Annotated in this window: 113 protein-coding genes and 1 pseudogene (2 of these 114 cut by a window edge); 108 read left to right on the plus strand and 6 right to left on the minus strand. The window is 48.8% G+C overall.

From position 1 onward, the window contains the following. From hslV to B9D94_RS10080, 72 genes and pseudogenes are all read left to right on the plus strand, one after another. Window positions 1-66: the 3' portion of an ATP-dependent protease subunit HslV gene (gene hslV, locus B9D94_RS09725; RefSeq protein WP_006211334.1), read on the plus strand. It extends 477 nt beyond the left edge of the window; only the last 66 of its 543 coding nucleotides appear in the window; its start codon lies beyond the left edge, outside the window; its stop codon occupies window positions 64-66. Window positions 67-114: 48 nt separating this feature from the next. Then, window positions 115-1,521 (plus strand): ATP-dependent protease ATPase subunit HslU, encoded by a 1,407-nt coding sequence (gene hslU, locus B9D94_RS09730; protein WP_148246921.1) that lies wholly within the window; start codon window positions 115-117, stop codon window positions 1,519-1,521. Between the two features lie 458 nt (window positions 1,522-1,979). After that, complete coding sequence (gene flgB / locus B9D94_RS09735; RefSeq protein WP_036642060.1) at window positions 1,980-2,387, plus strand: flagellar basal body rod protein FlgB; 408 nt, start codon at window positions 1,980-1,982, stop codon at window positions 2,385-2,387. 5 nt (window positions 2,388-2,392) lie between these two features. Then, entirely contained in the window at window positions 2,393-2,842 is a 450-nt protein-coding gene (gene flgC / locus B9D94_RS09740; RefSeq protein WP_006211331.1) for a flagellar basal body rod protein FlgC, read from the plus strand. 42 nt (window positions 2,843-2,884) lie between these two features. After that, window positions 2,885-3,193, plus strand: a complete 309-nt coding sequence (gene fliE, locus B9D94_RS09745; protein ID WP_006211330.1) for a flagellar hook-basal body complex protein FliE — start codon at window positions 2,885-2,887, stop codon at window positions 3,191-3,193. A 34-nt stretch (window positions 3,194-3,227) separates the two neighbouring features. Next, complete coding sequence (gene fliF, locus B9D94_RS09750; RefSeq protein ID WP_036642061.1) at window positions 3,228-4,808, plus strand: flagellar basal-body MS-ring/collar protein FliF; 1,581 nt, start codon at window positions 3,228-3,230, stop codon at window positions 4,806-4,808. An 11-nt stretch (window positions 4,809-4,819) separates the two neighbouring features. Then, window positions 4,820-5,836 (plus strand): flagellar motor switch protein FliG, encoded by a 1,017-nt coding sequence (gene fliG, locus B9D94_RS09755; RefSeq protein WP_036642439.1) that lies wholly within the window; start codon window positions 4,820-4,822, stop codon window positions 5,834-5,836. Further along, the gene (locus B9D94_RS09760) at window positions 5,829-6,683 is read left to right on the plus strand and encodes a FliH/SctL family protein (protein ID WP_006211328.1); all 855 of its coding nucleotides are present in this window, start codon (window positions 5,829-5,831) and stop codon (window positions 6,681-6,683) included. The genes fliG and B9D94_RS09760 overlap by 8 nt, the downstream gene beginning before the upstream one ends. Beyond that, the gene (fliI, locus tag B9D94_RS09765) at window positions 6,667-7,986 is read left to right on the plus strand and encodes a flagellar protein export ATPase FliI (RefSeq protein WP_006211327.1); all 1,320 of its coding nucleotides are present in this window, start codon (window positions 6,667-6,669) and stop codon (window positions 7,984-7,986) included. Before B9D94_RS09760 ends, fliI begins: the two co-directional genes overlap by 17 nt. A 9-nt stretch (window positions 7,987-7,995) precedes the next feature. Beyond that, window positions 7,996-8,439 (plus strand): flagellar export protein FliJ, encoded by a 444-nt coding sequence (fliJ, locus tag B9D94_RS09770; RefSeq protein ID WP_148246922.1) that lies wholly within the window; start codon window positions 7,996-7,998, stop codon window positions 8,437-8,439. Between the two features lie 39 nt (window positions 8,440-8,478). Beyond that, window positions 8,479-9,411, plus strand: a complete 933-nt coding sequence (locus B9D94_RS09775; RefSeq protein WP_040680752.1) for a MotE family protein — start codon at window positions 8,479-8,481, stop codon at window positions 9,409-9,411. Between the two features lie 47 nt (window positions 9,412-9,458). After that, entirely contained in the window at window positions 9,459-10,802 is a 1,344-nt protein-coding gene (locus B9D94_RS09780) for a flagellar hook-length control protein FliK (RefSeq protein WP_148246923.1), read from the plus strand. A gap of 20 nt (window positions 10,803-10,822) precedes the next feature. Continuing rightward, window positions 10,823-11,389, plus strand: coding sequence for a flagellar hook capping FlgD N-terminal domain-containing protein (locus B9D94_RS09785; RefSeq protein WP_006211323.1), 567 nt, complete (start codon window positions 10,823-10,825; stop codon window positions 11,387-11,389). Further along, the gene (locus B9D94_RS09790) at window positions 11,386-11,775 is read left to right on the plus strand and encodes a TIGR02530 family flagellar biosynthesis protein (protein WP_006211322.1); all 390 of its coding nucleotides are present in this window, start codon (window positions 11,386-11,388) and stop codon (window positions 11,773-11,775) included. The genes B9D94_RS09785 and B9D94_RS09790 overlap by 4 nt, the downstream gene beginning before the upstream one ends. Before the next feature lie 78 nt (window positions 11,776-11,853). Further along, window positions 11,854-12,678, plus strand: a complete 825-nt coding sequence (locus B9D94_RS09795; protein ID WP_006211321.1) for a flagellar hook-basal body complex protein — start codon at window positions 11,854-11,856, stop codon at window positions 12,676-12,678. 51 nt (window positions 12,679-12,729) lie between these two features. Further along, entirely contained in the window at window positions 12,730-12,954 is a 225-nt protein-coding gene (locus tag B9D94_RS09800; RefSeq protein WP_006211320.1) for a flagellar FlbD family protein, read from the plus strand. Next, the gene (locus B9D94_RS09805) at window positions 12,951-13,415 is read left to right on the plus strand and encodes a flagellar basal body-associated FliL family protein (RefSeq protein ID WP_006211319.1); all 465 of its coding nucleotides are present in this window, start codon (window positions 12,951-12,953) and stop codon (window positions 13,413-13,415) included. Before B9D94_RS09800 ends, B9D94_RS09805 begins: the two co-directional genes overlap by 4 nt. Before the next feature lie 35 nt (window positions 13,416-13,450). Beyond that, a complete protein-coding gene (gene fliM, locus B9D94_RS09810; protein WP_036642066.1) occupies window positions 13,451-14,449 on the plus strand; it encodes a flagellar motor switch protein FliM in 999 nt (332 codons plus the stop codon). Continuing rightward, window positions 14,439-15,698: a flagellar motor switch phosphatase FliY gene (gene fliY, locus B9D94_RS09815; protein WP_006211318.1), complete on the plus strand. Its 1,260-nt coding sequence runs from the start codon at window positions 14,439-14,441 to the stop codon at window positions 15,696-15,698. Before fliM ends, fliY begins: the two co-directional genes overlap by 11 nt. A gap of 29 nt (window positions 15,699-15,727) precedes the next feature. After that, entirely contained in the window at window positions 15,728-16,093 is a 366-nt protein-coding gene (locus B9D94_RS09820; RefSeq protein WP_006211317.1) for a response regulator, read from the plus strand. A gap of 11 nt (window positions 16,094-16,104) precedes the next feature. Next, window positions 16,105-16,629, plus strand: coding sequence for a FliO/MopB family protein (locus B9D94_RS09825; RefSeq protein WP_006211316.1), 525 nt, complete (start codon window positions 16,105-16,107; stop codon window positions 16,627-16,629). Then, window positions 16,626-17,378, plus strand: coding sequence for a flagellar type III secretion system pore protein FliP (fliP, locus tag B9D94_RS09830; protein WP_006211315.1), 753 nt, complete (start codon window positions 16,626-16,628; stop codon window positions 17,376-17,378). Before B9D94_RS09825 ends, fliP begins: the two co-directional genes overlap by 4 nt. A 40-nt stretch (window positions 17,379-17,418) precedes the next feature. Continuing rightward, window positions 17,419-17,688, plus strand: a complete 270-nt coding sequence (gene fliQ / locus B9D94_RS09835; RefSeq protein ID WP_006211314.1) for a flagellar biosynthesis protein FliQ — start codon at window positions 17,419-17,421, stop codon at window positions 17,686-17,688. Between the two features lie 11 nt (window positions 17,689-17,699). Continuing rightward, window positions 17,700-18,488, plus strand: a complete 789-nt coding sequence (fliR, locus tag B9D94_RS09840; RefSeq protein WP_006211313.1) for a flagellar biosynthetic protein FliR — start codon at window positions 17,700-17,702, stop codon at window positions 18,486-18,488. Between the two features lie 20 nt (window positions 18,489-18,508). After that, the gene (flhB, locus tag B9D94_RS09845; protein WP_036642441.1) at window positions 18,509-19,597 is read left to right on the plus strand and encodes a flagellar biosynthesis protein FlhB; all 1,089 of its coding nucleotides are present in this window, start codon (window positions 18,509-18,511) and stop codon (window positions 19,595-19,597) included. 24 nt (window positions 19,598-19,621) lie between these two features. Further along, window positions 19,622-21,655, plus strand: a complete 2,034-nt coding sequence (gene flhA, locus B9D94_RS09850; RefSeq protein ID WP_006211311.1) for a flagellar biosynthesis protein FlhA — start codon at window positions 19,622-19,624, stop codon at window positions 21,653-21,655. Then, window positions 21,652-23,091, plus strand: a complete 1,440-nt coding sequence (flhF, locus tag B9D94_RS09855) for a flagellar biosynthesis GTPase FlhF (protein ID WP_148246924.1) — start codon at window positions 21,652-21,654, stop codon at window positions 23,089-23,091. The genes flhA and flhF overlap by 4 nt, the downstream gene beginning before the upstream one ends. Then, on the plus strand, window positions 23,088-23,978 hold the full coding sequence (locus B9D94_RS09860) for a MinD/ParA family protein (protein WP_036642074.1): 891 nt from the start codon (window positions 23,088-23,090) through the stop codon (window positions 23,976-23,978). The genes flhF and B9D94_RS09860 overlap by 4 nt, the downstream gene beginning before the upstream one ends. 37 nt (window positions 23,979-24,015) lie before the next feature. Next, complete coding sequence (locus B9D94_RS09865) at window positions 24,016-25,350, plus strand: protein-glutamate methylesterase/protein-glutamine glutaminase (protein WP_148246925.1); 1,335 nt, start codon at window positions 24,016-24,018, stop codon at window positions 25,348-25,350. 23 nt (window positions 25,351-25,373) lie between these two features. Next, the gene (locus B9D94_RS09870) at window positions 25,374-27,443 is read left to right on the plus strand and encodes a chemotaxis protein CheA (RefSeq protein WP_148246926.1); all 2,070 of its coding nucleotides are present in this window, start codon (window positions 25,374-25,376) and stop codon (window positions 27,441-27,443) included. Between the two features lie 51 nt (window positions 27,444-27,494). After that, window positions 27,495-27,956, plus strand: a complete 462-nt coding sequence (locus tag B9D94_RS09875; RefSeq protein ID WP_006211307.1) for a chemotaxis protein CheW — start codon at window positions 27,495-27,497, stop codon at window positions 27,954-27,956. 3 nt (window positions 27,957-27,959) lie between these two features. After that, window positions 27,960-28,586, plus strand: a complete 627-nt coding sequence (locus B9D94_RS09880) for a chemotaxis protein CheC (RefSeq protein ID WP_006211306.1) — start codon at window positions 27,960-27,962, stop codon at window positions 28,584-28,586. Further along, window positions 28,579-29,076 carry a chemotaxis protein CheD gene (locus B9D94_RS09885; protein WP_148246927.1) on the plus strand — a complete coding sequence of 166 codons (498 nt, stop codon included), beginning with the start codon at window positions 28,579-28,581 and terminating at the stop codon, window positions 29,074-29,076. The genes B9D94_RS09880 and B9D94_RS09885 overlap by 8 nt, the downstream gene beginning before the upstream one ends. A 2-nt stretch (window positions 29,077-29,078) precedes the next feature. Next, window positions 29,079-29,489, plus strand: coding sequence for a hypothetical protein (locus tag B9D94_RS09890; protein WP_036642078.1), 411 nt, complete (start codon window positions 29,079-29,081; stop codon window positions 29,487-29,489). Window positions 29,490-29,504: 15 nt separating this feature from the next. Further along, the gene (locus tag B9D94_RS09895) at window positions 29,505-30,293 is read left to right on the plus strand and encodes a FliA/WhiG family RNA polymerase sigma factor (RefSeq protein ID WP_006211303.1); all 789 of its coding nucleotides are present in this window, start codon (window positions 29,505-29,507) and stop codon (window positions 30,291-30,293) included. Between the two features lie 30 nt (window positions 30,294-30,323). Beyond that, the gene (locus B9D94_RS09900; RefSeq protein ID WP_006211302.1) at window positions 30,324-31,733 is read left to right on the plus strand and encodes a flagellar assembly protein A; all 1,410 of its coding nucleotides are present in this window, start codon (window positions 30,324-30,326) and stop codon (window positions 31,731-31,733) included. 57 nt (window positions 31,734-31,790) lie between these two features. Next, on the plus strand, window positions 31,791-32,099 hold the full coding sequence (locus tag B9D94_RS09905) for a hypothetical protein (RefSeq protein ID WP_006211301.1): 309 nt from the start codon (window positions 31,791-31,793) through the stop codon (window positions 32,097-32,099). Between the two features lie 25 nt (window positions 32,100-32,124). Next, window positions 32,125-32,661 (plus strand): hypothetical protein, encoded by a 537-nt coding sequence (locus B9D94_RS09910; protein ID WP_040680748.1) that lies wholly within the window; start codon window positions 32,125-32,127, stop codon window positions 32,659-32,661. Continuing rightward, complete coding sequence (locus B9D94_RS09915; protein WP_148246928.1) at window positions 32,658-33,257, plus strand: endolytic transglycosylase MltG; 600 nt, start codon at window positions 32,658-32,660, stop codon at window positions 33,255-33,257. The genes B9D94_RS09910 and B9D94_RS09915 overlap by 4 nt, the downstream gene beginning before the upstream one ends. A 237-nt stretch (window positions 33,258-33,494) precedes the next feature. Then, a complete protein-coding gene (gene rpsB, locus B9D94_RS09920) occupies window positions 33,495-34,193 on the plus strand; it encodes a 30S ribosomal protein S2 (protein WP_036642081.1) in 699 nt (232 codons plus the stop codon). A 234-nt stretch (window positions 34,194-34,427) separates the two neighbouring features. After that, window positions 34,428-35,078, plus strand: a complete 651-nt coding sequence (gene tsf, locus B9D94_RS09925) for a translation elongation factor Ts (protein ID WP_006211298.1) — start codon at window positions 34,428-34,430, stop codon at window positions 35,076-35,078. A gap of 297 nt (window positions 35,079-35,375) precedes the next feature. Further along, window positions 35,376-36,104 carry a UMP kinase gene (gene pyrH / locus B9D94_RS09930; protein WP_006211297.1) on the plus strand — a complete coding sequence of 243 codons (729 nt, stop codon included), beginning with the start codon at window positions 35,376-35,378 and terminating at the stop codon, window positions 36,102-36,104. Then, complete coding sequence (gene frr / locus B9D94_RS09935; protein WP_006211296.1) at window positions 36,104-36,658, plus strand: ribosome recycling factor; 555 nt, start codon at window positions 36,104-36,106, stop codon at window positions 36,656-36,658. The genes pyrH and frr overlap by 1 nt, the downstream gene beginning before the upstream one ends. A gap of 73 nt (window positions 36,659-36,731) precedes the next feature. Continuing rightward, window positions 36,732-37,499: an undecaprenyl pyrophosphate synthase gene (locus B9D94_RS09940; protein ID WP_036642083.1), complete on the plus strand. Its 768-nt coding sequence runs from the start codon at window positions 36,732-36,734 to the stop codon at window positions 37,497-37,499. 20 nt (window positions 37,500-37,519) lie between these two features. Next, the gene (locus B9D94_RS09945; RefSeq protein WP_006211295.1) at window positions 37,520-38,320 is read left to right on the plus strand and encodes a phosphatidate cytidylyltransferase; all 801 of its coding nucleotides are present in this window, start codon (window positions 37,520-37,522) and stop codon (window positions 38,318-38,320) included. 17 nt (window positions 38,321-38,337) lie between these two features. Next, a complete protein-coding gene (locus B9D94_RS09950; protein WP_006211294.1) occupies window positions 38,338-39,477 on the plus strand; it encodes a 1-deoxy-D-xylulose-5-phosphate reductoisomerase in 1,140 nt (379 codons plus the stop codon). Window positions 39,478-39,609: 132 nt separating this feature from the next. After that, window positions 39,610-40,884: an RIP metalloprotease RseP gene (rseP, locus tag B9D94_RS09955; RefSeq protein ID WP_006211293.1), complete on the plus strand. Its 1,275-nt coding sequence runs from the start codon at window positions 39,610-39,612 to the stop codon at window positions 40,882-40,884. 210 nt (window positions 40,885-41,094) lie between these two features. Then, window positions 41,095-42,552 (plus strand): proline--tRNA ligase, encoded by a 1,458-nt coding sequence (gene proS, locus B9D94_RS09960; protein WP_148246929.1) that lies wholly within the window; start codon window positions 41,095-41,097, stop codon window positions 42,550-42,552. A gap of 228 nt (window positions 42,553-42,780) precedes the next feature. After that, the gene (locus B9D94_RS09965; protein WP_148246930.1) at window positions 42,781-47,097 is read left to right on the plus strand and encodes a PolC-type DNA polymerase III; all 4,317 of its coding nucleotides are present in this window, start codon (window positions 42,781-42,783) and stop codon (window positions 47,095-47,097) included. Between the two features lie 179 nt (window positions 47,098-47,276). After that, window positions 47,277-47,738 (plus strand): ribosome maturation factor RimP, encoded by a 462-nt coding sequence (rimP, locus tag B9D94_RS09970; RefSeq protein ID WP_006211291.1) that lies wholly within the window; start codon window positions 47,277-47,279, stop codon window positions 47,736-47,738. Window positions 47,739-47,770: 32 nt separating this feature from the next. Then, window positions 47,771-48,868, plus strand: a complete 1,098-nt coding sequence (gene nusA, locus B9D94_RS09975; protein WP_076150452.1) for a transcription termination factor NusA — start codon at window positions 47,771-47,773, stop codon at window positions 48,866-48,868. Window positions 48,869-48,893: 25 nt separating this feature from the next. Continuing rightward, complete coding sequence (locus B9D94_RS09980; RefSeq protein ID WP_006211289.1) at window positions 48,894-49,205, plus strand: RNase P modulator RnpM; 312 nt, start codon at window positions 48,894-48,896, stop codon at window positions 49,203-49,205. Continuing rightward, a complete protein-coding gene (locus B9D94_RS09985; RefSeq protein WP_172964039.1) occupies window positions 49,198-49,521 on the plus strand; it encodes a L7Ae/L30e/S12e/Gadd45 family ribosomal protein in 324 nt (107 codons plus the stop codon). The genes B9D94_RS09980 and B9D94_RS09985 overlap by 8 nt, the downstream gene beginning before the upstream one ends. Further along, entirely contained in the window at window positions 49,514-52,183 is a 2,670-nt protein-coding gene (gene infB / locus B9D94_RS09990; RefSeq protein WP_148246931.1) for a translation initiation factor IF-2, read from the plus strand. Before B9D94_RS09985 ends, infB begins: the two co-directional genes overlap by 8 nt. 18 nt (window positions 52,184-52,201) lie before the next feature. Continuing rightward, a complete protein-coding gene (gene rbfA, locus B9D94_RS09995; protein ID WP_006211285.1) occupies window positions 52,202-52,555 on the plus strand; it encodes a 30S ribosome-binding factor RbfA in 354 nt (117 codons plus the stop codon). Window positions 52,556-52,639: 84 nt separating this feature from the next. Then, window positions 52,640-53,617: a DHH family phosphoesterase gene (locus B9D94_RS10000; protein ID WP_036642095.1), complete on the plus strand. Its 978-nt coding sequence runs from the start codon at window positions 52,640-52,642 to the stop codon at window positions 53,615-53,617. Beyond that, window positions 53,614-54,525, plus strand: a complete 912-nt coding sequence (truB, locus tag B9D94_RS10005; protein ID WP_148246932.1) for a tRNA pseudouridine(55) synthase TruB — start codon at window positions 53,614-53,616, stop codon at window positions 54,523-54,525. The genes B9D94_RS10000 and truB overlap by 4 nt, the downstream gene beginning before the upstream one ends. 35 nt (window positions 54,526-54,560) lie before the next feature. After that, window positions 54,561-55,514 (plus strand): bifunctional riboflavin kinase/FAD synthetase, encoded by a 954-nt coding sequence (locus tag B9D94_RS10010; RefSeq protein WP_006211282.1) that lies wholly within the window; start codon window positions 54,561-54,563, stop codon window positions 55,512-55,514. 164 nt (window positions 55,515-55,678) lie between these two features. Next, complete coding sequence (gene rpsO / locus B9D94_RS10015; protein ID WP_006211281.1) at window positions 55,679-55,948, plus strand: 30S ribosomal protein S15; 270 nt, start codon at window positions 55,679-55,681, stop codon at window positions 55,946-55,948. 405 nt (window positions 55,949-56,353) lie between these two features. Next, complete coding sequence (pnp, locus tag B9D94_RS10020; protein WP_076150455.1) at window positions 56,354-58,459, plus strand: polyribonucleotide nucleotidyltransferase; 2,106 nt, start codon at window positions 56,354-56,356, stop codon at window positions 58,457-58,459. Window positions 58,460-58,742: 283 nt separating this feature from the next. Beyond that, window positions 58,743-59,729: a polysaccharide deacetylase family protein gene (locus B9D94_RS10025; RefSeq protein WP_228030026.1), complete on the plus strand. Its 987-nt coding sequence runs from the start codon at window positions 58,743-58,745 to the stop codon at window positions 59,727-59,729. A 91-nt stretch (window positions 59,730-59,820) separates the two neighbouring features. Continuing rightward, complete coding sequence (locus B9D94_RS10030) at window positions 59,821-61,089, plus strand: M16 family metallopeptidase (RefSeq protein WP_006211279.1); 1,269 nt, start codon at window positions 59,821-59,823, stop codon at window positions 61,087-61,089. Then, a complete protein-coding gene (gene dut, locus B9D94_RS10035; protein ID WP_172963931.1) occupies window positions 61,064-61,510 on the plus strand; it encodes a dUTP diphosphatase in 447 nt (148 codons plus the stop codon). The genes B9D94_RS10030 and dut overlap by 26 nt, the downstream gene beginning before the upstream one ends. A gap of 250 nt (window positions 61,511-61,760) precedes the next feature. Further along, window positions 61,761-62,657: a dipicolinate synthase subunit DpsA gene (dpsA, locus tag B9D94_RS10040; protein ID WP_006211277.1), complete on the plus strand. Its 897-nt coding sequence runs from the start codon at window positions 61,761-61,763 to the stop codon at window positions 62,655-62,657. Further along, window positions 62,658-63,245, plus strand: coding sequence for a dipicolinate synthase subunit B (locus B9D94_RS10045; protein WP_006211276.1), 588 nt, complete (start codon window positions 62,658-62,660; stop codon window positions 63,243-63,245). A gap of 112 nt (window positions 63,246-63,357) precedes the next feature. Then, a pseudogene (locus tag B9D94_RS10050) lies at window positions 63,358-63,871 on the plus strand (Asd/ArgC dimerization domain-containing protein); the annotation flags it as partial. 70 nt (window positions 63,872-63,941) lie between these two features. Further along, window positions 63,942-65,156 carry an aspartate kinase gene (gene dapG / locus B9D94_RS10055; protein ID WP_006211273.1) on the plus strand — a complete coding sequence of 405 codons (1,215 nt, stop codon included), beginning with the start codon at window positions 63,942-63,944 and terminating at the stop codon, window positions 65,154-65,156. Window positions 65,157-65,266: 110 nt separating this feature from the next. Continuing rightward, a complete protein-coding gene (gene dapA, locus B9D94_RS10060) occupies window positions 65,267-66,148 on the plus strand; it encodes a 4-hydroxy-tetrahydrodipicolinate synthase (protein WP_063480013.1) in 882 nt (293 codons plus the stop codon). Between the two features lie 222 nt (window positions 66,149-66,370). Next, entirely contained in the window at window positions 66,371-68,050 is a 1,680-nt protein-coding gene (locus tag B9D94_RS10065; RefSeq protein ID WP_006211271.1) for a ribonuclease J, read from the plus strand. A gap of 275 nt (window positions 68,051-68,325) precedes the next feature. Beyond that, a complete protein-coding gene (locus tag B9D94_RS10070) occupies window positions 68,326-69,102 on the plus strand; it encodes a ClpP family protease (RefSeq protein WP_006211270.1) in 777 nt (258 codons plus the stop codon). Then, window positions 69,099-69,341: a YlzJ-like family protein gene (locus tag B9D94_RS10075; RefSeq protein ID WP_006211269.1), complete on the plus strand. Its 243-nt coding sequence runs from the start codon at window positions 69,099-69,101 to the stop codon at window positions 69,339-69,341. Before B9D94_RS10070 ends, B9D94_RS10075 begins: the two co-directional genes overlap by 4 nt. A 40-nt stretch (window positions 69,342-69,381) precedes the next feature. After that, a complete protein-coding gene (locus B9D94_RS10080) occupies window positions 69,382-72,048 on the plus strand; it encodes an FtsK/SpoIIIE family DNA translocase (protein ID WP_172963932.1) in 2,667 nt (888 codons plus the stop codon). An 85-nt stretch (window positions 72,049-72,133) separates the two neighbouring features. Here B9D94_RS10080 and B9D94_RS10085 read toward each other — a convergent pair whose 3' ends face one another. Further along, window positions 72,134-72,997 carry a helix-turn-helix transcriptional regulator gene (locus B9D94_RS10085; RefSeq protein ID WP_253806128.1) on the minus strand — a complete coding sequence of 288 codons (864 nt, stop codon included), beginning with the start codon at window positions 72,995-72,997 and terminating at the stop codon, window positions 72,134-72,136. A gap of 194 nt (window positions 72,998-73,191) precedes the next feature. Here B9D94_RS10085 and uxaC point away from each other — a divergent pair, with 194 nt between their 5' ends. The 27 genes from uxaC to B9D94_RS10220 all read left to right on the plus strand — a co-directional run bounded on the left by uxaC (window position 73,192) and on the right by B9D94_RS10220 (window position 101,440). Continuing rightward, window positions 73,192-74,616 carry a glucuronate isomerase gene (gene uxaC, locus B9D94_RS10090; RefSeq protein ID WP_148248751.1) on the plus strand — a complete coding sequence of 475 codons (1,425 nt, stop codon included), beginning with the start codon at window positions 73,192-73,194 and terminating at the stop codon, window positions 74,614-74,616. Window positions 74,617-74,620: 4 nt separating this feature from the next. Continuing rightward, window positions 74,621-76,138 (plus strand): tagaturonate reductase, encoded by a 1,518-nt coding sequence (locus tag B9D94_RS10095; protein WP_148246934.1) that lies wholly within the window; start codon window positions 74,621-74,623, stop codon window positions 76,136-76,138. Beyond that, a complete protein-coding gene (locus tag B9D94_RS10100; RefSeq protein ID WP_148246935.1) occupies window positions 76,135-77,649 on the plus strand; it encodes a UxaA family hydrolase in 1,515 nt (504 codons plus the stop codon). The genes B9D94_RS10095 and B9D94_RS10100 overlap by 4 nt, the downstream gene beginning before the upstream one ends. A 43-nt stretch (window positions 77,650-77,692) precedes the next feature. Next, window positions 77,693-78,805 carry a glycoside hydrolase family 88/105 protein gene (locus B9D94_RS10105; RefSeq protein ID WP_148246936.1) on the plus strand — a complete coding sequence of 371 codons (1,113 nt, stop codon included), beginning with the start codon at window positions 77,693-77,695 and terminating at the stop codon, window positions 78,803-78,805. A gap of 180 nt (window positions 78,806-78,985) precedes the next feature. Further along, window positions 78,986-79,801, plus strand: a complete 816-nt coding sequence (sleB, locus tag B9D94_RS10110) for a spore cortex-lytic enzyme (protein WP_148246937.1) — start codon at window positions 78,986-78,988, stop codon at window positions 79,799-79,801. Between the two features lie 125 nt (window positions 79,802-79,926). Then, a complete protein-coding gene (locus B9D94_RS10115; RefSeq protein ID WP_148246938.1) occupies window positions 79,927-81,207 on the plus strand; it encodes an EF-P 5-aminopentanol modification-associated protein YfmF in 1,281 nt (426 codons plus the stop codon). Window positions 81,208-81,210: 3 nt separating this feature from the next. Further along, window positions 81,211-82,491: an EF-P 5-aminopentanol modification-associated protein YfmH gene (locus tag B9D94_RS10120; protein WP_148246939.1), complete on the plus strand. Its 1,281-nt coding sequence runs from the start codon at window positions 81,211-81,213 to the stop codon at window positions 82,489-82,491. After that, on the plus strand, window positions 82,491-83,261 hold the full coding sequence (gene fabG, locus B9D94_RS10125) for an elongation factor P 5-aminopentanone reductase (RefSeq protein ID WP_006211261.1): 771 nt from the start codon (window positions 82,491-82,493) through the stop codon (window positions 83,259-83,261). Before B9D94_RS10120 ends, fabG begins: the two co-directional genes overlap by 1 nt. Before the next feature lie 107 nt (window positions 83,262-83,368). Then, the gene (locus B9D94_RS10130; protein ID WP_006211260.1) at window positions 83,369-83,623 is read left to right on the plus strand and encodes a DUF3243 domain-containing protein; all 255 of its coding nucleotides are present in this window, start codon (window positions 83,369-83,371) and stop codon (window positions 83,621-83,623) included. A gap of 204 nt (window positions 83,624-83,827) precedes the next feature. Further along, entirely contained in the window at window positions 83,828-84,595 is a 768-nt protein-coding gene (locus tag B9D94_RS10135) for a DUF3388 domain-containing protein (protein WP_006211259.1), read from the plus strand. Between the two features lie 41 nt (window positions 84,596-84,636). Further along, window positions 84,637-85,596, plus strand: a complete 960-nt coding sequence (locus tag B9D94_RS10140; RefSeq protein WP_148246940.1) for a helix-turn-helix domain-containing protein — start codon at window positions 84,637-84,639, stop codon at window positions 85,594-85,596. Between the two features lie 77 nt (window positions 85,597-85,673). Next, window positions 85,674-85,847 carry a DUF4175 domain-containing protein gene (locus B9D94_RS10145; RefSeq protein WP_138917807.1) on the plus strand — a complete coding sequence of 58 codons (174 nt, stop codon included), beginning with the start codon at window positions 85,674-85,676 and terminating at the stop codon, window positions 85,845-85,847. A 151-nt stretch (window positions 85,848-85,998) separates the two neighbouring features. After that, on the plus strand, window positions 85,999-86,490 hold the full coding sequence (locus B9D94_RS10150) for a YajQ family cyclic di-GMP-binding protein (protein WP_006211256.1): 492 nt from the start codon (window positions 85,999-86,001) through the stop codon (window positions 86,488-86,490). Between the two features lie 268 nt (window positions 86,491-86,758). Continuing rightward, window positions 86,759-87,346, plus strand: coding sequence for a CDP-diacylglycerol--glycerol-3-phosphate 3-phosphatidyltransferase (gene pgsA, locus B9D94_RS10155; RefSeq protein WP_006211255.1), 588 nt, complete (start codon window positions 86,759-86,761; stop codon window positions 87,344-87,346). 114 nt (window positions 87,347-87,460) lie between these two features. Further along, on the plus strand, window positions 87,461-88,723 hold the full coding sequence (locus B9D94_RS10160; protein WP_063480008.1) for a competence/damage-inducible protein A: 1,263 nt from the start codon (window positions 87,461-87,463) through the stop codon (window positions 88,721-88,723). Between the two features lie 291 nt (window positions 88,724-89,014). Further along, window positions 89,015-90,076 (plus strand): recombinase RecA, encoded by a 1,062-nt coding sequence (gene recA, locus B9D94_RS10165; protein ID WP_006211253.1) that lies wholly within the window; start codon window positions 89,015-89,017, stop codon window positions 90,074-90,076. Window positions 90,077-90,216: 140 nt separating this feature from the next. Then, window positions 90,217-90,954: a regulatory protein RecX gene (locus B9D94_RS10170; RefSeq protein WP_148246941.1), complete on the plus strand. Its 738-nt coding sequence runs from the start codon at window positions 90,217-90,219 to the stop codon at window positions 90,952-90,954. A gap of 363 nt (window positions 90,955-91,317) precedes the next feature. Then, entirely contained in the window at window positions 91,318-92,859 is a 1,542-nt protein-coding gene (gene rny, locus B9D94_RS10175; protein ID WP_036642458.1) for a ribonuclease Y, read from the plus strand. Window positions 92,860-92,990: 131 nt separating this feature from the next. Then, a complete protein-coding gene (locus B9D94_RS10180) occupies window positions 92,991-93,794 on the plus strand; it encodes a TIGR00282 family metallophosphoesterase (RefSeq protein WP_036642117.1) in 804 nt (267 codons plus the stop codon). 129 nt (window positions 93,795-93,923) lie between these two features. After that, window positions 93,924-94,184 (plus strand): stage V sporulation protein S, encoded by a 261-nt coding sequence (locus B9D94_RS10185; RefSeq protein WP_006211249.1) that lies wholly within the window; start codon window positions 93,924-93,926, stop codon window positions 94,182-94,184. Window positions 94,185-94,266: 82 nt separating this feature from the next. Continuing rightward, complete coding sequence (locus B9D94_RS10190) at window positions 94,267-95,226, plus strand: dipeptidase (RefSeq protein WP_148246942.1); 960 nt, start codon at window positions 94,267-94,269, stop codon at window positions 95,224-95,226. 176 nt (window positions 95,227-95,402) lie between these two features. Then, entirely contained in the window at window positions 95,403-95,975 is a 573-nt protein-coding gene (pduL, locus tag B9D94_RS10195; RefSeq protein ID WP_006211246.1) for a phosphate propanoyltransferase, read from the plus strand. Between the two features lie 244 nt (window positions 95,976-96,219). Further along, window positions 96,220-97,779 (plus strand): tRNA (N6-isopentenyl adenosine(37)-C2)-methylthiotransferase MiaB, encoded by a 1,560-nt coding sequence (gene miaB, locus B9D94_RS10200; protein ID WP_006211245.1) that lies wholly within the window; start codon window positions 96,220-96,222, stop codon window positions 97,777-97,779. Window positions 97,780-97,888: 109 nt separating this feature from the next. Next, a complete protein-coding gene (locus B9D94_RS10205) occupies window positions 97,889-98,338 on the plus strand; it encodes a YlbF/YmcA family competence regulator (protein WP_006211244.1) in 450 nt (149 codons plus the stop codon). Between the two features lie 162 nt (window positions 98,339-98,500). Further along, window positions 98,501-99,286 (plus strand): NUDIX hydrolase, encoded by a 786-nt coding sequence (locus tag B9D94_RS10210; protein WP_036642123.1) that lies wholly within the window; start codon window positions 98,501-98,503, stop codon window positions 99,284-99,286. Window positions 99,287-99,350: 64 nt separating this feature from the next. Continuing rightward, window positions 99,351-99,905 (plus strand): cysteine hydrolase family protein, encoded by a 555-nt coding sequence (locus tag B9D94_RS10215; protein WP_063480004.1) that lies wholly within the window; start codon window positions 99,351-99,353, stop codon window positions 99,903-99,905. A gap of 80 nt (window positions 99,906-99,985) precedes the next feature. After that, window positions 99,986-101,440, plus strand: a complete 1,455-nt coding sequence (locus B9D94_RS10220) for a nicotinate phosphoribosyltransferase (protein WP_036642127.1) — start codon at window positions 99,986-99,988, stop codon at window positions 101,438-101,440. Window positions 101,441-101,522: 82 nt separating this feature from the next. Here the strand turns inward: B9D94_RS10220 and B9D94_RS10225 are convergent, their stop codons facing one another. Next, window positions 101,523-102,329 carry a hypothetical protein gene (locus B9D94_RS10225; protein WP_006211240.1) on the minus strand — a complete coding sequence of 269 codons (807 nt, stop codon included), beginning with the start codon at window positions 102,327-102,329 and terminating at the stop codon, window positions 101,523-101,525. Window positions 102,330-102,552: 223 nt separating this feature from the next. Between B9D94_RS10225 and B9D94_RS10230 the strand changes: the two genes are divergently transcribed. Together B9D94_RS10230 and B9D94_RS10235 are read left to right on the plus strand one after the other, a co-directional pair. Further along, window positions 102,553-103,551 carry an NADPH:quinone oxidoreductase family protein gene (locus tag B9D94_RS10230; protein ID WP_063480003.1) on the plus strand — a complete coding sequence of 333 codons (999 nt, stop codon included), beginning with the start codon at window positions 102,553-102,555 and terminating at the stop codon, window positions 103,549-103,551. Window positions 103,552-103,638: 87 nt separating this feature from the next. Further along, complete coding sequence (locus B9D94_RS10235) at window positions 103,639-104,166, plus strand: hypothetical protein (protein WP_148246943.1); 528 nt, start codon at window positions 103,639-103,641, stop codon at window positions 104,164-104,166. Window positions 104,167-104,242: 76 nt separating this feature from the next. On the opposite strand, the gene B9D94_RS10240 is transcribed toward B9D94_RS10235, so the two are convergent. Further along, window positions 104,243-104,761, minus strand: coding sequence for a MogA/MoaB family molybdenum cofactor biosynthesis protein (locus B9D94_RS10240; RefSeq protein WP_148246944.1), 519 nt, complete (start codon window positions 104,759-104,761; stop codon window positions 104,243-104,245). A gap of 108 nt (window positions 104,762-104,869) precedes the next feature. Here B9D94_RS10240 and B9D94_RS10245 point away from each other — a divergent pair, with 108 nt between their 5' ends. Further along, window positions 104,870-105,952, plus strand: coding sequence for a CobW family GTP-binding protein (locus B9D94_RS10245; RefSeq protein WP_148246945.1), 1,083 nt, complete (start codon window positions 104,870-104,872; stop codon window positions 105,950-105,952). 126 nt (window positions 105,953-106,078) lie between these two features. Then, window positions 106,079-106,417, plus strand: coding sequence for a four-helix bundle copper-binding protein (locus B9D94_RS10250; protein WP_006211234.1), 339 nt, complete (start codon window positions 106,079-106,081; stop codon window positions 106,415-106,417). 177 nt (window positions 106,418-106,594) lie between these two features. On the opposite strand, the gene msrA is transcribed toward B9D94_RS10250, so the two are convergent. Then, window positions 106,595-107,116, minus strand: coding sequence for a peptide-methionine (S)-S-oxide reductase MsrA (msrA, locus tag B9D94_RS10255; protein WP_036642461.1), 522 nt, complete (start codon window positions 107,114-107,116; stop codon window positions 106,595-106,597). A 286-nt stretch (window positions 107,117-107,402) separates the two neighbouring features. On the opposite strand from msrA, the gene B9D94_RS10260 reads away from it, so the two are divergent. From B9D94_RS10260 to B9D94_RS10275, 4 genes are all read left to right on the plus strand, one after another. After that, complete coding sequence (locus B9D94_RS10260; protein ID WP_228030027.1) at window positions 107,403-108,302, plus strand: ABC transporter ATP-binding protein; 900 nt, start codon at window positions 107,403-107,405, stop codon at window positions 108,300-108,302. After that, on the plus strand, window positions 108,299-109,030 hold the full coding sequence (locus B9D94_RS10265) for a hypothetical protein (protein ID WP_036642142.1): 732 nt from the start codon (window positions 108,299-108,301) through the stop codon (window positions 109,028-109,030). The genes B9D94_RS10260 and B9D94_RS10265 overlap by 4 nt, the downstream gene beginning before the upstream one ends. An 80-nt stretch (window positions 109,031-109,110) precedes the next feature. Further along, window positions 109,111-109,575, plus strand: coding sequence for a hypothetical protein (locus B9D94_RS10270; RefSeq protein WP_006211229.1), 465 nt, complete (start codon window positions 109,111-109,113; stop codon window positions 109,573-109,575). Between the two features lie 67 nt (window positions 109,576-109,642). Then, window positions 109,643-110,569, plus strand: a complete 927-nt coding sequence (locus tag B9D94_RS10275) for an S-layer homology domain-containing protein (protein WP_148246946.1) — start codon at window positions 109,643-109,645, stop codon at window positions 110,567-110,569. A 115-nt stretch (window positions 110,570-110,684) separates the two neighbouring features. On the opposite strand, the gene B9D94_RS10280 is transcribed toward B9D94_RS10275, so the two are convergent. Both B9D94_RS10280 and B9D94_RS10285 read right to left on the minus strand, forming a co-directional pair. Further along, entirely contained in the window at window positions 110,685-112,790 is a 2,106-nt protein-coding gene (locus tag B9D94_RS10280; protein ID WP_006211227.1) for an ABC transporter ATP-binding protein, read from the minus strand. Further along, window positions 112,791-114,548: an ABC transporter ATP-binding protein gene (locus B9D94_RS10285; RefSeq protein WP_036642464.1), complete on the minus strand. Its 1,758-nt coding sequence runs from the start codon at window positions 114,546-114,548 to the stop codon at window positions 112,791-112,793. A gap of 577 nt (window positions 114,549-115,125) precedes the next feature. Between B9D94_RS10285 and B9D94_RS10290 the strand changes: the two genes are divergently transcribed. Further along, window positions 115,126-115,343: the 5' portion of a HesB/YadR/YfhF family protein gene (locus B9D94_RS10290; RefSeq protein ID WP_148246947.1), read on the plus strand. Its footprint extends 88 nt past the window's final position; the window shows 218 of its 306 coding nt (coding positions 1-218); the start codon lies at window positions 115,126-115,128; the stop codon falls past the right edge of the window.

A 115,343-nucleotide genomic window follows, 5' to 3' on the forward strand; every position in this document is an offset into this window, starting at 1 on the left:
GCGCTTCAAATCGCTTCAGAGGTGTGTGTCTATACTAACAGCAATATTATTGTCGAAGAGCTGTAAGAATGCCATATAGCAACAAATAGCCATATCAGGGTGGAGGTATTCGCGATGAGTAAAGAATCGATGACGCCTAGACAGATTGTATCCGAACTGGATAAATACATCGTAGGCCAGAAGGAAGCTAAAAAATCAGTCGCCGTTGCACTTCGCAATCGTTATCGCCGCAGTTTGCTTACCGATGACGAGCGGGACGAGATCGTACCGAAAAACATTCTGATGATCGGACCTACCGGCGTGGGTAAAACGGAGATTGCGAGAAGACTCGCGAAGCTCGTCCATGCGCCTTTTGTGAAGGTCGAGGCCACAAAGTTCACGGAGGTTGGCTATGTTGGCCGTGACGTGGAGTCAATGGTACGGGACCTTGTGGAAACTGCCATACGCATGGTGAAGCTGGAGCGCACGGAGCAGGTGAAGGACAAAGCCGAAGAATTGGCAAATGAGCGAATCGTAGAGCTGCTGGCGCCATCAACCAAGGGGCAGAAGAGTCAGCGTAATCCATTCGAAATGCTGTTTGGCGGAAACAATAATGATACACAGGCGGAAGAAGAGGATTCGGCAGATAAGGACGTAAGTCTCAAGGAGAAACGCAGGCAGGTCCGGTTTAATCTCCTGTCGGGCAAACTTGAGGATGACACGGTAGAGATTGATGTGGAGGATGCTGCTCCCAACATGTTTGATATGTTTGCCGGCCAAGGGAATGACCAGATGGGCATGAACATGCAGGAGATGTTTGGCAACCTCATGCCGAAGCGGACCAAGCGACGCAAACTATCCGTCAAGGAAGCAAGGAAAGTACTCACACAAGAGGAAGCAGGTAAATTGATTGATATGGATGACGTCATCCAGGAATCAATACGCCGGGCTGAACAATCGGGTATTATCTTTATTGATGAGATCGATAAGGTTGCGAGTCAAGGCAGACAATCGGGACCGGATGTCTCCAGAGAAGGCGTTCAGCGCGATATTTTGCCGATTGTAGAGGGTTCAACGATCATGACGAAGTACGGTCCGGTAAAAACGGATTTCGTGCTGTTTATCGCTGCAGGCGCATTTCACATTGCCAAACCATCGGATTTGATTCCGGAGCTACAGGGACGTTTTCCGATCCGGGTAGAGCTGAGCAGTTTGACTTTGGACGATTTTGTGTCGATTTTGACAGAACCGAAAAATGCGTTAACGAAACAATATGTCAATCTGCTGCGAACGGAGGATCTTGAAGTGGAGTTTTCTCCTGATGCGATTCGGGAAATTGCCCAGATTGCTGCATCAGTGAATCAGAACACGGAGAATATCGGTGCACGCAGACTTCATACCATATTGGAGAAACTGCTTGAAGACCTCTCGTTTGAGGCACCTGAGCTTACGCTGGACCGTATGGTGATTACGCCGGAATATGTCCGGGAAAAGCTCGCAGGTATCGCCCAGGATCGGGATTTAAGCCAATATATCCTGTAGTTGCAGCCATATAGGCCTATTAGCCGAGTAAACGCACGGAGATAATTGTCGATATTCATCGTGAAACCTCGCAGCAAGTTGTCGAAGAGCTTTCGCATGTTGGAAGGTGCCGGGACGGTTTTCGCAATTTTTTGTGAATTTCTCTAAATGTTCCGGGACCTATCGTTTGGGGAAAAACGATTAAAATTTACAGAATTAGTGGTACGATTTGCAATAATATAGAAAAAAACCGAATAAAAATGAATACAAAGCCCTTCTTTTTGGTAAAAGATAGGGCTTTTTTCTTATTGTAAAAAGTCCCAATCTTTAAGAAACTTAGTTTATGTGACATCATGTTGTCTTTTTCTACTTAAGACCTAGGTTAGTGCGTACGGATTATATTCTTTGTCGAAAAAAGAGGATTTAGCTGGGAAGAGTGGAATATCTTCTTGCAAAGTCCAGTCAGGAGGAATGAGCTAGTGAATCTGTTGAACAATAGTTCTTTTCAACGGCTTCAAAGCGGTTTGGATGCGGCAAATCTCAGAAACAATGTGATTGCGAACAACATCGCGAACGTGGATACTCCTCATTTTAAGCGATCCGAGGTATCCTTTGAGAGTCTTCTGAAAAAGGAAATGGATGGAGCCGATTTATCGCTTCAGGGCAGAAGAACGGATCCCCGACATTTTGTTATTGGTCCTACAGGGGGGATTCCCGACGCTTCAGTCATGAAGGATGGAAGCAGCTCTATGAACAACAACCAGAATAATGTCGATGCAGACAGAGAAATGTCGCTGCTTGCAGAGAATCAGCTTCGTTATAATTCATACATACAAGCTGTAAATGAGCAGATTCGAATGATGCGTACAGCTATTGAAGGGAGATAGGGTTCATGAATATTAGCAATAGCTTTGGGATTAATGCATCAGCTCTTACAGCACAACGGCTTCGAATGGATGTCATCTCCTCCAACATAGCCAATGCGGAAACCACTCGCGCGCGAATCGAGAATGGACAAGCCGTTCCGTATCGCCGAAAGACTGTTGTGTTTCAGCCGCAGCAAGAATCGTTTGAAGGACTTCTCAGAGCTCAGATGAGTGGTCAGGACGCGGGACAAGGAGTAAAGGTTGCGGCAGTGCAGGAAGATCAAGCGCCGCTGAAACGGGTATATAACCCTACTCATCCCGATGCAAATACAGAAGGTTATGTCTTTATGCCTAACGTGGATATAACGAAGGAGATGGTGGATATGCTTGCAGCCACCCGTTCTTACGAAGCTAACGTAACAGCGATAAATGCTTCGAAAGCCATGATCATGAAGGCATTAGAGATTGGAAGATAAGAAGATAAAATACATAAGCACACATAGTAGGAGGACAGAATTATGATTCAAAACGCAATGTTCAGTGTTCAGGGCGTACAGCCACTTCAACTACAAGAGCAAGTGAAAAATGGAGCGACTCCTTCTGAATCGATCCGCGATTTTGGTTCTTACCTGAATGAAGCACTGAACTCTGTGTCAGCACAGGAACAGAATGCACATATGATGACCGATAAATTAATGATTGGACAAGTAAACGTAGATCAGGCGATGATATCCGCCCAACAGGCTCTGTTGAGCATTCAGCTCACAACACAGGTCCGAAACAAAGTGGTAGAAGCCTATCAAGAGATCATGCGCACGCAAATCTAAATGTTTCTAGCAAAGTTTCGGATGGGGTGACAATGTGAACGAGAGAATCGCCCAGTATCGGGAAAGAATGACCCAATATTGGAACCAATTCAGCAACAAACAAAAAATAATGTTAATCGCTACAATAGCATTTGTTCTGATTGCTCTGATCGTACTAACGATGCAGTTCTCTAAGACGAAATACGAAGTAGCATTCCGGGATTTGAATTCCAGCGATGCCGCGGGAATCATCAGCCACCTGGAGACCCAAGGGATTTCTTATAAGCTCAGTGAGGATGGCAGAAGCATTCTGGTACCTAGCACGAGTGCAGCTAAAGTCCAGATTGATGTAGGCTCACAAGGACTTGTGCAGAATGGTACGATCGGATTCGAAACCTTCGAAAAGAATGCGTCAGCCATCGGAATGACCGATAACGAGTTCGAAGTGAAATATGTAAATGCACTGAACGGCGAAGTAGAACGGTTGCTTGAGAAGATGCAGGGCGTTCAAGATGCAACCGTGCTATTAAACCTTCCCAAGGAAAGTGTATTTGCGAAAAACGGGAACGAAGATAAAGCCAGTGCTTCCGTAGTTGTGCAATTTAAGCCGGGCTATCGTCCTAATCAGGAAGTCATCGACGGCTATTACAACCTCGTGAAGACTGCGATTCCAAACTTGCCGGTTGAGAATATTACAATCACCAATGACGAAGTCGAGCTGCTCGCAACAGCTAAGGGCGGTCAAGGCGGATTGATTGGCAAGGTGGAAGAGAACTTTGCTCTTCAGAAAAAATTCGAAAGCGAAGTTAGGCAAAATGTCCAGCAATTTCTATCGCAGTACATGGGTTCGAATAAAGTGAATGTTCTCGTCGCTTCCAAACTGAATTTCGATCAGGTGCAGAGCAAGGAAAACATCGTAACCCCTGTGGATGAAGAAGAAATGAAGGGGATTGAGCTCAGTGTTCAGGAAATCCAGAAGAACTATTCGGGAACCAGCAGTCCGACCGGCGGAGTGGCCGGTGTAGGCCAAGAGGCTGTTCCAGGATATCCAAGCGACTCTGGAAGCGGTGAAACGAACTCGGAAGAGCTCTCCAAAACGGTTAACTACGAAGTTAACCGGATTACCAAGGATATCATTGCAAGCCCATATACTGTTAAAGATTTAACCATTAATGTCTCGGTTGAACCACCTGCGGGACAACAAGCTTTAGACGATCCTACAAGAACGGCTATTCAAAACATTCTAGTCAACATTGTAAGAGCATCGCTTGCAGATTCGGGTTCTACTTATACAGACGCTGATCTGTCCAAAAAAGTTTCGGTTAATTCACAGGTATTTAATGTAAATCCGGATGAAAATACAAAAACTGTTTTTTCTCAGCCTGTATTATGGGGAATTGGTATTGCTGCGTTAGCATTGATTGCGGGGGGAGCCTACTTCTTTATCCGCCGACGCAGACAACAGCAGGAAGAGCTTGAAGATGACATTCAGCTTCCGCCAGTTACAGAATTCCCATCAATAAATCTCGAAAGTATAACCAATGAAAGCCAGGTTCGTAAGCAGCTCGAAACCTTGGCGAAGAAGAAGCCAGATGAATTCGTGAATTTACTTCGCACATGGCTAGCTGAGGAATAGAGGTGGAAGCATTGGCTAAGGGAAATAACCAAATGTTAAGCGGACGTCAAAAAGCAGCTATACTGCTCATTACACTTGGCCCGGAAGTGTCTGCTCAAATATTTAAGCATCTTCGAGATGATGAAATTGAACAATTAACACTAGAGATCGCGAACGTTCGCAAAGTCGACAGTGTCGAGAAAGATAGCATCATTCAAGAATTCCATCAGATTTGTTTGGCCCAGGAGTACATCTCCCAAGGCGGCATTAATTACGCTAAAGAAATTTTGGAGAAGGCGCTTGGTCAACAAAAAGCGATGGAAGTGATCAACAGATTGACCGCAACGCTTCAGGTAAGACCGTTTGACTTCGCCCGCAAAGCGGACCCAAGCCAAATCCTGAACTTTATCCAGAACGAAAATGCACAAACGATTGCTCTCGTATTGTCTTATCTCCAGTACGAGCAGGCCTCTGCGATTTTGTCCTCGCTTCCGCAAGAGAAGCAGGCAGAAGTTGCCCGCAGGGTAGCTGTGATGGACAGTACTTCTCCTGAAGTCATCTCCCAGGTCGAGCGTGTGCTTGAACAGAAACTTTCAGCGACGGTGACTCAGGATTATACAAGTGCCGGCGGCATTGAGTCCATCGTTCAAATCCTGAACGGGGTTGACCGCGGAACGGAAAGAACGATCCTCGATTCCTTGGAAATCCAGGATCCCGAGCTTGCAGAAGAAATCAAGAAGCGGATGTTTGTTTTCGAGGATATCGTCAATGTGGACAATCGCTCTATACAGCGTATTATCCGCGATGTCGAGAATGCGGATTTGCAGCTTGCGCTCAAGGTGGCAAGCGAAGAGGTGCGCGATGTTATTTTCCGGAACATGTCCAAGCGTATGGCCGAAACCTTCCGCGAAGAAATGGAATACATGGGTCCGGTGCGGCTGCGTGATGTTGAGGAAGCTCAGACTCGGATTGTAAGCACGATCCGAAGACTCGAAGAGGCGGGCGAGGTCATTATAGCCCGTGGCGGAGGAGATGACATCATTGTCTAACTTGATCAAATCGTCCCACTATAAACCGATGGATGTGTTGAAAGAGTTGGATCTTGCTCGTCGTTACGCTTCACCAACCGAGGAAACGGTCGAGGAGTATGCTCCTCCGACTGCCGAGCCGGCAGTTGTGCAGACGCTGGCTGAAGCCGAACGTTTGAAGCATGAGATGCTGAAGGATGCCCAAGAGTTTGCCGAAAGGCAAATACGGGAGGCTTCGGAAGAGGCGGAACGGTTATTGACCGAAGCGCAGCAGCAGATTGAAGCATGGTGGACTGAACGCAGGCTTCAGGATGATGATTTGTCTGAGACGCTGAAGATGGAAGGCTTTAATCAGGGATATGCTGAGGGCTCCGCCAAGGCAGAGCTTGAGATGAAGGAACTGATGGAGCAGGCGACGGTTCAAGCTAGCGAATTGCTCCAACTGGCTCACCAGGCCAAGGACGATTTAATTCAGGAGGCGGAGCCGTTCCTGGTGGAGCTCAGCTGCAGCATTGCCGAGAAGGTGCTGGATCATCAGTTAACAATCGAGCCTGACTTTACCCTGGAGCTCATTCGGAAGAATCTGGCCCGCAAACGGGAAAAAGGAATCATCTCGCTCTGTGTGGCTCCCGAACAGTTTGAATTTGTCTATGCGGCACGGGAAGAACTCGGATTATCAATCGATTCCCAGGCAGAGCTTCAAATTCTGCCGGATTCTACGGTGAAGGATCGCGGCTGTGTGATCCGCTCCTCATTCGGAAGTGTGGATGCCCGCATCGATACGCAGCTGTCCGAGATTAAAAAAGAACTGGTGCGGTTCGCTCTTGATGACGAGGAACGGAGAAATCAAGATGAAGAAGCTGAATAGCGCACGATATATGGATCATTTAAGGCATTTAGATCCCGTTCGAATCAACGGCAAAGTAACTCAGGTTATCGGACTGATGGTGGAATCCGAAGGCCCGGACGCAAGCATTGGCGATGTGTGCTACATCTATCCCACGAAGCAATCCAAGCCGCTCAAGGCTGAGGTCGTTGGCTTCAGGGATAATAAAGTGCTGCTGATGCCGCTGGGCGAGCTTCATTCCATCGGACCTGGCTGTGATGTGGTCGGCACCGGGAAGCCACTGAGTGTGCAGGTAGGCTCTGAACTGCTTGGCAAGGTGCTGGATGGATTAGGACAGCCGCTGGACGGTTCCATCATTCCAGCTCGCATGCCTCATTATTCAACCCATAACGTTCCACAGAATCCGCTCAATCGGCCGAGAGTTCAGGAACCGATCAGCATCGGTGTTCGAGCGATTGACGGACTGCTCTCCATCGGCAAAGGGCAGCGGGTCGGTATTTTTGCCGGGTCGGGTGTCGGGAAGAGTACCTTGATGGGGATGATTGCAAGAAACACCTCTGCCGATGTTAATGTCATTGCCTTGATCGGAGAACGCGGTCGAGAGGTGCTTGACTTCATCGAGCGGGACCTGGGACCTGAGGGGCTAAAGCGATCCGTCGTGATCGTTGCGACTTCAGATCAGCCAGCCCTCATCCGCATTAAAGGAGCTTTAATCGCCACAACGATTGCCGAATATTTCAGGGATCGTGGGCTGAATGTGATGCTGATGATGGATTCCGTTACCCGGTATGCAATGGCACAGCGCGAAGTGGGGCTTGCCGTAGGGGAACCGCCTGCGATGCGTGGTTACACTCCCTCGGTATTTGCAAGTCTGCCTAAGCTGCTGGAACGTGCAGGAACTGGGCCGACAGGCTCCATTACTGCCTTTTACACGGTGCTTGTAGATGGCGACGATATGAACGAACCGATTGCTGATGCGGTTAGGGGCATATTGGACGGCCATATCGTGTTAAACCGGAATATAGCAAATAAAGGACATTTTCCGGCTATCGACGTGTTGGCAAGTATCAGCCGGGTGATGAAAGATATCTCGCCTGAGGAGCAAATTGACGCTTCCGAGAATGTAAAACGACTGATGGCGGTGTACAAGGATTCCGAGGATTTGATCAATATCGGAGCCTATCAAGAAGGCTCGAATGCCGATATCGATGAGTCCATCGAATATATCGGGCGAATATGGGATTTTACGAAGCAAAAAGTGAATGAGAAAACAACATTGAATGAGGTTCAGGAACGTTTGATTTCCGAGTTTTCAAGGAGATGACTTTGAAGAATGAAATTTCATTATGCATTCCAGAAAATCGTAAACCTGAAAAGCAACGAGAAAACACAAGCCGAATGGATGCTGTCAAGTGCCATCGGAAAACTTCAGGCGGAAGAGAATAGTCTGAATGAGCTGTATGCGATGCGGGATCAAATGTATCAAGCTCAACAAGAAGCAGCATCGCGCTGCGTACCTGTAGCTGAAATTCGAAATATTCAGGTTTATGCAGAGCATCTGGAAGAATGCATTGAGCGGAAACGGGATGATATACGGCTCGCTCATGTCAATGTAACGAAGAAACAGAAGGTGTTATCCGACAAGATGCTTGATGAGAAAGTGTGGCTGAAGGCAAGAGACAAATCCCAAGAAAAGTTCCGGCATGAAAGTCTCCTTCGGGAACAAAACGAGCTGGACGAAATGGCGACGGTACGTTTTGCGATCAAAGCCCGTTAAGGTCTGCAAATACCGCTGGGTAATGACCGCGAAGGAGGAATGAGAGTGTCACGAAAAGATATGCCGCTTGACAAAGAAGAATCAAGTGGAGGATTTGAACGGATATTATTGATTTTAGTGCCTGCTATATTCACAATCGTCCTGCTGGGGGCTCTTGCGGTATTTTTCAGAGCCGATGTCCGGGATGGACTCATTGATGTAGCTAACAAAATTCCAATTGTGAAGAATTGGGTTCCTGATCCGGTACTTACTCCTGAAGAACAGAAACTTAAGGAAGCGAAGCAGCAGGAAGAAAGTGCGGAAGCAACGATTGTAGAGCTTAAGAAGCAGCTTGCTGAGCGCGAAGAGACATTAAATGAAGTAACCGAGCAAAAAGCAACACAGGAAAACAAGGTAAAAGAGCTGGAAACCCAGATTGATTCAATGCAAAGCACGGCGGCTAGCGGCGAGGCGCCAGAGGAAGATGCGTACACGATGCAGATTCGCGAGTTGTCCAAGCTTTACGCCGATATGAGCCCGAGTAAAGCGGCACCGATCATGCAGAACTTAACGCTGGAAGAAATGGTGCTGATGCTCAGCCAGATGAAGAGCAGCAACCGGGTCGCTATTCTTCAAAAGATGGATCCAAAAACAGCAGCGGATGCAACCATGATGCTCAAAGACGCGGAGACATCCGAGGATATGGCCATTGCGGCTCTGCAATCCAGGGTCAAGAAGAATGAAACGGAAGCTGCGCAGAAGAAGACATCCGATAATCTGGACAAAAACCAGTTGAATCAGACGTTTGCCGGAATGACACCTGCCAATGCTGCCGAGCTGTTGATGCAAACGTACAAGATCAGCCCCGCCAAGACAATGACCATTCTGAATACGGTGGATGATGCTACACGTTCACGAATTTTAAATGCAATGTCTTCAAAAGACGCGGAGCTGGCAGCTAAAATATTGAATCGCCTGATGGGCTCTAAATAAGCTCTGAAATGAATCTCCATCCTTGGGAAAGGAGGTGAAATAAGACGATGACAATCATGGTACAGAACATGTCTACATCCGTAAGCAGCTCTTCTGGCAGCGGGAAGGCAAGTGCGGCTGGCCAAGCGGCAGCGGGCGTTTCCTTCGATTCAACCCTGGCTTACCAGATGAACAGCAGTGGTAACAGCGCTTCGACCGCTTCAACTGAAGTCGCTGCAAAGCTGGAATCCCTGCTCGCGAATTATTCATCGGAAACGGATGAATCGCTGGAAGGCTTGATGGAACTGCTTCAAGGCCTGCTTCAGGAGCTTGACTCCATGGACCAGGCATTAAACGAGGACCCTTCCTTGCTCCAGGAGCTTCAGAACTGGCTGACACAAGCTAATCAGTTGTTAAGCGGAGCTGCTTCTCAAGCACAAGGAAACACGGATGGAAATGAAATGTCCTTATTGGCTTCGAGTCCGGATACGATTCGATTTGTTGTACAGGATACGATTAGCCAGCTGGCATCCATGCTCTCTAAATCCGGCAAGCTGGATTTGAACACCGAGGCAGCCGTAAAACAGCTGGTCCAATCCTTCCATAGTCTACTGGGTCAAGGAACGGGAACGGCAGAGAGCAAGGCCAACGGGAATTTTAACAGCATTTTAAACCAGAAGCAGCCGGATGCAATTTTACCTAATGCATCCACGAACACAGCCGGTCAGTCGACTTTGTCCCAAACGACAGGGTCAGCTAATGCCAATTGGGCTTCCTTGACAACCAAGGCCAGCTCTGACGGCACAGGAACGGAGTTCGTTATGACCGAAGGAGATTCACTGTTGGAGCAAGGACCGGTTACTGCGGGTCAACTAGCCCTGCGTTCCGGAACACAAGTTGCAGTGAAACCTGCAGCACCGCCGGTGCCTGTAGAGCATTTCTCGAGCGAAATGACCTCCTTCATCATTAATAAGATGGAAATCGTGAAGCAAACCGGGTTCACGGAAGCAAGGATCTCCTTGAATCCAGAGCATCTGGGACAAGTCGATATTAAGCTTACGATGCAGAACGGGCAATTGATTGCACAGTTCATGACCAAATCAACGGATGCGAAGGAGTTGATTGACCAGCAAATGGCACAGCTTCGGAGCGCGTTGCTGGCACAGGGACTTCAGGTAGAAAAAATAGAAGTCACACAGAGCAGCCAGCCTTCGACGTCGAATCTTTATCAGGACGGCCGCCAGCCTGGATCAGGACAGCAGCAGTCACAGCATCGCTCGAAGGAGAAGGACGGGCCTTCCGATGATGCCGTATTAGCAGCAAACCTGACGGAAGAACTGAACGAATGGATAGCAGAGCATCAAGCGGAAGTAGAAGGCGTGCAAACGGGAACATTTACCGCTAAAGCCTAACAGTGAGGAGGTGAGCTTGGATGGCAACAGAGCCGGTATCTACTAAAAATATGTGGCCTAACTACGCCAAAGGGAATGTCAGTAACAAAAACGGAAATGGTCAGGAGCTTGGAAAAGATCAGTTCTTGAGCATTTTGATTACACAGCTGCGGCATCAGGACCCGCTTCAACCGATGCAGGACCGGGAGTTTATCGCCCAAATGGCCCAGTTTACTTCCCTGGAGCAATTGATGAATATCAATACGCAATTGACTGCAATGAGCCAGTCTTTGGGCGCAGCTTCAAGTTTGATCGGCAAACAGATCAGCTGGATGTTTAAACCGGAGGATGGATCGGAGAATACGGTCATGAAGAGCGGTATCGTTGATTCGATCATTGTTCGTGACGGTATTCATTATGCAAAGATCGGGGAAAGCGAAGTAGCCCTTGATCAGATTTTGAAAATCGAGAACGCTCCAGCCGGGAATGATCCGGAAATGCCGAATCCAGGTCCATCGGAACCGGGAACAAGCAATCCTGATCCGACAGAACCTGAAGCCGAGTCACCCGCACAAGATGAGATTGAGTCCGGGGGGACAACGCCATGAGCGACCGTATGATGATTGGACAGCTATATCCTGGGAAGATACATCCCGCCGCGCTTCATAATGATCGAAAGCAAGTGCAGGCTCAGTCCAGTCCACCAGCGGGTACGTTTCAGGAGCTGCTGAATGAGAACCTTCTTAAAATCAGTAACCATGCTGCCAAGAGGCTTGAGCAGCGCGGAATTGAATTAAAGGGAGATCAGCTCGAACAGATCCAGAGCGCAGTGGAAAAAGCTGCAGCCAAGGGCAGCAAGGAATCACTCATCCTCATGAAGGATATGGCACTTATTGTAAATATTCCGAATCGGACCGTGGTCACTGCGATGGATGGTAAGGCGATGAAGGATAATGTGTTCACGAAAATCGATAGCGCGGTCATTATTTCATAAATAAATCTGGCTGGCCCGTGAGGAAGCCAGGCGGCCGCTGATCGACAGAGGCGGTCCACAACAGAAGGAGGAAAATCGATGTTAAGATCCATGTATTCCGGCATTTCCGGAATGAGAGGTTTCCAAACCAAGCTTGATGTCATTGGTAATAACATTGCCAACGTAAACACGGTTGGGTTTAAAGCGGGACGTGTAATGTTTAAAGATATCCTTAGCCAAACGATGTCCGGTGTTACACCGGGAACCGACGATCCATCCGGTGGTGTAAATGCGAAGCAGATCGGTCTTGGTGTGTCGATCGGATCGATCGATACCATGCATACGCCAGGCAGTGCCATGACAACCCATAACCCGACGGACCTGAGAATTGACGGAGACGGATTTTTCATGGTGAAGCTTAGCGAGGATCAAGAAGTACCTTTCTTGACTCGTGCAGGCGACTTCCATGTCGATGTAGCGCGTAACCTGGTTACTTCAGACGGAATGCTCGTTCTCGATTCAGCGGGTGATCCTATTCAGCTGGGTGATGACGTTACGGCATTCACGATTGCTCAGAATGGCGCTATTATACAGAAGCTGAGTGACGGGACTACTGAAGCGGGAGCTATTATCGGCGTTGCAAAAATTCCGAATCCGGAAGGTCTGGAGAAAATCGGAGGCAATATGTATCGCGTGACCCTGAATGCAGTACCTGATGGCGATGTGGCTGCCGTTATGTTTGAAGGGAACGACGCTGAAGAAGGAACGGGTGCGATTATTGCCGGCCAGCTTGAAATGTCCAACGTTGATCTGACGAGCGAATTCTCAGAAATGATTGTCGCTCAGCGTGGTTTCCAAGCCAACTCCCGGATTATTACAACCTCGGATGAAGTGCTTCAAGAGGTTGTCAATCTGAAACGATAAGGATGGGTAGGGAGGGGCAACCCCCTCCCTAATTAAACAAGGAGGCTGTCCATGATATCGGTAACGAGGTTAAACGGTTCGCAGTTGTGGCTTAACGCTCTGTTGATAGAAATGGTTGAGGAGACTCCGGACACCTACATTACATTAATTAATGGAAAGCGAATGATTGTGCTTGAAAGTGCAAATGAAATCATCTCTTCCATTAAAGCGTACCATCACGAGGTAGGCATTCACCAAGCCACCATTAAAGTGCAGCAATTGGAGGAACCTTCATGAAAAAGATGCTCCCCTGGTTAATTACGATTCTGTTGTCCATCACGTTGATTGTTCTGGCGATATTCTTGTTGTCGAACAAGCTGGTTGGAGATAACGAAAAGGATACTGCCTCCGGGAACGGATCTGCCCTGTCGAAAATGTCGGCTGATGAGATCGTGAAGATGACATCGGAAATTACCGGCATCAAGACAAATATCGCTGATCCTGGATATATTGCTCAGATGGCCTTTGCTTTTCAGCTGAGTGACAAGAAAGCAAAGGAAGAATTCGACAAAATCAAGGAAATCAAGATCAAACCGATTATTATCAAGACGTTAGTCGACACGAAACCCGAATTGCTTAACGATTCCAAGGGACGAGAGCAGTTTATCGCTAAGCTGCAGAATCTGATCAATAAGTCGTTAACATCCGGGCGCTTAATTCAAATCGAAATGACAGATGTAATGATCGTTGAAATCTAATCGGTTCGTCGGACAACCTGTAAGGGGGTGAGTAGATGGTTGATGTTTTATCGCAGAATGAGATCGATGCCTTATTGGCCGCTCTCTCTTCAGGGGAAATGGATGCTGAAGAACTGAAAAAAGAGGAAACACAGAAGAAGATTCGCTCTTATGACTTTAAGAGGGCTCTCCGGTTTTCGAAGGATCATATTCGAAGTTTGACCCGGATTCACGAGAATTTTGCACGATATTTAACAACCTACTTCTCGGCGCAGTTACGTACTTTTGTGCAAATCAATGTGGTACAGGTTGAACAGCTACCATATGATGAATTTATCCGTTCTATACCTAAAATGACAGTTCTTAATATATTTGAGGCAGAACCTCTGGTAGGCCGCATGGTGCTCGAAGTACATCCGAACATTGCCTACGCGATGTTGGACCGCTTGCTGGGAGGAACGGGAATTGCTCCGTCTTCGATCAGCTCGATGACCGAGATCGAAACGATTATTATGGAGCGGATATTCAGCCGGGCATTTGACAGCCTGCAAGAAGCATGGAAAACGGTGCTGGACATATCGCCGCGTCTTGAAGCGCTGGAAACGAACCCGCAGTTTATGCAGATCGTTTCTCCGAACGAAACCATTGCACTGATATCGCTTAGTACCAAAATCGGCGACACCACGGGAATGATTAATCTGTGTATTCCGCATGTTGTACTGGAGCCGATTATGTCGAAGTTATCCGCGCACCAATGGTTCATCTCGGAGAAAAAGGCGAGTGTGCCGGAGGAAGTGGATGCTCTCAAACAGCGTGTAAGCAAAGCCCAGCTTTCCATTGTTGCCGAGCTTGGCGTGTCACAGCTGACGGTATCCGAATTTTTGGGTCTGAGTGTCGGAGATGTCATTTCATTGAACAAACCGATGCATGATGGACTATCCATCAAGGTTGGCGACAAATTAAAGTATATTGGCAGTCCCGGAACGATAAAAGATCGGGTTGCTGTACAAATCGATGAAATTGTCATCGAAGGAGCTGAAGAATTTGACGAGTAAAGATTATTTATCCCAGGAAGAAATCGACGCTTTGTTAAAACAGTCGGAAATGGCATCACCAGCATCAATTCCTTCGGCGGCGACTGTCGATGATGTATTAACACCTCTAGAGCAGGATGCACTGGGTGAGATAGGCAATATTACCTTCGGCAGTGCTGCAACGGCTCTGTCCACCCTGCTGGGCAAAAAAGTAGATATCACGACACCTAAAGTGTCGATCATTAAACGAAGCCAGTTCGAAGAAGAATTTCCGAAGCCACATGTAGCAGTACATGTTACTTATGTAGATGGATTCGAAGGGATTAACTCCCTTGTCATTAAAACACGCGATGCTCAAGTCATTGCAGACCTGATGTTAGGCGGGGAAGGAAACCCCGTGGAAGAGGAACTGAACGAAATTCATATCAGTGCCGTTCAGGAAGCCATGAACCAGATGATGGGGTCTTCCGCAACGAGCATGTCGACGATTTTCAACCGGTTTGTCAATATATCTCCACCGGGCATTGACATTCTGGATATGGCGAATGGGGAAGGAGTAAATAACCTTCCGCAGGATGAAACACTGATTAAGATTTCATTCCGATTAATTATCGGTGAACTTATTGATTCAACCATCATGCAGCTGCTTCCCGTTCATTTTTCCAAGGACATGGTCCATATGCTTATCAACGGAACAGAAGAGCCTCAGCCTGCGAAGCAAGAAGCCGCACCAACAGTGGAAGCACCGGTTAACACGCAGGAACCGGCTCAATCACCAGTCGATCCAGGGTATGCGAATGAAACGGGGCATGGATATGATTATGGACAAGGCTACCAGCAGCCTGCACAAGGTCATGGAGGACCCATTCCGCAATCCATGCCGTATGGCCAGCCTCAGATGCCTTATCAAGGGCATCCACAGCAGTATGGCGGAATGCCAAATCGTAATGTAAATGTGCAGCCTGTGCAGTTCGCTAACCTGCAATCTGCACCGTACACCCAGGTGGATGAAAACAATCTGAACTTACTGATGGACATTCCCCTTAAAGTCACCGTAGAATTAGGAAGGACTCAAAAGCAAATTAAGGATATCTTGGAAATGTCGCAAGGTTCGATTATCGAGCTGGACAAGCTGGCCGGTGAGCCTGTAGACATCCTTGTCAATCATAAATTGATTGCCAAAGGTGAGGTCGTCGTTATCGATGAGAACTTTGGTGTGCGTGTGACGGATATCGTAAGCCAATGGGACCGGATTCAAAAATTACAATAGCACAAACATTTTAGGGAGGATTTTTATCAATGGCTAACCGAATTCTGATTGTGGACGACGCTGCATTTATGAGAATGATGATCCGTGACATATTGGTCAAGAACGGATTCGAGGTTGTGGGGGAAGCACAGGACGGTGCACAAGCAATCGAGAAATTTAAAGAACTCCGTCCAGATCTGATCACGATGGATATTACGATGCCTGAAATGGATGGTATCGCGGCACTTAAAGAAATTAAAAAAGTTGATGCGAACGCAAAAGTGATTATGTGCTCCGCCATGGGTCAGCAGGCAATGGTGATCGATGCGATTCAGGCAGGAGCGAAAGACTTTATCGTTAAACCGTTCCAATCGGATAGAGTAATTGAAGCCATCAATAAGACGCTTGGCGTATAAGGGTATCTCTTATGATGATGGCAGCTTCTGATGGATTAAGCTCAAGTAGTACTACCGGGTATTATTTACAGTTGTTTTATGTCTTTATCGTTCTTGCCATCATCGTTGCGTTGATCGTGTTCCTGATTCGCTTTCTGAGTAAAAAGAATCAGAGCTGGATGCAGGGCCGTTCTATTCGCACATTGGGTGCGGTTGGGATGGGCCCTAACAAATCCCTTCAGATCGTTGAGATTGGGGGCAGCATCTATGTGATCGGAGTTGGCGAAGACGTCCGGTTGGTGGACAAAATTTCTGATCCAGCAGAGGTTGCTCTTATCCTAGCAGCATTTGAACAGGATTCTGGAATACATAATGGGGCGCTGCCGCCTTTTATTTCGAAACTGGCGGCAAAACTCCGTAAAGAAAAACCACCGGAAGAAATTGAATTGGACGATACATCTTCATTTCATGAAGTGTTTGAATCCAAGCTGCGCAGCGTACCGAACCGGAAAGAAAAGGTCGAAGAATTGCTGCGGGAGGATCATAAGGATTCATGAATAAAAAGATCTCTTACACTATCGCGATTTTTATATTGTTTGGATTTTTGTTTTCTCATACGGCATTTGCGGATCCCATTCCGAACATTGATATTCAAATCGGCAATGAAGGAGACACGCCGGGGACAAGCTCCTTGTCTTTGATACTCCTGATCACGATTCTTAGTATTGCACCAGCAATTCTGGTTCTGATGACAAGTTTCACACGGATTGTGATCGTGCTTGGTTTTGTCCGTACTTCACTCGGAACCATGCAAACCCCGCCGAACCAAGTGTTGATCGGCCTGGCGCTCTTCCTTACCTTATTTGTTATGGCACCGACGTTGTCATCCATAAATGACGTTGCGCTGCAGCCTTATCTTAAAGGTGAGATTAGCCAGACGGAGGCACTGGATAAGGCTCAGGATCCAATGAAGAAGTTTATGTTCTCCCATACGCGGGAAAAGGATCTTCTTTTGTTTATGAATTACACAGGTGCGGAGAAGCCCGAAACCTACGAGGATATCCCATTAACGGTTTTGGTACCGGCATTTGCCATTAGTGAGCTGAAGACAGGCTTTCAAATGGGCTTTATGATATTTATCCCTTTTTTGGTCATCGATATCGTTGTTGCCAGCGTGCTGATGGCGATGGGGATGATGATGCTGCCGCCGGTCATGATCTCGCTGCCATTCAAGATTTTGCTCTTTGTTCTGGTAGACGGCTGGTATCTGGTGGTTAAATCCATGCTGATGAGCTTTAACCCATAGCAATAAGCGGCAAGTAATTCGAATACAGGGGGACTAAGCCGTGAGCTCTGAATTTATTATCGGTCTGGCAGGACAAGCGGTCTATATTGTGCTCCAGGTGAGCGCACCGATGATGGTTCTCGCACTTGTTGTCGGACTTATCATCAGTATTTTTCAAGCAACAACGCAAATCCAGGAACAGACGCTGGCTTTTGTGCCGAAAATTGTTATCGTTCTCGTATCATTATTGCTGTTTGGTCCTTGGATATTAACGACGTTAGTGGATTTTACCCACGGTATTTTGGACAATCTCTACAAATATATCGGATAGGCTGAGTGTCCATGGAATGGTTGCAGCAAAGTTTACCTGTTTTTATGCTTATTTTTTGTCGAATAACATCTTTTTTTGTAATTTCGCCTGTGTTTACTTCTCGGAGTGTTCCTACTTCGTACAAGATAGCCCTTTCGGCTATCATCGCCCTGATCGTCTATTTTTCATTCGGGCTTGGCGAAGTGGTTCCGCAGGATCTGTCCTACGTCATATTGATTGTCCAGGAAGTATTGGTGGGACTGCTTCTTGGTTTTACTGCTTATCTAATTATGGCCGTTGTTCAGACAGCTGGGGCATTAATTGATATTCAGATCGGATTCAGTATGGCGAATGTCATTGATCCATTCACAGGTGCCTCAACACCTTTGATCGGTAACTTCAAGTACTATCTGGCTTTATTGGTGTTCTTAAGCATGAACGGCCACCATTATCTGCTCGACGCCATCATGTACAGTTATGACTGGATTCCGATTACAGGCGATGTGTTTGGAAAGATTCATGACGGCAATGTAACGGATTTTCTCGTTCGAACGTTCTCGCACTCTTTTGTGCTGGCACTTCAAATGGCAGCTCCGCTGGTAGCAGCCCTGTTCCTGACCGATGTAGGACTTGGCTTTCTGGCAAGAACGGCTCCGCAGTTCAATGTTTTTGTTATCGGCATCATTATCAAAATCATCGTTGGACTCGTGCTGTTGATGCTGCTCATGCCCATGCTTGTATCACTGTTTGATCATCTGTTTGCCAAAATGTTTGAAGCGCTCCGGCAGCTGCTCGGTGTTGTTGGCGACGGGCCGACATAAGGAGGATGGAGATGAAGCGGATGTCATACCGGTATCCGGTCGACTTACAATTGTTCGCTGGCGAAAAGACGGAGAAAGCGACACCGAAGAAACGTCAGGATACGCGTAAGAAAGGCCAAGTTGCCAAGAGCATGGAGGTATCGGGTGCATCGGTTTTGCTTGCGGCTTTTTTTTGCCTGTTAATCTTCGGCGGTTATATGAGAGACCATACCGTTCGATTATTCACCGATGTCTATATTAATCGGCTCTCCATGGACGTTACAAAAGACAATGTGATGCAGCTGTTTGGAGAATATGGCATTCAAATCTTGCTTCTGCTGGCTCCATTATTTATTTCGATTTTTGTGATTGCGCTGATCTCCAATTATTTGCAAGTCGGATTTATGTTGACCGGTGAGCCTCTGAAAATGAAGTTTGAAAAATTAGACCCAATCAAAGGCTTCAAAAACATATTCTCCATGCGTTCTTTGGTTGAATTTTTGAAGTCGGTCATTAAATTGACCATCATCGGTTATCTGGTTTACAGCACCTTATGGGCTGCCAGAGAGGGATTATCCTCCTTGTCAACCATGGGTCCCGATGCCATATTTCATTTCGTTGCGGATATCACCATGTCTCTGGGATTTAAGATTGCGATTGGCCTCATAATCCTGGCCGTTCTGGATTACATGTACCAAAGGTATGATTATGAAAAAAACATTCGAATGTCCAAGCAAGATATTAAAGATGAGTACAAAAAAATGGAAGGCGATCCGCTCATTAAAGGAAAGATCAGGGAGCGCCAGCGTCGGATGGCACTTCAGCGGATGATGCAGGAAGTTCCGAATGCCGACGTTATCATCACGAACCCGACCCACTTTGCAGTGGCTATCAAGTATGACGGTTCCATGATGGAAGCTCCGCAGATCATTGCGAAGGGCCAGGATTTCATGGCCTTGCGGATTAAAGAGATAGCGAAGGAACACGGAATTATAACGATGGAAAATAAGCCGCTGGCACGAGCTTTGTACCAACGGTCGGAAATCGGGGATTCGATTCCGGGAGACCTGTTCCAGGCCGTAGCTGAAGTGCTGGCCTATGTATATAAACTAAAAGGTAAAGCGAAATAACTAGGGACCGGAGGCGTCAGTGCAGTGAAAATAAAAGATCTATCTGTCCTTGCGGGTGTCATTGGCATCGTACTCATGATGATTCTTCCGATCCCGATATGGCTGCTCGATGTACTGCTTATCATCAATATTTCGCTGGCGCTTATTATTCTGCTGGTGGCCATGAATACCAAGGAAGCACTGGACTTTTCGATTTTTCCTTCCTTATTGCTCATCACGACACTCTTCCGAGTAGCGCTGAACATTTCGACAACCAAGCTGATTCTGTCGGAAGCAAATGCAGGGGAAGTTGTTGCCACATTCGGTAAATGGATAGCAAACGGCGAAATCGCGATTGGATTTATCGTCTTCCTGATCCTCGTCGTTGTACAGTTCATCGTCATTACCAAAGGTTCGGAGCGGGTGGCTGAGGTTGCGGCAAGGTTTACACTCGATGCGATGCCAGGTAAACAGATGAGCATTGACGCGGATCTGAATGCAGGTTTAATCAATGAGCAGCAAGCCAGGGAGCGAAGAAGTAAAATCGAGCGCGAGGCGGATTTCTACGGAGCCATGGATGGTGCGAGCAAATTCGTCAAAGGTGATGCGATTGCAACGATTGTCATCATGCTGATCAACCTGATTGGTGGCTTTATCATCGGGATCTCGATTCACGGCATGTCCTTCGGTGATGCGATGAGTACTTACTCGATCCTGACGATTGGGGATGGACTGGTCAGTCAGATTCCGGCGCTTCTCATCTCGACTGCAGCCGGTCTGATTGTAACAAGAGCATCATCGGAAGGGAATTTGGCCGAGGATCTCACAGGACAGCTCTTCTCCTATCCACATCTGCTATATATCGTAGCGGGAACCGTGATGTTTCTGGGGCTCTTCACTCCGATTCATCTGATTACAACCGCTCCGATCGCCATTATATTGTTTATTGCAGCCAGAACGATGCAAAACAATCTGGACCGCAAGCAGGTCGAAGTGGAGCAGCTTGAGGAGGAACAGCAGATCGAAGAAGTTCGAAGTCCGGAAAGTGTGATCAACCTGCTTCAGGTCGATCCGATCGAATTCGAATTCGGTTATGGATTGATCCCGCTCGCCGATGCGCAGCAGGGCGGGGATTTACTGGATCGAATCATTATGATTCGGAGACAATGCGCACTGGAGCTGGGTCTTGTGGTGCCGGTTATCCGAATTCGCGACAATATTCAACTAAAACCGAACGAATATGTCATAAAAATAAAAGGGAATGCTGTCGGCGGCGGTGAATTATTATTAAATCACTATCTCGCGATGAGTCCTGGATACGAAGACGATTCTGTGACGGGAATCGAAACAACGGAACCGGCATTTGGACTGCCTGCACTCTGGATAGACGAGGCCATGAAAGAACGGGCGGATCTCGCTGGCTACACCGTAGTGGATCCACCTTCCGTTGTTGCAACACACCTTACCGAATTGATTAAGAGACATGCCCATGAGCTGATTGGACGCCAGGAAACCAAGGCGCTGGTGGACAACATCCGAGAAAGCTATCCGGTGCTTGTGGACGAGCTCATTCCTTCCGTTCTGACGATTGGGGAGGTGCAGAAAGTATTGGCGAAACTCCTTCGCGAGAAAATTTCAATCCGGGACATGGTCACAATTCTCGAAACCCTTGCGGATTACGGTCATTATTCCAAAGATCCTGATGTTCTGACTGAATATGTAAGGCAGGCCCTCTCGCGGCAGATTACTCAGCAGTACGCTCAGGAAGGCGAGGCCATGCGGGTCATTACGGTTGGACCTCAGCTGGAGAAGAAGATTGCCGAAAGCGTTCAGCAAAGCGACCAGGGGAGTTATCTCGCGATGGACCCGGTATCAACGCAGAGCGTATTTCAGAAGCTCAGTGAACAGGTGAACCGGATCATCCAGATGGGACAGCAGCCTGTGCTGCTTACATCTCCAGCCATAAGGATGTATTTGCGTCAGGTCATTGAACGCAGCATGCAGGATATCCCGGTATTGTCCTACAGTGAGCTCGAGCCAAACGTCGAAATTCAAAGTGTCGGAGTGGTGAACTTATGAGAGTAAAAAGGTATATCGTCGACACGATGCCTGAGGCGATGCAGCATATTCGCACTGATTTGGGTGCGGATGCCGTCATACTGAGCACCAAAGAGACAAAAGTAGGCGGATTCCTGGGAATGTTTACCCGAAAGAAAATTGAGGTTATCGCTGCGGTAGAGCAGGCGGAGAAATCCAAAGGCTCTGCCCCGGCCGAATACAAAATGAAGCATTCTCTACCGACAGCAGCTGTACCTAAGGCCTATCAGCGAACAGCCGAAATTTCGAGATCCGGTTCGCAGACTGAATCTCTTCAGGTGAGCAATACGACCGTAGATTCCGTTGTATCACAACAGACTGACTCTAATCGTTTCGCCGAATTGCTAAGCCAAGCTGCGGCTTCACAGGAAATTGCCGCTCAGCCAAAGAGCGAGGACAGTTTGGGGCAGCAGCTGACAGCTGCACCGGTGAGCGTTCGAAACGATGATACGGTGATAATCGCTGACTCTGTTCAGAGCACTGATTCATCCCGCCCAGAGCAGAAGGAATCCTTAAGCTCCCGCCTCGGTATAAGCGAATCGGAGCAAAGAGTCCTTGAGGAGCTTAAGGAAATGAAAGAATGGATTGCGAGATTGTCGAGGCAAAATCTCGAGGCGCAGCATCTCCCGGAACCTCTGCATTCCTTACGCGATCTGCTGCTGAAGCAGGATCTCTCGGCCAAGCTGACGGAAGAGTGGCTTATGGCTGCAGAAGAGGCATGGACAGCGAACCATATGCAGTTAAGTGATGCCGAGCTCCAGGATGTGATCTACAAGCAGGCGGCGGCGTTCATTGAGGGACGCATCGGCGGCGGCGTGCAGCCTGAGACCAGGATTGTATACATTGCCGGCCCGACCGGTGTTGGCAAGACTACAACGATTGCGAAGATTGCAGCGGAGCAGCTGTTTCGTCATCAGCGCAAGGTTGGCTTCATTACTTCGGATACGTATCGAATCTCTGCCGTTGAACAGCTCCGAACTTACGCATCGATTCTTAATGTGCCGATGGAAGTTGTGCAATCTCCCGGGGACATGCAGCGTGCGCTTCAGAAGCTGCAGGACTGCGATTTGATATTAATGGATACAGCCGGCCGTAACTATCGGAATGAATTGCTCGTCTCGGAGCTTCAGAGCCTGTTCTCCCATTCCGATCAAAGCGAAACCTATCTTGTTCTCAGCTTGACCTCCAAGAGCAGCGATATGATTGAAATTGCGGATCATTTCAACAAATATGCACTGGATAAGGTGATCTTCACGAAGATGGATGAAACCGGAAGTTATGGTTCCATGTTTAATCTCATCGATGCCCATGACCTTCGATTGTCTTATATGACCAATGGTCAAAACGTTCCGGACGATCTGCTTATGGCCGACAGTGAACGATTATGCAATCTCCTGCTGGGAGAGATTCGTACATGACGGATCAGGCTCATTCGCTTAGACAGCTCGTTTCGGCCCAGCAGCCGGGGGACAGCTCCAAGGTACCATCAACAAGAACCGCCAAGATTATTACGGTCAGCAGTGGTAAAGGCGGGGTAGGAAAATCCAATTTCACGTTGAATTTCGCTCTGACTTTGCAATCCATGGGCAAAAAAGTATTGGTGTTTGATGCCGATATCGGGATGGCGAATATCGATGTTCTGATGGGTGTCAGCTCGCGGTATAGTCTGTATCATCTCATACGCCGGGAGAAGAGCATCGAGGAAGTGATTCAGTACGGGCCGAACAAACTTCCTTACATAGCGGGCGGATCCGGTCTTGCGGACATGCTCTCGCTGTCCGAAGAGGAAATGGATTATTTTATTTCCCAGATTGAGCGTATTTCATCAGAGATGGATTACATCATCTTTGATACCGGAGCCGGATTGTCGAAGGAAAATATGAAATTTATAACCTCGGCGGATCAATGCCTCGTCGTAACAACGCCGGAACCTACTTCAATCACCGATGCTTACGCGCTGATCAAGGTGGTGCACGGAACGGAATCCAAGGTTCCGTTCAGCCTGATAGTCAATCGGGCGGGGGATGAGATTGAGGCTCGTGAAGCAGCGGGCAAAATCATTTTGACTGCCCAGCGATTTCTGGATCTGGATATCAAGCTGCTTGGTTCGATAGCAGACGACACGCATGTTGTGCAGGCTGTTAAGCGGCAGATCCCTTTTACAGCAGCATATCCACGATGCAACGCCTCCAGTGATATCAGGCGCATCGCACTTCGTTACATGACCGCTCCTGCTGCCACGGAGCCTGAAGCTCCGAAGGGAATCAAAGGATTTATGCATCGTTGGCTCAAACGTACGAAATGATTCTTATTTGGAATAATGGAAACTGAGGTGGACATCTATGAAGCCCTTTCGTGTGCTGGTGGTGGACGATTCCGCATTTATGAGGAGAATCTTCTCCGATTTCATCGAACGAGACCCATCCTTTCAGGTTGTCGGAACAGCCGACAATGGGCGGGATGCCGTTGAGAAAGTAAAGGCATTGGATCCGGATGTCATCACGCTGGATGTAGAAATGCCGGAAATGAACGGGCTTGATGCTTTGAGGCTGATTATGGAGACAGGTCCTCGTCCGGTAATCATGCTATCCGGCATTAATGAGCAAGGCATGAGGGAAACCATTCTTGCCCTTGAGGCGGGTGCATTTGATTTTATACGAAAGCCTTCCATTTCTAATGCGCTTGACATTGAACAGGTGCGTTCAGAATTAATGAAGCAACTGAATGCGGCGATGCAGGCAAAACAGCGGAGGGCATTGTGGGAAGAAGAAGAGCAGAGACGACAGGGTGCGGACATATCGGTTCCTCTTTCGCCAAAGCCTTCTGACAAAACGCTGAATAAGAAGCCGCAGATGAAGGAAACGAGACGAACGATCGGCGGAGCCGAGGAGCGCGTTAAGCTTGCGGAGCTGCCCCGAACCCGGGTTCCTCGCCCTGAGGAGGATAAACCGGCACGTGCGGAGGCATCGGATGCTTCCAAACCGAGACGCAAAAAGGTTGATCGTAAACCTGTGGCGGACAGTTCTTCAGCAGCACTGCCGGAACACGAGATTCACCCACCGCGCGAAGTGAAGCTTCAGCCGTCCAACGAACTGACGGATCTGGTTGCGGTTGGCTGCTCAACGGGCGGTCCGAGGGCATTAAAAGCATTTCTCGAGCAAATTCCCGGTGACTTCTGCGCTCCGATTGTCATCGTTCAACATATGCCGCCGAATTTTACCAAGTCGCTTGCGCAGCGTCTGAATTCATTCAGTCCGCTGGAGGTGATGGAAGCAGAACAAGGCATGGTACTGGAACCCGGCAAAGCCTATATTGCCCCGGGTGGCAGCCACATGAGGGTGTTTCGCTCGGAAAGCGGTGCGTTCCAGATCAGGGTAAGTCAGGATGAAACCCGCAATGGTCATCGTCCATCCGTTGATGTGTTGTTCGAATCTCTGCTGCCGCTCACCATGGTTAAGCGTCATGCGGTGCTGATGACCGGTATGGGGAGCGATGGAGCGAGAATGATGAAGAAACTGTACGATACGGGGGTGAATTCCACCTTTGCAGAGAGTGAGCAAACCTGTGTCGTATACGGTATGCCGAGATCGGCTGTTGAGCTTGGATGCGTAAACCATGTACTGCCACTCCATGATATTGCACCTAGATTGGTTCGAGCTGTAAATAACGGAAAGTGAACTTGAGGAGGAGGTGTCTCTCAATGGACATGAATCAATATTTGACAATGTTTATTGATGAGTCAAATGATCATCTGCAATCATTAAATGAAAACATGCTTCAATTAGAAAGTAACCCGGACGATATCGGGATCGTACAGATTATTTTCCGATCAGCGCATACGTTGAAGGGTATGGCGGCAACGATGGGATACGAAGATCTGGCTTCCCTCACCCATCAGATGGAAAATGTGCTGGATCTTGTCCGGAACGAAAAGTTGAAAATGCAGGATTTTATCTTTGACACGCTCTTCAAAAGCTTGGACGCCCTGGAATCAATGGTGCAGGATATTACAGAAGGCGGAGACGGCAAGGCGGACGTATCCGCTATTGTGGCTTCCTTGCAATCGATTGTACGTGGTGAAGGAGCATTGCCTAACGGTGGAATTGCTGATGAGAGCCATTCCGCAGCAGCTGTGCAGGGGATTGAATTGGATGAGTTTCAATTTTCCGTTCTCGATCAGTCGATTTCAGAAGGACATAAGGTTCTCTATATACAAGTGACATTGCGAGAGGATTGCCAGCTCAAGGCGGTTCGGGCCTATATGGTATTCGAAACGCTTGAAAGATCCGGGGAAATCGTTAAGACCTATCCGGATGTTCAAGAGATTGAACAGGGTGAATTCGATCGCGTATTTTCGTTGTATTACATAACGCAAAGAGATACAGAAGAAATTGAAAGCCAGATTTTGGGCGTTTCAGAGATTGAGACAACCTCCGTTGTTGCGCTGGATCATGAAACCTTGCAGCAGATGGTACAGGAAAGTGCCGCTACAGCGGAAGCTGTTAAATCCGTAGATGCGGAGACGGCTCCGGCGGCAACAAAGCTAGCGGAAACCAAGAGTGCCCCGTCTCCGGCCAAAGAGTCCAAGGCATCCGCCCGAAATGCTGGGGGGGGCAACCCGTCCAGAACGATAAGGGTTGATATCGAGCGGCTGGACGTATTAATGAACCTGTTCAGCGAACTCCTTATCGACCGGGTGCGGCTGGAACAGCTGGCCATCGAATCGAAGAATCAGGAGTTGACGGATACGGTTGAGCATATGAGCCGAGTCAGCAGCGACTTGCAGAATATTGTTCTGAAACTTCGCATGGTACCCGTAGATACGGTGTTCAACCGTTTTCCAAGGATGGTTCGCGACCTTGCCAAAACATTGGATAAGAAGATTGACCTGATTATTACGGGAGCCGACACGGAGCTGGATCGAACGGTCATTGATGAAATCGGAGATCCATTGGTTCATTTGCTGCGCAACTCGGCTGACCATGGTGTCGAACCTGTAGCAGACCGCATCGCGGCGGGCAAGCCGGAAACCGGTACCGTTCATCTGCGAGCATTCCATAGCGGCAACAATGTCTTCATCGAGATCGAGGATGACGGTCGCGGAATCTATCGGGAGAACATTCTGAAGAACGCGCTGAAAAAAGGGGTTGTCACCGAAGCCGAAGCTGCGTCCATGTCGGATGATGAGGTCAATCAGCTGCTGTTCGCACCAGGATTCAGTACGGCTGAGAAAATATCCGATGTATCCGGCCGAGGGGTAGGATTGGATGTCGTTAAATCCAAAATCGTTGCCTTGGGCGGAAACGTCACAATCTATTCGACGCCAGGAAAAGGCACTAATTTTTCCGTGCAGCTTCCATTAACGCTGTCGATCATCGCCGCCATGCTGATTCGGATGGGATCCGAAAAATATGCGATTCCGTTATCCTCAATAGTTGAAACGGCCATTATCAAACGAGGGCAGATCAAGCAAGTACACGGCAGCCGGATGATCCAGTTCCGTGAATCGCTGATTCCGGTCATCTCGCTCAGCCGATTGTTTGAAGTTCCGGATTTTGATGAAGAGCTGGAAGAAGAAACTGAAATTGTGGTGATCCGCAAAGGAGACCGACTGGCAGCACTCACCATTGATGACTTTATCGGTCAGAGCGAAATCGTCATTAAAAATCTGGGCAAATATCTTCCCGCCATTCAAGGGATATCCGGCGCAACCATCCTTGGAGATGGACAAGTCGCGCTCATCATTGATGCAAATGCATTTATCAAATAATGGGATGTCATATAACTCGGCAGGCCACACATTTTGAAGGAGGACTTACTCATGGGAGAAGAAATCAAGGTTATCGTCTTTAAACTTGGCGAGGAAGAATACGGCATTGAGGTGGACAAGGTTCAGACCATTGAACGCATGATGCCGATTACGCGTGTTCCCAAAACCTATGCTTTTGTAAAAGGGGTTATCAATCTGCGCGGCGTCGTCATTCCGGTTATCAATCTGCGTGGCAGATTTGGTCTGGGGGAAATCGAGGCTACCGATCAGACACGGGTTATTATCGTAGCGGTCAATGACATGCAGGTCGGTTTTATTGTAGATTCGGCAAGCGATGTTATCGATCTGAATACGGACAGCATTGATTCGCCGCCTGAGGTTGTGGGCGGAATCAAAGCGAAATATCTTCGGGGTGTCGCGAAGGTAGGAGAGGAGCGCCTTCTCGTTATGCTGAATTTGTCCGAAGTGTTAAACAAAACGGAGATCATTCAGCTGGAAGGTCTTGAGGAATAGACAGTGGAGCTGTTTAAGCATAGCAAGGAAATTAAAATGGATGTTCTGAAGGAAGTCGGAAACATCGGAGCGGGCAATGCGGCAACTGCCCTCTCCCGCTTGCTTAACAAACCTATTGATATGGCAGTTCCCCAAGTTCAGCTGCTGCCGTTTGAACAGATCGCGGAAAGTGTAGGCGGTAGTGAACAACTTGTTCTTGCCGTATTCTTGCGGGTGGAGGGAAGCGCGCCGGGAAATCTCTTTTTTATCATGAGTCCGGAAGCGGGGAAGAACCTGCTGCAGAATCTGGCAGGCATCGAAGTGTCGGAGGAGGAACAATTCTCTGAGATGGAGCAGTCTGCGCTGTGCGAGATCGGAAATATTTTGTCGGGATCGTATTTATCCTCGCTGGCCGATTTCACCAATCTGTCCATGACGCCTACCGTTCCTGCGTTAGCGATGGACATGGCGGGTGCGATCTTAAGTTATGGATTGATACAGTTTGGTGAGATGGGAGACGATGCCCTCTTAATCAACACGACGTTTCTAGAAGGGCAGAACGAGGTGGAAGGTCAATTCTTCCTGATTCCCGATCCACAATCATTTGCTCAAATATTCGAAGCTTTAGGAGTGCCTTTAGAGCATGATTGAAGAACAAAGCATAGTGAAAGTAGCGATGGCGGATCTGAACGTCGCAGGTCCAAACGGTATTTTGCGTACAACCGGTCTGGGGTCATGTGTCGGACTTACGTTGTATGATCCGGTGACGAAGATCGGTGGCATGGCGCATGTGATGCTCCCCTCTTCAGCGATTGCCAGAGAAGGGCAGCTAAACCTGGCGAAGTACGCGGATACGGCTCTTCCTATTCTGCTGAACAAGATGAGGAATTTGGGAGCTTCGCCAGCACGCATGGTAGCCAAAATGGCCGGCGGAGCCCAGATGTTTGCTTTTGCCGGTTCCGGTGATACCATGCGAATCGGACCTCGCAATGTGGAGTCGTGCAAAGCAGGCCTGGAGCAGATGGGCATTACGCTGATGGCAGAGGATACCGGAGGGAATTATGGAAGAACCGTTGAACTGGACTGTGCAACGGGTAAATTTACAATACGCAGTGTACAAAAGGGCATAAAGGAATTGTAGCCATGATGGGAAAACTCGGTTTTTATATAATGACTGGAATTGCCGGTTTTGTGTTTACTTTTATTTTTACCATACGTAACAATCTGTGGATGACCAGCATGTATCGGGCTCTCCTTGCATTTGCGATCTGGTTTCTTCTGGCGTTCGCGCTGAAATGGATATTTGCTGCCATCATTGCACCGAGAGCTGATAAGAATGGATCTGGGAACTCAAAGGCGCAGAGCGAGCAGGAGAGAGGAACCGTTCTTGATTTATCCACACCTGATGAGGATCGGGAATTGATGGATCTTATTCATTCCGAATCCGGCAGCAAAGAGAACGGTGACTTTGTTCCGCTGAATCCTCCCAAGCTGGTTTCAACGAAAGATCCTGAAGAACTGGCCAAGGCCGTTCGTCACCTTACGGATAAATAAGGAGGGTGAAGGCAATTGGACGAACGAAAAGCTTCTGTGCTGAACCATATGGAATTATGGAGCGCATGGAAGGAAGACGGAGACCATGAAGCGAAGAAGAAACTTATCGAATATCATCTGCACATCGTTGATTATGTTTCAAGCCGTTTGGCCATCGGTCTTCCGAAGAACGTTTCCAAGGGAGATTTGGCCAGCAATGGGGTAATGGGTTTGATTGACGCCATTGAGAAGTTTGATTATAAACGAGGCTTGCAATTCGAAACCTATGCCTCCTGGCGTGTGCGAGGTGCTATTCTGGATTCGCTGCGCCAAGGGGACTGGGTGCCGCGTTCGGTTCGTGAGAAGGCGAAGAGAATTGAAACTGCATATCAGCAGTTGGAACAGAAGTATTTACGCAGCGTCAGTGACTCTGAGATGAGTGATTACCTTGACGTGACCGAGAAGGAGTTCCGGCACATGCTGCAGGAAGTGGCGGTCATGACACTGACATCTTTGGAGGATCCGATCCGCGAGGAGGAGTCTGAGACCCGAATGTCGCTCCTGGTTGATGAGAAAGCGAAGAATCCGGATCACAAGGTCCATGAATTTTATCTGCGAGAAGCCCTGATGAAGGGAATCGGTAAATTGACCCCGAAAGAGCGGACTGTAGTTTCCTTATTATATTATGAGGATTTATCACTCAGTGAAATTGCTGAAGTGATGTCGCTATCACCTTCACGAATATCACAGCTTCATTCCAAGGCGATTTTGAGACTTCGGGGCGCGCTCGATAAAGATCGGGATTTGCTGATGCAAAACGACTGACGCTTGCCATTTATGAAGGGGGTTCCTGGATTGTCTGTAGATTATGCATTGGATCAGTACTTTAGCGTTACGCTATCGGATGACAAAGTCGTCGCCTATATACAGTTCACCAACTGGGAGAAGGATTTCTCCTGCTCTGTAGAAGCTCTTGAACAATTTCTGAGAAGCCACCAGGTACGATATGGACTTCAACATGATACGTTGCGACGAATCGCAGATCATTCGGAGGAATATCAATATAGTAGAACGCCGATTGCAATGGGAACGGAGCCTATGCACGGACAGAACGGCAAAATAGAGTTCACCGTTAATTTGGGGAATCAGACGAATCTGAAGCCGTTGGAGATCGAAGATGGCAAAGTCGATTATAAAGAAGTGATTCGTTTAAATAATGTGAAGAAGGGCCAATTGATTGCAACCCGAATCCCGCCAACGAAAGGAGTTCCTGGCACTGCGGTTACCGGTGAGGAAATTCCGAGTAAACCAGGCAAGGAAGCTCATTTCAAAGTGGGGAAGAACGTTGTGGTCAATGCTGAGAAAAGCGCAATGTATGCGGCGTTGGACGGGCTGCTGACCAAAACGGAAAAGGGAAAAATCAATGTGTTTCCGGTATATGAAATCAATGGCGATGTTGACTACAGTATTGGCAACATTGACTTTGTCGGTACGGTGGTCATTCGCGGGAACGTTCTTACCGGATTCAGAATCAAGGCAGCAGGGGACATTCGTGTTACCGGCTTTGTGGAAGGCGCAGAGCTCGACGCAGAGGGCTCCATCGATATTTCCGGGGGAATAATCGGATATAATAAGGGGTTTGTAAAGGCTGGACAGGATGTCAAGAGCTCGTTTATCCAGGATGGAAATGTTATAGCCGGTGCTAGCGTATTTGTCTCGCAGAGCATTATGCACTCCAATATCCGTGCGGTTCAGAACATCGAGTGCAACGGCATGAAGGGTCTCGTCGTAGGCGGCGTCCTGCAGGCCGGGGAGAAAGTAGTAGCCCGGACGATCGGAAATACCATGTCGACTGCTACCGTCATCGAGGTTGGGGTTCTTCCCGAACTGCGGAATGAACTGGCGGATCTGAGAGCGCAGCTGAAGCTGTCGATTGAGAGTATGGATAAAACGGATAAAGCACTTTATCTACTGAATCAGTTGGCTTCGTCAGGCCAGTTGTCGCCAGACAAACTCGCGCTGCGCATTAAGCTGAATGCTACCAAGAAATCGAATGTGGCCGAACAAGCGGATATTAAAGACCGTATGCTCGAAATCGAGAAGATGCTTGAGGATACTGGCAAAGCGAGAGTTAATGTGGTAAAGACGATCTACGGCGGCGCCAAAATTGTCATCGGGAGGTATACCCGATTTGTTAAGGACCCCACACAGCGGGTTTCTTTTTACTATCATGAAGGAGATATCACCATGGTGCCGTTATTGTAGGGTAGAACAGACATATTAAATGCTTGTGGATATGATCCTGGCTATGAGGTGATTCCATTGAGTTTAAAATCGGTAGAAATGCAAATCGCAGTACCAAGAACCAACGAAGCGGGCAAAATCCATAATGAGTTCCAGCAGCGCCCCATGAACGATCAGACATTGCTTGCTGGGGAACAGATCAAGAACAGCCGCGCGGAAGCACAGCGAAGCACGGAAGTTAGCGAGACAGCGGAGACAGCCGTTCGTGATGACGGGAGCCGTCAGTCTCCAGGACAGCAAGAACGGGGATCATCCGAGTCGGGCGAATCTGTGGAGCAGCCGGCGGAGCATCCCTATAAAGGCAGGAATTTTGATGTTTCTCTCTAGATAATTTATTGGCACAAAGGAGTTAATGGATTTGGGACCGTGGATATATATCGTGCTGCTTGGCGTAGCGGCTGTGCTGTATGCTTTTATGCTGCCGAAACGCCGTGAAGAGAGTGTATCCAGCGAGCGGGTCGTAAAAGAAGTGGAGAACACGCTTGAAGGGTACATGGCGGAAATCCAGAACGAGAACGAGCAGCTTGTAGAGCTGGTAAGTCAAATGAAGCAAGAGCTTCGTGCAAAGCAACAGGAACAGCAAGAGCAGGTGAGTGATTTGCGTCAACGCATGCTTGTAATGGAGCAGAAAATGATTGAATCCGAAACCCGTCTTCGAACGACGGAGGACAAGTTGGTTCATGCCGCTTCCTTGTCTGCAGATCGGGCTGCCGCTTCTTCAGAGGCAGAGGTGTCTCCTCCGGTCGACTCCATCAAATCCAGGTACGCGGAGCTGTTTGATCTGCATGGGCAAGGGAAATCTATCGATATGATTGCCAAGGCGACGGGGCTTCAGCGAGGCGAGGTTCAGCTTATTATTCAATTAGCCAAACAGGAGGAGTCCGCGTGATCAAGAACCGTACATTTATGATGGGCCTTGGCAGCGGTCTTGTTGTCGGCGCGATACTGCTCCAGCTGATGTGGATCGGTCAAGGATCAACCGCATCGGATACAAAGGATTTAACGAAGGAGCAGGTGATGGCTGCTGCGGAAGCTCTGGACATGCAAGTGATTGAACCCTCGGAAGAGCTGTTGACCGCGGACCAGTGGGAAGAGAAAAAGCTCAGTGAGCGTTCTTCAGACACCGAAGGATCGGATAAGGCCAAGGAAATAGGAACGAAGCAGCCGGATATACCGGAACAGCCGGAAAAACCTGAAGCGGATGGCAAAGACCAGAAACCCAAAGAGATAAACAAGCCGGCGGAGCCGAAGACACCTGTTAAGGCAAGTGCCCCCATCAAAGTCAATATTCGAGCTGGAAATAACCTTAGTGATGTGGCAAGTCACCTTTTGAGCGCCGGCGTGATTGACAACAAACAGGCATTCATCAATAAAGCAACGGAGAAAAAAATCAACACATCGATCCAGAGCGGGACCTATTCGTTTACAGCAGGCGAGAGTTACAATTCGATTATTACAAAAATCACAGCAAAACCCTCCAACTAGCATCCTGGTTGAGAGTGGTTTTTTTCTTTATAGGGCCCTGTCCGACCGTTGATCCTCTGAACCTCGTTTAGAATACAAAAGAATTGCAACCTGCCCATGGTTATGTTATAGTAATTGACGGTGTTAAAACACACGCCAGAGTGATTTCGTTGAGGGTGCTTCCAGGATTGGGAGTCTTAATGAAAAATGATCTTGGCGGAGGGACACACAAAAACCAAACTTAGGAGGTGCGTGAAGATGGCAGTAATCTCCATGAAACAGCTTTTGGAAGCTGGCGTTCACTTCGGTCACCAGACTCGTCGCTGGAACCCGAAAATGGATAAATTTATCTTCACTGAAAGAAACGGTATCTACATTATTGACCTGCAAAAAACGGTCAAGAAAGTTGAAGAAGCATTCAACTTCGTGAAAAACGTAGCTGGAGAGAACGGTACAATCCTGTTCGTCGGCACGAAAAAACAAGCTCAAGATTCCGTGAAAGAAGAAGCAGAGCGTTGCGGTATGTACTACATCAACCAACGTTGGCTCGGCGGAACTTTGACCAACTTCGAAACGATCCAAAAGCGTATCAATCGCTTGAAGCAACTCGAAGCTTGGGAAGAAGACGGCACGTTCCAAGTATTGCCTAAGAAAGAAGTCATCCTTCTCCGCAAAGAGAAAGATCGTCTTGAGAAATTCCTGGGCGGTATCAAGAACATGAAGGGTCTTCCAAGCGCATTGTTCGTTATCGATCCTCGTAAAGAGCGCATCGCAGTAGCGGAAGCTCGCAAATTGGGTATCCCAATCGTAGGTATCGTTGATACGAACTGTGATCCGGATGAAATCGACTATGTAATCCCAGGTAACGATGACGCGATTCGCGCGGTTAAATTGTTGACTGGTAAGATGGCTGATGCCGTTGTTGAAGCTCACCAAGGTGAAGAAACAACAGCTTAATCGGGATTAAACGTATAAAGAATGAATTAAATGAAAAGGGTGGTTGGTAGGTGGATAACCTCTCACTGCCCTTTTTTTAAGATGTCAGAGCCAATAACGCTCATCAGTTGCGCTCCTGATTTCGCAAGGAAACGAATACTTAAAGCAGTCTGGCTTCTTGAAGAGCGGGTGTGCAGACATTTTGTCTTCAGGTCAGAAAGCACACTTCATCATACCAATTTGGAGGGAATTCTAATGGCAGTATCAGCTAGTGCGGTAAAAGAACTTCGCGAAAGAACAGGCGCAGGCATGCTGGATTGTAAAAAAGCGCTGGATGAAACAAATGGTGATATCGACAAAGCGATCGCGGTACTTCGTGAGAAAGGCTTGTCAGCAGCAGCTAACAAAGCTGGACGCGTTGCAACTGAAGGCGTTGTAGAATCCTATATTCACGGCGGCGGACGTATTGGCGTTCTCGTTGAAATCAACTGTGAAACCGACTTCGTAGGCAAAACAGATCAATTTAAAGAGTTTGCTCGCGATATCGCAATGCATATTGCTGCTGCAAATCCTAAATTTGTTCGTCGTGAAGAAGTTCCAACGGAAGAGCTTGAGAAAGAAAAAGAAATCTTGAAGAACCAAGCTTTGAACGAAGGCAAGCCTGAGAAAATCGTTGAAAAAATGGTTGAAGGCCGTATCAACAAGTACTATGAAGAGTATTGCTTGCTTGAGCAATCCTTCATCAAGGATCCGGACAAAACGATCAACACGCTGCTTAACGAAAAAATCAGCACGATCGGTGAGAACATCTCCATTCGTCGTTTTGCTCGCTTTGAGCTGGGCGAGGGCCTGGAGAAGAAACAAGACAACTTCGTTGAGGAAGTTATGGCCCAGGTGAATAAATAAGCCGAATAGGCTAATATAAGTATAGAAAAGAGTGGAACACACCTGTGTTCCTTCTTTTTTAAGAGATATAAAAGGCATAAAGAGAGATAAGATTGTTATAAACTCGGAGTGAAGGCTACCCTTATCTCACTAGAAAGAATGGAATCAAGTCTTAATTAGACGACCAGAAGTTTCTACTTGAGACGGATGTTTTTACCCGATTTTTATAAACCGTCAAGCAGTGCCGGTGTGTCTGTCTGTCGTTTTTCAAACGGGCGTCGTATTCTTAGGCGCCGTCTTAAAGTGGAGGGTTATCATTTGGAACAGCCTGTATATAAACGAGTGATATTGAAAGTCAGTGGGGAATCCCTTTCAGGGCAGAATGGATATGGTATTGATGCTGAGACGATCTCATCGATCGCTGAGCAGGTTCGTGAGGTGGTCGAGCTTGGTGTTGAGGTCGCTATCGTATGCGGCGGCGGAAACATCTGGCGTGGTATCGCCGGCAGCGCGAACGGAATTGACCGTGCAACGGCGGATTATATGGGAATGCTCGCCACGGTGATGAACTCTTTGGCTCTTCAGGATGCCCTGGAGCAGATCGATGTGCCGACTCGGGTACAAACCTCTATCTCAATGCAGCAAATTGCCGAGCCATATATCCGCCGCAGAGCCATTCGGCATTTGGAAAAAGGCCGTGTCGTCATTTTTGCGGCAGGAACAGGTAACCCTTACTTCTCCACCGATACGACTGCAGCGCTTCGCGCAGCGGAAATCGAAGCAGAAGTGATTCTCATGGCGAAGAACAAGGTGGACGGAGTGTACTCTGCTGATCCATTTAAGGATGAAACTGCCGAGAAGTACGAGCAGCTGACGTATCTAGACGTATTGAACAAAAACCTTGGGGTAATGGACTCTACAGCTTCATCGTTATGTATGGACAACAACATCCCGCTCATCGTCTTCGCTATCACGGAGCAAGGTAATATCAAGCGCGTCGTTCTGGGCGAGAAGATCGGAACGATCGTTAAAGGGAGTGTAGATTAATGCCGCAATCGGTGAAAAAGAATGCAGAAGAACGCATGGAAAAAGCGATCCTGTCTTTGAAACGTGACCTGGCAACTCTGCGCGCAGGGCGGGCAGCGCCGGCGCTGCTGGACCGGATCACGGTTGAATACTACGGAGCACCAACTCCGCTCAATCAGTTGGCGAACATCAGTACGCCGGACTCCAGAACGCTTATGATTCAGCCCTGGGACAAGTCGTCCTTGGCCGATATCGAGAAAGCGATCATGAAATCGGATATTGGATTGACACCGGCGAACGATGGCAATCAAATTCGTCTCGTCGTTCCTGCTCTGACGGAAGAGCGCAGAACCGAGCTGGTAAAAATGACGAAGAAATTCGGCGAAGAAGCGAAAGTGGCCATCCGCAACATTCGCCGCGATGCCAACGATGACATCAAAAAATTGGAGAAAACGGATATTTCCGAGGACGAGTCCCGGAGACATCAGGAAGATATCCAAAAAGCGACGGATAAATTTATCGCAGAAGTCGACAAAGTCCTCGTTGCCAAAGAAAAAGAAATCATGGAAGTATAAGAGACTTGTGGCCCCTCCGGTTTATGGTGGGGTTTGTCTCTTTTTTTGCAGAAAGATGCCTGGAGGAAATGGAATGATCAAACGGGTTCGATCGTGGTTGAATCAGGAGGACAGTCAGCAGACGCATCAGCTCTCTCCGGACAACATCCCTCATCATGTAGCTATCATCATGGATGGTAATGGACGTTGGGCGAAACGGCGCGGTATGCCGCGGATCGTTGGCCATCAGAACGGCATGAAGGCTGTTAAAAGAGCAGCCATTGCTGCAGATGATTTGGGAATTAAAATATTGACGATGTATGCTTTTTCTACAGAAAACTGGACACGTCCGAAGGATGAGGTCGATTTTCTTATGAAGCTTCCGCAAGAGTTCCTGGCTATTGAGCTTGAAGAGCTGATTGAGAAAAATGTTCAGGTCAGAATGATGGGGCATCCGGAAGAACTTCCGTCCCATACCGTGTCCGCGATGGAAGAAGCTGTTGCGAAGACAGCCGGCAATAACGGTCTTGTGCTTAACTTTGCGCTCAATTACGGCAGCCGTAAAGAGATCACGGAAAGTTTTAAAGCGCTTGGGCAAGAAATAAGTGACGGAATCCTTCGTCCTGAGGATATTACAGAGGAACTGATTGGCAGGCGGCTCCTCACAGGCGAATTGCCGGATCCGGATTTACTGATCCGTACAAGCGGCGAGCTGCGTCTGAGCAATTTTATGTTATGGCAGCTGGCGTATAGTGAGTTATGGTTTACTGACGCATATTGGCCGGAATTCACCAAGGATCACTTGGTTGAGGCAATAGCCGAATACCAACAAAGAACAAGACGCTACGGTGGACTGTCGTAGCCGATGGAGGATGGAACGTTTTGAAACAGCGATTGATTACCGGAATTATAGCGGGAGCGGTCTTTTTAGGATTATGTTTCATAGGCGGTCTGTGGTACCATCTTCTTATTCTGGCGATGGCACTAATCGGTTATTATGAGTTTCTGCGCATGACCAATACGGCACCGTTCGGAGGAACGGCATGGATAGGGTACGCGGGGGTGCTGTTGTTTGTATTCCCATGGGGTCCGCTTAAGTTGGATTTTCAGATCCCGTGGGAGCATGTTCTGTGGCTCCTGCTGCTCTTGTTTCTGCTGGCGACAGTGTTCACAAAAAATGTGATTGATATTAAGCGGGTCTCATTATTGTTTTTGGCGTCAGCTTATATCGGAATCGGTTTTTCCTTCATTGCCGAATCGCGACATGCTCCTGACGGTCATGGAATATTCTGGACTTTCCTGCTGTTGGCCTCCATCTGGGCAAGTGATGCAGGAGCCTATTTTGTCGGCCGTGCAATGGGCCGCCACAAATTATGGCCTTCCATCAGTCCGAACAAAACCATTGAAGGTGCGGTAGGCGGAGTTGTCATCGCCGTGTTCACTTCTTTGCTCTTTTCATTCTTCTCTGACGGATTCTTGGCAGCTGGACAAGCGATTCTAATCGGGTTGTCCTGCGCCGTAATCGGTCAGCTTGGAGATTTGGTACAATCCGCATATAAACGGGTGTATGGCATCAAGGATTCAGGCAAATTGCTGCCCGGACATGGAGGAATACTGGACCGATGTGACAGTTGGATCGTTGTATTTCCGTTCGTACATATATTGAGTCTCCTGCCTTACTGATGAAAGGAAAGATGTGCATGAAGAAAATCAGCATACTCGGCTCCACCGGTTCCATTGGTACGCAGACCTTGGACGTGGTGAGAATGCATCGGGAAGAATTTCAGGTGGAGGGTCTGGCTGCAGGAAGCAATTCGGATTTGCTGCTTCAGCAGGTTAAGGAATTTGCTCCGCGAAAAGTGTCGGTTGCTTCGAAAGAGCTTGCCGACAAAATCAGACACGAGCTTCCCGCTGGAACAGAAATCTACTACGGCCGTGAAGGGCTGGTAGAGATAGCGGCAGGGACGGACGCGGAGTTGGTCGTTACAGCCGTTGTTGGAAGCATGGGCCTCCCTTCTACGCTTGCAGCGATTGAAGAGGGGAAAACGATCGGACTTGCCAATAAGGAAACCCTCGTGACTGCAGGTCACCTGGTTACTGCTCGTGCGGCGGCCAAAGGGGTAAAACTCCTGCCTATCGACAGTGAGCATTCCGCTATCTTCCAATGCTTGAATGGAGAACGGCAGGAGGATATTGAAAGGATTACCTTGACGGCATCCGGAGGCTCTTTTCGGGATTATACGCGTGAGCAGTTGGTCCATGTCACAGTGGAGGACGCGCTTAAACATCCCAACTGGTCTATGGGGGCGAAAATCACGATAGATTCAGCCACCATGGTGAACAAGGGGTTAGAGGTGATGGAAGCCCATTGGCTTTATCAGATTCCTTATGACAACATTTCCGTTCTTCTTCATCCGGAGAGCATTATCCATTCCTTTGTAGAATTCCGCGATTCCAGCATCATCGCACAGCTTGGCAATCCGGATATGCGGGTACCGATTCAATACGCGCTGACCTATCCGGAACGTTGGTCTTCGCCTGCTCCAAGGCTATCTCTGGCGGAGGCGGGCAAGCTTCACTTCCGGGAAATGGACCTTGAACGTTTTCCTTGTTTAAGGCTTGCTTATGAATGTGGTAAAATGGGTGGGACAGCACCAACGGTATTTAATGCAGCCAATGAAATCGCCGTTGCCCGGTTTCTGCGCAGTGAAATCTCTTTTCTGCGGATCGAAGAGATTATAGAAGAAGTGCTGCATGGTCATGACAACACACCGGAGCCGGCACTGGAGACGATTGAAGAGAGTGATCGGCTAGCACGTGAATTAGCTTCCCGACTATAGGAATTGAAGCTGTTTTTGAAATCTCCCTTGAAAAAAAGCTGACGATTTGTGATTCTCTTGTGGACGATAGGAGAATAATGATAATCTAAAGGGACATACTGCGTTCTCAGAGGAAAAGGGGGATGTAAAGAATTGGAAATGGTTCGGGTCGTTTTTTTAACGGTGCTCATGTTTTTTGTTATTGTTACCGTGCACGAATGGGGGCACTATTATTTTGCCCGGCGTGCCGGAATATTGGTTCGGGAGTTCGCGATTGGATTTGGTCCAAAGCTGTTCTCATATAAACGCCATGAAACCCAGTTCACGCTTCGTCTTCTTCCATTCGGGGGATATGCCCGCATGGCGGGAGAAGATCCGGAACTTGTCGAGATTCAGGCTGGTCAGACGATTGCGGTTCGATTGAATGCAGAGAATCAAGTGAAGAAGATTTACCTGGATCAACTCGACAACCGTAAAAATGTCATTCGCGGTGAAGTTCAGTTCATGGATATGGTCGATCGTTTATCGGTAAGGCTTGATGTCGATGGTGAATTCCAGCAATATGAAATCCATCCACAGGCGCTGACGGTTGCCAAAGGTGTTGAGACGCAGATCGCACCAAGAGACCGTCAGTTCGGCAGCAAGACCGTTGGTCAAAGAGCGCTTGCGATATTTGCAGGCCCTGTCATGAACTTCATCCTGGCCTTCATCCTCTTTGCCCTGCACATTCAAATGGCCGGAATTCCGGTGGATAATCCAACTTATGTGCAGATTGGCGAGATCACCAAAGGCATGCCTGCAGACGAAGCCGACCTCAAGGAAGGCGACATCATCGAGAGTATTAACGGAACCGCCATTGGTGCCGATTATCAGAAGATGATCGAATTGATTGCGGCTTCCCAGGACAAGCCGATGGAATGGACGGTACGACGGGGAGAGGAATCCTTCGATCTGACATTAACCCCTCGCACGATGGAGGGACAGGAAGGCGGTAAGGTCGGGATTGTTCCTGAACTTCCTACTCGATCCGCCGGTCTAGGTGAGACGATTACCGGCTCCGGGACAGCGATGGTAGACACAACCAATATCATCTTCCAAGGATTTAGGCAGTTGATTCAGAAGTTCTCGATGGACGACCTTGGCGGTCCTGTACGAACGTTTGAGGTCACAGGCCAAATTGCAAAACAGGGCATTGAACAGCTGACCTACTGGGCGGCAATATTAAGCTTGTATCTAGGTATATTCAACCTGCTGCCGATTCCGGCACTGGATGGAAGCCGGCTTGTATTCTTAGGCATCGAAGCTTTACGGGGTAAACCTGTTGATCCGAACAGGGAAGGCATGGTTCACTTTGTCGGGTTTGCAATGCTGTTCCTGCTCATGATTGCAGTAACCTATAACGATATACTACGATTGATTAACGGATAGACCCCAGGTACGGCTCGGTGCGCCAGCCGCATCAGAGCCGTACCTTTTCTATTTCGGGGAGAATCCTAGTGCAGGACATATTTTTACAATTAAACAAGGCTGACTTCAATGTCGGCTTGCTCACACATATTGCCAAAATAACGTAAGTCAAGCCCCTGAATCAGGAGCGAAAGACCACGCGTTTTTATTAATGGGAGGAACACGATTTATATGTCTAAGGAATCGAAGGATAAACAATTCGTGACAGAGATCACGCCGCAAGGGGAGGATTTCTCGCGCTGGTATATTGATGTCATCAAAAAAGCCGACTTGATGGATTATTCTCCAGTCAGAGGATGTATCGTTTTCAAACCGGACGGTTATGAAATTTGGGAGCATATTCAAGCAGAGTTGGACCGTCGCTTTAAGGCAACGGGACACCGGAACGCCTACTTCCCTCTTTTTATTCCCGAGAGCTTTTTCCAGAAGGAAAAGGAGCATGTCGAAGGCTTTAACCCTGAGCTGCCTTGGGTAACGGAAGCAGCTGGCGAGAAGCTTGAAGAACGTCTGGCTATCCGTCCGACTTCGGAGACGATGTTTGGGCATATGTACTCCAAATGGATTCAATCCTATCGTGATCTCCCTGTGCTGATTAACCAGTGGGCGAACGTGGTACGCTGGGAAAAACGCACATTGCCGTTCCTGCGTACAAGTGAGTTTTTATGGCAGGAAGGCCACACCGCTCACGAGACGGAAGTGGAAGCTAGAGGGGAAACTATGCAAATTCTCGATATCTACCAGCAGTTTGTGGAGGATTATCTTGCGATTCCGGTCATTAAAGGGCAGAAGACTCCTTCGGAGAAATTTGCAGGAGCCGTTGATACATTCTCCATCGAAGCGATGATGAAGGACGGACGGGCTGTTCAAGCGGGTACCTCTCACTACATGGGCACCAATTTCTCGCAAGCCTTTGAAATTCAATATTTGAACCGTGAAAATACATTGGAATATGCACATACCACTTCCTGGGGTGTCAGCACACGTCTGATCGGTTCCCTCATTATGGTCCATGGAGATGACCGGGGCTTGGTGCTTCCTCCTAAAGTCGCACCGACTCAAGTGATCATGATCCCGATTGGTCCTCCGAAGACAAGAGAGGCTGTTGTAGGACGTACGGACGAGCTGTTCCGTGAACTGAAGTCCGCCGGTATTCGTGTGCGGGTTGATGACAATCCGGATGTGCGTCCAGGCTGGAAATTTAATGAATATGAAATGCGCGGAGTACCGGTACGTTTGGAGATTGGACCGCGTGACATGGAGAATGGTGTCTGCGTGCTGGTCTCACGCATTACGGGTGAGAAGAAAATAGTAGAGCAGGCAAACCTGACGCAGGAAGTGCAGAACATGCTGGAGCAGGTGCACCAAGAAATGTTTGAGCGTGCGAAGCAGTTCCGTGAAGATCATTTCTATTCGGTAGAGACACTGGATGAAATGAAAGACAGCATGGAAGAGAAACGCGGCTTTACATTGGCAGGTTGGTGCGGATCGGAAGCTTGTGAAGATACGGTGAAACAAGAAACCGGTGCTACAAGCCGAAATATTCCTTTTGAACCGGCTGAGAAGAAAACCAAGTGCCTCGTATGTGGTGAAGCTGCGAAGCATACTGTTTTGTTCGCTAGAGCGTACTAGTATATCGATATTATGAATTCAGCGGGATAGGTTCGGCGAAGGCAGGGCCTTCGTCAAGTCCCGGAGTTCATCATCTGGAGTAAGCTTCCGGATGGCAGTATGGCGGACGCTCTCTTTATTGGAGCAGGACGAATGGGTGCTGCCGGCGGAGGCTTTATTCTGTTTTTTTGAGAATGTATGCTGGGAGAAGAATTTTTATAGTTTTGTGCATTGCAGGGGGAGGGAACCATGGGCACAACAGAAGATAAAAGGAAGAGATTTGAACTGCTGATGAAGCAGGGAGAAGTTCCGGCCAATCTGGTGGAACCCTATTTTTTGGATGGCGTGATTGAGCAAGTAGAGACAAGCCGGGCGAGCAAGGACTGGAGAATAACCGTTCTTAAGGACACCTTGGTTCCGTCCGAGGTCTACCGTACATTCTGTCTGAGGATTCAGGAGAAGATGAGCCATATCGCCAAGATCAAATTTGTATTCCGGTATGGGAGCAGCGTTCCTGAAGCAGATATCGTGCAAGAATACTGGAGTTTGTTTTTGGAATGGGCCCATCGGGAAATCCCTTCGGTGAATGGATGGATGACAAGGGCCAAACATGAGGTGGAGGATGGACAAGTCCTTCTCTCCATGTCGGACGGCATGTCACTTGAGCTTGCCCGCAAGAAGCAGATCGATTCAGCCATTACCCGTTTCTTCGGACAATACTTTGATCTGACGCTGCGTGTGAAAATGCAGGTTGGAGATAATGGACAGGCGGCTTATGAGGAGTTCGAGCAGAAGAAGCGCGAGGAAGAGCGCGAGGTCATCGAGCAGATCATGAGCAGCATGGAAGCTGAGCTGGATGCGGAGGATGAGGAAGAGGGCGCGGTTCGGCTGCAGGTCGGGTATGATATCAAGGATCAGCCGGTTCCGCTCCAGGATATCCAAGACGAAGAGAAGAAAATTACGATTCAGGGGACCATCTTCGGATTGGATCGTAAGGAGCTTCGCAACGGCAGTACGTTATTCACATTCTATCTGACAGATTTCAGCGATTCCTTGCAGATGAAAATGTTTGGCAAGACGAAGGACGAACTTAAGGTATTGAGCCTGCTTGAAAACGGCAAGTGGGTGAAGGCGCGCGGACGTGTGGAATATGACCGCTTCATGCAGGTACCGGAACTTGTTATGATTCCGTCGGACCTGGGAGAGGTGCCTTCTCCCCCGAGCCGGAAGGATAATGCACCCGAGAAGCGGGTGGAATTCCACCTTCACACCACAATGAGCACCATGGATGCCGTCACGCCGATCGACCGGTATATCAAGACAGCAGCCAGTTGGGGCCATAAAGCCATTGCCGTAAGTGATCATGGCGGTGTACAGTGTTATCCCGATGCAGCCAAGAATGCCAAGAAACACGGGATCAAAATGATGTACGGCATCGAGGCCAATGTCGTGAATGATGCCGTCAACATCGTGGAACAGGCACAGCCGATTGAACTCAGCAGTGCGACTTATGTGGTGTTTGATATTGAGACTACTGGTTTGTCCATCACCGCAAATAAAATCATCGAGCTTGCAGCCGTTAAAATGAACGAAGGTAAAGAGATTGACCGGTACGCTACCTTTGTGAACCCGCACGAGAGAATTCCGTATCACATCCAGCAATTGACCAACATCAATGACGATATGGTTAAGAATGCCCCCGAGCTGGAGCCGGTGCTCAAAGAGTTTGTGGATTTCGTAGGCGATGCCGTGCTCGTGGCGCATAATGCGCGATTTGATATGGGCTTCATTCAGGCTGCATTGAAGAATGCAGGCATGGATACCCTGGACAATCCGTATCTGGATACGCTGGAGCTGGCCCGTCTTGTGCATCCGGGACTCAAGAATCACCGTCTTAACACCATGGCTGACAAGTATAAGGTTCTACTGGAGAGCCATCACCGTGCGATTGATGATACCGTTGCGCTGGCAGGGATTCTGAACGGACTGCTTGGCGATGTGGAAAAAACAAAAGGCGTCAAAATGCTGGACCGCCTTAACGATTATGTTGGGACAGATCTGTCCAACACGCGTCCATTCCACTGCGGTATTTATGCACTGAACATGACTGGCAAGAAAAACCTGTACAAGCTGGTCTCCATGTCCCATACCCAATATTTCAAGCGCGTGCCCTGCATCCCTAAATCCAAACTTCAAGAGATGCGGGATGGGTTGCTCGTGCTGTCCGGCTGTGAAAAGGGAGAGTTCTTCGAAACGGTGCTGAACAAGACGGAGGAGGAGGCCGAAGAAATCGCAGATTTCTACGATGTTCTGGAGATTCAGCCTTTGACGATGTACATGCACCTCGTGGATAAGGGACTGGTCGGCAGCCCCGAAGAGATTAAAACGGCGATTTCCAAAATCGTACGCATCGGGGAGAAGCTGAACAAGCCGGTCATTGCTACAGGGAATGTGCATTATCTCGAACCACGGGACAAGCTGTTTCGGGATATTACCATTCATGGCATTACCGGTTTCAGCCCGCTCAAGGATTTGCGCAAGCCGGATGCCCATTTCCGGACCACGGAAGAGATGCTGGAGGAATTCGAGTTCTTGGGTCAGAGCAAATGTTATGAGGTTGTTGTGACTAACACAAACGAGCTCGCGGACCGCTTTGAAGAATTAGAGTTATTCCCGGATAAACTGTTTACTCCAATCCTTGAGGGTGCGGATGAAGAGATCCGTAACACTTGCTACGATACGGCCAAGTCGATCTATGGGGAGAACTTGCCTGAAGTCGTGGTCGCGCGGCTGGAGAAAGAACTGGAGCCGATTATCAAATACGGTTTCTCAGCGAACTATCTGATTTCCGAGAAACTGGTTAAGAAATCGAACCGGGACGGCTATTTGGTAGGCTCGCGGGGATCGGTAGGCTCTTCCGTTGTTGCCACATTCCTTGGCATATCCGAGGTTAACCCGCTCCCCGCTCATTATATTTGCATCAATAGTGATTGCAAGCATAGTGAATGGTTCCTGGACGGCAGCGTGCCGAGCGGTTTCGATTTGCCCGACAAAGCATGTCCGGAGTGCGGAAACATGATGAAAGGCGAGGGACAGGATATACCTTTCGAAACGTTCCTCGGTTTCAAAGGGGACAAGGTTCCCGATATTGACTTGAACTTCTCCGGTGAATATCAGCCGCTTGCCCATAATTTCACCAAGGAGATGTTTGGTGAGAAGAATGTATTCCGTGCCGGCACCATCGGTACCGTGGCAGAAAAGACGGCTTTTGGTTTTGCCAAGAAGTATGAGGAGCACAACAACAAGCGCTGGCGCGGTGCGGAATTGAACCGGCTTGCGTCAGGCTGTACCGGCGTTAAGCGGAGCACGGGTCAGCATCCCGGCGGGATTGTTGTTGTACCGGATTATATCGAGGTGGAAGAGATAACGCCTGTGCAGTTTCCGGCGGATGACGTCAACGCCGAGTGGAAAACAACGCATTTTGACTATCATGCCTTTGAGGCGAATCTTCTCAAGCTGGATATACTCGGTCACGATGATCCGACCATGATGAGAATGCTTCAGGATTTGACCGGGGTGGATCCAACCACCATTCCGATGAATGATCCGAAGGTCATGAGTATGTTCAACTCCACGGAATCCCTGGGTGTAAGGCCAGAGCAAATACGCTCGCCTGTGGCTACATTCGGTGTTCCGGAGATGGGGACAAAATTCGTTCGCCAGATGCTGGTTGAATCCCAGCCATCGAGTTTTGCCGACTTATTGCAAATTTCGGGCCTGTCCCACGGGACCGGCGTTTGGCTTGGCAATGCCCAGGAGTTAATCAAGAATGGCACATGCAACATCAAAACCGTAATCGGCTGTCGTGACGATATCATGTTATTTCTGATCTATAAGGCCGGTATGGACGCAAGCCTCGCATTTAAGATCACGGAAAGCGTGCGTAAAGGCCGGGGGCTGTCGCAGGAATGGATCGACGAGATGAAGAGATGCAAAGTGCCGCAGTGGTACATTGATTCCTGTCTCAAAATCCAGTACATGTTCCCCAAAGCCCACGCCGCCGCATATGTTATTTCAGCGGTGCGAACGGCTTACTTCAAGCTGTATTATCCGATTGAATATTACGCAACGTACTTCTCGGTACGTGCCGAGGATTTTGACATTGAATTATGCTGTCAGGGCTATGAAGCGATATACCGGCGCATTGAAGAGATCGAGCAGCTGGGTTTTGGAGCGAGTCCGAAGGAAAAAGGAATGCTGCCGATTTTGGAGATGGCGCTGGAAATGACCGCAAGGGGATTCAGCTTTAAGAATATCGACCTCTATCAGTCGGATGCGCTAAGATTCAAGGTGGATGGAAATTCACTCATTCCGCCATTCTCGGCCTTGCAGGGGATCGGGGATAACGCGGCCCGCAACATTGCCGCCGCGAGGGAATTCGGCGAGTTCCTCTCCATTGAGGATTTCCAGCAAAAATCGAAGGCGAGTAAAACCGCGGTGGAGCTGTTAACCCAGATGGGCTGCTTCCGTGGTCTGCCGGAGAGTAATCAGTTATCATTGTTCTAATTCTTGTCATTCTTTAATTGCCATGACGCCTTGACAGTCAAGGAGTCATACTTGTCACTATTACCAGACTATGTTATAATTTTTTTGGTAATCATGGAGATAAAACCGTTGTGTAAAGAGTGGGGCAACCCACTCTTTACTCTTTGGTATATAGGAAATGAAGTTGGAGGTTATGTTCTTTGAGCACATCAAAGATTAAAACGACTGTGGAAGAAATGGTGCAGCCGTATTTGAATGAACACGGCTTTGAACTGGTAGATGTGGAATACGTTAAGGAAGGAAGCAACTGGTTCCTGCGCGTGTTTGTTGACAAAGACGGCGGCATTGACATTGACGATTGCGGTTTGATCAGTGAATACTTGAGCCAGAAGCTGGACGAGAACGATCCGATTCCGACAGCTTATTTTCTTGAAGTCTCTTCTCCTGGCGCGGAACGTCCTCTGAAGAAGAAAGAGGATGTTGCGAAGTCTGTTGGCAAGAACGTGTTTGTTACCGTATACGAGCCGATTAACGGATTGAAAGAGTTTGAAGGCAAACTGGAATCCTTTGATAACGAGGAGCTTGTAATTCAAACCGTCAAGAAGCAGTACGTCATTCCATATGCAAAAGTAGCCAGTGCCAGATTGGCCATCATTTTTTAAACGGAAGTTTTGAAAGGGGGAACCGATTTTCAATGAGTATGGATTTTATTGAAGCGATGAACGAGTTGGAGAGAGAAAAGGGCATCAGCAAAGATGTGCTGTTTGAAGCCATTGAAGCGGCACTGATCTCAAGTTACAAACGCAATTTCAACACAGCACAGAATGTCCGCGTTGACATGAATCGTAACACGGGCGTCATCAAGGTGTTTGCACGGAAGCTGATTGTGGACGAGGTTCTGGATCCGCGGACAGAAATTTCACTGCATGCAGCCCGGGAAATCAATCCGCATTTTCAGATTGAAGATATAGCGGAAATCGAGGTTACGCCTCGCGATTTCGGACGGATCGCAGCTCAAACGGCAAAGCAAGTTGTCACCCAGCGCATTAGAGAAGCCGAACGCGGCCTGATCTACAGCGCTTTTATTGACAAGGAAGACGACATTGTAACCGGTACGCTGCAGCGTCAGGATCTGCGCAACATCTACATTGATCTTGGCAAGATTGAAGCTGCGCTGCCGCTGACCGAGCTCATGCCGAACGAGAAGTTTAAGCATGGCGACCGGATCAAGGCGTACATTACCAAGGTTGAGAACACAACGAAGGGTCCGCAGATTATGCTGTCCCGTACGCATCCAGGTCTGTTGAAGCGCCTGTTTGAGCTTGAAGTGCCTGAAATCTTTGATGGCGTGGTTGAAATTCGCTCGGTTGCACGTGAAGCTGGATTCCGATCCAAAATTGCGGTGTATTCCCGTAACGACGAAGTCGATCCGGTAGGCTCATGCGTAGGACCGAAAGGTATGCGCGTACAGACGATTGTTAATGAGCTTCGCGGCGAAAAAATTGACATCGTACGCTATTCCGAAGAAGTTGAAGAGTACGTGGCCAATGCACTCAGCCCATCCAAAGTACTTGAAGTCCAGGTATTTGAAGATGAGAAGATGGCACGCGTAATCGTTCCGGATTATCAGCTTTCGCTTGCAATTGGAATCAAAGGTCAGAATGCTCGTCTTGCGGCGAAACTGACAGGCTGGAAGATTGACATTAAGAGCGAAAGTCAGGCGGAACAGGAATTTGGCAGACCGAAATCCCAATCTGGTGAAATGCACCAGGATTCCGTCTCTGTCGATTAATTCCAAGTGACGGGGGGTTGTCGTCTTGAAACAGAGAAAGATACCACTGCGCAAATGTGTAGCGTGCCAGGAAATGATGCCGAAGAAAGAGCTTATCCGGATTGTAAGGACACCTGAGGATGCCGTCCTGATCGATCTCACCGGCAAAAAGTCGGGACGGGGAGCTTATTTATGCGGTAAAGTTTCCTGCTTCAAGCTGGCACACAAAAATAAGTCGTTAGATCGAGCGTTGAAACAGCATGTGAAACCTGAGATCTATGAACAGTTGGCACAGGATTTTATCAAGGTTGAAGATGAATTCCTGGCTGCAAAAGAGAGTGCTGCCGATGATGAATAGGGCGCTTTCTCAGCTCGGCCTGGCCATGAGGGCAGGTAAGGTGGTTACCGGAGATGAGATCGTGCTCAAAGGCATCCGGTCTTCTGAAGCAAAATTGGTTATTCTGGCGGGTGACGCCTCAGATAATACAAAAAAGAAGTTCCGCGATAAATGCGGTTCTTATAAAATCCCTCTGGTAATCGGATTTGACCGGGAAAGTCTGGGCACAAGTGTAGGTAAACCCGAGCGGGTTGTGCTGGCAGTTACGGATCAAGGATTCGCAGAAATGATCTCCAAGAAAATGGAGACAATGTCGGAGGTGGAGTATATTGAGTAAACAAGAAAACAAAGACAATAAACTTCGAGTGTACGAATATGCTAAATCGTTAAACATGAGCAGTAAAGAAATTATTACGATACTTAAGCGTTTAAACATTCCGGTCAATAATCATATGAGCGTAATGGAGAACGATACGGTGTCCAAGGTTGAACAATTCTTCAAAGATATCAAATCCAACGCTGCTGCCAAGCGGGATAGTTCAGAATCTTCCCGAAACGAGAACCGTAAACCTTCGGTTTCCGGAGCCAGTCCGGCTGCAGCGGTATCCAATATTAAATCAGAGGGTGCCACCTCTAATGTAAGTACCGAAGGCAGCCGTAATGGGCAGGACGGTATGCGTAATTCAGGACAGCGAGCACCAGGACAACAAGGTCAAAGCCAGCCCAAAAAACAACAGGAAAAGCAGGTAGGTATGAATAGTAGAACTAATCAAAACAACCAGAGTGCTTCAGGTTCCCAGCGTCCCCAAGGAGGACAGGATACCCGAAGAAGTCAGTCTGGCTCCACTCAAGGAGTCCAGCAAAACAATCGTAGCCAAGCATCCAGACCGGCAGGCAGCACACAGACCGGTTCACGTCCACAGGGCGGAGGTCAAGGGGGTGCACGTCCGCAAGGCAGTAATCAGACTGGATCGCGTCCGCAGGGAAGCAACAACCAAGGCGGAGCACGTCCACAGAGCAAACCGGGTGGAACCGGTGGCGGTTTTTCCAGCTCCAACAACAATAGCAATAACAGCCAGAACCGCGGTTCCAGAACCAACAACAACAACAATAACAACCGTCAAGATTCCAAGCGATTTGATGACAACAATCGTCAGGGAGGATTCCGTGGCAACAATCGCGGTGGGAAGAACAACCGTGGCCGGAATCAGTATAATCAGCAGCCGCCTCGTGAGAAAATCGACAACACGCCGAAGAAAATTATCGTCCGTGGCAACATGACCGTCGGTGAAACGGCGAAGCTGCTTCATAAGGACGCTTCCGAAGTCATCAAGAAGCTGATTTTCCTCGGCGTGATGGCCACCATCAACCAGGAGCTGGATATCGATACCATTCTGCTGCTTGCTGGGGAGTTTGGTGTTGAAGTCGAAGTGAAAATTCCGGTTGAGGAAGATCGTTTTGAGACCGTTGAAGAAAATGATACTCCTGAAGAATTGAAAGAGCGTCCACCGGTCGTTACGATCATGGGTCACGTCGATCACGGTAAAACAACGCTGCTTGATGCAATTCGCTCAACTAACGTAACGGGTGGCGAAGCTGGCGGCATTACCCAGCATATCGGTGCTTATCAAGTTGAAATTAACAACAAGAAGATTACGTTCCTGGATACACCGGGTCACGAAGCCTTTACAGCTATGCGTGCTCGTGGTGCGCAAGTAACGGATATGACCATTATTGTGGTGGCAGCGGACGACGGCGTAATGCCTCAAACGGTGGAAGCTATTAACCATGCGAAAGCAGCGGGACTGCCAATCATCGTTGCCGTGAACAAAATTGATAAGCCGGATGCCAACCCGGATAAAGTGAAACAAGAGCTGACGGAATATGAGTTAGTGCCTGAAGAGTGGGGCGGAGATACCATCTTTGTTAACGTCTCGGCGAAACAGCGCATGGGTATGGAAGACTTGCTTGAAATGATCCTTCTGGTAGCGGAAGTCAATGAATACAAAGCAAATCCTGACAAGCGTGCGCGCGGTACCGTTATTGAAGCTGAGCTGGATAAAGGCAGAGGCCCGGTAGCACGTATTCTCGTTCAGCATGGTACGCTTAAAGTGGGAGACGCGTTTGTAGCGGGCAACTGCTTCGGACGTATTCGTGCAATGGTTAATGACAAAGGCCGTCGCTTAAAAGAAGCGGGTCCTTCAACGCCGGTTGAAATTACCGGTTTGACTGAAGTTCCGGGTGCCGGCGATCCGTTTATGGTGTTTGAAGATGAGCGTAAAGCTCGTAACATCGCTGATAAACGTTCGATTACCCATCGTCAATCCGAGCTGAACACGAACACCCGCGTTACGCTGGATGATCTATTCCAGCACATTAAAGACGGCGAGATCAAAGATCTTAACGTGATCATCAAAGGTGACGTACAAGGCTCTGTTGAGGCACTGAAAGGTTCCTTGAACAAAATCGAAGTGGAAGGCGTTCGCGTCAAAATCCTCCACAGCGGTGCCGGTGCGATCACGGAATCCGATATTATTTTGGCAGCTGCCTCCAACGCGATTGTTATCGGCTTCAACGTTCGTCCGGACGTTCAAGCGAAGCAAACCGCAGAGCAGGAGAAGGTTGATATTCGTCTGCACCGTGTAATATATAATGTAATCGAGGAAATTGAGCAAGCTATGAAGGGGATGCTCGATCCGGAGTACAAAGAAACCGTGATCGGTCATGCGGAAGTCCGCAGCACCTTTAAAGTGAGTAAAGTGGGTACGATTGCTGGATGTATGGTGACATCCGGTAAAATTGCACGTAATGCAGAAGCTCGCTTGATCCGTGACGGTATTGTCGTTCATGAAGGCAAGATCGATTCCCTCAAGCGTTTTAAAGATGACGCTAAAGAAGTGGCACAGGGTTATGAGTGTGGTATTACCTTGGTAAGCTATAGCGACGTCAAAGAAGGGGACATCATCGAAGCCTTCATCATGGAGACGGTAGAGCGCTAACGAATGAGGTGATCAGAGATGGCAAAAATCAGAACTGGGCGCGTAGGCGAGCAGATTAAAAAAGAGCTCAGCCAACTGATCCAAACGGAAATGAAAGACCCAAGAATCGGTTTTATCACAGTGACCGGTGTTGATGTAACAAATGACCTGTCTCAAGCGAAGATCTACCTGAGCGTACTCGGCGACGATGAACAGAAGGCAGCTTCCTTGAAAGGTCTGGAGAAGGCAAGCGGCTTTCTCCGTTCAGAGCTAGGCAAGCGAATTCGTCTCCGGCATGTGCCAGAGCTGATCTTCAAGTTCGATGATTCCATCGCGTATGGCAGCCACATTGAGAAGCTGCTTACCGAAATTGTTGATCGTGAAGAGAAATAGAGTGATTTGATTTACGATCACTAATCGCGGTCTGGTTTATGGAAAGTTCGTCGATACACGTGGTTTTTATAAAGGAGAGGGCGAATGCAGACCTATGAACAAGAGCTGCAGCAGGTGAAGTCATACCTGCTGGAGCACGATGATTATTTGGTTGTGTCGCATGTTCAGCCCGACGGAGATGCAGTCAGTTCCACCCTTGCGGTGGGCTGGCTTCTCTCATGTCTGGGCAAGAAATTCACCATGATCAACGAGGGACCCATTCCGAAGCGCATGAGAGCCCTGTGGCACGCGGAAGACATCCTGAATCTGTCCGAACAACAGCCAGGAAGAACATTCTCGCATGTCATTTGTGTGGACTGTGCGGATTTTGCTAGAGTAGGCTATACTCAAAAGGTATTTGCGGATCATGCAAGCATCGTAAATATCGACCATCATCCAACCAATGATCGGTATGGGGCAATCAACCTTGTGGTGCCAGAGGCTGCTGCAACCGCGGAAATCCTGTATGATCTGCTGAATTTGTTTGATGTGAATTGGGATGCCGAGATTGCAACGGCCATTTATACGGGTTTGTTGACGGATACAGGCGGGTTCCGTTATTCCAATACATCGCCCAAGGTAATGAGTATTGCGTCTGATCTGTTGTCCTATGGGGTGAATGGACCGGAAATTGCGGAAACTTTATTGGAAGAAATGACGCTTCCGCAGATGAAGGTTTTGGTTCAGGCGTTAAATACGTTAAGTTTATCGGATGATGGCAAAATAGCATGGGTAAACGTAACCCCTGAGCATATGGAAATATGCGGTGCTGTCAGCGAAGACCTTGAGGGCATCGTCAATTATCCCCGAAACATTCAGGGAGTCGAAGTTGGAATCCTGTTTAAATCTCTGAAGTCCGGAGTGGTCAAGGTAAGCTTGCGTTCAGCCGGAAAAGTTGATGTAGCTGCATTGGCGCAGGTTTTCGGCGGAGGCGGCCACGTACGGGCAGCAGGCTGCAGCGTCGAGGGCGAACTTCATGACATCATTCCAAGAGTGGTAGAGCAGGTGAAATTAAAGTTATGACGCAATTAGAAGGCATTTTGGCCGTTCATAAACCCGCAGGCTGGACATCTCATGATGTGGTAGCCAAAGTCCGGGGAATCCTCCGGATGAAGCGGATTGGACATACAGGTACGCTGGACCCCGAAGTAACGGGGGTGCTTCCGTTATGTCTTGGCAGAGCAACACGGGTTGTGGAATACTTGCAGGAACTGCCTAAGGAGTACCATGCGGTTCTCCGGCTGGGATATTCGACGGACACAGAGGATATTACCGGCAGTGTGACAGAAACGGCAGATGAAGTTCATGTAACGAAGAATGAAGCCATTGAAGCGCTGCAATCTTTTATGGGCCCGATCTCTCAAGTCCCCCCTATGTATTCGGCTGTCAAGATCAATGGCAAACGGTTATACGAACTTGCCAGAGAAGGAAAGACCGTGGAACGCAAGAGTCGTACCATAACGATTCATGAAATCGAAATGACGGATTTTGATGCTGAGGGCGAGTACACGGACATTTCATTTCGAGTGCTGTGCTCCAAAGGTACATACATCCGTACGCTTTGCGTAGATATTGGACGAAAGCTCGGCCTGCCTTCGGTCATGGTCAAGCTGGAACGTACGGTATCGGCAGGAATCACGGAGCAGCAGTGCTTGACTCTGGAGCAGATTGAGCAGTTCATGAAGGAAGGAACGCTGCATACGAGGCTTATTCCCGTGGACCAAGCGATTCACAATCTGCCGGAGCATACCGTGTCTGAAGAGAAAACGGAAGCTGCATTGCAGGGACAACGATTGTCTTCGAGAGCGGTGGAGCCGGCTGTCGACAGTTCGGAGCCTATTCGCTTGTACGATATAAAGGGAAACTTTCTGGGAATCTATAAGCGCCAGGAGGAAACAGGGGCTATCGTTCCGGTGAAAGTATTTTCCTAAGTATGACTGGATTTAGTGAGTGGAGGTGAGAAATCATGAGAATTGTTTCTTTATCTTATCCTGTATCTGCTGAAATAGCGCATGAAGCAGCCGAGCCGAAGGTTGCCGCAATTGGTCAGTTTGACGGTCTTCATCTGGGGCATGCCAGCGTGCTTTCAACCGCTGTGAATATTGCGCGGGACAATGGAGTACCAGCTGCACTCATTACCTTTTACCCTCATCCAAAAGACGTGATTGGTAAGGGGAGCTACGAGGGGTATCTTACGCCCCAGCCCGATAAGCAGCAGCTGCTTGAAGAGATGGGCATTGATATTCTGTACATTGTTGAGTTCAATAAAGAATTTTCCCAAGTGAGTCCGGAAACCTTTGTTGAAGAGATGTTATTGCCCTTAAATCTTCAAACGGCGGTTGTCGGATTTGATTTCCGTTTTGGTCATAAAGGCGCTGGCGACGCAGTCAAACTTCAGGAGCTTGGTGAAGGCAGAATGACTGTCGTTACGGTTCCGCCATTTTTGGTCGATGGGGAGAAGGTCGGAAGTTCATCTATTCGGATCGCACTGAAAACGGGACAGCTGTCGGATGCTAACCGTTGGTTCGGACGGAATTACCGGATCCGGGGCAGTGTCATTCATGGGGAAAAGCGGGGAAGAAAGATCGGTTTTCCAACTGCTAACCTGGAATTGACGGATCCTTACGTTGTACCGGCGTTAGGCGTTTACGCAGTCCGGGCGCGGACCAATAAGCATGACAACTGGATTCCGGGCGTGATGAACATCGGTGTGAAGCCAACCTTCCATGAAGGAATCACGGAGCCCATCTTTGAGGTGCATCTGTTTGATTTTGAAGGGGATCTATATGATCAAATCATGACGGTGGACATTGTTCAATATATCCGCAAGGAGCATAAATTCGAATCGGTTCAAGAGCTTGTAGAATGGATTCAGAGGGATGCGGTTGAAGCCCGAAGAATATTGAATGTCAGCGAATAAACGATTTGGGACAAATTGTACTGAACTGATTTTCTTTTTCAGGTAAAGTATGCTATACTCTTAGAGGTTGCCCGGAGTGTGGGCAATATTAACCTTGGCTTGGATGTTCGATCTCACCGTCGGTACCTGGGTCAATGGCGATTATAATGAGGGAGGTGAACAGGATGGCATTGACTCAAGAACGTAAACAACAACTGATTGACGAGCACAAAACTCATGAGTCCGATACAGGATCCCCAGAAGTGCAAATCGCTATCCTAACGGAAAACATTACGAACTTGACTGACCACTTGCGTACGCACAAGAAGGATCATCATTCCCGTCGTGGATTGTTGAAAATGGTCGGCCAACGCCGTAAGTTGCTTGCATACTTGAAAAACAAGGATGTTAAACGTTACAGTGCTTTGATCGAGAAGCTTGGATTGCGTCGCTAATCATCCATAAGATGTGCCGAAAACAGCCTGGTTGTCCACTGTCCTTCTTGGAACGACAGCGGCGCAGCCGGGCTCTTTTCTAAGTATTGTACAATTTACTGTTTTCGTGCTCCCCCACAAAGTACTGCGTACGCTTCATAGCCTAAACTCCACTTTGTGGGGTTATCTTAATATATATTCTTTTTTTAGATTGTAGGCGTGTCTGTTCGCTTGAGTTTCGTTTGACGGTTATAACCAGGGATGGTCTATGCGGAGAATGTTCTATACGGTTCGGGTTGTTCCTGTACATAGGTTAGTGATGTTGGACCGATGGATGGCTCTGGTTTGGAAATGTGGACAGCGTTTTGCAAAAAAACATTGATGTTAGAAGATTTCAAAAAATTTATCCCCATGAGGAGGGAATATATGGAAACACGTGTTGAAATGCAGCTTGGCGGAAGACCCCTCGTGTTCGAAACAGGGCGCCTTGCGAAGCAGGCAAATGCGGCTGTTATGGTTCGTTACGGCGAAACAGCAGTCCTGTGTACAGTGACAGCTTCCAGTGAACCGAAGGATTTGGATTTCTTTCCATTAACGGTCAACTACGAGGAGAGATTGTACGCAGTCGGTAAAATTCCGGGTGGATTTATTAAACGGGAAGGCAGACCGAGCGAGAAAGCGATTCTTGCCAGCCGTCTGACAGACCGTCCGATTCGTCCGCTGTTCCCGGAAGGATTCCGTAATGATGTTCAGGTTCTGAACCTGGTTATGAGTGTGGATCAGGATTGTGAGCCGGAAATCGCGGCTATGATCGGTACTTCCGCAGCTCTGAGTATCTCGGATGTGCCTTTCAACGGTCCGATTGGCGGCGTAGCCGTAGGTCGTGTGGATGGCAATTTTGTCGTGAATCCGGATATTGCACAGCAGGAAGCAAGTGATATCTATCTAGTTGTATCAGGTACTAAAGACGCCATCATGATGGTTGAAGCTGAAGCGAACGAAGTTCCTGAGGAAGTCATGCTGGAAGCCATCATGTTCGGACATGAGGAAATCAAGAAAATCGTAGCTAAGATCGAAGAGCTCGTGGCTGCTTGCGGTAAAGAGAAAATGGCAGTTAAGCTCCATGCTGTCAATGAAACGGTGAATCGTGAAGTGCGTGATTTCGCCGCAGCTCGTCTGGTTGAAGCCGTTCGCATCGAGGAGAAACATGCCCGCCAGGATGCAATTGACGCCATCAACGAAGAAGCGTATACCGTGTTTGAAGAGAAGTATATCGAGACTCCTGAATTGTTGAAGGATGTTAAAGAGGTGCTTCACGATATCGTGAAGGAAGAAGTCCGACGTCTGATTACGCATGACAAGGTTCGTCCGGATGGCCGTGGTCTGTCTGAGATCCGTCCTATCGATTGTGATACTAGCCTGCTTCCTAGAACGCATGGTTCCGGTCTGTTTACGCGTGGACAAACCCAGGCCCTCAGCGTATGTACTCTAGGTGCCCTTGGCGATGTGCAGATTCTCGATGGTATCGATCTGGAAGAGACTAAGCGTTTCATGCATCACTACAACTTCCCGCCATTCAGCGTAGGGGAAGCTCGTCCACTTCGTGCTCCAGGCCGTCGTGAAATCGGGCATGGAGCGCTCGGCGAGCGTGCCTTGTCCAAAGTCATTCCGAACGAAGTTGAGTTCCCGTACACGATTCGCCTGGTGTCAGAAGTTATTGAATCGAACGGTTCGACTTCCCAAGCCAGCATATGCGCAAGCACACTGGCTATGATGGATGCAGGGGTACCCATCAAAGCTCCTGTAGCCGGCGTAGCGATGGGCTTGATCAAGGACGGGGATCATGTCTCCATTCTAACGGATATTCAAGGCATGGAAGACCATCTTGGCGATATGGACTTTAAAGTTGCAGGTACGCCGGAAGGGGTTACCGCCATTCAAATGGATATCAAAATCGATGGAATCGACCGTGCGATTTTGCAGGAAGCTCTGCAGCAGGCAAAAGAAGGACGCATGCACATTCTTGGGAAAATGGCAGAAGCCATTCAGCAGCCAAGAACGAGCTTGTCCCAATATGCGCCTAAAATTATTACCATGCAGATCAATCCGGACAAAATTCGCGATGTAATCGGTGCTGGCGGCAAAATCATCAACAAAATCATTGAGGAAACCGGCGTGAAGATCGATATCGAGCAAGACGGTCGTGTGTTTATCGCTTCTGCCAATGATGAGATGAACAAAAAAGCACTTTCGATTATCGAAGGCATTGTGCGTGAAGTAGCTGTAGGTGAAATTTACACAGGTACGGTAAAACGGATCGAGAAATTCGGTGCTTTTGTTGAAATTCTGCCGAACAAAGACGGGCTTGTTCACATCTCGCAGCTCTCTACAGAGCGCGTAGCGAAGGTGGAGGACGTGGTTGCGATTGGTGATGTCATTACGGTGAAGGTTACCGAAATCGACCAGCAGGGACGGATTAACCTGTCTCGCAAAGCGGTTTTAACTACAGAAGCGAGCAAGAGCGGCTCTTAAGCTTTCGCGCTTGTTGGTTTGTGAACAGGATATGGATGAAGAAAAAAGAGGCAGAACCTATCATTCTGGCTCTTTTTTGATCATAAGAAACACGGTTTCTCTCGGTCCCGTACCTATATTAGATAAGCTTCGCAGCATATGCCCCACGTTGTGGGGTTGTTTTATGAATAGATACGCAGGCGTATCCTGCCTTGAATATGCGGTGTCGTTTCTAGCAGCACATAATTCCGCCTATCCTCTCATAAAATGGGACAAAGCTTCTCAAGGGGAGGGTGGATTGCCCATGAATGGTAAAAAAATGGCCGTGCTGCTAACCGGTGCCGCGATGGTGTCGGCTGTCGCTGTGTTCAGCGGGGCTTGGGAATATGTGTCGGGGCTGCAGGTGAAACCGGAAGCGCACTTCGTAAATGGAACACAGACGGCAGTGGATCTGGATCTATTGAATCAGATTGAAGCCGCATCAGCGAAATCACGAATCGAGCCCGTTGATGCAAGGGTTGACTCGGTATGGAAAGCGGTTCCCGGTTATAACGGGATCGAGATTGACGTAGAAGCTACATATAAAGCGGCATCTTCCAAAAAGCGAAAACCCGGGGAGGCCATACCTTACGTTTACCGGCAAATACCGGCTAAAGTAACTCTTAATGATCTGGGTGAACAGCCGATCTATCGAGGGAACCCGAATAAGCCGATGGTGTCGCTCATGATTAATGTGGCGTGGGGGAATGAATTCCTGGTGCCGATGCTGAATACGCTGGATAAGGAAAACGTGAAGACGACCTTTTTTCTGGATGGGAGCTGGCTGAAGAAGAACCCGGAGCTGGCCGGCGAAATTTTGAAGAGAGGTCATGAGGTGGAAAATCATGCGTATACGCATCCTAACATGAGTCGTCTCAGCAGGGAGCGGGCAGAGATGGAAATCGCGAAAACACAGGATCTGCTGAAAGAAAGTTTGGGTGTGGAGAACAAATGGTTTGCCCCGCCTTCCGGCGACTTTAATCAGCAGACTGTATCCATCGCCCATGCACGGGGGCTAAAAACAGTACTGTGGACACTCGATACGATCGATTGGAAGCATCCTGCACCGGAAGCGGTCGTTCAAAAGATATCCACGAAGGTGGAGCCGGGCTTCCTGATTCTGATGCACCCTACGGATTCCTCGTCACAAGCGTTAAAAGGAATGATTGACGGAATAAGGGCCAAAGGGCTGGAGATTGGGACGGTCAGTCAGACGCTTTCCCCTGAACGAATCATGCCTAAGGGAAGTTGAGCCGGATGGTAAAGTTTGATAGAATGATGGATGGCATGAGGCTGTTGATCAGCTAAAGTGAACCTGGATGGAACAGTTAGGGGGCCCTATCGTGAAAAAAATACAATTGTCTAACGGCCTGAGAGTGGTAATGGAGCAAATCCCGACGAGTCGCTCGGTTTCATTCGGCATTTGGGTAAAGACTGGATCCCGCAATGAATCGCTTGAGATCAACGGGATTACGCATTTTATAGAGCATATGATGTTCAAAGGGACGGAGCGTTTTGACGCCCGTGCTATCGCAGAGGAATTTGATGCTATAGGCGGCAACGTTAATGCCTTCACTTCCAAGGAATACACTTGTTATTACGCCAAGGTGCTGGATGAGCATTTTCCGATTGCGGTTGATGTATTGTCCGACATGTTCTTCAACTCGAAGCTGGATGCGGGTGAGCTGGCGAAAGAGAAAAATGTGATTTTGGAAGAAATCGCGATGTATGAGGATACGCCCGATGACTTGGTTCATGATCTGATGTCGTTATCCGTTTATGGGGATCATCCGCTCGCCTATCCGATTCTCGGCACGAAGGAACGGCTTGAATCGATGGATTCACAGGCGCTTAAATCCTACATGGACACACACTATACGATTGAGAATACGGTGATTGCCCTTGCAGGCAACATCAATGATGAAGTGATCGAGCTGTTGGAGCGCCATTTCGGCGGCTTTACAAACCATGGAACTGCCGAGCCGCTGGCTGTGCCTGCTTTTCTGGACGGCGTGCAATTCCGCAAGAAAAAAACAGAGCAAAATCATATCTGCCTGTCGTTTCCAGGCTGCTCCATCGGCGACGAGCTTCAGTACGCGATGGTGCTGCTTAATAATGCTATAGGTGGCGGCATGAGTTCACGGCTGTTCCAGGAGATCAGGGAAAAGCGTGGATTGGCGTATTCGGTATATTCCTACCACAGTTCCCACGCCGACAATGGCATGTTTACCATTTATGCGGGTACAGCTCCCAAGCAGACGAAGGAAGTACTTCAACTGACCACGGAAATGCTGCATGATGTGGCGACCAATGGGATGACCGAGGAGGAGCTGCGCAAGGGGAAGGAACAACTTAAGGGCAGCCTCATTCTTGGTCTGGAGAGCACGAGCAGCCGCATGAATCGCTTGGGCAAGAACGAATTGATGCTGGGCCATCATTTCAGCCTCAACGAAATCATTAAGCGGATCGAGCAGGTCAGCATGAAGGATGTAGATGCGGTTCTTGACCGCATGTTTGGGACTCCATATGCACTAGCGATGGTAGGAACTTCAGATAAAGCATTGAATGTACTTAGGAGGAATGAATTTGTTGCACTACGTTCAAATCAATAGATTGCCTGGTAATGAAGATGTTAAACTGCCCGTGAAAATGTCCGAGCTTGCTGCAGGCTTCGACCTGCATGCAGCGGTTGCGGAGCCCGTGGTTTTAAATCCGGGCGAGCGCAAATTAATCCCGACCGGCTTTGCAATCGCGATGCCGGCTGAGCTTGAAGCGCAGATCCGCCCTCGCAGTGGGCTTGCATTCAAACACGGCATCACCTGCCTGAACTCCCCCGGCACCATTGATGCCGATTATCGCGGGGAGGTTAAGGTGCTGCTGGTCAATCTGGGGCAGGAGCCTTTTGCGATAGAACGTCATGAGCGCATCGCTCAAATGGTGTTTAAAACCGTCCCTGCCGTGGAATTCATAGAGGTAGAGGAATTGTCCGACACCGTACGGGGTGCGGGTGGATTCGGACATACCGGCAAGTAAATTCAAGCAAGAAAGCTTCTGATATCATCAACATCATACAGCACACGCTAAACACCGCCACGGTTTGTACCGGGCGGTGTTTTTTCAATTTGCTGATGTACTGCAGCAAACGACCTGAACGGGCCATGTCGGGTTTGCGGCTTTATTTAATGCGTTAAGGCGGTAGTTTAATTGAAATGCGCTCACCACCCCATAGGCGGCAGCATAAGATGGTTTATACGTTGGTTTGAAGAAAGGAGCGAGGCCTTCCATGCTGACAGGAGTCCGGACCGTCTTTGTTGGAGGAGACGCAAGGCAAATTGAAGTGATTCGCAAATGCGCTGAGATGGATGCCTCCGTCATGATCGCCGGGTTTGAGAAGCTGCAGGATTCGTTTCAGGGAGTGACTCGTGAGCAGTTCACACCGGAGCTGTTATCGGACGCAGATGCTCTGATCCTGCCTGTGGTTGGATGTGATGATGAGGGACGTGTCAGTGCGCTGTTCTCAGAAGGGCCATTGCGACTGCAGGAGGAGCATATCGCAGCAATGCCCGGTCATGGAGTGATCTATACAGGCATGGCGAAACCGTATTTGCGCTCGCTATGTGACAAATATAAGATCAAGCTGGTAGAGATATTGGAGAGGGACGATGTTGCCATCTATAATTCAATTCCGACAGCGGAAGGTGCGCTGATGATGGCGATCCAGAATACGGATTTTACGATTCACGGTTCAACCAGCATGGTGCTTGGCATGGGACGAACAGGCTTTACAATGGCTCGCAGCTTGCAAGGTTTGGGTGCCAAAATTCTGATGGGCGTACGCAAATCGGAGCATTATGCCAGAGCTGAGGAAATGGGCTGGAAACCTTTCCTGGTAAGGGATTTAGGGTCTTATGTGCCTTCTATTGACTTGCTTTTTAACACGATTCCAACTATGATAGTCACAGCACAAATCATCTCGAAAATGCCTCGGGAGGCAGTTATCATTGATCTCGCCTCCGCACCCGGCGGATGCGATTTTCGCTATGCCGAGAAACGGGGTATCAAAGCCATGCTCGCACCCGGACTACCCGGAATCGTGGCTCCAAAAACAGCTGGCATCATTATGGCCAATACGCTGGTGGAGCTGATTTCTGAAGAAATCAAGATTCGGGGGGATGCGTAGATGAATTGGAATGGAAAGACAGTGGGTTATGCCCTGACAGGATCACACTGCACGCTTGAAGAAGTGATGCCGCAGATCCAGCGGTTTAAGGACGGGGGAGCCAACGTGGTGCCGATTGTATCCAGCACGATCATGACAACGGATACCCGATTCGGCACGTCGGAAAATTGGCAGAAACAGTTGAAAGATATTACGGGTAATGATATTATTTCTACAATTGTTGACGCGGAACCACTAGGCCCATCGAAGCTTCTTGACGTTTTGGTCATTGCTCCTTGCACGGGAAATACGACCAGCAAGCTGGCCAATGCGATGACTGACAGTCCTGTCTTAATGGCAGCCAAGGCGCAGATGAGAAATGGAAGGCCGCTTGTGCTGGCGATCTCAACAAACGATGGCCTTGGGCTAAATGCGGCGAATATCGCTAAACTGCTGATTACGAAGAACATCTATTTTGTTCCGTATGGGCAGGATAATCCCCAGCAGAAACCAAACTCGCTTGTCGCCAAAATGAATCTCATTCCGGAAGCGTGTTATGCGGCTCTTGAAGGGAAACAGCTGCAGCCGATGATTGTGGAATATTCTTAATGCGTTAAGGTCTTGTAGCCCGATACGCACTCTAGAAACAACTGCAGCCATCGTTTTATTCTTGACGGAGAGATCAGGCAGATCAGCAAGCATACTGTGCTAGAGCCCAGAAGTTCTTGCTGGTCAAGAGATGAGGCTTGACATTTTACCTGTCGGATCGCTGCCCGTGAAACATCAAACTGCCTTTAATGCGATTCCGCAGATCGATAAATGTACAGAGAATGGCTATCCATTAGAAGAAATGAAGATGGTCCACGAGACCAGAAAAATTATGGGCGACGAATCCATCGAAGTGACGGCTATCTGTGTACGTATCCCGGTTGTGAGAGGCATTCTGAATCCGTGTATGTGGGAATTCAAGAATGACGATGATCTGGAAGATGTTCAACGGCTTCTGTCGAATGCACCCGGAGTTACGCTGGTTGAGGATCCAAGCTTTCAATCGGACCCGCTGGATACGGATGCCAAGGGAAACCGGATGTTTTCGTAGGTCGGCTTCGCCGCGGTCTGGCGCATAAGCGTAGGCCAACATGTGGATCGTTTCAGATAACCTTCTAAAGGGTGCGGCATGGAATGCCGTGGAAATCGCAGAACTCATTGTGAACAAACGGAACGGCCAGGCTTAACAGCCGGCCGTTTCAGTCGGTAGGCCCGCAATTTACGTCTCCTGGGCATATATAAACGGAGGAATATTCAATGCGCATCTTAGTTCAAAAATTCGGCGGAACATCATTGTCTACACCGCAAGCAAGAACCCATGTTATCGGGCACATTCAGCGCGAACTGGCCAACCAATACCAATTAGTGGTGGTTGTATCGGCTATGGGACGCCGCGGAGAGCCTTATGCTACAGATACCCTTCTGGATTGGATCGGGCATAACGGCAACGCCCTGCCTAGCAGAGAGCGGGATTTGCTTCTCTGCTGCGGAGAGATTATCTCAGCAACGACACTGTGCAGTCTGCTTCAGCATGAAGGGATAACCGCAACGGTGCTGACAGGTGCTCAAGCCGGATTTCTTACAGACGATCACTTCGGAAATGCACGCATTAAGGACGTAAAACCTGAACGAGTATTAAAGGAATTGGAGTATCATCAAGTGGTTATTGTGACAGGCTTCCAGGGCCAGACGGATTCTGGAGACTTTACAACGTTGGGCAGGGGAGGCAGTGATACTTCGGCTACTGCACTGGGTGCGGCACTTCGTGCGGAGATGGTGGACATCTATACGGATGTTAACGGTATCCTTACAGCGGATCCCCGAATTGTTGAGGATGCGAAGCCGCTCAGTTATGTGAGTTATACAGAGATCTGTAATATGGCTCATCAGGGTGCTAAGGTCATACATCCCAGAGCGGTTGAGATTGCCATGCAATCCCAAATTCCGGTCAGAGTGCGGTCAACCTTCTCGGATAATGAGGGAACGCTGGTTACCCAGCCGGAAGGTTTCAGAGATATTCAGTCTGGCATTGTAGACCGCTTTGTGACGGGAGTTGCATATGTAAGTAATATCACGCAAATTTCAGTGGAATGTGACCGTACGGAAGGTCTTCAACTGAAGGTGTTCAAATCGATGGCTGAACATTCCATCAGTGTAGACTTTATTAATGTTACCCCTACGGGAGTGCTTTATACCGTATTTGACAGCGATTCGGAGAAAGCGATCGAAGTGCTGCAGGGTCTGGATTTGAAACCCAAAAGCTTGTCCGGCTGTGCGAAGGTATCCGTTATCGGCGGCGGTATAAATGGCGTCCCGGGCATTATGGCCAAAATCGTAGAATCCTTAAGTGAGCATGATATATCGATTCTGCAATCGGCCGATTCGAACACAACGATATGGGTACTCGTGAAGAAGGAAGATATGGCTCAAGCGCTGCGCGCACTGCATCATAAATTCGAACTACATGTATAAGCTGTATTTCAGAGCGCACGCAGGCCAGAGGTAAGTTGAAATGAAACATCAAATATAGATTACTTACGAAGGAAGCTCTCCGCTCGAGAGAGCTTTAAGGAGGAGTCATTGTGGATTTCGGAAGATTGATTACTGCCATGGTTACCCCTTTTGATCGGAATGGTCAGATCAATTGGGACGAGACTGCGAGGCTTATTGAGCATCTGATTGTTGATCAGAAGTCGGACTCGTTAGTCATCGCAGGAACAACGGGTGAATCACCTACGCTAAGTGAAACCGAGAAGCTCGAACTGTTTTCTTTTGCTGTGAAGCAGGCAGCTGGAAGAAGCAAGATTATCGCGGGTACCGGCAGCAACGATACGGCACATTCTGCAGAATTGACGAAAAAAGCAGAGGACTGCGGTGTCGACGGCATTTTACTTGTCGCTCCGTACTATAATAAGCCGAACCAGGAAGGACTCTACAGGCACTTCGAGACCATTGCCGCGGCGACATCACTGCCTGTCATGCTGTACAATGTGCCTGGACGCACGGGCATTAGCCTAAGTACGGCTACGACCTTGCGCCTGGCTCAACTTCCGAACATCGTGGCAACCAAGGAATGTGCTTCGATCGACCAGGTCACCAGCATTGTGGCAGGAGCTCCGGACGGGTTTATCGTATATTCCGGTGACGACTCTGCTGCGCTGCCTGCGCTGTCGGTTGGTGCCTACGGGATCGTAAGTGTGGCCAGCCATATTGCCGGATCCCAAATGAAGGATATGATTCATGCTTATGTGGAGGGCGATGTGAAGGAAGCCGCAAAGCTTCATCAATCACTGTTCCCGCTGTTTAAAGGTCTCTTTGAATGCCCTGAGCCGCTTCCGAATCCCTCGGCGGTCAAATTCGCCTTGACGGAGCGCGGATATCAGGTCGGCGATGTTCGTCTGCCGCTTGTTTCTCCAAGCGAGAATGAGGCTGCTTTTATCCGCCGTATTCTCTCTTCCCTGTAACATAATTGCTGATACAGAACAGCCACTGCCTTCATTGAAGGCAGTGGCTTCTTCGTTTTAAACCCCTCTGTTTCGGGGCATCCTAAGGCTCACGAAGGTGGTTGACTTGTGTTTTCACTTTTTCATCATGTATAATGAATTCAAGTGACTGGGTGCGGTATTTTTTTGAAATTTAATATAACAATGGTACGACGTCCAAAACTATAGGAGGGTTAGATACATTTGTCTAAGAAAATAAGCAGCGATAAACTATCGATTTTTGCCTTGGGCGGCGTCGGTGAGATCGGGAAAAACATGTATGTCATCCAGTATGCCAATGACATCGTTGTCGTGGATGCGGGATTGAAGTTCCCAGAAGAAGATATGCTTGGGATTGATATTGTTATTCCTGATATTAGCTATTTAACGGAAAATCGCGACAAAGTGAGAGGGATTTTGCTGACTCACGGTCACGAGGACCATATCGGCGGCCTCCCTTACGTATTGAAACACTTGAATGTTCCAGTATATGGAACGAAATTGACGCTCGGATTGGTTGAGAACAAGCTCAGAGAAGCGAATTTGCTTGGTGAGACGAAACGGATTCTGATCAACGCAGATTCTGAAGTTCAACTCGGAAACACGTTGAAAGCAACCTTCTTCAAGACGAATCACAGCATTCCGGATTCCGTGGGAATCTCCATTGAAACACCTGAAGGCAATGTCGTGCATACAGGGGACTTTAAGTTTGACCATACTCCGGTAAATGACCAATATGCAGATCTGCAGCGTATGGCTGAGATCGGAAGCAAGGGAGTTTTGGCTCTGCTGTCGGACAGTACGAACGCAGAAAGACCAGGCTTCACGCCTTCTGAGAAAAATGTGGGCATTGTTCTGGAAGATATCTTCCGTAAAGCGGAGCAGCGCGTGGTTGTTGCAACGTTTGCATCCAATGTGCATCGTATTCAGCAGGTGGTCAACGCAGCTGAATCCACAGGCCGTAAAATAACCGTAATCGGCAGAAGTATGGTGAATGTGGTATCCATTGCAGCAGAGCTTGGATATCTGCACATTCCCGAGGGTATGCTGATTGAACCTGAAGAGGTAAACAAAATGGCAGCGGACCGTGTAGTTGTTCTGTGTACAGGCAGTCAGGGTGAACCGATGTCAGCGCTGACACGTATGGCCCGGTCTACTCACCGTAAGGTGGACATCCTGCCGGGAGATACGGTCATCATCGCAGCAACTCCGGTACCAGGGAATGAAAAATATGTAGGACGTACGATTGACGAGTTGTTCCGTCTTGGAGCAGACGTTATCTATAGCGGATCCAATTCCGGTGTCCACGTTTCGGGACACGGCAGTCAGGAAGAGCTCAAGCTTATGCTGAATCTGATGAAACCGCAATTTTTCATCCCTGTCCATGGCGAGTATCGGATGCAGCGCCGTCATGCTCTGCTTGCAGAGTCCGTTGGTGTCGATCCGGACAACATTTTTATTACCGATATCGGTGAAATTGTTGAAATTCAAGGTGGCTCGGCCCGCAAGGCCGGCAAAGTGACAGCAGGCAACGTTCTGATTGATGGACTTGGTGTCGGTGACGTGGGTAACATCGTACTGCGAGATCGCAAGCTGCTGTCTCAGGACGGTATCTTGGTCGTCGTTGTTACCTTGAGCAAGCAAAACGGTTCCATCGTATCCGGTCCTGATATTATTTCGCGTGGATTCGTATACGTTCGGGAGTCCGAAGGGCTTCTGGATGAAGCCAACCGTATCGTTTCCAGCACCCTTCAGAAGCTGATGAGTGAAAACGTGAATGAATGGGCGTCACTTAAGACCAGCGTAAAAGACGCTTTGGGACGCTTCTTGTATGAGCAAACACGTCGCAGACCGATGATCTTGCCGATCATTATGGAAGTCTGATACAAGACAATAAAATAAATCAGGCACACAGTCGCCCCTCTTTCGCAGGTAATAATTGGACGGTTCCCGCGAAAGAGGGGCTTTTTATATTCTTTTCCTTGAAACTGCTTTCGGACTTGCAATTCGATAGAAGTTTATTCGACTTGGCCTGTATGAGTAATGAGGATGTCCTTTTGTCACTGCAAGCATAAAAGAGTCCCGTCATTTGCCATACTAAACGTTAGCTGTGTGATTGCTGCTGCAGCTAGACATTAAGATAAAGGCAGGGATGCACGATGGACAAGGATCAATGGACCACGGGCAAGAGAAGAACAGGTTTAACCGGTGAGACAGAAGCTCCTCCGACCATTCCCACGGAGGATGGCAAGAAGGCGGCTGTTACGGAAGCCATACAGCAGCTGGGGCAGACAGGACTTCCGAATGGTGGGGAATCCAACGTATTTTGCATGACCATTATTGGTCAAATCGAGGGCCATCTCGTGCTTCCCCCACAGAACAAGACAACGAAATACGAGCATATGATTCCACAGCTTGTCGCCGCTGAGCAAAATCCCCGGATCGAAGGACTCTTGATCATCCTAAATACAGTAGGAGGAGATGTTGAAGCAGGTCTTGCCATTGCAGAGATGATTGCTTCGCTAAGCAAGCCGACGGTAACGGTGGTTATAGGGGGAGGACACAGTATCGGCGTACCGATTGCCGTAGCAGCGGACCATTCCATTATTGCGGAGAGTGCAACCATGACCATTCACCCGATTCGCATGAGTGGGCTGGTCATTGGTGTCCCGCAAACTTTTGAATACATGGAAAAGATGCAGGAACGCGTTGTGCGCTTCGTGACGAGCCATTCCGGCATCACGGAGGAGCGGTTTAAGAATCTCATGTTTGCAACAGGTGAGCTGAACCGGGATATCGGAACCGCAGTGTCGGGAGTTGATGCGGTCAAATACGGGTTAATGGACGAAGTAGGCGGGATCGGACAGGCATTGAGTCGTTTAAACAGCATGATCGCAGAGCGTAAACCGATCAGTCCCGGGGGGATTACGCAATGATATGGTACAGTGTAATGCCGTTCGACCCGATCGGAATGTTTCAAGAGGATCAGACTGCTGTCACATCCAGGGAGATCCGTGTTGAGGGAATACTGATGGAAGTTGAACCTCTGGCGGAGGATCAAGCGAAGATTGTCCGTTTACTGGAATGCGGACTTCAGGATTATCTGAACCCTCGCTACACTCCGGGGTCTATCATTCGCTATATTCCGACGGTAAAAAATGAGGCAAAAGGCTAAAAACAGAACATAGGTACGCCACCGAATATTATGCTATAATATGGATTCGGGGGTGACACTTTTGGCAAAACGGAAAAGGAAGAAGAAGGCAGCCTTTGCAGCAGTATTGAAATATGAAATATATGGAATTGTATTGATGACACTCTCGGTCATCGCTTTATCCGGAGAAGCACCGGTCGGGCGCTCCCTATCCAAGATGTCGGGATATTTGCTGGGCAAGTACTACTTTATCATCCCCTTGATCGGCATTTATTACGGGTTAATGGTAATGATTCACCGGAAATGGCCCAAGCGGTGGAACAGCAGACGTACCGGTGTCCTTCTTCTGATATTGTCGCTCACTTTAATGAGCAGCATCGCAGGCTTGGAGTCCAAGTTGGCCCCAATCGGACAATTGAATGCATCGAATGCGATGAGCCAGATACATAGTGATTTGCAAGGCGAACTGCTTGATGGCGGGGTCGATGATGGACATCATCCCGTGATGGGCAGAGATATCAGCGGGGGCTACGTTGGAGCCCTGCAGTTTGCTTTTTTGTTGATGCTGTTTGGCAGCATAGGGGCAAGACTTATTATGATTGTCATGTTATTTATCAGCTTCATGCTGATAACGAATTTGTCCTATGTTGATCTGATGCGCATGTTCCGTGTGAGGGTAGTGAAAGCTGGAGAACGGATTCAGAAGAAAGTGAACAGCCAGCAGACGAAATCGAGAGCAGCAGCGAAATCAAATGCCAAGGAACAACGGATGCAGCTTCCGGAAGATCTGGATGATGATGATCTGGATGATATGGAGAGCATGAGGCTGCCGCGCCGCAAAGCGCCGCAGTTCTTCCAGCTGTTTGGTTCCAAAGGCAACAAGCGGAATGAAGTACCGGAAGAGGCAGTGGAAGCTGTTGATGACAGTGCGCCGGTATTTACAGTGGGGAATGGGCACGGTACTAACGAGAAAGGCGAGGTTGTCCTGTTTAACAGTTCGGATCAGCCTGAAGGAGTTATGGATGCTGCGACTCCTCCTGTCGATTCGGTTCCGTCATCTCCGATTATTCGTGATTTCTTCGAGCAGGTGAAACAAGAAGAACGATTGGATGACGAGTACGATGATCAGGAAGCCGTGATGCCTCCTCTGGCTCAGGATGAGCCGGGAGGGAAAGCGGCCGGTACCAACTCGATTGATGCCAATGAGCTGCCGGGCGGCGGTGATCTGGATGCAACAGCTGTTGCGGGCGATGGCGTCCAAGCTGGTAAGGCACCGTCAGCACCTCCTGCACCACCACCCAAGCCGTACAAGCTGCCGCCATTCCGCCTGCTATCCAAACCGAACAATGGCGGTAAGGGTGGCGACCAGAATGATTATATGCAAACGGCTCGCAAGCTGGAGGCAACCTTGGAAAGCTTCGGCGTACGGGCTAAGGTGTTGGAGGTTGTAAGAGGACCCTCTGTCACCCGTTACGAAATTCAGCCTGACATCGGGGTCAAGGTAAGCCGCATCGTAAATCTGACCGATGATATTGCATTGGCGCTTGCAGCCAAGGATATCCGCATGGAGGCACCGATTCCAGGCAAATCGGCCATCGGCATTGAGGTGCCGAACAATGAAGTCTCTCTCGTTACGATGAGGGAGGTTATGGAGACACCGACCTTCCAAGAAGCGGAATCGAAGCTGTCGATCGCGTTCGGTCGCGATATATCCGGTCAGACGATTGTTGGGAATCTGGCGCGAATGCCCCATCTTCTGGTAGCAGGTGCAACCGGCTCAGGGAAGTCGGTATGTATCAACGGCATTATTACCAGCATTCTGTATAAAGCGAAGCCGGATGAGGTTAAATTCCTGATGGTCGATCCGAAAATGGTTGAGCTTAACGTTTACAACGGGATTCCGCATTTGATGGCACCGGTCGTAACCGATCCGAAGCGGGCTTCGCTGGCGCTTAAGAAAATCGTTGTTGAGATGGAGAAGCGTTACGAGTTATTCTCAAAGTCCGGAACACGGAATATTGAGGGTTACAATAATCTGATGAAGGATAATTTGCCTGCGGTACTGCCCTACATCGTCGTGATTGTGGACGAGTTGGCCGATCTGATGATGGTTGCCGCAAACGACGTAGAAGACGCGATTACCCGTCTTGCCCAGATGGCACGTGCTGCCGGAATTCATCTGATTATCGCCACCCAGCGTCCATCGGTGGACGTGATTACCGGGGTCATTAAAGCGAATATTCCGTCCCGTATTGCCTTTGGAGTATCTTCTCAAGTCGATTCCCGGACCATTCTGGATATGGCGGGGGCTGAGAAGCTGCTTGGCCGCGGGGATATGCTGTTTATGCCGATGGGCTCTTCCAAGCCAATTCGGGTGCAGGGTGCTTTTATGACTGATCAGGAAGTAGAGAACATTGTGGATTTTGTCCGTGATCAAGCACAGGCAGAGTATGACGAATCGTTGGTTCCTGAAATTGATGAATCTTCGAATTCCGATGATGAAGAATTGGATGAGCTGTATGAGCAGGCGGTGACGATTGTGCTGGAAGCGAAACAGGCATCGGTATCGCTGCTTCAACGGAGAATGCGAGTGGGCTACACCCGTGCAGCCCGTCTCATTGACTCGATGGAAGCTCGAGGCGTGATCGGTCCTTATGAGGGCAGCAAGCCACGGGAAGTACTCATGTCGATGGAGCAGTACCAACAGCAGCAGAATCGTATCAGTTGAGCTGAATGAATTCATCACGCTAGAATAAAAGGAAACGAGTCGAACCAAGAGGTGCTTGGTCTGGCTCGTTTCCTTTTTGAATTTTTCAAGAGATGCTGTTGAATTTACGGTATTTGCTTGCGGTCATTTTCATAATTTTCTTAAAGGTCCGATCAAAATGGGTTAAACTCTCAAATCCAATCGCTTCAGCGATATCCACGATCTTCAGATCCGTATCCGTCAGAAGTCGCTGCGCTTCGCGAATGCGGGTGAGATTCAGGTAGTTGATGATGGTAAAACCCGTGATTTCTTTGAATATCCGGGACAGATAGAACGGACTGATGAAGAAGGTCTCGGATAATTGCTGCAGCGTTATTTTTTCAGCATGATGGGCGTGGATATGTTTTACCACGTCGGTGATTTTCTGATGGAGCGGGTTCATGGAGGCGGGTGTAGGCAAGGAAGCTGATCGGATTAGCCGATGGGTCTTGATCAATAATTCCATGAGCAATACACGAAGCATGTACTCATAGGAATCCGAGCGTTCTGTAATTTCATCAGCCATTTTGTTCAAAATTTGCAGAACGGTGTCCTGCTCTGGAATGGTTAACCGCAGCAAAGGTGTATCCTGGCTGAACATGCCAAGCAATCCGGATGCCAGCAACGGATGGCCTTTTCCCAGAAAAGAATCGCTAAAATTAATGACGATACGTTCATGCTCCGGGTCTCCTTGCCCGGAGGTTTTATGTACGTCAAATTTGTTGATGAGAATTAAATCGCCGGCTCGAATGGAGTACAGCTTTTCTTTTATAAAATAATGGCGTTCGCCTGATACCAAATAGTAAATTTCGTAGGTTCCATGGTAATGGTTATTTCGTTCAAAGGGTTTGGTGCGATGAATGCGGTGGTAGTAAAATTCCCCTTCTTCTTCTCCGTAGGCGACGGTACGGGTATCACTGGACATCATCATTTGCCCCCGCTTCGTTCATATCATATAGGATGAAACAATCCTCGAATGGATCAGCTTATATTGTATCAACTTCTCCTTCAGAAAACAAAGCAAGATATGTTGAATTATCTGTTAATAGCGCAATAAAAGTGAAGAAATCCAACTGATGATGCCGTAACATAGTAGATGAATATACAGAAATGGACGGTGAGATCATGAGAGCTTTTATGGATGAACACTTTTTGCTTCATAACGAGACGGCTCGTGCTTTATATCACGACTATGCAAAAGACATGCCAATCATTGACTATCACTGTCATTTGAGTCCACAAATGATATACGACAATCATCGGTTTGAGAACTTGACTGAAGCCTGGATTAACGGAGATCACTATAAATGGCGGGCTATGCGTGCCGGTGGGGTGGAAGAGGCTTACATTACGGGAGCCCAGGGTGTTAAAGACTATGACCGCTTCTTGGCTTGGTCGCGCACGGTTTCGATGACAATTGGCAATCCGTTATACCATTGGTCTCACCTGGAGCTTCAAAGATTGTTCGGCATCCATGACATGATTAATGAAACGAATGCACCACGCATCTGGGAGGCGGCGAATAAGCGTTTGCTGGAGCCTGATTTTACAACCCGGGGATTGATAACGGGTAGCCAGGTTAAGGTCGTTTGTACCACCGATGATCCGGTCGATACGCTGGAATATCATATCAAGCTGGCAGAGGAAGAGAATACGGGATTTCAAATGCTGCCATCCTTCCGGCCGGATAAGGGACTGGAGATCAATCGAGAGACGTTTGTGCCTTGGGTGAGATTATTGGCCGAGCGAAGCGGGATGGAGATTGAAGATTATTCGGCATTCTTGGCTGCGCTTGAGCAGCGTGCAGAATTCTTCCATTCGGTTGGCGGACGGGTATCCGATCACGCGCTGGATTATGTGCCTTATCATGAGGTTACGGAATCCGATGCATCCGAAATATTCCTGAAAGCGCTTAAGGGAGACGGTGTCTCTCGTGCAGAAGAAGAACAATTCAAGACGTATACGCTGCTGCATCTGGGACGCATCTATTCCAGACTGGGCTGGGTCATGCAATTTCACATCAATGCCCATCGCAATAACAATACCCGGATGTTCCGTGAGTTGGGTCCGGATACCGGATATGATTCGATTCATGACAGTCTTATTGCTGTACCTCTCGTGAAGCTGCTGGATCGGCTTGACCAGGAGCGGTCGCTTCCCCGAACGATTCTGTATTCGCTCAATCCGCGAGATAACGACATTCTTGCCGCTCTGATCGGCAGCTTTCAAGGTGACGGTATCCCTGGAAAAATCCAGTTTGGTTCGGCATGGTGGTTCAATGATACCAAAGACGGCATGATGGATCAGATGAGCAAACTCGCCAATATGGGCCTGTTAAGTCGATTTGTCGGCATGTTGACCGATTCCCGAAGCTTCCTGTCCTACACCCGTCATGAGTATTTCCGGCGGATTCTCTGTAATCTTCTTGGCGATTGGGTTACGCGGGGCGAAGCACCGCAGGATATTCCTTGGCTCGGAAGCATTGTTCAGGATATTTGCTATAACAACGCAGAGAGTTATTTCCGATTTGAGCAGCCGGAAGGGGGCTAGAGCGATGGAAACAAAAACAGGAGAAAACCGTTCTTGGAAACGGATTGGACGGGATTCCTTCAAACATCAAGAAAGGGTACATCAAGATATGGCAATGATGAACTATCCTGTGAAAGTGCTTCAGATCGGGGAAGGCAACTTTCTGCGCGGTTTTTTCGACTGGATGATATATGAGTGCAATCGCCAGGGCTTGTTCCAGGGGAGTATTGCCGTGAGTCAGCCAAGACCGGGAGGGCGGCACAAGCTGGAGCAGCTTCGTGAACAGGAAGGCATCTACGGATTGCTGACCCGAGGTTTGCAGAATGGCCGGAAGATCGAGAAGGAACAATGGATTCCGGTATTCTCGGAACTGATTGACCCCTATACCGAATGGGCGGATTTTCTGAAAATAGCGGAGCTGGATTCCCTGGATATGGTAGTCTCCAACACAACGGAAGCAGGTCTCGACTACCAGCAGAGTGACTGGAATCCGTTCGAACCTGTCATGTCCTATCCCGGTAAGTTGACTATGCTGTTATATCGCCGCTATGCGCATTTTGAGGGCTCGCCGGACAAGGGATTGATGTTGCTGCCTTGTGAGCTTCTGGAGCGCAACGGGGACATATTGAAGTCCATTGTCCTCCGACATGCGCAGGACTGGGGGCTGCCGTCGGCTTTTCGCAGCTGGGTCGAGGAGCATAATGTGTTCCTGAACTCGCTTGTGGATCGTATCGTAACCGGATATCCGGCCGAGGCACAGACGTATTTTGACAAATGGGGCTGCGAGGATCGATTGCTGAACACGGCAGAGCCCTATTACTTCTGGGCCATCGAGGGGGATCCGGCATTGGAGTCCAGGCTGCCATTGCAGAAGGCGGGACTTCAGGTAAGCTGGGTACCCGATCTGACCCCGTATCAGGTAAGAAAAGTACGGATTCTGAATGGTACGCATACCTTGATGGCTTCCATAGGTCTGCTGCAGGGCTTTCATGAAGTCAGGGAGATGGCAGAGAGCAAGGAATGGGGAGAGCGAATCCACAGCGCCATGCTGCAGGAGATCGTCCCCCTGGTGCCTCTCCCGCTAGAGGAAGTCGGTGCGTATGCGGAAACGGTGTGGGAGCGATTCCGCAATCCTTATATTCAGCACAAGCTCCAGGATATTGCTATGAACAGTATTTCCAAGTTTAAGGTAAGACTTCTACCGTGTTTAATGGGATACGTTCGCACGTATAATCAACTGCCCGAAGTCATGACAGTGGGATTGGCTTCCTTAATCATGCTGTATGATGCTGAGAAAATAAACGGTCAGTGGTATGGAAAGCGACTTCACGGCGAGCAGGTTCTGTTAAGAGATGATCCTGCCAGCCTTGAGCTGTTCCACCAGGCATGGCGTAAGGTGAATGGCAAGGAATGGACGATACCTGACCTTGTAACCTCCATACTTGGTAACACGGCATTATGGGAAGCTGACTTGAACGAGGTGCCAAATCTTCATGAATCAGTGAGCAGATATATAGAGGAAATGGAGTTGAAAGTGACATGAGCGATATCGTTATACTTCACACCAAGGATGATGTCGGTATCGCGCTTCGTCCTCTGACGGCTGGGGAACATGCTATCGGCCTGCTGAACGGGAAGGAACACGCGATTGAGTTGACTGAGGATGTGCCCAAAGGCCATAAGGTTGCTCTTCGCATGATTGAGCCGGGCAGCCATGTATACAAATTCGGGTATTCGATCGGGGTTGCCAAGAAAGTTATTTTGCCGGGGACATGGATTCATACCCACAACTTAAAGACGGGTCTTGCCGGTGAAGTCCAGTATGAATATAAACCCAACCCCAAATCTTCGGCGGAAGTTTCTTCCGCTGTGCTTGATTCACCAACATTTCAAGGTTATATCAGAGCAAATGGCGAGGTTGGGATTCGTAACGAAATCTGGATTATCAATACCGTCGGTTGCATTAACAAAACCTGCGAGTTGTTGGCGCGTCTGGCAGATCAGCAGTTTCAAGGAAGAGGCATTGATGGGGTGTACCACTTCCCGCACCCTTACGGCTGCTCGCAGCTGGGAGACGACTTGAACCACACTCAGCGCCTGCTCTCATCGCTGGCACAGCATGGCAATGCGGCAGGCGTGCTTGTTATAGGACTCGGCTGCGAGAACAATCAGATCGATCAGATGCAGGCGATGATTGGGGATAAGAATAGGGATCGCATTAAATATATGCGGGCTCAGGATATGGAGGACGAATTGGAGGAAGGCCTTTCCCTCATATCGGAGCTTGTGGATTATGCCGAAGGCTTCAAGCGGACGGAAGTTCCGCTATCCAAGCTGAAAGTCGGACTGAAATGCGGGGGATCGGACGGTCTTTCGGGTATCACCGCCAATCCGCTCGCAGGACGCATCGCGGACACCATTACGGACCATGGCGGAACCGCGCTGCTTACGGAGGTGCCGGAAATGTTCGGGGCGGAAACAATCCTGATGGAACGGGCGGCCAACGAACAGGTATTTCACGAAATGACGAAACTTATTAACAATTTCAAGCAATATTTTGTATCGCATGGACAGGAAATCTATGAAAATCCTTCACCCGGGAATAAAGAAGGGGGCATCACGACCCTGGAAGAGAAATCTCTCGGTTGTACGCAAAAAGGCGGAACGGCTATAGTATCCGATGTGCTTCACTATGGTGTCAGGTCAAGCAAGCCGGGTTTGAACCTGATTGAAGCACCCGGCAATGACCTCGTTTCGGTTACGGCGCTTGCAGCGGCCGGTGCTCATCTTGTGCTGTTTACGACGGGCAGGGGCACACCGTTTGGCGGTCCTGTCCCAACGGTAAAAATCGCCACCAATTCCGAGCTAGCTGCCCGTAAAAAGCATTGGATCGATTTTAACGCAGGAGCTTTGCTGGAAGGGAAAAGCATGGATGAGCTTCATGGCGAATTAATGAACGAGTTGATTCAATTGGCATCGGGCGCTGAACAGACGCGAAACGAACGCAACGGCTTTCGGGAGATTTCAATTTTTAAGGATGGCGTTATTTTGTAACCCTAGCGTTTGATTATGTATAGCAAAAAAAGGAGGAGCACGTATGTCAAATCCCGTACAGCATCAGGCTCAGTCCAGCTTGTCTCCGCTGGAACTCGGCATCAGGGCTTGCCAATCCATCATGGAAACGTATTCGCCGGAGATGCTTCCGCCTGCAGGGCGGTGGCATTATCATCAAGGTGTGTTTCTGGTTGGAATGTCGCAATTATGGAAGCTTAGCCGCGAGCAGAAGTATCTGAAATATATCAAAGGATATGTGGATCATCTGGTTGATGCGAGCGGCAATCTGCTGCTGGAGCGGGGGGAGCTCGATTCCGTTCAAGCGGGATTGCTTCTGATGGAGCTTGACTCGGTATTCCCAGAGACTCGCTATAGGGCAGCAGCCGATAAGCTGCTGCGTCTGCTGTCTACACTGAATCGGACCACGGAGGGCGGATATTGGCATAAGGATCGTTATGCCTATCAGATGTGGTTGGACGGGTTGTATATGGGCGGGGTATTCACCATGAAATACGCGGAGCAGTATAAAGTGCCGCCATTATTTGACGATGTGCTGTTTCAGGAGCGGTTGATGCGTTCCCATACAAAGGATGAGACAACGGGATTATACTATCATGCTTGGGATGAGAGCCGAACGATGCCATGGGCAGATCCGGTTAGCGGACAGTCACCGGAAATTTGGGGACGCGCTCTGGGATGGTATGCGCTATCCCTTGTGGAGTTCCTCGATTTATTGCCTGAGGACCACTCAGGGCGTGAGGACCTGGCACCAGTACTTCGCGATTTGTGTGCAGCGCTTGTGCGCTATCAGGATCCGGTAACGGGATTATGGCATCAAGTGCTGGATAAAGGGAATGAGCCGGATAATTGGCTGGAAACTTCCTGCTCCAGTTTGTTCATTTATACATTAGCCAAGGGAGTACGTCTCGGTTATCTCGACCCCTCCATGCTGTCGCATGCACGCCAAGGTTATAACGGCCTCGTTCATTCCGTATATTACAATGAGCTGGGGCATCTGGTTATGCCCAGGATCTGCATAGGCACCGGGGTTGGAGATTACCGGCATTATGTGGAGAGGCAGCAATGCGAGAATGATCTTCACGGCGTGGGTGCGCTTGTCATGGCGTGTGTAGAACTTAGCAGAAGCCAGGGGTAGTTATCGCTGAATCATATTCTAGCGCCAAGAGCCGTTCCGACTTAGGAATGGCTCTATTTGTGTTGAAATGAGACGCTGCCTTCGGTTGGCATTGGGGAATAGGTGCATAGGAAACTGGCAGGCTTGTCATAATAACGTTAGCGAGGCTTGTTAAACCACAAGAGAAAGGTAGAGCACAGCATGAAAAACTCAAGAATCTGGATTCTGATAAGCATTGCGATTCTGTTATCTGCGGCAGTCTTCGCACAGGGAAGGCTAAAAGCTGATGACAACACGAATCTTCAGGAAGCTTTACCAACCTTCAGTCAGCAGACCATTAAATTCGGCTCGACTGGCGAAGATGTGTATGAGCTGCAAGGGCGTCTTAAGTACCTGGGCTTTTATCACGGGAAGATTGACAGTGTATTTGGTTCCAAGACTCAAGGGGCCGTCAAATGGTTCCAATCGGAGTTCGGTATGAAGGTGGATGGCGTTGTCGGTCCGAAGGTCAAGCTTAAACTGTACAATGCAACCAAGGATTTCCGTCCAACCGCTCCCAAGCTTCACGAAGGCGGAGCAGCTGCTGGTGCAGGCGGCAACGGCGGTTCAGCGAACAACGGGGGCACCAATAACAACCTAGCCTCTTCGAATACAATGGGGCTTTCCGAGAATGATTTGAGAATTATGGCGAATGCCGTATATGGCGAAGCTCGCGGAGAGCCGTTTGAAGGTCAGGTTGCGGTAGCGGCTGTCATTATCAACCGGGTGAAATCGCCAAGTTTTCCAAACTCCCCTCATGGGGTTATATTTGAACCGAGAGCATTTACCGCGGTGGCTGACGGTCAAATATGGCTTGAGCCGAACCAGCAAGCTCGGAAAGCTGTAGAGCAGGCACTGAACGGCTGGGATCCGACAGGGGGCTGTCTCTACTACTTCAACCCGAAAACAGCTACCTCGGAATGGATCTGGACGCGTCCTCAAGTCAAAACTATTGGCCAGCATATCTTCTGTATGTAAGCCGTTAATTAGAGCAACCGGGGCCTGTCTTCGGTTGCTTCTTCACTTTGCGATGGGTTAGAATGAAAGTTAATTATGAAGTAAATTATGGCAACGACAATCCATGATGTAAGGGGATATGGACCTTGACGAAAACGGAATTTGAACACGGAACAGCCGGAGGGATACGGATTCACGTTCTCCCGACGAACCGATTCAAGACATTTGCGATATCGCTTTACGCCGGAAGTCCGTTAGCAGAAGATACGGTGACATCCACGGCGCTCACTCCTTTTGTACTGCGAAGAGGAACGGTTTCCTACCCGGAAACAAGGGCTTTCCGCGAGCAGCTGGAGCAGCTGTACGGCGCCGGATTTGGTTTTGATGTATATAAGCGGGGCGATTATCAAATCGTGCACTTCCGTATGGATACGATTAATGATTCTTTTGTAAAAAGTCCCGAGAGTCTGCTGCGCTCCTCATTTGCCTTCCTGGGAGAAGCCTTTACCGAGCCCGTGCTGGAGAACGGCGTATTTCGCAAATCCTATGTACAAACCGAACGTGACACGGTTCGCAAAAAGCTGGAATCTATCGTTAATGATAAAATTCGTTATGCTGCGGAGCGCTGTATTGAGGTGATGTGCAAGAATGAGCCGTATCGGCTGCATCCGCTGGGCGAACGGAAGGATCTGGACGGAATAACCCCGGAAGGACTGTATGAGTCCTATCAGAATTGGCTCAATGAATCCGTTCTGGATCTGTATGTGGTCGGAGATACGAGTCTTGATGAGGTCAAAAAGCTCGTAGAAGAGCATTTTAAACTCAACCGCACGGGAAGCAAGGACTATGTTCCTTCTTCCACGCGGACCGCCACGAGCGGGACGCAGACGGTTGTAGAGAAGCTTGAGATAAATCAGGGCAAACTCAATATGGGGCTTAGAAGCACCATTACTTACGGAGATGACGAGTACGCAGCCGCGCTGTTGTATAACGGAATCTTGGGCGGATACCCGCATTCGAAGCTGTTTGTCAACGTGAGGGAGAAGGAGAGCCTGGCCTATTATGCCTCTTCCCGCTATGACGGTCATAAAGGGATTGCTACCATTCAGTCCGGGATCGAGGTTCAGAATTTCGAGAAGGCTGTAGAGATTATTCGCCAGCAGCTCGATGACATGGCCAAGGGTGCCATCACCGATATCGAGATGTCGCAGACCAAGGCGATGATTCGGAATGTCATTAAAGAAATGCAGGATTCGGCCTTTGAGATGATCGCCTATGATTTCAACCGCACGCTGTCGGGCCGTGAACGTACGCCGGATGAGCTGCTGAATCAGGTGGAGGGCATTTCAGTGGAAGATGTGAAGCAGGCAGCTTCGGCATTTTCCCTGGATACGATCTATTTCCTGAAAGGCCAAAAGGAGGAGTAGCCGGTGGAGAGCATTCATTATGACAACCTGCAGGAGACGCTGTATTACGAAGTGATGGATAATGGTCTGCATGTGTATGTGCTGCCTAAACCCGGCTTTCAGAAGACCTATGCGACTTTTGCAACCAAATACGGTTCCGTGGATAACCATTTCAAGGTCGAAGGCGAGTCTGAGACGCAGGTGCCGGACGGCATAGCGCATTTCCTTGAGCACAAAATGTTCGAGGAGCCGGAGGGTGATATTTTTGCCAAGTTTGCGTCCAACGGAGCTTCCGCGAACGCTTTCACAAGTTTTGACCAGACGGTATATCTCTTCTCTGCAACGGAGAACATCCATGAAAATTTGGAGACCTTGATCGATTTCGTTCAGAATCCTTATTTTACGGATCAGAACGTGGAGAAGGAAAAAGGCATCATCGGGCAGGAAATCAACATGTACCAGGACAATCCCGATTGGCGTGTGTATTTCGGCTTAATTGAAGCGATGTACAAGGTGCATCCGGTGCACATTGATATCGCCGGTACGGTGGAATCCATCGGAACGATTACGAAGGAAGACCTGTATACGTGCTACAATGCTTTCTATCACCCGAGCAACATGCTGTTGTTTGTGGTTGGGGGCGTGGATCCTGAGGAAACGATGAACCTTGTCCGATCGAATCAGGCGGGAAAATCGTATGACAAGCAAGGCTCCATTGAGCGTATTTTTGATCCGGAGCCGCAGGGTGTCGAAGAGAAGCGCAGAGAGAGCCGCCTGGCCGTATCACTGCCGAAATGCCTGTTTGGCTTTAAGGAGAAGCAGGTCGGATTACCAGCTGAAGAGCAGCTGCACCGCGATTTGACCACGAAGCTGATGATGGATCTCTTGTTTGGCTCCAGCACCGAGTTGTATCAGAAGCTGTATGATGACGATTTGATTTCGGACAGTTTCGGCCATGAATACAACAGTGCGCCGCAATATGCATTCTCTGCAGTTGGCGGTGATACCAAGGATCCGGACCAGCTGCTCGCGCGCATTCGCACAGAGGTGGATAAACTGAAAGCAAGCGGATTCCAGAAATCGGATTTTGAACGGGCCCGCAAAAAGAAAATGGGCGGTTATTTACGGATGCTCAATTCCCCGGAGAACATCGCCCATGAATTTACACGCTATCAGTTCCGTGGAGCGGATCTCTTCAAGGTTCTGCCGGTTTATGAGTCCATTACGGTAGACGATGTTAACCGTCGACTGCAAGAGCATGTCGACTGGGATCAACTGGCTGTATCCATTGTCGTGAGTCCGTAATGAAGCAAGACATGGGAAGAGAATTGAAGCCGATCGGGGAAATGACGGTACTGATTACGGGGGCGAGCAGAGGCATTGGGGCAGCCGTTGCGGAGCGCTTTGCCTCGGTTCGTATGAACGTGGTTATTCACTACATGAATTCGCATGAGGCGGCGAATGAAGTGGCCCGCCGCTGTATGTCTTACGGAGCGAAGGTGTTGACCGTATCGGCCGATCTTCGGGACAAAGAGCAAATACTCCGGATGAAGGAGAAACTTCAGAGTCATAACATGGAGCCGGATATCCTGGTCAATAATGCCGGTGTATCCCATTACGGGCTTCTGTCTGACGCCACGGAAGAACAGTGGGACACCTTGATGTCGATTAACCTGAAGGGGATGTTTCTGTGCTCTCAGGCGTTCATGGGACGCATGATTTCCCAGCGGTTTGGCAGGATCATTAATGTATCCTCGATCTGGGGGCTGTCGGGTGCATCCTGCGAGGTGTTGTATTCCACAAGCAAAGGCGGCGTAAATGCCTTCACGAAGGCGCTGGCGAAGGAGCTTGCTCCTTCCGGCGTTACGGTGAATGCCGTTGCGCCCGGTGCGGTGGATACATCGATGCTGGGACATCTGGATTCGGATGAAATCCGCATGCTGGAAGAGGAGATTCCAATCGGCAGGCTGGCACAGCCTGATGAGATTTCCTCGCTGGTATATTTTTTGGCGCTGCCTGAGTCGGGATACATCACCGGCCAAGTGATCAGTCCGAACGGCGGCTGGGTGACTTGATATTCGTTCGTGGTGCAATTCACCACTCATAAGGTTCTGGTTACGGGGACATATTACTATTGTTACTTTAAATCTGATTGCCACCATGCAAAAGGAGGATTTAATTCATGTCATCCGTAATCAAAAACTTTGATTCCTGGAAGAAATTTCTGGGAGAGCGCGTCGTTCAAGCCGAAAAAGCAGGTATGAGCGAAGACACGATTTCTCAGCTGGCTTTTGAGATCGGCGACTTCCTGGATGAGAAGGTAGACCCGCAAAACTCATCCAACCGGGCACTGAAAGAATTGTGGGACGTAGGTAACGAGGAAGAACGCCACGTTATCGCCCGTCTGATGGTGAGATTGGCCAAGAACAACGCATAAACCACATCCAAAAAGCCCCCCGATAACGGGGGCTTTTTGTCAAGAAAAAAGAATGTAATTTTCATGTTACCGTTAATACTTGCCTTTCATTTTTATTTTATATATCATTAACGTGATCCATTTTTAATTTGACCTGTTTTTGCGTGCATTTTTAGCTGGAATTTGTCGAATATTGATGGAAAAGAAGTGCAAAGAGGTGTCTTTGTGGAATCGAATCAATGGTACATGGAATACAAGATACATAAGAACCGGCCAGGTTTGCTCGGTGATATTGCATCTGTGCTCGGTATGCTTGAAGTGAACATCCTGACAATTAACGGCGTCGAAGGCCAAACCCGAGGTATGCTCCTTGAGACGGATGATGAAGAGAAAATCATTCTGATGGGCAAAATGCTGAACAAGATGAAAAATATTACGGTAACAGCCTTGAGACCCCCTAAACTGGTCGATATTTTGGCTGTCCGACATGGACGATATATTGACCGGGACTCGGATGATCGTAAAACTTTCCGTTTTACACGCGATGAGCTCGGTTTACTTGTTGACTTTTTGGGTGAATTGTTCAAAAGGGAAGGAAATCAGGTCATCGGTCTTCGCGGGATGCCCCGCGTCGGCAAAACGGAGTCCATTATTGCAGGCAGTGTCTGTGCGATGAAACGCTGGACGTTTGTTTCCTCTACGCTGCTTCGGCAAACGATTCGCAGTCAGCTGTCCGAGGATGAGATGAATTCAAACAATATTTTTATCATTGACGGGATTGTCAGCACTATCCGTTCGAACGAGCGCCATTATCAGCTCTTACAGGATATTATGGGGATGGATAGCACGAAGGTGATTGAGCATCCGGACATTTTTGTTCGTGAATCCGAATATTCCTATGAGGATTTCGATATTATAATCGAATTGCGAAACAATCCGGATGAGGAAATCGTTTATGATACGTTCACGGGTTCTTATAGTGACGATTTATAATATTTTTTTGACCACGAAATTCTAAAGTAGGAGGTGATGGCATGTCCGAACTGGGACAGCAATTAAGGGAGGCGCGTCTACAAAAAGGAATGAGCCTTGATGACGTGCAGGAAATGACAAAAATACGCAAGCGATACTTGGAAGCCATCGAGGCAGGGGATTACAAAGTACTTCCCGGCAGTTTTTACGTGCGGGCATTCATCAAAACCTATGCAGAAGCGGTGGGGATTGACCCGGACGAACTACTTGAAGGACATAAACAGGACGTTCCCAAATCAGAACCGGAAGCGACAATGGAGCCGGTTATTCAAAAGCGTGCCAGCAGACCTTCAGCCGAACGGAACATGAAATGGCTGCCGACGCTGCTGATGTGGACGTTTCCGATACTGATCGTTGTTGTCATTTATTTGGTAGCGATCAATTCGAATGAGCCCAAAGATGAAAACCCGCCGGTAAGCAACAACGACCAATCTCAGACCGATCCAGGGCAGAATTCGCAAAACCCGGATACCACGACGCCAGGTGATGGAGCACAAGGCGGAGAGAACAACCCGGGCGATACGCCTGGCGAGGGTACGGACGGTGAAGGAACGGAAACGGACGGCACTGAGGGTACGGATGGTACGGATACAGATATACCGGGGAATACAACGCCTGGGGAAACGACGGTGACGCAGGACCGGACGGAAGGCAAGAACACCGTATTCAAAGTAACAGGCTCTGCTGTTAAGGTGGACATTACGGCCACCAGTGACGGAAAGAGCTGGGTAGAGGTATACCGCGGCAACAACGCCTCCGGCGAGAAATTGGCTTTCCAGATGCTTGAGAACGGAGCTGCGCTCAGCTTCGAACTGGACAGCCAGGGATTGTACGTGAAATCGGGCAATTCCGCTGCAACCACCATCACGGTTGGCGGTCAGCCTGTAACGGATGGAAAAACGACTTCCCGCATCGTGCTGGAGTCCGCGGATGGTTCCGCTGACTCCACAGGCGGGGAATAATTCCCTTTACTCCAGGAGATCATAACAGCATGCAGCTGCATGCTGTTATTTCACTTCCTGAAAGAGGTGAGGCCATCTTGACGGTCAACTGGATTGTATTCGGATTAGGCGTTATTGTCAGCCTCTTGGGTTATTATCTAATTCCGAGTGACTGGGGATATGGCATATTAGGCTTTGGATTGGCTCATATATTACTCGGCATCCTGAGTATGTTCCGCCGTCCGGTGCGTGATGAGCAAGCTAGCAATTGACGGAGCAGGCTTCGTTGTCACCAGATGGTTGGTGATGAACGGAGTCTTTTTCGTTCCTGTATACATAAGACATGCATTGTACATGATTAGACTTGGCTCGGAGTTTTACCTATAATAGAAGCAATATGATTGATGAAAGGAAGGATTCACCATGGCTTCAGAAAATTCATTTGATATCGTATCCAAGATGGATATGCAGGAACTTACAAACGCGGTTAATCAGACGGAGCGGGAGATTGAGAACCGGTTTGACTTCAAGGGCAGCAAGAGCAGCTTGAAGATTGACAAGGAAGCACTGGTCATTGCATCTGACGATGAGTATAAACTCAACGCAGTAATTGATATTTTGCAAACCAAGATGGTTAAACGCGGATTGTCGCTTAAAAATGTGGAGTACGGGAAGATTGAGCCGGCCTCTATGGGTACCGTTAGACAGCGCTTGACCTTGAAACAGGGAATAGATCAGGAAAACTCTAAAAAAATCAACATTTTGATCCGTGATTCCAAACTGAAGGTAAAGAGCCAGATTCAAGGGGATCAAATTCGGGTAACCGGAAAAAACAAGGACGATCTTCAGCAGATCATGCAGCTGCTTCGTAAAGCAGATCTTACGCTGGACCTCCAATTTACCAATTTTAAATAAGCGCGCGCCTATAGGGTAAAGGCTTGAATGCGAATGGAATGGCAGGTTTGTTTCTTTTGACAGGGTGTCAACTGAAATATTATACTAAAACACGATATATAAGGATTAACGTATACATAGATTACTGGGGGATGAATATGACAGACAGCGATTCACGCTTCAAACCCTTTAGGCTCTTGGGAAGAGCGACCCTGTTGAATTGCGGCAGGTTAACTGCTGCGGGGTCTGCCAAGTTAGCTAGACAACCCGTTGCAAGGGAGGTTGCCCCATGAATTTACCCAATCGTATTACGTTGGCCCGGATTTGCTTGATTCCTGTCATGATGATTTTTCTGCTGGTGGATTTTGATTTTTACCCGGCCCCCATTGTGTGGAATGATTTTGTCCTGCCATATAACCAATTGATTGCGGCACTGATCTTTATACTTGCTGCGAGCACGGATGGGATTGACGGCTATTTGGCCCGAAAAAACAATATGGTGACTAACCTGGGAAAACTTCTTGATCCGCTGGCTGACAAACTGCTGGTGGCCGCCGTACTCATATCGCTCGTAGAGATGGGAAAATGCGAATCGTGGATTGCTGTTGTCATCATCAGCAGGGAATTCGCGGTTACCGGCTTGCGGCAGATTGCGCTTCTGGAGGGTTCCGTTGTTGCAGCAGGCCAATCGGGAAAAATCAAAACGGTGATTCAGATTGTGGCAATTGTTGCGCTTCTTATCAACAATTTCCCGTTTGTGTTTATGGGGATTCCGTTTGATGTCATTGCCATCTGGGCAGCTGCGATTATTACGCTATATTCGGGAATCGAATATTTTGTCCAGAACAGGCACCTTCTCAAAGGTACCGGGGCATAATAGCAATAGGAGCAATCCTATTGCTTTTTTCTTCCGTGAGCGTAAGAACATAATGAAGTTGAATATAATGTGCAGATACAGTAGAGACAGCAGATACAGGAGGATCGACTAATCATGAAAGCAGAAATCATTGCAGTTGGTACAGAACTTCTGCTGGGACAGATCGTCAATACCAATGCCCAGTACTTGTCCAGAGAGCTTGCTTCAATGGGAATCGATGTGTACTATCAAACGGTTGTCGGGGATAACATGGAGAGGCTCAAGGAGGCCCTCAGGCTGTCCAGCGGCAGAGCTGATATCGTGCTTCTGTCCGGCGGCCTCGGACCTACACAGGATGATCTGACGAAGGATGCCTTAGCTTCCTATATGAACCGGTCGTTGCATATTGACCGGATGGCCATGGACCGGGTCGAACGCTTCTTCCATGACCGGGGATCTGTGATGACGGAGAATAATCGGCGTCAGGCTCTGGCCATCGAGGGAGGTACACCGCTTCCTAACGAGACGGGGCTTGCCGTGGGAAATGCTATTTCTTTTGAAGGCACTCATTATATTGTTTTGCCCGGGCCGCCAAAAGAACTGATCCCGATGTTTGAGCAGGAGGCCAAGCCCTGGCTTCTACAGCACGTCCTGACCGGCGAGCTCCCCATCTATTCGAAGATGCTCAAGTTCGCAGGCATTGGGGAATCCGCACTTGATCAGCGGCTGGAGGACCTGATAACCGCACAGACGGATCCGACCATCGCCTTGTATGCCAAGGAAGGGGAGGTTACGGTCCGGATCTCCACGAAGGCAGCGAGTGAGTCTGAGGCTATGGTCCGGCTGAATGAGCTGGAGACCAGAATTCAGGAGAGAGGTCCTGAGTTTATGTATGCCAACGAGGACGTGCCGATTGAGAAGGTCATTGTAGACCTTATGGCAGATCGAAGCTGGACGCTGAGCGCGGCCGAGAGTTGTACCGGAGGGCTCGTGGCAGAGGCGCTGACATCCATTCCCGGCAGTGCTTCGATGTTTCTGGGCGGAATCATCTGTTATACCAATCAGATCAAAGAGAAGCTTGTACATATCCCGCATGCGCTGCTTGAAGGTGATGATGCGCCGGGCGCTGTCAGTGCGGAGGTTGCCGAGGCGCTTGCGGATCATGTCCGGATGGTGACCGACAGTGATTTTGGTTTGTCGGTAACAGGTGTAGCAGGTCCAGGTTACGCCGAACGCAAGCCCGTTGGCCTTGTGTACATTGGATTGTCCGAACGGGGAAAAGAAACGGAAGTGCATGAGCTGCACCTGCAGGGCAACCGTGAGACGATCCGGCTCCGTGCAACCAAGGCGCTGCTGTATCGGCTTTGGCAGCGTCTCGTTGCCTCCAAGCAGGCCTAGCTTCCCCCTAAGCCGAAGGAAGCCGCTTTTGATAAAAAGTAAATTATTTACACCTGTCTTGGTAGCTGTTCTTGAATTGAAGAATGGTTCCGAGTATAATGTGAAGTACGGAAGAACCGTGGCATATCGAATGATATTGCTGCGGTTCTTCTTCTTTTTTACATAGGGTTCAGAGCATGGGAGGGAAGGAGCGCCGAATAAAAAAAACGAATGTATGTTCGAAAAAAAGCTTGGCAAACGTGTCAAAACAAGGTATGATATGACTATCAACAGTGAAGGGTTGTGGAACAATTGTCAGATCGTCGTGCTGCGCTGGAGATGGCGCTTCGTCAGATAGAGAAACAGTTCGGTAAAGGTTCCATCATGAAACTGGGTGAGTCCACCCATATGCAGGTAGAGATTGTGCCAAGTGGATCGTTGGCGTTGGATATAGCTTTAGGAACCGGCGGTTTGCCTAAAGGCCGGATTATTGAAGTATATGGACCGGAATCCTCCGGTAAAACAACAGTAGCCCTCCATGCTATTGCTGAAGTTCAGAAGGCTGGCGGACAAGCTGCATTTATCGATGCCGAGCATGCCCTGGATCCATCGTATGCAAGCAAACTGGGTGTTAATATTGATGAATTGCTGCTCTCCCAACCGGATACGGGTGAACAGGGGCTTGAAATTGCGGAAGCATTGGTACGCAGTGGTGCTGTAGATATTATTGTTATTGACTCGGTTGCTGCGCTTGTGCCGAAAGCTGAAATTGAAGGCGATATGGGTGATTCCCACGTGGGTCTGCAAGCTCGTCTGATGTCTCAGGCTCTTCGTAAATTGTCGGGTGCCATCAATAAGTCGAAAACGATTACCATCTTTATCAACCAGCTTCGTGAGAAGGTTGGTGTTATGTTCGGTAACCCTGAGACTACTCCGGGCGGACGTGCTCTGAAGTTCTATTCCACGGTTCGTTTGGACGTGCGCCGGATTGAGAGCATCAAGATGGGTAACGATGTGGTGGGTAACCGCACACGGATTAAGGTTGTTAAGAACAAGGTAGCGCCGCCTTTCAAACAGGCTGAGCTAGATATTATGTACGGTGAGGGCATCTCTAGAGAGGGAAGCCTGATTGATATCGGAACGGAACTGGATATCGTAGACAAGAGTGGTGCGTGGTATTCTTATTCTGGCGACCGTCTGGGTCAAGGACGTGAGAATGCGAAGCAATTCTTGAAGGAGCATCCGGAAATCGCGAGTGTAATCGAGAATAAAATCCGTGAAGCAAGCAACCTGACCACGGCTGTTCCTGAGCCTTCCGCAGAGGATAAGGAACAAGATGAAATAGAAGAGCAGGAATTGTTTAAGGTAGAGTAGTAATTACGGTTTGAGCTTTTACAGTGTTGAGGACTGTCCGGTGTTTGTAACGCCTGACGGTCTTCTTTGCATTTAACTTAATCGAGGAATCGCTCGGATATTTTTGCCAGGATATTGATGCTGAAGTGAAAGGAGCGTTTATGAAAGAAGAGAATATGGGAGTGTCTGAAGAGGAGGAAACTTCAGGTATTGGACATTTTCCCGATAATGAGGATCTGATCGTAACTTCGGTCGAGATGCTGAGAAAGCCCAAACACCGCTATCAGATCGCATTTGGGCCTTATCAGATGACCGTTCATGAGGACGTTATGCTGAAATACCGCTTGTTGAAGGGCAATGTTTTTCGCAAGGAGGAATTGCAGGAAATTATTGTTGCAGATGAACGGCAGCGCGCTTACGTAGAGGCACTGAATCATCTGTCCCGAAAACCCAGAACGGCTAAGGAAATTTCACAGCGTCTGCAGCAAAAAGGCTTTGAGCAGAATAGTGTAGAGACAACCTTGGAGCGCTTGGAGAAGGATAACCTCGTAGATGATGCGCTCTATGCCAAGATGTGGGCGGAACAGCGAATGACGAGCCATAAGAAGGGAAGATTGTGGGTTAAGCAGGAACTGAGGCAAAAGGGAATAGGCACTGAGCTTATATCAGAGGCGTTGGGCGAGATTAGCGCGGATGCGGAACTTGAGAGTGCGCTGACGGTCGGGAGGAAAAAATGGCAGCAAACCCATGGCGAGCAGTTGGATCGCAAACGTAAAACGGGCGCCTATTTAATGCGACGAGGGTTTGGTGGGGAACAGGTACGGCAGGTACTTAAACTTCTGATTGAAGAGGATCAGCAACAAGGCGAGTGGGACGAAGAGCTGGATGACTTCGAATAAAAGGCAGCCATAATGCAGAACTTCGCAAAAGAATTTGGTTCCACTGGATGAAACTGACGTTTACCCATTGCTTTCCCTTGACAATATCTTTTTATAAATACTAAAATAAATATGAATCTTTTATCATAAATTAGAAACCTTTTTCCTTCCAAAAAAGTGACTACTTTGTGAAAGATTCTTATAACGCCAATTCATAGTGAAATGTATTCCGCTGTTCATGGTGGAATTTGCGAACGTTAATGGGACGTGCGCAGTATGGACGGCAGGTTCTGCCGGAAAATTTTATGTATGAATGAGTAAACTGACAATTGAACATTTCCCAAGGAATGCCTTGGAGGAAACAACGAGGAGGTGAAACAGATGCTGGATACATGGATCTGGATCATAATCGTTCTCGCTGTAGCCGCTATATTCTTTGGGTTCGGTTATTTTATTCGCAAATCCCTTGCAGAAGCTAAAATTTCCAGTGCCGAGCATGCCGCTTTGCAGATCGTTGAGAGTGCGAAGAAGGAAGCAGAGGCATTGAAGAAAGAAACGGTTCTTGAAGCAAAAGATGAAGTTCATAAAATCAGAGCCGAAGCTGAAAAAGACACTCGTGAGCGCCGTAATGAAATTCAACGGCAGGAACGCAGATTGTTGCAAAAGGAAGAGTCGCTGGATAAAAAAATAGAATCTTTGGAACGTAAAGAAGAACAAGTGGCGAACAAAGAGAAACGAATAGAAGAGACCCAGCAGCAAATCGACGCTATTTACAAGAAACAAACTACAGAACTGGAGCGTATCTCCAACCTTACGATGGAGGATGCCCGCAGTATCATTCTCAGCAATGTCGAGCAAGAGGTTCGTCATGAAACCGCTCAAATGATTAAAGAAATTGAGCAGCAGGCGAAAGAAGAGGCTGACAAAAAATCACGGGAGATCATCACGCTGGCTATCCAACGCTGTGCGGCTGATCATGTGGCAGAGACAACGGTTTCTGTTGTCACCTTGCCGAACGAAGAAATGAAGGGCCGGATCATCGGACGTGAAGGCCGGAATATCCGTGCGCTTGAAACCCTTACAGGGATTGACCTTATTATCGATGATACTCCGGAAGCTGTTATTCTCTCCGGGTTTGATCCGATTCGCCGTGAAATTGCCCGTACAGCTTTGGAAAAGCTCGTGGCGGACGGACGGATTCATCCGGCTCGTATCGAAGAAATGGTGGAGAAATCCCGCAAGGAAGTGGACGAACGCATTCGCGAGTATGGAGAACAAGCCACATTCGAAGTTGGCGTGCACGGTTTGCATCCAGATTTGATCAAAATTCTGGGCCGACTGAAGTTCCGTACAAGCTATGGACAAAATGTGTTGAAACATTCCATGGAAGTGGCCTACTTGACTGGCCTGATGGCCGGCGAATTGGGCGAAGACATCGTGCTTGCGAAACGGGCAGGACTGTTGCATGACATCGGTAAAGCGCTGGATCATGAAGTGGAAGGATCGCACGTTGAAATCGGCGTGGAGCTGGCGAAGAAATACAAGGAACATCCGGTGGTTATCAACAGCATTGCCTCTCACCACGGTGATTGTGAAGCAACCTCGGTTATTGCCATGCTGGTTGGCGCAGCTGACGCATTGTCCGCAGCCAGACCGGGAGCGCGCAGAGAGACACTTGAGACGTATATCCGACGCCTTGAGAAGCTCGAAGAAATTTCCGAATCCTTTGAAGGCGTTGAGAAATCGTACGCCATTCAAGCGGGACGTGAAGTCCGCGTTATGGTACAGCCTGAGAAGATCGATGATGCCGAAGCATTCCGCTTGGCACGCGACATTACCAAAACCATTGAGAATGAACTGGATTATCCAGGTCATATCAAAGTCACCGTTATCCGGGAGACCCGTGCGGTGGATTACGCAAAATAGAGTTTGGACCTTAAAAAGTGGCCGCAATTCGGCCACTTTTTATCTTTGAAGATATCAGATCGGAAAGTGGCTGATATCCATAAAACCGGGAACGCTCCTGCTGGAGCAGGACAGGCTTCCCTCGTTAAGGAGTGAATGACATCAAAGTACTATTCATCGGTGATATTGTCGGCAGTACAGGGCGCAAAGCGCTGAAAGAATCGCTGCCAGAGCTGAAGTCCAAATATAATCCTCACATCATCATTGCCAATGGCGAGAACGCGGCTTCGGGACGCGGCATTACCTCGGCCATTGCCAATGAGTTTTTCAATTGGGGCATCCATGGCATCACCTTGGGAAATCACACGTGGGATAACAAGGATATTTTTGAGTTTATCGACGATGAACCGCGTTTGATTCGCCCGGCGAATTTTCCGCCTGGAACACCTGGACGGGGATATACGGTTATTAAAGCAAACGGCAAACAATTGGCCATTGTGAACCTGCAGGGAAGAACATTCCTGCCAGCCATCGATTGTCCATTCCGTGCAGCCGATGAAATTGTAGATGAGTTGCGCCAGAAGAACAAATGCATTCTTGTGGACTTCCATGCCGAGGCGACCTCTGAGAAAATTGCCATGGGTTGGCATTTGGAAGGACGGGCTTCCATGGTGGTTGGAACGCACACGCATGTGCAAAGCAATGACGATACGATACTGCCGGGTGGAACTGCCTACATTACGGATACCGGCATGGTAGGCTCCAAGGAAGGGGTACTCGGCATGCAGCGCGATGCGGTGATGTACAAGTTCAAAACCCAGCTTCCTGCTCGTTTCCAGGTCGATGAAGGCAAGTGGCAGTTCCATGCTGTATGCGTTGATATGGATGAAGAAACAGGGAAAGCCCACAAGATACAAAAAATACGTATGTACGAAGACGAATGGCGGATGGATTAAAAACCGTAAAATTCGTTTAATTAAATTAGGTACGAATGGCAAAAAGCAGGAATTTTTTCCCCTCTCACGAATAACATCTAGTAAGCGGAAGCAAACCATCACTCAACATTCCCAGGGGAGGTACTTACCATGGAAGTATTAAAAGTTTCAGCAAAATCCAATCCTAATTCAGTTGCAGGGGCGCTCGCTGGAGTTCTTCGGGAGCGGGGCGGAGCGGAACTGCAAGCGATTGGGGCGGGAGCACTGAACCAGGCCATTAAAGCGGTAGCGATTGCCCGGGGATTTGTAGCACCGAGCGGGGTGGATCTGATTTGCATCCCTGCTTTTACGGATATTGTGATTGATGGCGAAGACCGGACGGCGATTAAATTGATCGTAGAACCTAGATAAATTTCGGAGGTATTAGCCTGTTTACTCTCTTTTGCGTAAACAGGCTTTTTGCTGTGACACATTGGAAGGAGATGAGCCCGCGATGCGGACAGTTGATTTTCACTGTGATGCCCTGAGTAAAATGTGGGAAGATCCCAAAGCTTCCTTTGTTGATGATCGGCATTTGGATGTTACGCTGCAGCGTATGGAGGAAGGGGATCTTGCGCTTCAGGTATTCGCTGTTTTTTTATCGGAAAAATACGGACGTCCTTCATTTGAGCGGGTACTGGCGCAAATCGATACGTATCGCAGCCGCATTGTGAAGCCAGGTCATCTCAAACCGCTGCTCTGGCAAGAACAGGTCCAGGAGATGAGAGAAAGCTATCATAGCCGTTTTGGTGTTTTGTCGCTGGAAGGTGTGGACGGGCTGGAGGGCAATTTGCATTACGTTAAGCTCTGTTATGACCTGGGTGTACGCTTTATGGGGATTACGTGGAACTATGCCAACTGGGCTGCGGACGGGGCGTTAGAGCAGCGGAATGGTGGATTTACGGAACGAGGGCGGCAGCTGGTGGAGCTGTGTAATTCCACAGGCATTATTCTGGATGTTTCCCACCTGACCCAGGCCGGCTTCTGGGAGTTAACCGAACTTACGCAGCGGCCCATCCTGGCCTCGCATTCCAATGCGTACTCCGTATGCAAGCATCCGCGGAATCTAAGCGATGAGCAGATTCGGGCTTTGATCGCTTTGGACGGAATGATCGGCATTACGTTTGTGCCTTGGTTCATTCGGAGTGATGAAGACCGAGTGAAGCCGGAGGACATCCTGCCCCATATTGAGAAGATTTGTGAGCTGGGCGGAGAGAAACACATGATGTTCGGTTCGGATTTTGACGGGATTGATCAGTGGGTTGCCGGGCTTGAGCATCCGGGGAAATATCCAGACTTCCAGGAGCTGCTCCTCAAGCATTATCCTGAATCAATGGTAAAAGGCTGGATGTCTGATTATGCGCTCCGGTTTCTTGAACAGAATTTGCCTTTGGCTCCGTCCAAAGAGAAATAAAATTCGCATAACGCCCATGATTCAAAGATAACTTTGACAATCCTGTTGCAGATCATATGAGAAATGAGAAGAAGGCACCCAGAATCATCGGGCTGCCTTTTTATTTTTGGGTAATAGAGAGTATAATAGGTGATGGCACGTACAGCATATAGAGAAAAACAAGGAGTGAGAGACAGATGAGTAAAACTGTACCTGTGGGTGTATCCGCCCGCCATATTCATTTATCCCAGGAGCATATTGAGGCATTATTCGGCCCTGGATATCAGCTTACAGAATTCAAGCCTTTGTCCCAGCCAGGACAATTCGCAGCCAATGAAACGGTAGCGGTAATTGGAACGAAGGGACAATTCGATAAAGTAAGAATTTTGGGACCAGCGCGTCCTGCAACCCAGCTTGAGATTTCCCGTACGGATTCCTTTGCAATTGGTGTGAAAGCACCTGTGCGGGAGTCGGGGAATATCGCTGGAACACCTGGTATCACCATCAAAGGCCCAGCAGGCGAGGTAACGGTGGATGAGGGTGTTATTGTAGCCGCTCGTCATATTCATTTCCATACGTCCGATGCGGATCAGTGGGGCATTAAAGACAAGGATCTGCTTAAAGTGCGTCTTGGCGGTGAGCGTGGTCTTGTACTGGAAAATGTGATTGCTCGTGTATCCGATAACTTTGCGCTGGATATGCACATCGATACGGACGAAGCGAATGCGGCTGGTGCCAACAACGGAGATACTGCTGAAATTATTGACTAATTTATAACTTCAGTCAGGTTGAAGGAACAAACTGTATATGTCACGTATGTGCGCTTATAGGAAGCACGTACGGAAGAGCCTGGATCGATGAATTTCGATTTCAGGCTCTTTTTTGAAGTTTGCATCGATCATGTCAGAGTGGTAGCTTAGGCATTAAGATCATGATATAATTTAAAACAGTGCCTATTTAAGAGGTTTTGTCATGTAAAACCAGAGATTTTGTGGATCTAAGGAGTGACCAAGCATGTCCAAAGAAAGTAAGGACTACTCCAAATATTTTGATTTTTCAGGAGCCAAAGTTCTCTCGGAAGATGAACACGGGAAGAGAATTCGCATCAACGGCCGGGAAATCAATATTCTTTCGGAGCCTAATCATAGACAGGAAAAGCAGCGCGGCAAGCAGAGCGTAGAAGTGCTGTACGATACAGAGCTGCCGGAGGAGTTCCGGCGCATCGGAGCGGGCAAGCATTATATTGTATACACGTATGGGTGCCAGATGAATGAGCATGATTCCGAGACCATTAAGGGATTGCTGGAGCAAATGGGCTATCAAGCCACCGAGGATCGCAAGCAGGCGGATATCATTTTGCTGAATACATGCGCCATTCGTGAAAATGCGGAGGACAAGGTCTTCGGCGAGCTCGGCCATCTGAAACACTTGAAGATCGAGAAGCCCGATATGCTGCTTGGTGTTTGCGGCTGTATGTCGCAGGAGGAGTCCGTAGTTAATCGCATTCTCCAGAAACACGGCTTCGTTGACCTCATCTTCGGTACGCACAACGTGCACCGTCTGCCCCATCTTATACAGGAGGCGCTCTTCAGCAAGGAAATGGTTGTTGAAGTGTGGTCCAAGGAGGGTGACATCATTGAGAACCTTCCGAAGAAGCGGGAAGGGCTTCGCGGCTGGGTTAACATTATGTACGGCTGCGATAAATTCTGTACATACTGCATAGTCCCGTATACCCGCGGTAAGGAACGCAGCCGGCGTCCGGAGGATGTTATAGCTGAGGTACGTGAACTAGCCCGTCAGGGTTACAAGGAAATCACGCTGCTCGGGCAAAATGTGAACGCATACGGCAAGGATTTTGAGGATATCGAGTACCGCTTCGGCGATCTGATGGATGCGATCCATAAGATCGATATCCCGCGTGTACGTTTCACGACATCCCATCCGAGAGATTTCGACGATCATCTGATCGAGGTGCTGGCGAAGGGCGGAAATCTGGTAGAACACATTCATCTGCCGGTGCAATCGGGAAGCTCGCAGGTGCTCAAAAAAATGAGCCGCAAATATACGCGTGAGACGTATCTGGAGCTTGCTCATAAGATCAAAAAAGCGATTCCGAATGTTGCGTTTACAACGGACATCATTGTCGGATTCCCTGGAGAAACCGATGAGCAGTTTGAGGAGACGCTGTCTCTTGTCCGCGAAGTAGGTTATGACGCTGCATATACCTTCATCTATTCTCCCCGTGAAGGAACACCGGCAGCAGTGATGGAGGATAATGTGCCGATGGAGGTCAAGAGCGAGCGACTTCAACGTTTGAATGCAGCTATCAGTGAGTACAGCCGCCAGAGCAATGACAGGCTGCTGGGTGCTACGGTAGAGGTCCTTGTAGAGGGTGTCAGCAAGAACAATGATTCCATGCTGTCCGGGCGCACGCGCACGAACAAGCTGGTGCATTTTGAAGGCTCCAGGGATTTGGTGGGAACGTTCGTGAATGTTCAAATTACCGATACGAAGACCTGGTATATTAAAGGCGATATGATTTCCAATCCGATTCCTGCATCGGATGCTGTATAATAGAGGGGCAGGCAGAAATTTACCACGACGTACGTAAAGGCCGTCCTTGTGAGTTCGGCCCGGCGCTGCGTATATGCTTATAGATGATGAAGAATTGGAGCGATGAACCTTGGCACAAGATCATGTTCGTACGAACACATATGGTATGTCAACATTCAATTCGCGTGAATTGATTATACGCGATGATATTTTGGCAAAAGCCGGTGAGCTGGCGAATTTAATATCCACAAGCGAAGAAGTCCAAATGTTTAAGCAAGCAGAAGAGAAAATCCAAAACCACGAACGGGTTCAAGGATTGATCAAGACCATCAAGAAAAAGCAAAAAGAAATCGTTGCTTTTGAATCCTTTCAGAATAAGGACATGGTTGCGAAAATCGAACGCGAGATCGAAGAGCTGCAAGAGGAGATTGACGGCATCCCGCTCGTTATGGAATTCCAGCAGAGTCAAAGCGATATCAACTATCTTCTTCAACTGGTCGTATCCGTGATTCATGATACCGTTTCGGAAAAAGTCAATGTAGAAACAGGAAAAGATACGCCGCCAAGCAGCTGCGGTTAGGCGATTCGAAGGTGCGGAATGGTTCCGCACCTTTTCTATTCGTATCCATCATGCACAGAATGAGGCTGAATAGGGCATAGTAATCTTATGCAGAAGATGGGATGAGGAAATCCTTGACATCATCTTTAAATATGTCATAATGAAATTATCAAATTAATAGTTATGGTGATGGAAATGACGGATCATGAACAGGCGCCACAGCGCAATGCCAAGAAATATAGAACACCGGATGGTGTACCCGCTGATATCGTCATGTTTACCTTGACGAAGCGGGAGCGGAAGACCTTCACCAAGACACTGCCTATACGGGAGCTTAAGGTGATGCTGATTAGGCGCAGATCATGGCCTTGTGCCGGTATGTGGGCACTTCCAGGCGGTTTTTGCCGTGAGAGTGAGTCTATTTACGATGCAGCCAAGAGGGAACTGAAAGAAGAGACCGGGGTGGATGGCGGTCATTTGGAATATTTGGGTGTGTATAGCGCGCCCGGTCGCGATCCACGCGGCTGGATCATCAGCCATGCGTTCTACGCGTTGGTGGAAGAATGGATGCTGGAGCACCGCCAGGCTGCCGATGATGCAGAAGAGGTTGGACTATTCACGGTAGCGGAGGCTCTGGAGGAGCTGGAGCTTGCTTTTGACCACCGGGATATCATCATGGATGCGTATCACAAGATTCAGCAGCAAATGCTGCAAACGACGATTGCCAGACAGTTTTTGCCGGAGCATTTTACACTGAGCGAACTGTATCAGGTTATCCAAACCGTCGTGCCGGAGTTCAATGAACCCAACTTTATCCGTAAGATTACTTCTACCCGAAGCAGGCAGGGAATTTTGGAGGAAGCCCGTGATGAGGATGGCAAACCTCTAAACTCGAATCAGTACTCCCAACGACCGGCCCAATTGTATCGATTTACGGATCATGCACCACTGCTATCTATTTATACGTAACATTTAATCTCAAGCGACTGTTTTTTATCGGCCACATTAATCAATGTACAGAGGAGTGTGTCAGATGAAGGCTTTAATCGTGATAGATTTCACGAATGACTTCGTGGATGGCAGTCTGCCTGTAGGCAAGCCGGCCATTGACATTCAGCATAGAATTGTCGACTTGACCAGACAGTATAATGACAACGGGGATTTCGTTGTGATGGCTGTAGACCTTCACGAGGAACATGATGCTTACCATCCGGAAACGAAGCTGTTTCCGCCTCATAACATTCGGGACACGCGGGGGCGCGAATTATACGGCGATCTGCAACAGGTGTACGAGGAACGCAAGGAAACGATCTATTGGATGGACAAAACGAGGTACAGTGCATTTTGCGGCACCGATCTGAATCAAAAGCTGCGTGAACGCGGGATTACCGAAGTGGATCTGGTCGGGGTATGCACGGATATCTGTGTCCTTCATACGGCGGTGGATGCCTACAATTACGGATATAAGATTACGGTTTATGAGGATGCTGTTGCAAGCTTCAATCCAGAGGGCCATCAGTGGGCTTTAGGTCATTTTCAAGGCAGTCTCGGTGCAGCGGTTGTGCGCAGTGAAGATGGTACGAAATAAGATGAACGAATTAAGATGACAGCTTGTGAATTGCCCGGAAGCATAAAGGGGCAAACGGGTAACACTGGAGGATGATCGTGATGCTGACAGCAGGATTAGCACTACATACGGACAAATACCAGATCAACATGATGTATGCTCATTGGATTAACGGATCTCATCGTACGCGTGCGGTATTTGAGGCTTATTTTCGTAAGCTGCCATTCGGCAACGGGTACGCTGTTTTTGCCGGTTTGGAGAGGATTGTACATTACATTGAATCGTTGCGGTTCTCGGAAGATGACATTGCCTATCTGGCCAAACAGGAAGAGAAGTATAAACCTGAGTTTTTGGAGGAGCTTCGCCAGTTCCGCTTCCAAGGGAATATTCATTCCATGAAGGAGGGGGCGCTGGTCTTCCCGAACGAGCCGCTCATCCGGGTTGAAGGCACCATATTCGAAACGCAGCTGGTGGAAACCGCGCTTCTGAACTTCATGAACTTCCAGACGCTGATCGCCACCAAAGCCTCCCGAATCCGTCAGGTTGCCAGCGGGGACATCCTGCTGGAGTTTGGCACAAGACGAGCGCAGGAAGCCGATGCGGCCGTCTGGGGGGCGCGTGCAGCCTATCTGGCGGGCTTCCACGCCACTTCGAATATGCTGGCAGGGGAGAAATTCGGTATTCCCACCAAAGGCACGCATGCGCATTCCTGGGTACAGACCTTCCGGAGCGAGCAGGAGGCCTTTGACATATTTGCTGAGGTGATGCCGGATCAGGTCACCCTGCTGGTGGATACGTTTGATACGTTAAAGAGCGGGATTCCACATGCAATTGCAACCGCGAAGAAGCTGGAAGCCCAGGGGAAACGGATGAATGCCATCCGTCTGGACAGCGGGGATCTGGCTTATCTGTCCATTCAAGCCCGTAAAATGCTGGATGAGGCCGGTCTTGACTATGTGGGCATCGTAGCCTCGAATGATCTGGATGAAGGAACCATTCTGGATCTTAAAGCACAGGGAGCCAAAATTGACACTTGGGGTGTCGGAACCCAATTAATCACCGCCGCAGACCAGCCGGCTCTCGGAGGCGTCTATAAATTGGTAGAGCGTGAGGTTGACGGTGAGATGGTCCCGACCATCAAGATTTCAGGCAATCCCGAAAAAGTATCGACGCCAGGCAAAAAAGAGGTTTACCGCATCATATCCAAAGGCAGCGGTAAAGCCATTGCCGATTACATCTGCTTCCCTGAAGAGGAGATGCCGCCGGACAGCGGGAAGCTAAAGCTGTTTAATCCGCTGCATCCTTATATGCGTAAGAATGTGCAGAACTTTGAGGCTGTATCCATGCTTGAACCGGTGTTCTTGCAGGGTGAGCTGGTATATGAGCTGCCGAAGCTGGAAGAGATACGGAGTTATCATAACACGCAGCTTGATCAGTTCTGGCCGGAATATTTACGCAAGCTGAATCCGGAGATTTACCGGGTTAACCTTAGTGAGCAGGTCTGGGAAGTCAAGCATCGCATGATGGCTGAGTTTATGGAACAGCATGAAGAATAGAAATAGAATTAACCTGTGGAAATAAAATAAGACGCTCCCTATCTGCTGCTTGGCATGCGAGGGAGTGTCTTTTTGTGCATGGCTACAAATCAAGCTGATCTTGAGCTATAACGCTATCGTTTGCATCGCGGGCGATCAGATGAAGTTTATCCTTATTCATGACAGGGTCAGGCTGATGTTCGTAATACCACATGTACAAATCTTCACTGACATATGGTCTTAATTGGCGATAAGGTATAGATGGTGCAGGCTGACCGTTCACATAGATCCGAAGCGGTTCTTCGCTTCTGTATATCCCGAAGGCGAGCGATGAGTGAACATTTGTCTCTGAAAATATGGAAGGCGAAGAGGAATTCTCAGCCGGAGGGTAGAATGTGGATACAACGGACATATCCCATCCGAACCATCCCCTGGTATGGGCTGATAATTGCAGACCCAGTCCAGGTGTGATGACAAAGGCATAGGCTTTATCTGAAGATGCTTTCGGATGTATAATACGGGCATTCTCCACGCTGAAGGGGGCTTCAAGGTAAGCATGGCTTTTATCCAATACAGATGCTTCAACCGAGCGGTAAGTGCTGAAGTATTCGCAGGTCCCTGTAATGATGATAAAGAGGAGACCCATCTGTAAGTACACTTTAAGGCCAGGCCGGGTAATGAAGGGAACAGCTCCGTAGACTAAGCGAAGAAATAAAAGGATAAGTCCCAAGCTCAGAAAAAAAACGAGAAATGAACCGGCGACGCCTCCCAATTCTGTATGTATTCCAATGCTTTTAAGAGCTTGACTGACGGGCTTGCTGGCGATGGGTAACAGAAGTAATGTCACTAAGGTAAGCAGGAACGAAAAGCGGAAGGATGACGCTTGACTTTCCTGTATAGAATTGTTCATAATGTTCAGTTCAACTCCCGTATATGAAGTAGTTATAGCAAGAGGAGGATTCTTTTTTCATCCTAACATAACCTGTAACTACTTTTGAATCTGTTGCTGCGGATTATTTCTCGGGAAAGCGCAGAAATCGCCTTATTCCGGCGGATATGCACAGTTTCAACATTCATGGCGCAGATTTTATACGGGGATACAATCAAAATATAAAACTGAAGGAGTGAGCAGTGTGTGCAGCCAAACCAATTTTCAAGCCTATGTTCTTCGTCAAGAGGAGCAAGAGGTTCGTGGAAGCGTGGAGAACATCTCCATCGATCAGCTTCCTGAAGGAGATGTTACTGTTCGGGTATTGTACAGCGGGGTTAATTACAAGGACGGGCTTGCCAGCATTCCGGAAGGCAAAATAGTGCGCAGGTATCCGTTCATTCCAGGCATTGATCTGGCGGGAACCGTAGTGGAATCCTCGCATCCCGGTTACAAGGAAGGTGATGATGTCCTCTGCACCGGTTACGAGCTGGGCGTATCGCATGAAGGTGGATTCAGCCAATATGCCAGGGTCAAGGGAGACTGGCTTGTGCCTCTGCCGCAAGGCTTGTCGCCAAGAGAGGCGATGGCCATTGGCACTGCAGGTTTTACCGCAGCCCTGTCGATTGAGGCATTACTGCGAAACGGACTCCAGCAGAATCAGGGACCGGTTCTTGTAACGGGTGCAACGGGTGGAGTTGGAAGTTTTGCCGTATCGATCCTGAGTCAGCTGGGTTACCGTGTGACGGCATCGACCGGCAAATCCAGTCAGGCGGATTGGCTCAAGAAGCTTGGAGCTGATGAAGTTATATCCCGGGAAGAAACCGAGTCTGTCTCAAAAGGAGCGATAGCGGCTGAGAGGTGGGCAGCGGTGGTGGATCCTGTCGGGGGCAGCCAGCTGAGCTCCCTTCTAAAAAGTGTACAATACGGCGGGGGCATCGCCGTTTCCGGCATGACTGGCGGCGGTGCGTTTGATACCACGGTGTTTCCGTTTATTTTGAGAGGGATTAATCTCCTGGGGATCGATTCGGTATACTGCCCAATGGTCTATCGCCGATCCGTCTGGTCCAGGCTTGCTGATGAATGGAAGCCGACAGCCGTACTTCAAGAAGGAATCAGGGAATACGGGTTGACCGATCTCCCTGACGTGCTGAATACCATCTTGCAGGGAGGAGCAGTCGGAAGAAGTGTCATATCGCTTTAATTATTAGCTTGAATTCGCATAATGTTCATTACCCGCAGGCATCCTAAGGCAAGGTAACCTTTGACACCAAGGGAAGGGTGAGTGAACATGAATTATCGCGGAATCGCTGCATCAGTATTGCTGTGTTCCATTCTTGCCATATCGGTAGGCTGCTCTAGACAAGTGGCCAAGGATGAAATGCGCCTATACAACATGAAGGCTTATGAGGAAGGCTCAAGAGAGGCCCGGATATCAGGACGTGGTATGAACGGAAAGTTTCTTGAGGAGCTTCAAGCTTCTTTTAGCAAAGTGAAGATGCCGCTGACCAATGAGACCTATGCGGAGGATGAAATTGGCAACATCACGTATCAGTACCGGATCAATTATGATGCCAGCCAGTTTATTACCGTCTACGTCTATCAGGATCAAGCGGCCAGGGAAAAAGGAATCAAGGAGATTTTTGGTGTCACGGAGGGTGACGCCAACGTGGCCGGCGGGCACAATTTGATCATCAGCGACAAGGAAACGTCGATCGTCTACACATCGACTGGAGATAAGACGGATAACTATTACAGCCAGGTCAAAAAAATAGCGCCCGCGCTGTTGGCCAAATATCAAGGGCGCGTCAGCAGTTAGTGCGAAAATAAAAGAAAGCCGGATGACTACAAGCATCCGGCTTACTTTATATTCTCCTGGATCTCTCGAAGGGTGATCATGACTTGTGTTTGTCCAGCTCATATTTTATATGTCGCAGCTCTGGCAGAAGAATACGGTTCATTGCAAGCCGTACGGCTCCGGCAGACCCCGGCATGGAGAAGACGGCCGTGTGGCTTAGCGTACCGCCAATAGCACGGCTTAAGATCGCAGCAGAACCAATGTCTTCGGTAAAGCTGAGGTAGCGGAAAATCTCCCCGAATCCAGGGAGTTCCTTGTCCAGCAAGGAGGATACTGCTTCATAAGTGGTGTCTCTGCTGGATATGCCTGTTCCGCCGGTTAATAGCACGACATCAATTCCGGGGTTGCTCACTGCAGTGTATATCAGCTCCCGAATCGTTTCATATTCGTCCTGAACAATGGTGTAGGCCGCAACCGCATGCCCGGCTTCTTCCAGCAAGCCCATCATCAGTTTACCGCTCTTGTCCGTGTCAACGGTCCGTGTGTCCGAGACGGTGATGACCATGCAGTTCACGGAAGCGGGGGATTGCCGTTTATGTTCTTGTGCTGAGTTCATCTGAATCACGACTCCTGTTTAGGTTAATGGTAGGACGCTTGCAGCAAGTGGATGAAATGTAGTACACTCGCTAGCATAATAAATTATGCACGCAAAGGAGTATGGAACGTGGAACACGTAACACCCATATATATTCTATCAGGTTTTCTTGGCAGTGGAAAAACGACCTTGCTTAGCCGGCTTATCGCGCATTGGAAGGAGCAGGGTTTGAGACCGGCTATTGTAATGAACGAGATCGGCGAGGTCAATATTGATGGACTTATCGCCGGCGAAGAGGTTCCGACAGCTGAAATGCTGAGCGGCTGCATCTGCTGTACGATTCGCTCCGATCTTTCGTCGGAGATTGCGACGCTGGTTCAGCGGGAGCAGCCGGATGTCATCGTTATTGAAGCGACGGGGATTGCGAATCCAATGGAGATTCTGGATGCCGCCGCGGAAGCTTCGTTATATATGAGAATCGATGTGAAAAAGATGATTACGGTCGTTGACGCCGCACATCTGCTGCATCTGAATGCCGAGCAAAAAGGAAAGACCTACCGACTGATGCAGGAGCAGATTCGCGCGGCTTCCGCACTGATCATGAACAAGATGGATCAGGTCAGCGAACAGGATGAAGAAACGATCCGGCAGTTGGTGGAGCGCTGGAATCCGTATGCGCCGATTCTGCCTGCGGTGCGTTGTGCGGTGAATGTGGAGGAACTGCTGCAAGGTGAAGAGCGTGCGGCGATGGAAACCGGCATTGGAGGGGGCGTGAACCCGGCCAATTTTGATACTCAAGATGCAGGTCATGATCAGCAAACAATGAATGCTCATGTTCGTGAAGAAGATGCCGCGCATTCTCTACATAATGACCCTACTCATGTTCATTCTCATGACCATATCCACGCGCACGACTCTCACGATCATGTTATGTCGTACACGTATTATTTCAGCCAGCCTGTGAACAGTGTGGAGTTCGAACGTTTGATAGCGGAGCTTCCGAGAGATGTATACCGGGCCAAGGGCATTCTTACCTTTAGCGATACCAACAGCCGTTTTTTGTTCCAGTATGCGTTCCGCGAATCCGATTTTATGAAAATCACGCCTCAGGGTCAAGTACCGGACGTGGTCGTGTTTATCGGTGAGCACTTCCAGAAATCGCTGCTCCAGCAGCAGCTTGAAGCGCTGGAGGGGAAGAACCGTTTGGCATAAGCTGTACTGCTGTGGATTCTTTTGGCTAATTGTACCTTGGGCTTCTCCCACCTGCATTTGATTCAGACAGCCATCCAGCGTTTAATACTAAGGCATAGCGTAGTAACTACAAGGAGGATATCCACAATGTTAAATGAACTCAAATATAAAGAATGCATCGAAGCATGTCTCCAATGTATGAACGCTTGCAATGTATGCTATGTATCCTGTCTGAAAGAATACGAATTGGCTATGCTTCGCGATTGTATTGCACTCAACAGAGAGTGTGCCGATATTTGTGCGTTTGCAGCTCAAGCAATGTCACGTAAAAGCCCTTACGTCAAGGAGATTTGCGAACTATGTATCAAGGCTTGTCTGGCTTGCGCGGAAGAGTGCGGAAAGCACGATCATGAGCACTGCAAAGAATGTGCGGAGGCTTGCCGTAGATGTGCCGAGGTCTGCCAGGAAATGCTGAGCCACGCCTAAAATAGAAGTACATAAACCTGTCCCCTTTGTCAGTCAGGGAACAGGTTTTTTGATAGCAGATGGTTTGATCCGCCAAGCCTAGTATGGACTGAGGTTTGGGCGAATGATTAAACAGCAGACAGATGGTTGACTGCTGTGTACAGAAAAGGCGAGCCCGTGGGGCCGCCTTTTCTCACTTTAGAATGATTTCCAGTACTTTTCGATAATGGCGTCGCGGCCGGAGTATACTCGGGATTCCTTGTAGTGTTTCGGATTTTTGCGATGGAAGTTTTGATGGTATTCTTCCGCAGGATAGAATACGGATGCTTCCCGGATTTCGGTCACGATCGGTTGATCAAAGCGTCCGCTCTTGGCGAGTTCTTCCTTCGACTTGACGGCCAGCTCGCGTTGTTCTTCATTATGATATAGAATAGCTGCACGGTATTGGCTCTTGCGATCATTGCCTTGGCCTGTAGCGTCGGTAGGATCGATCTGCGGCCAATACAGCTCCAGTAATTTCTCATAGGGGAAAATGTCCGGGTCAAATGTAATCTGCACAACCTCCAAATGGCCAGTTTCTCCTGTTAAGACTTGCTCATATGTAGGATTCTCAAGCGTCCCGCCCATATATCCCGATATAATGCCATGAATACCCGGCTGTTCCTCAAACGGACTAACCATGCACCAGAAGCAGCCTCCGGCAAACGTTGCTTTTTGTATCACATTGATTCCCCATTTCTAAGATGATGGTGTGTAATGCTTCTATAAATAAGTAATTATAAGCCCCTATTCCTCATTCGTCTACGATACCTTATTAAAATAATGGCACCCCCTTTGCCCGTCAATTAAAAAAACTTACACGAAAGGTAGCCATCATTGAAACGACGTCCATAAAATGTTATTGTCATGTAAGATACGAGCCTTGTCCAAGAGTAAATGGAGCTGCCGTGCTTTCGCATAGAGAAGTTCTACAATACATACAGCACCAGAACAAGGGGAACAGGAGTTGAAGTGTTTGCAGGAGCTGCTCGAATTAAACGGAGTACATAAACGTTTCGGAAAGTCTGCTGTATTGCAAAATATCAGCTGGAGTTTATCCCGAGGCGAGTGCGTAGCCATAATTGGAGGCAATGGAGCGGGAAAGAGCACCTTGCTCCATATCATAGCCGGACTTGCGATTCCCTCTGAGGGATCCAGAGTTGAACTAGAAGCATCCTTGCGTTTCGGATATGTACCGGAGCGCTTTCCTGCTCTTCGGTTTCGTCCTTCAGAATATTTGCACCATATGGCCAGCATTCAAGGATTGGATACACAAGAAGCGACGAAGCGGATCGATGCGATGCTGAACGTTTTTCAGCTGCAGGACATCAAAATGACATTATGCTCCAAGGGGATGCTCCAAAAGGTCAATTTAATGCAGGCCTTGCTTCGGCAGCCCGATGTGCTTGTTCTGGATGAACCTCTGTCAGGATTGGACGAGTCTTCCCAGATGGAGATGATCGGTATCCTAGGCGAAATGAAGAGGCAGGGAACAGCGATTGCGATGTCCGTTCATGAACCCTTGCTGATTGCCTCGCTAGCCGATCGGGTGACACAACTGAAGCGGGGGCGGATGGAACGAGACGGTGTGCTCGCTATCCATAATGTTGACGCAAGAACGAAGCTGGAATTCGCTGACGTTCAACCGGACCGATTGCGGGAGCTGGAAGGGGAGCCTGGATTTCTATATTGGATATCCCGAGGGAATCCGGCATCGATGGTTGTACGCAAGCATTCAGCAGACGATATCTTGCTCCGGATTCTGCAGTCGGGGGGATCCATAATCCGCCTTGAGCCGTGGAGCGGGGAGACGATGGAGCAGGTGGAATCTCCTTTAAGCCAACAGGTTGAGGGGATGAGGGCATGATAATTCCGTTGATTAAGTACATGCTGGCGAGCTACACGAGATCGTACCGGTATTTCGCCCCAGTCGCCTTTATATTGATCTCGGTGGTATTTATATACTCCTACCGGCCAAATCCGATATTGGACAGTTATGCCGTAACCGCTGTGCTGCTGTTTATCGGTTCAGCCTGGCTCGGCATGAATTTTCTTAATCATGACCAAGGTCGTCAATCCATACTCCTTATTGTTCATAGCGGCAGCTCTAGACGATTTTATACCGCTCAATATTCCACGGTTGCTTTACTGTCTTTGATTTTCAGCTTGTTTGCGGTTCTTTACCCCATCATTTTCGGGATGTTTGATAAGCCGATTACATTCGATGAGCTTGCTCTAGGTTACGTGGGCCATGCTGGACTAGCCTTGCTTGGCATTTCGCTGTCCTTATTTTTTCAAATCAGTTTCATGGAGAACCAGGGGAGAGCAGCCGGCTTGCTGTTCATGGTTATCGTACTTGCATTAGCAGGACAATCCATCGTTCAGGGGCTGCCGGATTCTTTTGGATTTGTCCCTTATATACTGCCACCCGTCTCCGTTATGATTAATCTGTTTATGCATGCTGAAGGAATGTCTATGCTGATGTTGACTTTGACAATTACATATTTGTTCATATACAGCTTTATTTTACTGGTGATATATCTATGGATTGCCTGCCGCAAGGATGCGGCGAATGCGATCCGAAAAGTAGGTTGAAGTAGGTGCAGTCTTCCTTTACCATATAGGATATACACAAATAGAAACGGTAAAGACAGCCAATACTAGAGGAGGATACCATGAAACAATCTCGACTGTTGGACAGTGACCACTCCAAAGAGCTGTTTGCCTATTTCGGATTAGCGGTGTATTATTCACAGGCTCTTGAGCAGCAGCTTGCGAATTTGTTGATGCTGATCAAGCTCTCCCAAGGGAACGTGCCTTCGGAAGAAGATTTCACGCAGTTATATCAGCGGAAATTAAGCAGTTCTCTCGGTCAGCTGGTGCACGAGATCCAGCATTACTTTCCATTCTCCGAAGAAGAAACACTTCAACTAAAGGAAGTGTGGAAGCAGCGGAATTATATCGTTCATGATTATTTCAAAGAGCGGATTCATGAGACGTTCAGCCCTGCCGGTCGATCCCGAATGATTCGGGAGTTGACTGCATTCAAGGACCAGGCCCAGGCGCTGGAGCAGAAACTGCAAGGATATTCCCGTGAAATGTACGTGAAGCTGGGCTTGGACAGCGAAAAAAGTGTTTAGAAGAAAATAGGGCGGAGATGAAACATATTCCAGCACCTCTGCGTCAGAGATTATAGGAGGTGTAAATATGAAAAAAACAACCAAATTGTTAACTGCAATGCTTGTTACTTCGTCACTACTCGGTGCTGGCGCCGCCTCTGCTTTCACGGATATCCAGGAGCAGAAGCCGCTGCAAATGGTGAAGGAGCTGCAGGCGAAAGGGATTATCCAAGGCATAAGTGCTGACAAATTCGCTCCGTCCAGGACGATTACAACTGCCCAAGCGGTCCAGATGATTGTTAATGTGGCTGATCTGAAAGTGCAGCCGAACTATAGCGGCCGTTCGTTTGACAGCGTGCCGAAGGATGCCTGGTATGCCAACGCCGTGAATATCGCGGTTCAGAACGGATTATCCGTATCCTCAGACATGAAGTGGAATGAACCGATAACGCGGGAAGTGTTCTCGACTCTGCTCTCGGAAGCCATTCAGCAGACGGGAAATTATCCTGTCGTTGCGATGTATCTGCATGTGGCTGACGAGGACCTGATGAAGGAGGAGAGCCGGGGAGCGGTGCAGTTCCTGCTCTTAACCAAAATCGCTAAGCTGGATAGCAATGACAAGTTCCATCCAACGAATCATTTAACGCGGATTGAGGCGGCAGAGCTTGCTTATCATTCGATCCAGTTCATTGAAGAGCACCCGCAGATCACGTTACCCGAGAAACCCGAACAGCCCGAATCGGGTATAAGCACCAGCGTGGTCAAGGTGGATGAATCGCAGAACAAAGTAACGGTAACCAAAGATGATCTGCCAAATCCGGGTTATGGCATTAAAATTTCCTCGGTCGACTATGTAAGTGATTCCGAAGCGGTTATCTATTACAAAGTTCTTGAGCCCGATCCGGATAGCATTTACCCGCAAGTCATCTCCAAGTCTTCGGATGACGTGCTGGTGCCAGCCAAGTATTCCAAAATCACGGTCAAATCGGCCGGTATCATTAATTTCACGAAGTGATCTTATAGAACCAGTCCATATATAATGTAAAAAGAAGGCTTTCCCGTGCGAATGTTGCATTCGTGCATGGGGAAGCCTTCTTCTATTTAATCTGCATCGTATATTCTTTCATCAGCTAAACATGGCCACCAGCCAGCTTACTATGGGCAGCGGCGCCAACCGTTTCCTTGCCTTCCGGCAGGGAGGCAGTGCTTCCTTGCTGGAGCTGGTACATTTTGAAGTACCTTCCACCGAGCTCCATCAATTCATCATGGGAGCCCTGCTCAACGATTTCCCCGCGGTGCAGGACCAGAATCTGATCGGCGCTGCGGATCGTGGATAAGCGGTGGGCAATGATAAACGTGGTACGACCTCGCTTCAATACTTCCAGCGCATCCTGGATCAGCGCTTCCGTCTCTGTGTCGATGTTAGCCGTGGCTTCATCGAGAATCAGAATGGCCGGATTGAAAGCCAAGGCCCGGGCAAATGAGATCAGTTGTCGTTGACCGGCAGAAAGCGTACTGCCCTTCTCAAGGACTGGCTCATCAAAGCCTTGCGGCAGGTGAGCCAGCAATCGGTCTGCACCCACATCACGGAGTGCCTGCTCCACCTGTTCCCGGGTAATGCTCGGATCACCCAGGCTGACATTGGAAGCAATGGTGCCGGTGAATAGATAGGGATCTTGCAGTACGATACCCATATGCTTGCGGAGCCATTGTTTCGGAATGTCGGTAACAGGCTGACCATCAATGGTGATGGTTCCTTTCTGTGGATCGTAGAAACGGAACAACAGATTGATGATGGAGCTTTTTCCGGATCCGGTATGTCCTACAAGTGCAACCGTCTGCCCCTGCTTGGCTTCAAATGAAATGTTCTTAAGAACATAATCCTTCTTGTAGGCAAACGACACGTCTTGAAATTCCACATTCCCCATATAACGCGGCATGCCGCCATCGGTTACTTTCTCTCCAGTCTCGTCCATGAGCTCAAATACCCGTTTAGCGGAGACAATGGAGGTATCGAGGGCTGCCAGCTGATTCACCATACCTGTAATCGGCTGGAACATACGGCCGAGCAAATCAACGAAGGCGTACAGCACCCCGATCGATACAATGCCGGCACCGTTCAGCGATGCAGAGCCGAAATACCAGAGAACGACTACAAAGGAAATGTTACGGAGCACATTCACCAGATTGTGGGTGGTGAAGGAGTTCAAGTTCAGCATTTTGTTCTGATGGGCCATGTAGTCCGCATTCAGTGCTTCGAACTCTTCCTGGGTAGCCTTTTGGCGGCGGAATACACGGATGATGGCCATACCTTGAATGGATTCATTGATGATGGCATTGATCTCGCTCAAACGGGAGCGGATCACGGTGTTGTACTTGGTCGCGAATTTGCGATACAGAATGGTCCACACGATCAACATCGGGATTACAAACAAACTGATTAGGCCTAATCTTACATCCAGAAGGAACAGGGCAATGTAGACACCGGTTATATACACGGCTCCGGAGCTGAAGTTGGATAATACTGCAACGAACAGGTCTTTTACCGCCTCGGTATCATTGGTGATCCGGGAAACGACTTTACCTGCCGGCAGGTTATCAAAGAAGTTCACGGGCAGCCGCTGAATATGGGCGTAAACATCGGTACGCAGCTTCTGAATGACCCGATTGGCAGCGGATTGCAGCCAGTAGGTTCTGCCGAATACCGTGATCATGGAAATAAGCAGACAGATCAGGAACAGGCCGACCAGCTTATAAATGCTGGGAAGCTCCGGTTTATAAAATTCAAACAGCTGCTCCTTGGATAATGGGACAGCCGGATACTGCTGTTTCTCCGAGGCGTAAGAAATCGTCAATACACCATCCTGGAAGGAACGTTTGCCTTCTACCCGGGCGACCGGCTCGTTGATGAAATAGAAACTGCGGCCGGATTGGACAAGGCGTACTTCCTGCCCGCGTGTCTCGCCTAGTTGAAAGCGATCTTCACGCTTGTAGTAAGTCCCGTTATACGCAGCAGCACCCTCGGCCTGCGTGGTTTCGTAATAAGGCCGCTCGATGCCAAGTATGTGCTCATCGATCATCGTTTTTGCTATGAAGGGACCTGCCAGTTCTGCGGCAACGCCAATCGCCAGCAGAATTAAAGCCGTGATGAAGGTGCCTTTTGCCGTTAAGGCATACCGGAACAGCCGTTTGGCGATTCCGGATTCATTCGATATGGTTGTATCCGTTGGAGTCAATTAAGACACCTCCTCAGAGGTTAGATTGTTTTCTACTTGCTGGCGTTCGTATTGTTCACGATACCAGCCGCCGAGCTCCAGCAGTTCATCATGCGTTCCCTGCTCGATGATTCGGCCTTCCTCCAGCACCACGATGACATCGGCATGCTGAACCGCCGAGAGACGGTGCGTGGAGATAAGCGTCGTTTTGCCGGCGCGCTTGCTCCGGATGTTGTCAATGATTCTGGCTTCAGTCCGGGCATCCACCGCGGACAAGGAGTCGTCCAGAATCAGGATTTCAGGGTCGCCGATGAAAGCGCGAGCCAGCGAGACCCGCTGTTTTTGTCCCCCGGACAGGGCAACGCCTTTCTCACCCACAAGCGTATCTAGCCCATCGGAGAGGGTAACCAAGTCCCGGTCAAAAGCGGCCGTTGTGATGGCATCCATGATCAGTTCATCACTTGCATCCTTTTTGCCAAACTGGATGTTCTGCCGAACCGTTTTGGAGAATAGAATCTGCTCCTGCGGTACATACCCGATCCAGCTGTGGAGCTGGTCGGTGGAGAGCATCTCCATCGGCACACCGGATATAAGGATGCCGCCGGTTCCGGTAGGATACTCATGAAGAAGCTGCTTGAGCAGCGTAGATTTACCGCTGCCCGTACGGCCTACAACGCCGAGCGTCTGGCCCTTCTGCAGCATAAAGTTGATGTTATTCAAATTATCTATAGTAGAGCTCGGATACCGGAAGGTCACATCCCGAAACTGAATGGTATCCGGAACCTTCACGTCTACAGTCGTTTCAGCATTCGTTACATCCGGCGGAGTATTCAGCGTCTGGTTAACCCGATCCAGGGACGCGTTCCCCCGCTGCATAATGTTGATCAATTCTCCGATTGCAAACATTGGCCAAATCATCATCCCGAGGTACATGTTGAACGATACGAGATCTCCGAGGGTGATCTGGTTCTGGAACACCAGGTATACCCCGTAGGTTAAACCGATTACATAACTCAGTCCGATGGAGAAGTTAATGGTCGGTTCGAACAGGGCGTCTACTTTGGCGACGGCCAGATTTTTGCGATATACATCATCCGTGATGTCCTGGAAGCGTTTCTGATCGGCGCGCTCTTGTACATAAGCACGTACGACACGCACGCCTGCAACCGACTCCAGAACCTGGTCATTCATGTCGCCGAAAGCATCCTGCGCCAGCGTGTAGCGTTTATGAATGGCTCTTCCGTAGATCACCATACCAATCGCGATGATCGGCATAGGCAAAATGGCAGCGAGTGTCAGCTTCCAGCTGACAATGAAACCCATGGCGAACAGGACCACGATCAAATATATAGTGGAATCCGTCATGACCAGCATGCCGAAACCGGCGGTGGCTGCCACGGAGCGAAGATCATTCGTTGCTTTTGCCATCAGATCTCCGGTACGGTTTCGTTCGAAGAAAGGCGGAAGCATTCGGAGCAAATGATTCATATACCGGGTGCGGAGCAGGCGCTCTACAAGGTTCGCTCCACCGAACAGCCGGTGCATCCATATGTACGTGGCACAGTACACAACAGCGACGATGCCGAGAATCATGAGCAAATACTGGACCAGGGAGGCCCAGGTTATCGAACTGCTGACGATATCGTCAATGGCATTTCCGAGCAAGAGCGGCGGCAGAAGTTCAACCAGTCCGCAAAAGATGAGAAGTGCAAGGCCGATCAAATAACGTTTCTTCTCTCGCTTGAAAAACCAGCCTAAATTTTTAAGTACGGCAAACACATTATCCCTTCCTTTCGTATGCAGTTCTGACATCATATCACCCGCAAAAACCAAAAAAAGCACATCATCCGAGGACGGACGATATGCTTCATTAATTTTGAATTTATCATACGCACGGTGATCATGACTTCCGTGCAGCGGTTAGCAGCTTCGTTCTGGTCATTCTTGCGAATGAACGAAGCTTAATGACTATGAGACAGCACTATGGGAGAGTCGATCCATATTTAATTGTAGGAATGGATGCAGATGATCTTTATCCATAGCAATAAGTTTAAACATGTCACTCACCCTTTCTTCGTCATTTTTACAATTTATTCAAATCGCTCTTGTATGGACTGAATTTTATCACCATGAACTGGAATGTGTCAAACTTATTTTTTCGAGAACAGGGCAGGTTATTTCAAACAGCAGGCAGTGGACAACCTTATGTCACTATTTTATTATCAAAATGATTTGTATCCTAACATACGTTTGCGTTATGATAATACTACAACCAAATATAAACCGTTCCTAAGGTCTCCGTCCTTAATAACGATGGGGTCAACATTATATGACGTCTAAGGAGGGTGTACGATACATGCAAATTCAAGTCAGCGATCAGGCGGCACGTTGGTACAAGAAGGAACTTGATCTTCAAGCAGGCACGTTCGTTCGCTTCTTTCCGCGATATAGTTCAGGCGGGGGGCTGCATCCCGGCTTTTCGCTAGGCATTTCAGTAGATGAACCAAGAGAAGCGGGACTGACAGAGCGTTCGGAAGAGGTAACGTTCTTTATGGAAGAGCAGGATTTATGGTA

It is taken from the genome of Paenibacillus sp. Cedars, assembly GCF_003184205.1.
GTDB lineage: Bacteria > Bacillota > Bacilli > Paenibacillales > Paenibacillaceae > Paenibacillus_AQ > Paenibacillus_AQ glucanolyticus.

Bases quoted from the DNA above. Each gene is read 5' to 3' on its own strand.
- hslU (WP_148246921.1), top strand. From the start codon at position 115: ATGAGTAAAGAATCGATGACGCCTAGACAGATTGTATCCGAACTGGAT.
- flgC (WP_006211331.1), top strand. From the start codon at position 2,393: ATGAATATTAGCAATAGCTTTGGGATTAATGCATCAGCTCTTACAGCA.
- fliE (WP_006211330.1), top strand. From the start codon at position 2,885: ATGATTCAAAACGCAATGTTCAGTGTTCAGGGCGTACAGCCACTTCAA.
- fliI (WP_006211327.1), top strand. From the start codon at position 6,667: ATGAAGAAGCTGAATAGCGCACGATATATGGATCATTTAAGGCATTTA.
- fliJ (WP_148246922.1), top strand. From the start codon at position 7,996: ATGAAATTTCATTATGCATTCCAGAAAATCGTAAACCTGAAAAGCAAC.
- B9D94_RS09775 (WP_040680752.1), top strand. From the start codon at position 8,479: ATGAGAGTGTCACGAAAAGATATGCCGCTTGACAAAGAAGAATCAAGT.
- B9D94_RS09780 (WP_148246923.1), top strand. From the start codon at position 9,459: ATGACAATCATGGTACAGAACATGTCTACATCCGTAAGCAGCTCTTCT.
- B9D94_RS09785 (WP_006211323.1), top strand. From the start codon at position 10,823: ATGGCAACAGAGCCGGTATCTACTAAAAATATGTGGCCTAACTACGCC.
- B9D94_RS09790 (WP_006211322.1), top strand. From the start codon at position 11,386: ATGAGCGACCGTATGATGATTGGACAGCTATATCCTGGGAAGATACAT.
- B9D94_RS09795 (WP_006211321.1), top strand. From the start codon at position 11,854: ATGTTAAGATCCATGTATTCCGGCATTTCCGGAATGAGAGGTTTCCAA.
- B9D94_RS09800 (WP_006211320.1), top strand. From the start codon at position 12,730: ATGATATCGGTAACGAGGTTAAACGGTTCGCAGTTGTGGCTTAACGCT.
- B9D94_RS09805 (WP_006211319.1), top strand. From the start codon at position 12,951: ATGAAAAAGATGCTCCCCTGGTTAATTACGATTCTGTTGTCCATCACG.
- fliM (WP_036642066.1), top strand. From the start codon at position 13,451: ATGGTTGATGTTTTATCGCAGAATGAGATCGATGCCTTATTGGCCGCT.
- B9D94_RS09820 (WP_006211317.1), top strand. From the start codon at position 15,728: ATGGCTAACCGAATTCTGATTGTGGACGACGCTGCATTTATGAGAATG.
- B9D94_RS09825 (WP_006211316.1), top strand. From the start codon at position 16,105: ATGATGATGGCAGCTTCTGATGGATTAAGCTCAAGTAGTACTACCGGG.
- fliP (WP_006211315.1), top strand. From the start codon at position 16,626: ATGAATAAAAAGATCTCTTACACTATCGCGATTTTTATATTGTTTGGA.
- fliR (WP_006211313.1), top strand. From the start codon at position 17,700: ATGGAATGGTTGCAGCAAAGTTTACCTGTTTTTATGCTTATTTTTTGT.
- flhB (WP_036642441.1), top strand. From the start codon at position 18,509: ATGTCATACCGGTATCCGGTCGACTTACAATTGTTCGCTGGCGAAAAG.
- flhF (WP_148246924.1), top strand. From the start codon at position 21,652: ATGAGAGTAAAAAGGTATATCGTCGACACGATGCCTGAGGCGATGCAG.
- B9D94_RS09860 (WP_036642074.1), top strand. From the start codon at position 23,088: ATGACGGATCAGGCTCATTCGCTTAGACAGCTCGTTTCGGCCCAGCAG.
- B9D94_RS09865 (WP_148246925.1), top strand. From the start codon at position 24,016: ATGAAGCCCTTTCGTGTGCTGGTGGTGGACGATTCCGCATTTATGAGG.
- B9D94_RS09870 (WP_148246926.1), top strand. From the start codon at position 25,374: ATGGACATGAATCAATATTTGACAATGTTTATTGATGAGTCAAATGAT.
- B9D94_RS09875 (WP_006211307.1), top strand. From the start codon at position 27,495: ATGGGAGAAGAAATCAAGGTTATCGTCTTTAAACTTGGCGAGGAAGAA.
- B9D94_RS09885 (WP_148246927.1), top strand. From the start codon at position 28,579: ATGATTGAAGAACAAAGCATAGTGAAAGTAGCGATGGCGGATCTGAAC.
- B9D94_RS09890 (WP_036642078.1), top strand. From the start codon at position 29,079: ATGATGGGAAAACTCGGTTTTTATATAATGACTGGAATTGCCGGTTTT.
- B9D94_RS09910 (WP_040680748.1), top strand. From the start codon at position 32,125: ATGGATTTGGGACCGTGGATATATATCGTGCTGCTTGGCGTAGCGGCT.
- rpsB (WP_036642081.1), top strand. From the start codon at position 33,495: ATGGCAGTAATCTCCATGAAACAGCTTTTGGAAGCTGGCGTTCACTTC.
- tsf (WP_006211298.1), top strand. From the start codon at position 34,428: ATGGCAGTATCAGCTAGTGCGGTAAAAGAACTTCGCGAAAGAACAGGC.
- frr (WP_006211296.1), top strand. From the start codon at position 36,104: ATGCCGCAATCGGTGAAAAAGAATGCAGAAGAACGCATGGAAAAAGCG.
- B9D94_RS09940 (WP_036642083.1), top strand. From the start codon at position 36,732: ATGATCAAACGGGTTCGATCGTGGTTGAATCAGGAGGACAGTCAGCAG.
- B9D94_RS09950 (WP_006211294.1), top strand. From the start codon at position 38,338: ATGAAGAAAATCAGCATACTCGGCTCCACCGGTTCCATTGGTACGCAG.
- proS (WP_148246929.1), top strand. From the start codon at position 41,095: ATGTCTAAGGAATCGAAGGATAAACAATTCGTGACAGAGATCACGCCG.
- B9D94_RS09965 (WP_148246930.1), top strand. From the start codon at position 42,781: ATGGGCACAACAGAAGATAAAAGGAAGAGATTTGAACTGCTGATGAAG.
- nusA (WP_076150452.1), top strand. From the start codon at position 47,771: ATGAGTATGGATTTTATTGAAGCGATGAACGAGTTGGAGAGAGAAAAG.
- B9D94_RS09985 (WP_172964039.1), top strand. From the start codon at position 49,198: ATGAATAGGGCGCTTTCTCAGCTCGGCCTGGCCATGAGGGCAGGTAAG.
- rbfA (WP_006211285.1), top strand. From the start codon at position 52,202: ATGGCAAAAATCAGAACTGGGCGCGTAGGCGAGCAGATTAAAAAAGAG.
- B9D94_RS10000 (WP_036642095.1), top strand. From the start codon at position 52,640: ATGCAGACCTATGAACAAGAGCTGCAGCAGGTGAAGTCATACCTGCTG.
- truB (WP_148246932.1), top strand. From the start codon at position 53,614: ATGACGCAATTAGAAGGCATTTTGGCCGTTCATAAACCCGCAGGCTGG.
- B9D94_RS10010 (WP_006211282.1), top strand. From the start codon at position 54,561: ATGAGAATTGTTTCTTTATCTTATCCTGTATCTGCTGAAATAGCGCAT.
- rpsO (WP_006211281.1), top strand. From the start codon at position 55,679: ATGGCATTGACTCAAGAACGTAAACAACAACTGATTGACGAGCACAAA.
- pnp (WP_076150455.1), top strand. From the start codon at position 56,354: ATGGAAACACGTGTTGAAATGCAGCTTGGCGGAAGACCCCTCGTGTTC.
- B9D94_RS10025 (WP_228030026.1), top strand. From the start codon at position 58,743: ATGAATGGTAAAAAAATGGCCGTGCTGCTAACCGGTGCCGCGATGGTG.
- dpsA (WP_006211277.1), top strand. From the start codon at position 61,761: ATGCTGACAGGAGTCCGGACCGTCTTTGTTGGAGGAGACGCAAGGCAA.
- B9D94_RS10045 (WP_006211276.1), top strand. From the start codon at position 62,658: ATGAATTGGAATGGAAAGACAGTGGGTTATGCCCTGACAGGATCACAC.
- dapG (WP_006211273.1), top strand. From the start codon at position 63,942: ATGCGCATCTTAGTTCAAAAATTCGGCGGAACATCATTGTCTACACCG.
- B9D94_RS10070 (WP_006211270.1), top strand. From the start codon at position 68,326: ATGGACAAGGATCAATGGACCACGGGCAAGAGAAGAACAGGTTTAACC.
- B9D94_RS10075 (WP_006211269.1), top strand. From the start codon at position 69,099: ATGATATGGTACAGTGTAATGCCGTTCGACCCGATCGGAATGTTTCAA.
- B9D94_RS10080 (WP_172963932.1), top strand. From the start codon at position 69,382: ATGGATTCGGGGGTGACACTTTTGGCAAAACGGAAAAGGAAGAAGAAG.
- B9D94_RS10085 (WP_253806128.1), bottom strand. From the start codon at position 72,997: ATGATGATGTCCAGTGATACCCGTACCGTCGCCTACGGAGAAGAAGAA.
- uxaC (WP_148248751.1), top strand. From the start codon at position 73,192: ATGAGAGCTTTTATGGATGAACACTTTTTGCTTCATAACGAGACGGCT.
- B9D94_RS10095 (WP_148246934.1), top strand. From the start codon at position 74,621: ATGGAAACAAAAACAGGAGAAAACCGTTCTTGGAAACGGATTGGACGG.
- B9D94_RS10100 (WP_148246935.1), top strand. From the start codon at position 76,135: ATGAGCGATATCGTTATACTTCACACCAAGGATGATGTCGGTATCGCG.
- B9D94_RS10105 (WP_148246936.1), top strand. From the start codon at position 77,693: ATGTCAAATCCCGTACAGCATCAGGCTCAGTCCAGCTTGTCTCCGCTG.
- sleB (WP_148246937.1), top strand. From the start codon at position 78,986: ATGAAAAACTCAAGAATCTGGATTCTGATAAGCATTGCGATTCTGTTA.
- fabG (WP_006211261.1), top strand. From the start codon at position 82,491: ATGAAGCAAGACATGGGAAGAGAATTGAAGCCGATCGGGGAAATGACG.
- B9D94_RS10130 (WP_006211260.1), top strand. From the start codon at position 83,369: ATGTCATCCGTAATCAAAAACTTTGATTCCTGGAAGAAATTTCTGGGA.
- B9D94_RS10140 (WP_148246940.1), top strand. From the start codon at position 84,637: ATGTCCGAACTGGGACAGCAATTAAGGGAGGCGCGTCTACAAAAAGGA.
- B9D94_RS10150 (WP_006211256.1), top strand. From the start codon at position 85,999: ATGGCTTCAGAAAATTCATTTGATATCGTATCCAAGATGGATATGCAG.
- pgsA (WP_006211255.1), top strand. From the start codon at position 86,759: ATGAATTTACCCAATCGTATTACGTTGGCCCGGATTTGCTTGATTCCT.
- B9D94_RS10160 (WP_063480008.1), top strand. From the start codon at position 87,461: ATGAAAGCAGAAATCATTGCAGTTGGTACAGAACTTCTGCTGGGACAG.
- B9D94_RS10170 (WP_148246941.1), top strand. From the start codon at position 90,217: ATGAAAGAAGAGAATATGGGAGTGTCTGAAGAGGAGGAAACTTCAGGT.
- B9D94_RS10185 (WP_006211249.1), top strand. From the start codon at position 93,924: ATGGAAGTATTAAAAGTTTCAGCAAAATCCAATCCTAATTCAGTTGCA.
- B9D94_RS10190 (WP_148246942.1), top strand. From the start codon at position 94,267: ATGCGGACAGTTGATTTTCACTGTGATGCCCTGAGTAAAATGTGGGAA.
- pduL (WP_006211246.1), top strand. From the start codon at position 95,403: ATGAGTAAAACTGTACCTGTGGGTGTATCCGCCCGCCATATTCATTTA.
- miaB (WP_006211245.1), top strand. From the start codon at position 96,220: ATGTCCAAAGAAAGTAAGGACTACTCCAAATATTTTGATTTTTCAGGA.
- B9D94_RS10210 (WP_036642123.1), top strand. From the start codon at position 98,501: ATGGTGATGGAAATGACGGATCATGAACAGGCGCCACAGCGCAATGCC.
- B9D94_RS10215 (WP_063480004.1), top strand. From the start codon at position 99,351: ATGAAGGCTTTAATCGTGATAGATTTCACGAATGACTTCGTGGATGGC.
- B9D94_RS10220 (WP_036642127.1), top strand. From the start codon at position 99,986: ATGCTGACAGCAGGATTAGCACTACATACGGACAAATACCAGATCAAC.
- B9D94_RS10225 (WP_006211240.1), bottom strand. From the start codon at position 102,329: ATGAACAATTCTATACAGGAAAGTCAAGCGTCATCCTTCCGCTTTTCG.
- B9D94_RS10235 (WP_148246943.1), top strand. From the start codon at position 103,639: ATGAATTATCGCGGAATCGCTGCATCAGTATTGCTGTGTTCCATTCTT.
- B9D94_RS10240 (WP_148246944.1), bottom strand. From the start codon at position 104,761: ATGAACTCAGCACAAGAACATAAACGGCAATCCCCCGCTTCCGTGAAC.
- B9D94_RS10250 (WP_006211234.1), top strand. From the start codon at position 106,079: ATGTTAAATGAACTCAAATATAAAGAATGCATCGAAGCATGTCTCCAA.
- B9D94_RS10265 (WP_036642142.1), top strand. From the start codon at position 108,299: ATGATAATTCCGTTGATTAAGTACATGCTGGCGAGCTACACGAGATCG.
- B9D94_RS10270 (WP_006211229.1), top strand. From the start codon at position 109,111: ATGAAACAATCTCGACTGTTGGACAGTGACCACTCCAAAGAGCTGTTT.
- B9D94_RS10275 (WP_148246946.1), top strand. From the start codon at position 109,643: ATGAAAAAAACAACCAAATTGTTAACTGCAATGCTTGTTACTTCGTCA.